The sequence below is a fragment of the Micromonospora sp. NPDC005206 genome, from assembly GCF_040608175.1.
Classification (GTDB): domain Bacteria; phylum Actinomycetota; class Actinomycetes; order Mycobacteriales; family Micromonosporaceae; genus Micromonospora.
Window position 1 is genome coordinate 113204 of sequence record NZ_JBEXHU010000002.1, and the last position, 114015, is coordinate 227218.

Here is a 114015-nt window from a genome sequence, read left to right on the forward strand (position 1 = left end):
GGGCGATCGTGCCCACGGTGAAGTTGACCAGGGTTGCGGTCAGGGCGCTGTCGGCCGCGGCCCGGACCCGGCCGTTGACCGCCTGCTGCCACGCGATGCCCACCCCGGCGAGCAGCGGCAGCAGGGCCAGCGCCAGCGCGCCCGGGTCACCGAACCGGTCGCCGACCGCCAGGCCGACCGCCAGCACGGTGAGCACCGCACCGGCCAGCCGCTGCCGGGTGACCGGCTGCCGGCCGGTCGGCCCGATTCCCGCCCGGTCCACCGCGAGACTGCTGCCGGTCTGCCCGGCGACCACCGCCACGGTGAAGACCGCCACGCCCAACGAGCCGATGGTCAGCCCCTGGGTGGCCACCAGGAACGCCCCGCACACCCCGCCGAGGCACTGCCAGGGCCGGAGCGTGCCCGCCGCGAGGGCCGACCGCACCGCGACCAGCCCCCGCCGACCGCCCGGGGTGGCGGGCACCAGCACCAGCAGCACCAGCAGGCCGACGCCGAACGAGACCACCGCGGCGGCGAAGCCGTCGGCCAGGCGTACCCCCATCTCGCCGTTGATCCGAGACTGCACCGCCACCGCGAGCCCGGAGACCGACGCCAGCGCGACACCGGTGATCCGGCGGGTGGCTGACAGGGTCTGTGGCGTCGCCGTGCCGGTGACACTCACTCCTGCTCGGCCAGTGGACGACCGTCGAAGTCGACCGCGGAGTAGAGCGCCAGCTTCTCCAGCCGGTGGTACGAGTCGATCACGCGGATGGTGCCGCTCTTCGACCGCATCACGATCGACTGGGTGTACGCGCCGCCGGCCCGGTAGCGCACCCCGCGCAGCAGATCCCCGGAGGTGACACCGGTCGCCACGAAGAAGCAGTTGTCCCCGGTGACCAGGTCGTCGGTGCCCAGCACCCGGTCCAGGTCGTGCCCCGCGGCGAGCGCCTTCTCCCGCTCCTCGTCGTCGCGCGGCCAGAGCTTGGCCTGCATCGCCCCGCCCATGCACTTCAGCGCGCAGGCGGAGATGATGCCCTCGGGGGTGCCACCGATGCCCATCAGCACGTCGACGTCCGACTCGCCCCGGGCCGCCGCGATGGAACCGGCGATGTCCCCGTCGGAGATGAACCGGATACCCGCTCCGGCGCGGCGGATCTGCGCGACCAGGTCGTCGTGGCGGCTGCGGTCCAGCACACAGACCGTCACCTCCGAGACGTCGGTGCCCTTGACCTTGGCGATCCGGCGCAGGTTGTCGGCCACCCCGGCGTTGATGTCGATCACGTCGGCGTACGCCGGCCCGACGGCGAGCTTCTCCATGTAGAAGACGGCGCTCGGGTCGAACATCGCGCCGCGCTCGGAGACGGCGAGCACCGCCAGCGCGTTCGGCATGCCCTTGCTCATCAGCGTGGTGCCGTCCACGGGGTCGACCGCGACGTCCACCTCCGGTCCGGTGCCGTCGCCGACCTGTTCGCCGTTGAAGAGCATCGGGGCGTTGTCCTTCTCGCCCTCGCCGATCACCACGACGCCGCGCATCTGGATCGAGTTGATCAGCTTGCGCATGGCGTCGACGGCGGCCCCGTCGCCGCCCTCCTTGTCGCCCCGGCCGACCCAACGGCCAGCGGCCATCGCCGCGGCCTCGGTGACCCGGACCAGGTCGAGGGCAAGGTTACGGTCGAGATCCTGTGGGATCCGCGTCCTGGTGTTCGTCATGACGGCTGCTCCTCCTCGCGACGGTGCGGGGTGGACCGACGGCGGGACGCCTCCCGCTGCCGGCTTTGTCGCTGATCCTCACACGATGGCTGACCCGGCGTCGGCGCGGGGCGGTGATGGGCCGGATACCGCCGGTCGGGCGGCTGCGAAGATAGGAGGGTGGAACCCGCACAGCCAGCCGACCGCGTACCCGACGACCCCACGCCGCCCGGCGGCCAGCCGCCGGCGGACGTCCCCGCCGGTTCCGGTGCTGAGCAGGCCGAGACCGACCGGACGACGCCGCCGGCCGACGAGCCGGCCCTGGTCGCGTCGGGCCCGGCCGCCGGCGAGCGGCCCGCGCCGCCGCCGCCGACGGGATCCGTGAAATCCGAGCGGTCGCCGAAGGACATGGCGATCTCGCTGCTGGTGCTGCTGATCCCGATCGCGCTGCTGTTGGCCTTCTACCGGGGATTCCTCGGCGGCGACGAGCCCACCACGGTCGACCCGGCGCCGGCGATCGAACAGGCCCAGTCGGCGAACGCCTTCCCGGTGAACCAGCCGCAGGGGCTCAGCTCCGGCTGGCGCACGGTCAGCGCCCGCTTCCAGACCGTCGAGGACGGCGCGAATCTGCGCATCGGGTACCTCACCCCGGAGGGGCGGGGCGTCCAGCTGGTGCAGAGCAGCGTGCCGGCGGAGCGGCTGCTCCCCGCCGAGCTGACCGACCAGGGCCAGCCGCAGGGCCCGACGGAGCTGGCCGGACGCACCTGGCAGCGCTACACCGCACGGGGCAACCAGCAGGCGCTGGTGCTGCTGGAGCCGGCCCGGACGGTGCTGGTCATCGGAGACGCCCGGGACAACGAACTCCGCCAACTCGCCGGCTCGTTGCGTTGACGGGCGGGGTGGCCTCGTGCCGCCCCGGTCCCACCGGCGCCGTCCTCCACCGGGCAACCGGACAGAAAGGGTGATTGTCCGACGGGTCGACAGGGAACAGAGAGGGAGTGATCCGGGCGCGCGCACGGCCCGGGTCGCGCGGCGCAGCCGAGGGTGCTGCTGCGTCGCCCGGTTTCCGGCGCCGTCCTGGTCGTCGGGTGACCCCCTTGGGAGACACATATGACTGTTCGACGACTCAGTGCCGGCCTGGTGGCCGCCGCCCTGTTCACGCCCGGCCTGGCCGCCTGCAACAGCAGTGGGACCTCTAGCGCCGGATCGACCGCGTCCCCGACGGTGAGCGCGTCCGGCGTGCCGAGCCCGCCCGGCTCGCCCGTGGCGGGCGACGCCAAGCAGGCCCTGCTCGACTCCACCCGGGAGATCAGCAACGGAAACTTCCGCTTCACCCTCGCCGGCGTCGGCTCCACCGCCGAGGGCCAGGTGCACCAGCCGAGCCAGAGCGCGTCCATGAAGATCGCGCTTGGCGGTCCCTCGTCCGACCTGGCCATGAAGCTCGACGTGATCCACTTCAAGCCGGACAGCTGGGTGAAGCTGGAGCTGACCGGCGCCACCGCCGACAGCCTGCCCGCCATCAAGCGGCTCAACCTCGGCAAGTACCAGCACCTGGACCAGACCCGCATCAAGGGCAACCGGAGCCTCGGCTTCGACTTCGAGAAGGTCGACCCGGCCGGCAGCGCCGTGCTGACCCAGGGCATCACCGAGGTCCGCAGCACCGGCACCGGCACGTACGCCGGCACCATCGACGTCAGCAGGGCGGCCGAGGCCGGCTCGCTGAACGCCGCCACGATCGCCGCGTTGGGCACGCAGGCGAAGACGGTTCCGTTCACCGCGAAGGTGGATCCGCAGGGCCGGCTCAGTGAGCTGGTGCTGCAACTCCCGGCCGCCGGGCAGACCGCGGCGCAGGAGATCCGGATGACGTACTCCGACTACGGTGCCGCCACCGCCGCGCAGAAGCCGCCGGCGAACCAGGTCGTCGAGGCGCCGGCCGAGCTGTACAGCCTGTTCAACTGACGGTCGTACGCGGGTGGGGCGGCTCCGGTCGCCCCACCGGCGGTCAGGAGGCGGACTCCTGCCGGGCCGCTTCGATCCGCGCCCGGGCGCCGTCCAACCACCGCTGGCAGATCACCGCCAGCGCCTCGCCGCGCTCCCAGAGCGCCAGCGACTCCTCCAGGGACGTGCCGCCGGCCTCCAGCCGCTCCACCACCGAGGCCAGCTCGGCACGGGCCTGCTCGTAGCTGAGCCGCTCGTCCGGCCCGGCTTTCGTGTCGTCAGTCATCGCGTCCATCTCAGCACACCACGCTCCGGTCGCCGCGCCCCGCCACTCAGCCGTCCACCGTGGCGGCCAGCTCACCGTCGGCCAGGCGGACGCGCAGCGGGTCGCCCTTGCCGACCTCGGCCGCCGCGCGGACCACGTGGCCGTCCGCGCGCTGCACGATCGCGTACCCCCGGTCGAGGGTGGCCGCGGGTGAGAGGGCGCGTAGCCGGGCCAGGGTGTGCCGCAGCTCGTCGTCGGCCGCACCCAGGCGGTGGGCCAGGCATCGTCCGGCCCGCTGACGCAGCGCACTCAGGTCGGTCGCCCGCTGCTCCACCATCACCTGCGGCCGGGCCAGCACCGGACGGGAACGTAGCCCGTCGAGCCGGTGGGACTCCCGGTCGACCAGGTTGCGCACCGCCCGTTCGAGGCGGTGCCGGGCCTGACCGATGAGGCGTACCTCCTCGGTGAGGTCGGGGACCACCCGCTTGGCCGCGTCGGTCGGGGTGGACGCGCGGACGTCGGCGACGTAGTCGATCAACGGCGCGTCCGTTTCGTGACCGATCGCGCTGACCACCGGGGTGCGGCAGCCGAACACCGCGCGGCAGAGCGCCTCGTCGGAGAAGGGCAGCAGGTCCTCGATGCCGCCGCCACCCCTGGCGATGATGATCACGTCGATGCTCGGGTCGGCGTCCAGCACCTTGAGCGCGTCGATGATCTGCGGCACCGCGGACGGGCCCTGCACGGCCACGTTCACCGTACGGAACTCCACCGCCGGCCACCGTCGCCGTGCGTTGGTCAGCACGTCCCGCTCGGCGGCCGACGCCCTGCCGGTGATCAGCCCGATGCGGCCGGGCAGGAACGGCAGCCGGCGTTTGCGTGCCCGGTCGAAAAGTCCCTCGGCGGCGAGCAGCTTCTTGAGCTTCTCCAGCCGGGCCAGCAGCTCACCCAGCCCCACCTGGCGGATCTCGTCGGCACGCAGGCTCAGCGTGCCGCGGGCGGCGTAGAACTCCGGTTTGGCGTGCAGCACCACCCGGGCGCCCTCGCGCAGCTCGGGCGCGCCGGCGTCCAGTACGTCCCGGTTGGTGGTGACGGTCAGGCTCAGGTCGGCCGACGGATCACGCAGGGTGAGGAAGACGGTGCTGGCCCCGGGCCGGCGGCTGATCTGCGCCACCTGCCCGTCCACCCACACCCAGCCGAGCTTCGCGATCCAGGCGCCCACCTTCTGGCTGACCACCCGGACCGGCCACGGCTCCTCCGCGCTGCTCCGCGCCCCGTCACTCACCCGCCCACCCTACGACCCACCCACCCCACCGGATCGGCCTCGGGCCTCGGCGCGGCAGGAGGGGCGGGGTCGCGGCCGCTGCCGCCGGGAAATCGGACACGTACGATGGACGGGTGACCGAGGCTCAGGCGACCCCCCAGACCGGTAAGCGCGTGCTCCTGGCCAAGCCCCGCGGCTACTGCGCGGGCGTCGACCGCGCGGTGCAGACCGTCGAGGAGGCGCTGAAGCTCTACGGCGCCCCGATCTACGTCCGCAAGCAGATCGTGCACAACAAGCACGTCGTGCAGACCCTGGAGGCGCAGGGCGCGATCTTCGTGGAGGAGAACGAGGAGGTGCCGGAGGGCGCCACCGTCATCTTCTCCGCGCACGGGGTGGCCCCCGAGGTCTACGAGCAGGCGAAGGCGCGCTCACTGAAGGCCATCGACGCGACCTGCCCGCTGGTCACGAAGGTGCACCAGGAGGCGAAGCGGTTCGCCGCCGAGGACTACGACATCCTGCTGATCGGTCACGAGGGGCACGAGGAGGTCGTCGGCACCGCCGGCGAGGCTCCCGCCCACATCCAGCTGGTGGACGGGCCGGACGGCGTCGACAAGATCACCGTTCGCGACCCGGAGAAGGTGGTCTGGCTCTCCCAGACCACGCTCTCGGTGGACGAGACGTTGGAGACGGTCGCCCGGCTCAAGCAGCGGCTGCCGCTGCTCCAGTCGCCGCCCAGCGACGACATCTGCTACGCGACCTCCAACCGGCAGCACGTGGTCAAGGAGATCGCCCCGGAGTGCGACGTGGTGATGGTCGTCGGCTCGCGAAACTCGTCCAACTCCGTCCGGCTGGTCGAGGTGGCCCTGGACGCCGGCGCCCGCGCCGGTCATCTGGTCGACTTCGCCCACGAGATCGAAGACGCCTGGCTGGCCGACGCCCGTACCGTCGGCGTGACCTCCGGCGCGAGCGTCCCCGAGGACCTGGTCCGGGACGTGCTGGCGCACCTGGCGGCACGCGGTTTCGCCGACGTCGAGGAGATCACCACCGCCAACGAGCGGCTCACCTTCTCGCTGCCGCAGGAGCTGAAGCGGGACATGAAGGCCGCGGCGGCCCGCGGTTGAGTGGTCTCGGCGGGTTTCCGGCGGGAACGCCCGGCCACTCCGGCGCGTCCAAATCGGCATGAGGACCTTTCGGCTCGTCGTCTCCGCCCTGGTGGTCTGCGCGGCGCTGAGCGCCTGCGGCGGCACGGACGGTCCTGCCACCCCCACCCCGAGCGGATCGTCACCGGCCACCGGGCAGCCCAGCCCGTCGGCGGCCGTCCCGCCGACCCCTGGCCCGGTGACACCCACCCCCGCCCCGACGCTCAAACCACCCGGTGGACCCACCGTCCCGCCGCCCGTCGGAGCCACCGAACTCACCGGCACGATCACCCCTGGCGTGGAGCCGAACTGCGTGCTGCTCGACGGCTACCTGCTGATCGGCGGCCCGCGGGACGTGCTCACCGCCGGTGCCAAGGTGACCGTCACCGGCCGGGTCGAGCCCGGCATGATGACCACCTGCCAGCAGGGCACGCCGTTCGTCGTCGAGAGCGCGCACCGTAGCTGACACGGTGGGCCAGCGGGTAACCCGCCCGGCCGACCGGTCAGCCGCCGGCGAAACCGGTCAGCGGTCGCGGTCGACGGGGACGACGTCGTCCAGCAGCTCGGGAGCCTGCGGCTGACGGGGAGTCAGCTCGACCTGGGCCGGACTGGCCAGTTCCTCGTCCGAGACGCCCAGCTCGGCGAGCTTGCGCGCGCTGACCAGCACTCGGGCCTCCAGCGATCCGACCGCCCGGTTGTACGCCGTCACCGCGCCGGCCAGCGACGAGCCGAGCTTGCCCACGTGGTCGCCGAGCGTGGCGAGCCGCCCGTACAGCTCCCGGGCCAGCGTGTGCACCGCGAGCGCGTTGCGGGCCAGCGCCTCCTGCCGCCAGGAGTAGGCCACCGTGCGGAGCAGGGCGACCAGGGTGGCTGGCGTGGCCAGCACCACGTTGCGGGCGAAGGCGTGCTCCAGCAGCGTCGGGTCACGCTGGAGCGCGACGTCGAGGAACGGGTCGGCGGGCACGAACAGCACCACGAACTCCGGCGAGCTGTCGAACGCGGCCCAGTAGGACTTGGCGGCCAGCGCGTCGACGTGCCCCCGCAGGTGCCGGGCGTGCGCGTCGAGGTGCGTGTCCCGGCCGCGCTCGTCGCGGGCCTCCATCGCGGTGAGGTACGCGTCGAACGGCGCCTTGGCGTCCACCACCACCGACCGGCCGCCGTGCAGCCGGACCACCAGATCCGGGCGGACGACCTGCTCGTCGGTGGCGGCGGTGACCTGCTCGGAGAAGTCGCAGTGCTCCAGCATGCCGGCCGCCTCGACGATCCGGCGTAACTGGTGCTCGCCCCAGCGGCCCCGCACCTGCGGCGCGCGCAGCGCCGCCACCAGCTGCTTGGTCTCGGTGCGCAGCTCGCCGGAGACGGCATTCATCGAGCGGACCTGCTCACGCAGCTCGGCGTACGCGTCGACCCGGTCGTGCTCCAGGTCGGCGACCCGCTGCTCGTAGCGGCGCAGGGTCTCGTGCAGCGGCGCCACCGCGCGGGCCACCGCCTCCTGGGACTGGGCGGTGGCCTCGTAGCTCAGCGCCCGCATGGACTGCTCTAGGCGCCCCTCGCCCTCCCGGGTCGCGGTCAGCGTGGCGTCCAGCCGGGCGATGTCGGCCGCCGACCGGGACCGGGCCGCGAGCCAGCCCACCGCCCCGCCGGCGCCGAGGCACACGATCACCAGGAGCAGCGTCGAGACGTCCATCACCGGAGCTTGCCAGACGGATACGACGTGACGCCCGGGGGTACGTTCGGAGACATGGAACTTCTGCTGTGCCTCGCCATCGTGGTGGTCGGCGTGCTGGGCGCCGCGGCGATCATCCGTGCCCAGGCCACCGCCCGGCAGCGCACCGAACTCGGTGACGCCCGCGCGGAGGCGCAACGCTGGTACGAGCGCCTCGGCGGCCAGTTGATGAACCTGCACGGCGACGAGCCGGCGGTCCGCCAGGCGCTGTCCGACGCCGGTGAGCGGTACAACGCGGCGGGCTCACAGCTGGAGCAGGCGCGTACGCCCAACCAGTTCGCGCTGGCCCGGGAGACCGCGCTGGAGGGGTTGGCGTACATCCGGGCGGCACGGACGGCACTGGGCATCGATCCCGGCCCGGAGGTGCCGCAGTTGGCCGCGGCGCGCGGGGTCGGACAGCTCACCAAGGAGCGGGAGGTCGACGTGCAGGGGCAGACCTTCCGGGCCGGCCCGCAACCCGGCCGGGACACGCCCTACTACTACCCCGGTGGCCGTTACAAGGGCCGGCCGGTGCCGGCGGGCTGGTACTCGACGCCGTGGTGGAAGACCGCGCTGGGCGCCGGCGCCGGTGTGCTCGGCGGCATCCTGATCGCCGACGCGCTGTTCTCGCCCGCCTTCGCGGACCCGGGTTACGGCTACGACGAGGGCTACCAGGAGGGCTTCGGCGACGGCGTCGACCAGGGCGCTGACGGCGGCGACCAGGGCGGTGACGGCGGCGACCAGGGCGGCGACCAGGGCTTCGACGGCGGCGACCAGGGTGGTGGCGACTACGCCGGCGGCGACTACGCGGGCGGCGATTTCGGCGGCGGCGGTGACTTCGGCGGCGGCGGTGACTTCGGCGGCGGCGATTTCGGCGGCGGTGACTTCGGCGGCGGCGACTGGTGACCGCCGCTGAGTGACACGCGAACAGGCCCCGGTCGAAGGACCGGGGCCTGTTTCGTTGTGCCGTCGCTCAGCCCGTGTTGCGCATTCCGGCGGCGATGCCGTTCACCGTGGTGAGCAGTGCCCGTTCCAGGGCCGTGCCGTCGCTCGGTGCGCGTCGGCCGCCCGGCGCGGTGGCCACCGCCCGTCCGGCGGCACCGGACTCCCGGTACTGCCGCAGCAGCGCCACCTGGAGGTGGTGCAGCGGCTCCAGGTAGGTGTCGCGGACGGCCAGGGTGCGCTGGAGCACCGGCGAGTTCTCCAGCAGGGCGGGCGAGGCGGTCACCGCCAGCACCTCCCGCTTGGTCAGCTCGTACTCCTGCTCGATCTGCTCGAAGATCGGGTGCAGCTTCTTCGGCACCAGCGTCTCGACGTACCGGCGGGCGATGCTCAGGTCGGTCTTGGTCAACATCATCTCGACGTTCGACAGGAACGTGCGGAAGAAGTGCCAGTTGCGGTGCATCTCGGCCAGCACGTCCGCCAGGCCGGCCTCGCGGGCGGCGGCCAGCCCCGCGCCGACGCCGAACCAGCCCGGCACGATCTGCCGCGTCTGCGTCCACCCGAACACCCACGGGATGGCCCGCAGCCCGGACAGCCCGGCACCGGTGTTCGGGCGCTTCGCCGGCCGGGAGCCGATGTTCAGCGCGCCCAGCAGCTCGGTGGGGGTGGACGCCCAGAAGTACGCCGGCAGGTCCGGGTCCTCGACCAGCGACCGGTACGACCGGTACGCAGACTCGGAAACCACGTCCATGGCGGCGTCCCAGCGTTCGAGCATCTCCGCCGGCTGCCGGGGGCCGGTGTGCAGCAGCGTCGCCTGGAGCACCGCGGCGAGGGTGAGCTCCAGGTTCTCCCGGGCCAGCGAGGGCAGGCTGTACTTGTCGGAGATCACCTCGCCCTGCTCGGTCACCTTGATCGCGCCGTCCAGCGTGCCGTACGGCTGGGCCAGGATCGCCTCGTGCGTCGGCCCGCCACCGCGACCCACCGTGCCGCCCCGGCCGTGGAACAGCCGCAGGTGCACGCCGTGCCGGGCGGCCACGTCGCGCAGCGCGCGCTGGGCCCGGTGGATCGACCACTGGCTGGTGGTGATCCCAGCCTCCTTGTTGGAGTCCGAGTAGCCGAGCATGACCTCCTGCACGTCACCCCGGGCGGCCACCAGCGCCCGGTACGCGGGCAGCGACAGCAGTTCGTCGAGAAGTTCACCGCCGGCGTTCAGCTCGGCCGGGGTCTCCAGCAGCGGCACGAACCCGATCCGGGCCCGCCCGCTGTGCACGTCGACCAGCCCGGCCTCGCGGGCCAGCACCACCGCGGCCAGCACGTCGTCCACGCCGAGGGTCATCGAGATGATGTACGACTCGATCACCTCGGTGCCGAACCGGTCCTGCGCCTCCCGGATGGTGCCGAACACGTCGAACGTCTTGCGGGCCGGCTCGGACAGCGGAGTGTCCAGCGTGGACAGCGGTCGGCGGCCGGTCAGCTCGTCGGCGAGCAGCTTGGTGCGCTCCAGGCGGCTCAGCGCCGGATAGTCGGAGACCTCGCCGACCGCACCGTACAGCTGGGCGAGCACCGCGTGGTGTGCCTCGGCGTGCTCCCGGACGTCCATGGTGGCCAGGTGCAGGCCGAACGCGGAGACCGTCCGGATGGTGGAGGCCAGCCGGCCGACTGCGGTGAGCTGCCCGGAGTTACGGGCCAGCGAGGCGCGCAGCAGCTCCAGGTCGGCGATCAGCTCGGCGGAGCCCAGGTAGTCCCGGCCCGGCACGTGCGCGGTGCCCTGGCGCAACCGCTGCCGGGTGTTGGCCAGCTTCGCCTTCACGCAGCGCGCCTTGAGCCGGTACGGCTCCTCGGCGTTGACCCGGCGGAACCGGGGTGCCACCTCGGGCAGCGCGTCCAGGTCGGCGGCGAGGCTGGCGGAGAGGTCCAGTGACACCCCGCGCAACCGGCGCGAGACCGACACCTCGTTGATCAGGTGGTCCATCGCCTTCTCGGTGGCCGCGATGCCGTGCTCGTGCTGAATGGTCAGCACCTCGCGGGTGACCGCCGGGGTGACGAAGGGGTTGCCGTCCCGGTCACCGCCGATCCAGGTGCCGAAGCTCAACGGGCGGGCCGTCGGCGAGGTCTCCACGCCGAGCGTGCGCAGCGTGTCGGCCAGGTCGTCGAGCACCTGGGGGGCGGCCTCGGCGTACAGGTCACGCAGGTAGTAGATCGCGTTGCGGGCCTCGTCGGTCGGGTCCGGCCGGTCCAGCCGCAGCTCGTCGGTCTGCCACATCAGGTCCAGCAGCTCGGCCAGCCGCCGGTTCGCCGGGCCCTCGTCGCTGGCGCCGTAGAGGATCGCGTTGGCGGTCTCGGTGTCCAGTTCGTCGGCGATGGCCCGCAGCTTGGACAGAATCGAGCGGCGGGCCGCCTCGGTGGGGTGCGCGGTGAAGACCGGCCGTACCGCCAGCCGGCGGGCCGCGGCGGCGATCTCTTCCGCCGGCACCCCGCGCTCGGCGATCATCTTGGCCGCCTGGTCCAGCCAGCCGCCCTGCACGGCGCGGCGGCGGCGCAGGTCCCGGCCGCGGTGCACCTGCTCGGTGATGTTGGCCAGGTGGAAGTAGGTGGAGAAGGCGCGGGCCAGCTTGGTGCCGGTGGTCACGTCCAGCCCGCCGAGCCGCTGGGCGGCCGCCGGGGCGTCGGTGCGGACCTGGGCGCGGATCTCCTCGACGAGGTCGAGCAGTGGTCGGCCCTCCTGGCGGGCGAGCGTCTGCCCGAGGAGGGTGCCGAGCCGGCGGATGTCGGCGCGCAGCGCGGCGTCCGGGCCGTCGTGGTCGTGCTGGTCGGTCACGATGCGCTCCTTACGTGAGTACGAAGGACAGCGCTGTCCGACTCCCTGGATGGTATCCGCGCCGGGCCGGATGGCAGGAGGGGCTCTCCGAATGGTGCGCCGTGACGCGGAACACCTCGGAGATCACCTAAACGGCCCGCGATCTTGGTCTTGTCGGTCAGGGCCGGATTCGCCCTGCTCGTGGCGTTTCGCCGGGCGGTAATCCGCTGGCCCCCACCGCTACCGTTCGATCATGGCTGCGCCGCGATATCCCACCAAACCGAAGCCCGGCGACCGGGTCGCGATCGTCTCACCCTCCGCCGGTCTGCCGGGTCTCTTCCCCCACGTGTACGAGTTGGGGCTGCGCCGGCTGCGCGAGGAGTTCAGTCTGGAGCCGGTGGAGTACCCGACCACCCGGGTGATGGGGGCCGACCCGCGCGACCGGGCTCGTGACCTGACCGCCGCGTTCGCCGACCCGACGATCACCGCCGTGCTCGCTACCGTCGGCGGCGAGGACCTGATCACCGTCACCCCGCACCTACACGACGACGTGCTGCGGTCCAACCCCAAGCCCTACTTCGGGTACTCCGACAACACCAACGTGCTCAACCACCTGTACCGGCTCGGGATCGTGGCCTACCACGGCGGCTCGGTGCTGGTGCACCTCGGCCGGCCGGGCGCACCGCACCCGCTGACCTTCGACTCGCTGCGCGCCGCGCTCTTCACCACCGACTGGTACGACCTCGCCCCGGCCGCCGAGTGGGGTGACGAGCCGCGCGACTGGCGGGACCCGGCGACGCTCGCCGAGGAGCCGGTGATGCTGCCCGGCGAGGGCTGGCACTGGCAGGGCCCGGCGCGCGTGGTCCGGGGACGCACCTGGGGCGGCAACCTGGAGGTGCTCAACTGGTTGCTCGCCGCCGACCGGGTGGCACCGGCGGCGTCGCTGTCCGGCTCGGTGCTGCTGATCGAGACCTCCGAGGAACTGCCCTCGGACACCGAGGTGTACCGGATCCTGCGCAACCTGGGGGAGCGCGGCCTGCTCGCCAGCTTCCCGGCGGTGCTGGTTGGACGGGCCAAGGCATGGGACTTCGACCGGCCGCACACCCTCGACGAACGCCGGGCGTACGCGGCGGCCCAGCGGGCCGCGGTGGCCCGGGCCTGCGCCGAGTACGCGCCCGACGCGGTGCTGGTCTTCGACGTCGACCTCGGGCACACCGACCCGCAGCTGATCATCCCGTACGGCGGAGAGATCCTGGTCGACGCTGAGGCCCGACGCATCGCGGTCCGCTACTGACCCGGTCCGGCTGCCCGGCTGCCCGGCTGGCCCGCTGGCTTTCGCAACTCTCAGGAAGTAGTGGTGTCCCGGCGCACCGGAGGCCACTACTTCCTTGAAGTTGCGTAGATCTTGGGCGCGGGGCGCGGGGCGCGGGGCGCGGGGCGCGGGGCTCGGGGCGCGGGGCGCGGGGCTCGGCCTTTTCGGCGGGGCGGCCGAGGCTCGGACGCCGCGTCCGGTGCGGTGTGACGCGCGCTCAGCCGTCGATGATGGCGAAGGCGCGGACTGGAAAGGTGCCCATGCCGGCGACCCTCGGTGGCGCCGCGGTGAACCGGAAGCCGTTCGGCGGCAGGGCGTCCAGGCCGGTCAGGTGCTCCACGATCGGGATGCCCGCGGCGAGCAGCGCGCTGTGCGCGGGGCGTTCACCGCCGGCCGCCGGGCTCATGTCGTCGATGTTGATCGAGTCGATGCCGACCAGTGCCACGCCAGCGTCCACCAGCGCCCGGGCGGCGTCCCCGGTCAGGTGCGGCGCCTCCGGCGCGCCGTACCGCTCGGTGCCGAAGTGCGCATCCCAGCCCGTGTGCAGCAACACCGCGCGCCCGGCCACCTCGTACGGGGCCAGCATCAACCGGTCCACCGCCCGCGTGCCGGCCGGCACCCGGACCACCACGCCGGGCAGGTCGGCGAGCCGGTCCAGCGGCACCCCGGCCAGGTCCTCGCCGTCGTTCCAGCGGTGTGCGGGGGTGTCCAGGTACGTGCCGGTGTTGGCGATCATGTCGATCCGAGCCACCCGGAACTCGGTGCCCGGCGCATAGTTCGCACGCGACGCCGCGAACGTGAGCCAGTCGGCGATCCGCGGCCCGGGCCAGCCGGGCAGGGTGGTCATCCCGTCGCTGATCACGTGGCTCAACTCGACCAGCCGGCGGCCGGGGCCGGTTTCGCCGACGGCGACGCCACGGCCACCCTTGTGCGGCTCCTCGATGATCGTCTTCGCGCTGATCCGGACCTCGGCGACCATCAGCAGCCCGAGATGCCGGACGAACAACGCCGCCAGGTCCTGATCGGTGATCTCTCGACCCGGGATGTCCAGCCGGAACCCCTCGGTGCGCAGCCCACCGCCGTTGGCGAAGCTCACCTCAGCATCGAACTGTGCCCGCCACTGCCCGCCCATACCAAGACCTGATCACGGCCTCCGGTCGCCGTCAAGATCGAACGCCCCGTCCGTTAGGACGGTGTGCAGTTCGGTCGGTACCGGCGATCCGTCGGCAGGCGGCCGGCCTGACCGTGGCGGCGCCGAGCCGGGTCAGCGCCAAGGCCAGGTCGTGCACATGGCCCGCCCGGGGCAGACGCGGCAGCGCGGGCAGCGGGCAGCGGGGCAGTGGGGGCAGCTGGCAGCGCGGGGTGGCGGGGGCAGCGCAGGTGGCGGGGGCAGCGCGGGCAACGGGGGATGATCCACACAACTTCAGGGAAATAGTTGTCTCCCGGCGCGCGGACGCCACTACATCCCTGAAGTTGTGCGGATCTTGGGCGCAGGGCGCAGGGCGCAGGGCGCAGGGCACGGGCCGCGGGAGCGGGGCGCGGGGCGCGGGCCGCGGGAGCGGGGCGCGGGGCGCGGGCGCGGGGCACGGGCCGCGGGGGCGGGGCGCGGGGCTTGGGCATGGACCTGGGCGGAAGGGGGTGGCTGTCGGTGGACGGGGATAGGCTGGTTGTCGTGCACCCCCCGTCCGACCGGACGAGGGGCAGCCGTCGTGTGCGTCGACTCCCCTGGAAGTGATCACATGCTCACCGGTCTGTTCTCTGCCGCCCTGGCCGACCCCGGGCTGGCCCGGGCGCGTGACCTGGCGCGCTCCGGTGCCGCTCAGGTCGACGGCCTCGACATCACCGCTCCACCGGCGCTGCGCCCGTTCGCGGTGGCCGCCGTCGCGGCCGACCCTGACGGGCCCGGTGGCGGGGCTGGGCGGCCGGTGCTGGCGGTGACCGCCACCACCCGTGAGGCCGATGACCTGGCCGCCGCGCTGGGCGGGCTGCTGCCGGCGGAGCAGGTGGTGGTCTTCCCGTCGTGGGAGACGCTGCCGCACGAGCGGCTCTCCCCGCGTTCGGACACGGTCGGCCGGCGGCTGGCCGTGCTGCGCCGGCTGGCGCACCCGGAGTCGGCTGACGCGCACGGCAGCACCGGGCCGCTGCGGGTGGTGGTGGCCCCGGTTCGTTCGCTGCTCCAACCGCAGCTCAAAGGGCTCGGTGACCTGGAGCCGGTGCAGCTCGCCGCAGGCGAGGAGGCGGATCTGGAGGAGGTCGCCCGCCGGCTGATCGACATGGCGTACGCCCGGGTCGACCTGGTCACCAAGCGCGGCGAGTTCGCGGTGCGTGGCGGCATCCTGGACGTCTTCCCGCCGACCGACGAGCATCCTTCCCGGGTCGAGTTCTGGGGCGACGAGGTGGAGGAGATCCGCACCTTCGCCGTCGCCGACCAGCGGACCATCGAGCAGGTTCCGCTGCTCTGGGCGCCGCCCTGCCGGGAGCTGTTGCTCACTCCGCAGGTCCGTGAGCGGGCCGCCGCGCTCGCCGAGCAGCATCCGGAGCTGGCCGAGATCCTGGACAAGCTGGCCGAGGGCATCCCGGTGGAGGGGATGGAGTCGCTGGCGCCGGTGCTGGTCGGCCCGGACTCGCTGGAGCTGCTGCTGGACGCCATGCCGTCCGGCACCCACGTGCTGCTCTGCGACCCGGAGCGGATCCGCACCCGGGCGCACGACCTGGTGCGTACCTCGGAGGAGTTCCTCCAGGCCAGCTGGGCCGCCGCGGCGGTCGGCGGGCAGGCCCCGGTGGATGTCGGCGCCGCCGCCTTCCGCACCCTGGCCGAGGTGCGGGCCGCCGCCGGCAAGCTCGGCCAGCCGTGGTGGACGCTGTCCCCGTTCGGCCTGGAGGCGGAGACCGCCGAGACCCGGCAGCCCTGGGAGGACGCGCCGGAGCAGGCCGCGGTCACTCCGGACGACGCCATCGCGGTGACGCTCTCCGCTCAGCCGGCCCCGCTCTATCACGGTGAGACCGCGCGTGTGGTCGACGACCTCAAGCGCTGGGCCGGCGAGGGCTGGTCGATCGCGCTGGTCTTCGAGGGGCACGGTCCCGCCCAGCGGGCGGTGGAGGTGCTGCGCGACGCCGGGCTGGGCGCCCGGCTCACCGAGGAGATGCCGACAGCCCCCGCCGCCGGCGAGCTGGTGGTCACCTGCGGTGCGCTGAGCAGCGGGTTCGTCGATGAGGCGTCCCGTTTCGTGCTGCTCACCGGCAACGACGTCACCGGGGGTCGGGGCACCTCCACGCGGGACATGCGCAAGATGCCGAGCCGGCGGCGCAACACGATTGACCCGCTGGAGCTCAAGGCCGGCGACCACGTGGTGCACGAGCAGCACGGCATCGGCCGGTACGTCGAGCTGGTGCAGCGCACCGTCAACGGCGCCAGCCGGGAATACCTGGTCATCGAGTACGCGGCCAGCAAGCGCGGCCAGCCCGGCGACCGGCTCTTCGTGCCGACCGACCAGCTGGACCAGCTCTCCCGTTACGTGGGCGGCGAGCAGCCGACCCTGCACAAGATGGGCGGCTCGGACTGGCAGAAGTCCAAGGCCCGGGCGCGCAAGGCGGTCCGGGAGATCGCCGCGCAGCTGATCCAGCTCTACGCCGCCCGCAAGGCGTCCAAGGGTCACTCGTTCGGCCCGGACACGCCGTGGCAGCGGGAGCTGGAGGACGCCTTCCCCTGGCAGGAGACGCCGGATCAGCTCGCCGCGATCGACGAGGTCAAGCGGGACATGGAGCAGACCGTCCCGATGGACCGGTTGATCTGCGGTGATGTCGGCTACGGCAAGACCGAGATCGCGGTCCGGGCGGCGTTCAAGGCGGTACAGGACGGCAAGCAGGTGGCGGTGCTGGTGCCGACCACGCTGCTGGTGCAGCAGCACTACAACACGTTCGCCGAGCGGATGAGCCAGTTCCCGGTGGAGATCCGGCAGCTGTCCCGGTTCCAGACTCCGAAGGAGACCGAGCGGACGCTGGAGATGGTCGCTGACGGCACGGTCGACATCGTCATCGGCACCCACCGGCTGCTCCAGACCGCCACCCGGTTCAAGCAGCTGGGTCTGGTGGTCGTCGATGAGGAGCAGCGCTTCGGTGTCGAGCACAAGGAGCACCTGAAGACGCTGCGGGCCTCGGTCGACGTGCTGAGCATGTCGGCCACCCCGATCCCGCGCACCCTGGAGATGGCTATCACCGGCATCCGGGAGATGTCGACCATCGCCACCCCGCCGGAGGAGCGGCACCCGGTGCTCACCTTCGTGGGCGCGCAGGACGACCGGCAGGTGGCCGCGTCCATCCACCGGGAGCTGCTCCGCGACGGGCAGGTCTTCTACCTGCACAACCGGGTCGAGTCGATCGACCGGGCGGCGCGGCGGCTGCGTGAGCTCGTGCCCGAGGCGCGGGTCGCGGTGGCGCACGGCCAGATGGGCGAGGAGGCCCTGGAGAAGGTCATGGTCGGCTTCTGGGAGAAGGAGTTCGACGTGCTGGTCTGCACCACGATCGTGGAGTCCGGCATCGACATCCCGAACGCCAACACCCTGATCGTGGAGCGGGCCGACCTGCTCGGCCTGGCCCAGCTGCACCAGATCCGTGGCCGGGTCGGCCGGGGCCGGGAGCGGGCGTACGCGTACTTCCTCTACCCGCCGGAGAAGCCGCTCACCGAGCACGCCCACGAGCGGTTGGCGACCATCGCCCAGCACACCGAGCTGGGCGCCGGCATGTACGTGGCGATGAAGGACCTGGAGATCCGGGGCGCCGGCAACCTGCTCGGCGGCGAGCAGTCCGGGCACATCGAGGGTGTCGGCTTCGATCTGTACGTGCGGATGGTCGGCGAGGCGGTCTCGGCGTTCAAGGGCGAGCGGCCGGAGGAGGAGGCCGACGTCAAGATCGACCTGCCGGTCGACGCGCACCTGCCGCACGACTACGTGGGGGTGGAGCGCCTGCGGTTGGAGATGTACCGCAAGCTCGCCGAGGCGCGCGACGAGGAGCGGCTGCGCGAGGTGGTCGCCGAGATGACCGACCGGTACGGCGAGCCACCGGCCCCGGTGCAGAACCTGGTCGCGGTGGCCCGGTTCCGCCTGCTGGCCCGCCGGTACGGCTTGGCCGACGTGTCGATGCAGGGCAAGCACGTCCGGTTCGGGCCGCTGCCGCTGCCCGACTCGAAGCAGCTGCGGCTCAAGCGCTACCACCCGGACGCGGTCTACAAGCAGGCCACCGACCAGGTGAGTGTGCCCCGGCCGAGCACGCGTCGGGTCGGTGGCGAGCCGCTGCGCGACCAGGCTCTGCTGGAGTGGTGCGCCCAGCTCCTCTCCGACGTACTCGGCGCCCCGGCCGTCACGGCGGGGGCGACCGCCTGAGCCGGTGCCGCGTGCGTCGAGCGGCGGCCCGTGGCGCGGGGGCGTGTCGAGCAGGCGCACCCGGTCGCGGGTGCGCGGAGGTGGGGGGCGTCACAGCGACGTGTCCTGCCGTGAGAGAGTGACCGTCATGCGTGCTCGCCGTCTTCTCGCCGTCGCCAGCGTGGCGGTCGGCCTCGTCGTCCTCTCCGGTTGCCGTGCCGAGCCGGGTGTCGCCGCCTACGTCGGTGACTTCCGCATCACGGAGGACGCGCTCACCGCCGCGATGAGCGACCTGCGGACGAAGAACCCGACGCCGAGCGCGTCGGCGACGCCGACCACCGGCGACCAGCCTCCGGTGGAGAAGCCGCCGCTGCCCGATTCGGCGCAGGTGGCAAGCGTGCTGGTGCTGGCCAAGGTGTGCGAGCAGGTCTCCGCCGAGGAGAACTACCAGCCGCGCGGCCAGATCGCGGTCGACCAGGTCGCCCAGCAGCTCGGCCTCTCGCCGGACACCGGTTACGTGCGGCGGATGACCGAGCTCTACACCTGCCTGTCCGGGGTGCCGGTCGGCGAGTCGGTCGCGCCGACCGAGCAGGAGCTGGCCGCGGTGGTGGCGGCGGGCCGCAAGGCGGGCACGATCCCGGCCCAGGTGACCGACCAGGAGGCCGCCAGTCAGCTTGACGGCGACCAACTGCGGGGCGCGTTGGCCACCCGGAAGGCCCTGGGCGAGGCGGTCGATCGTTACGACGTCACGGTCAGCCCGCGGTACCGTCCGCTGGAGTTTCCGCTGCTCACCTTCCCTAACAACGCCCCCGCGGTGAGTGTGCCGCTGGGTGAGCCGGGCTCCGACGCGGTCACGGACATCTCCACTCCGGAGTCGGTCCCGTCGACCGAGACTCCGGAGGCCGAGGGCACGGCCAGCTGAGCATGACGGCACGGATCGTCCTGCTGGTCACCTCGCCCCGGCTGCCGGCCGGTCTGCTGACCTCCGCCGCCTGGGATGTCGTACGCCAGCATCCGGTGTTGACCGGCGCGGAGAGCGAGCTGGCCACGGCCGTGCGCCAGGCGGGCGCGGCGGTCACCGTCGTGGACGGCCCGGCGACGCAGCCGCTGCTGGACACGGTGGCGGCGCACGGCGCCGCGGTGTGGCTGGCCGGGCCGGCCGGCGACGAGTCGCTGGCCCGGGAGTTGGGCCTGCGGCTGGCGCGGGAGCCGGGGTTGGCCGAGTTGGAGCTGATGTACGGCTCGTGGGATCCGCCGGGTGCCCGGCTGCTGGACGCGGTGGCCGTGCTGGACCGCCTGGCCTCGCCGGGCGGCGACCCGTGGAAGCGGGCGCAGACGCACCGCAGCCTCGCCGGTTATCTGCTGGAGGAGAGCTACGAGGCGTACGACGCGATCAGCGCCGGCGACACGGACGCGCTGCGCGAGGAGTTGGGCGACGTGCTGCTTCAGGTGGTGTTGCACGCCCGGCTCGCCGAGGAGTTGCCCGAGGGCGAGCGGTGGAACGTCGACGACGTGGCGGGTGGCCTGGTCGACAAGATGATCCGGCGCAATCCGCACGTCTTCGCCGGTGCGGAGGCGGGCACGCTGGAGGAGATCACCGCCAACTGGGAGCGCATCAAGCGGGCCGAGAAGGCGCGCGACTCGGTGCTGGACGGCGTGGCGCTGAGCCAGCCCGCCCTCGCCCTGGCCGCGACGATCCTGGACCGAGCCGCCCGGGTCGGGCTGGCCGTCCCGCCGCCGCTGGCCGACTCCCAGGTGGACGCGGAGGCCCGACTGGGCGCGAGCCTCCTGGCCACCGTCGCGGCGGCCCGCCAGGCCGACCTGAACCCGGAGGCCGCCCTCCGCCGTACCACCCTCGCCTACGCCGAGGCGGTCCGCGCCGCTGAGCGCACCACCACCCCACCCACTGCACCCACTCCACCCGCGGACTGACGTTGATCAAGAGGTTTGCGTCAGCTCCGGGCCGGATCCTGACGCAAACCTCTTGATCAACACGGCTGGCCGAGGGGCGGTCGATAGGGTCGGGGGGTGGAAGCGTTTGGGGTTTTGGCGGAGCGGGTCGTCGAGGCGTTGCTGGAGACGCGGCCGGGGGTCGCGACCGCGGCGGGGGACCACCGGTTCGACGACCGGCTGCCGGATCGGTCCGCCGGGGCGATAGCCGGCGATCAGGCGATGCTCTCCGACGCGGCGAACGCACTGTCCGAACTGGACCCCGACTCGCTCGACGTCGAGGAGCAGGTGGACCACGCGCTGCTCACCTCGTTCGTGGACCGGGAGCTGTTCGAGCTGACCGAGATCCGCGCGCACGAGTGGGACCCGCTGCACCACAACCCCGGCCCGCTGCTGCATCCGCTGCTGGCCCGCCCGTACGCCTCGGCCGAGGTGCGGCTGAACCACCTGGCCGGTCGGCTCGCCGCCGTACCGGACGCCCTCGCCACCGCCCGCGCGACGCTGCGGGACATGCCGCGGATCCACGCCGAGACGGCGGTCGGGCAGTTCACCGGCACGGCCGCGCTGATCCGCGACGAGCTGCCGCCCCTGCTCGCCCAGGCGCCCGGCAGCCTCGACCGGGTGGAGCCGGCGGCCACCGCGGCGATCGCCGCGCTGGAGGAGTTCGTCGCCTGGCTGCGCATGGGCCTCGCCGCCGACGGCGGCCCCGGCCGTGACCCTCGCCTGGGCCGCCGCCGTTGGGAGGCCCGGCTCTGGCACACCCTCGACACCGAGCTGGGCGCCGCCGAGATCCAGCGCCGCGCCTGGGCCAACCTGGACCGGGTCACCGCGGAGATCCGCGAGGCGTCCGTCGAGCTGGTCGGCGGCCGGGCCGACGACGCGACGGTACGCCGGGCGCTGGACCTGCTCGCGGCCGAGCACCCGGACGACCGGACCATCGTCGAGCTGGCCGGGGTGACCCTGGACGAGGCGACCGACTTCGTCCGCGCGCACGATCTGGTCACGCTGGTCGACGACCGATGCGTGATCCAGGAGATGCCGGAGTTCGCCCGGGGTGTCGCGGTGGCGTACTGCGACTCGCCCGGCCCGTTGGAGACCGCGGCGCTGCCGACGTTCTACTGCATCGCGCCCACGCCGGCGGACTGGCCGGCGCACCGGGTCGAGTCGTTCTACCGCGAATACAACGATCACATGATCCGCAACCTGACGGTGCACGAGGCGATGCCCGGGCACTTCCTCCAGCTCGCCCACGCCCGCCGCTACGTCGGTGGCACCCGGGTCCGGGCGCTGGCCGAGTCGGGTCCGTTCATCGAGGGCTGGGCCGTGTACGCCGAGGAGCTGATGGCCGGGCTCGGCTTCGGCGGCCTGCCGGTGCGGTTGCAGCAGCTCAAGATGCAGCTGCGGATGACCATCAACGCGCTGCTCGACCAGTTGGTGCACGCCGAGGACCTGCCCGAGGCCGAGGCGATGGCGCTGATGACCGGGCGCGGCTTCCAGGAGGAGGGCGAGGCGGCCGGCAAGTGGCGTCGGTCGCTGCTCACGTCCACCCAGCTCTCCACCTACTTTGTCGGGTACAGCGAGGTGGCCGAGATCGCCAGGGCCCGCCCGCACGGGGTGTCGGTGCGTGACTGGCACGACGCGATGCTCGCCCACGACTGCCCGCCCCCGCGCCACCTGCGCTCCCTGCTCGGCGTCTGACCCGCCCCGGTCGGGGCTCGCCGGTCGGTCGCGGTCGCGCCGGTCACCGCCGTCCGGCGGTCACCGTCGCGTCGATCAGCCAGCGCGAGATGGAGTACGCGGGCGGCAGCTCCGCCGGCAGCGCGTCCAGGCCGAACCAGCGGGCCTGGGTCAGCTCGCGCCCGTCGACGACCGGCGCGGCGTGCGGGTCGGCGGCACGGGCGGTGAAGCCGGCGAGCAGCACCCCGGGGCCGGAGACCGCCCACGGCTGGCTGCCGAAGTAGGCCAGCCGGTCGACGCTGAGCCCGACCTCCTCGGCGACCTCCCGGTGCACCGCCGCCTCCAGGGTCTCACCGGCCTCGACGAAGCCGGCCACCAGTGCCCACAACCCGGTCGGCCCGGTGGCGTGCCGGACCAGCAGCAGCTCGTCGGCGCCGCCGGCCGGACCGGCCCGGGTGATCGCGACCAGCACCGCGGCGGAGAGCTGCATCGGCACGTACAGGCCGCAGCCGGGGCAGCGCCGGGCGGTCTCGCCGGGCTGGTCCGTCAGCTCGGCACGGCAGGCGCCGCACCACCGGTGGGTACGCCGCCAGGTGACCACGGCCAACGCCCGCCCGGCCAGCGTGGCGAGCGGCTCGGGCACCTCGGCGGCGAGCGACGCCCAGCCACGCGCCCGGCCGGGGATCCCGTCGGCCGTGGCCAGGTCGGTCGCCCACGCGGGCACCCGATCGAGGGTGCCCAACGGCACCCACGGGGTCTCGGCGGGCAGATCGGCGACCCGGGCCACCGTCCCGTCGGCGGTGGTCAGCAGCTTCGCCCCGAGCACCGGCAGGGCCAGGTCGGTGGGCTCGGGCGGGCGGCCGAGGTCGGCGCCCGGCTGGAACCCGGTGCGCCGCGCGATTGGCACGGACCCGACGGCCGGATCGGTCACGACCCGCCCGGCCGCTGGTCCACCACGCTGGCATTGGCGGGCGGGTCGAACGCGTCCTTCGCCACCGTCTCGGAGTAGCTGCTCAGCGCCAGCTCCATCGGCTTGCCGTCGACAGCCCCGGTGAAGCTGCCGAGCACGCCGTCGGTGGTCACGCAGGCCGTGAGGTCGCCGTCCGACCGCTGCACCTCGACGCAGGTGGCGTGGTGCCCGGCGACGGTGGTGTCGCTCTGCTCGATGACCGCCTGCGGGTCGAGCGCGGCGGCGGTCAGCAGCCCGACCACCACCGGCGGGGTGACCAGACCCTGCTGGTTCGCCTCGGCGAAGAGCGCGACGGTGGGTCTGCTGCCCGGGGTGGGTGGCGTGACCAGCGTGCACGCCGTACGGCCGTCGGTCGTCGTGCACCGGGTGACGCCGTCCGGGGTGACGGTGAGTCGTCCGCCCGGGTAGCTGTACGCGGAGCGGGCCGGATCCTGCGCCTGCACGATCGCGGCGGTCTCTCCGCCGGGGAGCTGGTATTCGGCCGAGTAGGTCAGCTCCAGCGCCCGGTCGAGCCGGACGGCGAGGTCGTTGACCAGATCGGAGCGGCCCATGGCGCGTCCGGCGTCCTCGAATGTCTGACAGCCGGTGACCGTGAGCGACGCGATGACCGACACGGCGAGCATGCGGAGGGTGGTCGAGGCGGCGGGCATGGCGACCAGCCTGGTGGATGGGGTCCGCGCAGCGCAAACCCGTTGCCGGTTGAGGCCCGGAAATCCGGGAATGTCCGTCACCGTGGGGCGGCTCGGGTACGCGGGCGACGCCGTGCCCGTTCCCGTGGCCCGATACGCTGCGTTCAACACCTGCCTCAGCCGCACCGTCGCGGCCCACCCACGGACCGGATCACAACAACGAGGAGCGACTCAGTGGCAACCATCGAGGGAATCGTCGCCCGGGAGATTCTCGACTCGCGGGGCAACCCGACGGTCGAGGTCGAGGTCGGCCTGGACGACGGCACGGTGGCCCGCGCCGCCGTGCCCTCCGGCGCCTCCACCGGCGCCTTCGAGGCGATCGAGCTGCGCGACGGTGACGCCGACCGCTACCAGGGCAAGGGCGTGGAGAAGGCGGTCTCCAACGTCGAAGACAAGATCGTCGACCAGATCATCGGGTACGAGGCCAGCGAGCAGCGGCTGATCGACCAGAAGATGCTCGACATCGACGGCACCGACAGCAAGTCGGAGCTGGGCGCGAACGCCATCCTCGGCGTGTCCCTCGCGGTCGCGAAGGCCGCCGCCGGCAGCGCCGAGCTGAGCCTCTTCCGCTACCTGGGCGGCCCGAACGCGCACCTCCTGCCGGTGCCGATGATGAACATCCTCAACGGTGGCGCGCACGCCGACTCCAACGTCGACATCCAGGAATTCATGATCGCGCCGATCGGCGCGCCCACCTTCCGTGAGGCGCTGCGCTCCGGCGCGGAGGTCTACCACGCGCTCAAGTCGGTGCTGAAGAAGAAGGGCCTGTCGACCGGGCTCGGCGACGAGGGTGGCTTCGCGCCGAACCTGCCGACCAACGCCGCGGCGCTGGACCTGATCGCCGAGGCGGTCGAGAAGGCCGGCTACCGGCTGGGCAGCGACATCGTGTTCGCGCTCGACGTGGCGGCCACGGAGTTCTTCGACAACGGCACCTACACCTTCGAGGGTGCCGCGAAGTCCGCCGAGGACATGAGCACCTACTACACGAAGCTGGCCGACGAGTACCCGATCGTGTCGATCGAGGACCCGCTGGCGGAGGACGACTGGAGCGGCTGGCAGACGCTGACCGCCTCGATCGGCGACCGGGTGCAGATCGTCGGTGACGACCTGTTCGTCACCAACCCGCAGCGCATCGCCCGTGGCATCGCGGAGAAGTCGGCGAACGCGGTCCTGGTCAAGGTCAACCAGATCGGTTCGCTGACCGAGACCCTGGACGCGGTGGACCTGGCCCACCGGGCCGGCTTCAAGTGCATGATGAGCCACCGCTCCGGCGAGACCGAGGACACCACCATCGCCGACCTGGCGGTGGCCACCGGCTGCGGCCAGATCAAGACCGGCGCGCCGGCCCGCTCGGACCGGGTCGCCAAGTACAACCAGCTGCTCCGGATCGAGGAGGAGCTGGCCGACGCGGCGCGCTACGCCGGCGTCGGCGCGTTCCCGCGCTACCGTTCGGCCTGAGACGCGGAAGCCTCGGGGGAGGGGTGTGACGATGCAGCAGCGCCGCACACCGGGTGGTCAGCGCCCCGCCCGCCGGCCGGGTCAGTCCGGTCGGCCGGGTGGCGGCCGCGCCACACGGGGATCGGTCCGCGAGGCAGGCGTACGCGCCGAGCCGCGCGGCACCGCTGGTCGGGCGCCGGGCGCGGCCCGGGGCGCCGAGGGGGTCCGCTCCGCGAACCGTCCGGCCGCCGCTCGGCGTACCGCCGCCGGTGGTGCCGTCAAACGCCTCGCCGCACCCCACCCCCGTCGCTTCACCGGCCGGGCCACCGTGCTGTTCGCGGTCCTGATCGCGCTCGCTCTGGCCTACACCTACCCGGTCCGGGTCTACCTGGACCAGCAGGCTGACATCGAGCGGATGGAGGCCGCCCAGGCGGCGCAGGAAGAAGAGATCGGCAAGCTCGCCGCCGAGGCCGCCAAATGGCAGGACGACGAGTACATCAAGACCCAGGCCCGGGAACGGTTCTTCATGGGCCGGCCGGGCGAGAAGATGATGGTGGTGCTCCACGACCCGGAGGGCGCTGCCCGGGACGCCGGAAAGTCGGCCGGACCGGCGGCCCCGGCCGGTCCGGTGACCTGGTACGACACGCTCTGGTCGAGCGTTCAGGCGGCGGACAGCCAGCAGCCGGGCAAGTGAACCACCGACCAGCGCACCAGGAGAGATGGGCACCGTGACTGTCGCACCACCGCCGGAGTCGGCGGCGGATTCCGTACCCCTGCCGCACCGCGAGCCGGCCACCGAGGCCGACCTGGCCGCGGTGGGCGCGCAGCTCGGCCGCCCGCCCCGTGGGACCCGGGCGGTGGCGCACCGCTGCCCGTGCGGTCTGCCGGACGTGGTGGAGACGACGCCCCGCCTCGCCGACGGCACGCCGTTCCCGACGCTGTACTACCTGACGTGCCCGCGGGCCACGGCGGCGTGCAGCCGGCTGGAGTCGGGCGGGCTGATGAAGGAGATGGCCGACCGGCTGACGACGGATCCCGAGCTGGCCGCCCACTACCGGGCGGCGCACGAGGACTACCTCGCCCGTCGCGAGGCGATCGGCGAGGTGCCCGAGATCGCCGGCATCTCTGCCGGCGGCATGCCGGGCCGGGTGAAGTGCCTGCACGTGCACCTGGGACACGCGTTGGGTGCCGGCCCCGGGGTGAACCCGTTCGGTGACGAGACGCTGGCGCTGGTCGAACCCTGGTGGACGGCCGGCCCGTGCGTGGACGTGCCGGCGGGCGAATGAGCGCGGACGCCGGGTCGTCGGCACCGGTTGCCGAGAGCCAGATACTGGTGCGGCGGGCCCGTACCGGGGATGTGCGTGGCATCCGGCGGCTGGTCGACACGTACACCGACGACCGGCGGTTGCTGAGCAAGGCCACCGTCACCCTCTACGAGGACGTGCAGGAGTTCCGGGTGGCGGTCCGCGCCGAGGACGGCGCCGTGGTGGGCTGCGGCGCGCTGCACGTGATGTGGGAGGACCTGGCCGAGATCCGCACCGTCGCGGTGGATCCGTCCTGCCGGGGCCAGCGGATCGGGCACCGGCTGGTCGGTGAGCTGATCGACGCGGCTCGGGAGCTGGGCGTGGCCCGGATCTTCGTGCTCACCTTCGAGACCCGGTTCTTCGCCTCGTTCGGGTTCCAGGCGATCGACGGCGCGCCGGTGCCGCAGCCGGTCTACGAGCAGCTGCTGCGCTCGTACGACGAGGGTGTCGCGGAGTTCCTGGACCTGGAGCGGGTGAAGCCGAACACGCTGGGCAACACCCGGATGCTGCTGCGGCTGTAGTCAGGCCTTGCGGGGGTGCGCGGCGAAGAACTCCCACATCAGGTCGGTGGCCGACAGACCCGCGGTGGGTGCGGCGAGCTGACCGGTTGTCGCTCCCGGCCAGCTGTGGCCCATGCTGGCGATCGTGTAGACGCTGACCTCGCTGCCGTCCGCGCAGCCGGCCACGGTCCGGGTCACCCCCGGCACTCCGGACGCCTTCGGGCTGGGCTTGCACCGGAGTCGCTGCTGCCAGGTCCGCATGCCCGCCTGGAAGACCGATTCGTACCGGTCCTGCGCGCCGATGAAGGTGATCACCGAAACCGGTCTCTTCGGTACGTAGTCGTCGTCCGTGGTCAGGGGACCGCTGTACCCGCCGCTGACCACCCCGATCGCGGCGAACCGGCCCGCACCCTCCACCGCCGTCCGGAAACTCATGTCGGCGCCGTTCGAGATGCCGGTGAGGAAGACCCGGGTCGGGTCCACCCGCCAGGTCTGCACGAGGTGGTCGGTGAGGGCGTTGAGGAAGCCGACGTCGTCGGCCTTGCCGCAGCAGACCAGCGCGTTGAAGCCGCCACCCTGCCCGTCGGGGTAGGCGACCAGGACGTTGTCCTTGTCGGCCTTGGCGTCCAGGCCGGTCAGCTCCCGCAGGGAGGGGCCGGTTCCGGGATAGAAGTGCAGCGCGATGACCAGTGCGGGCGACCGGCTCGGGTCGTACCCGTCTGGTGCGTGCAGCAGGTAGGCGCGGTCCAGCCCGTTGTGCTTCAGGGTGAGCCGGTGATCGCCCGGCGCTGGGCGTGACGCGGAGGGTGCGGCTGGCGGGGTCGACGAGGGCTGCCCCCGCTCGCAGGCCGCGACGGCCACGATGAGGCAGAGCCCCGTCAACACTGCCATCGTCCGACGCACGCCGGCCCACCCCCCGTCGATCCCGACGTCCACACTGGAGGCGGCCGGCGTGCGGATCAACCCTTTCGGTCCTGGCCGAAGGCAGGCAGGCTGTCCCCATGCTTCGCCTCCAGCTCGGGCCGGCGGATCTGTGCCGGGTGCGGCTCGCCGACCGGCTGCACCCGGTCGGGACCGCGCTGCTGGCCGGTCAGTGGCTGCGTGATCCCACGGTCGCGGTGATGGCGCCGTCCCTGGCCGAGCAGGCAGGGGTTGTCGAGGCCGCCGGCGTCGCCCAGGCCGCCACCGCGATCCTGCGGCACCTCCTGCCCGGTCGGGGGAGCCTGCCGGATTTCGTCACCCCCTTGGACGGCCTGGAGTCGGTGACGGCCGGTCTCGAGGCGATCCGGGCCACTCCGGCGCGCCGGGTCCGGGCCGAGGTTACCGCCGCGTACGCCTATGTGGCCGCCAGCCCGCTGCGGCGACGGTTCGCGACGGCCGACCCGGAGACGCTGGACCTGTTCGGCGGGGCCGTGCGCACCTGGTTCGAGGCCGTCCTGGCACCGCACTGGCCCGATCTGGTGGCGGCGCATCGCCAGCAGGTGATCTGCGCCAGCCAGCGGTTGGCGCGGCACGGCCTGGCCAGCCTCTTCGACGGTCTGCACCCGGCGATCCGGTGGCGGGAGCCGGTGCTGGAGGTGCGGACCTGGTGGCACGGGGAGCTGACCGGCACCGGGCACGGGCTCATCCTGTTGCCCTCCCCGTTGGCTGGTCCCCGCCCCCGGGTGCTGGTCGAGCCGGGTCGGCCGATCCTGCTCGTCTACCCGGTGCCGATGCCGCGCCGGGCCGCTTCCGCGGGGGTCGACTCCCTCGGGCGGCTGCTCGGCACCACTCGGGCGCTGGTGCTCCGCCGGCTCGCGGACGACGGCGGGCTGACCACGACGGTGCTGGCCCGGGCCGTCGGGATCAGCCTCTCCTCGACGTCGGAGCACGCCAGCGCGCTGAGGTCGGCCGGGTTGATCGCCAGCGAGCGGGACGGCGGGGCCGTCCGGCACCACCTGACCCCGCTCGGCGCGCACCTGCTGGTCGCCGGCTCGGAGTCGTCGGTGTCGGACCTCTCCGCGGTGTGGCCTTCGGCTGGACAACCCGCCGGGCGACCGCCTGGCCTGCCGTAGGGTTGCTGCCGTGACGACGCGTGTGGCGGCCATCGACTGCGGGACCAACTCGATCCGACTGCTGGTCGCCGGATTGCCCGACCCATCGGCCGGGCCGCAGGCGCCGCTGACCGACCTGACCCGACGGATGGAGATCGTCCGGCTGGGGCAGGGCGTGGACCGGACCGGCCGGTTGGCGCCGGAGGCGATCGAGCGGACCAGGGTGGCACTGGCGTCGTACGCCGCCGACATCGAGAAGCTGGGTGCGGAGCGGGTGCGGATGTGCGCCACCTCGGCCTCCCGGGACGCGGCCAACGCCGACGACTTCACCGAGATGGTGCGGCGCACCCTCGGGGTCGCGCCCGAGGTGGTCAGCGGTGACGAGGAGGCGCGGCTGTCCTTCACCGGCGCGGTGCGGGGGCTTCCCGCGGACGCGAAGGAGCCGTTCCTGGTCGTGGACATCGGCGGCGGCTCCACCGAGTTCGTGGTCGGTGACCGGGCCGGCGGGGTGCGGGCCGCGATCTCGGTGGACATCGGGTGTGTCCGGATGACCGAGCGGCATCTGCCGGGCGATCCGCCGACGCCGGAGCAGGTCGCCGCCGCGCAGGCCGACATCGTGGCGGCGGTGGACCGGGCGCTCGCGGCGGTGCCCGGCCGGGAGGCGGCCACGCTGGTCGGTCTCGCCGGGTCGGTCACGACCGTGGTCGCCGTGGCCCAGGGCCTGCGGGAGTACGACCCGGAGCTGATCCACCACGCCCGGGTCTCCTACGAAGCGGTGGCCGAGGTGACGGCCGACCTGCTGGGTCGAACCCGCGAGCAGCGGCTGGCGATCCCGGTGATGCATCCGGGCCGGGCCGACGTGATCGGCGCGGGTGCGCTGGTGCTCCGCGTGATCATGGAGCGGGCCGGCATGCCGTCGGTGGTCGCCTCGGAGCACGACATCCTCGACGGCATCGCCTGGAGTCTTCAGTGAAGACATCACACTGATCGTCGTCGAACTGTGACGACGCTGAGGCCCTGAGTCGACGCTGAGCTGTGACCGTCGGAGGATGGGCCTTCAAGCGCGGACGACGCGCCGGGCGGCTGCTGTGCTGGCCGTGGCGGCATTCGTACTCGGCGGTTTGACCTCCTGCTCGCCGGAGAGGAAGGGCATCACCGGCCTGACCGTTGACGCCGCTGGCCGCCCGCTCGCGGCGCTGGCCTGGTGTTCGGACCGGCCGCCCGACGTCGTGGTGCTCTTCTCCGTCAGGGAGTCGACGTCGCCAAAACCGTCGGGTCGGGCGACCCCGTCGGGTCGGGCGACGCCGTGGCCGAAGTGGCCGGGGCGGAACTTCACCGTGCCACGTGCCGCGACTTCGCCCACCACCGTGCCCCTGGATGGCTTCCCACCGGAGTCGATTGCTGACCCGGACGGTGCCTTCGACATGTACGGAGTCGCTGACGACAGCAGCTTCACTACGCACCGGGTGAGCTTTCGCCTCGGCGAACTGACCGAACTGGCGTCCGGATCGGTCCTGGTCACCGCCATCGTCCGCGGCGAGGAGGTGCAGGAAGTTCTCTCCCTCGAGGAGTTCGCGCATCGGGGAGAGAACGAATGCTGATGGGGCGAACGAGGCTGAATCGTTGACGCTATTTCGCATTGCACAGTAGTGTGCAGTGCGTGGACACCACACAGTTACTGAAGGGCGTGCTCGATCTGGCCGTCCTGGCCGTGCTCCGGGAGGAGGACGGCTACGGCTACGACATCCTGCGCCGGCTCCGCGAGGCCGGGCTGGAGGAGGTCGGCGACGCCTCGGTCTACGGCACGCTGCGCCGCCTCTTCGGCGCCGGCCTGCTCACCACCTACGTCGTGCCGAGCGAATCCGGGCCGCACCGCAAGTACTACGCACTCAACGCGGCCGGGCGCGACCAGTTGACCCGCTCCGGCAAGCTCTGGCGCTCGTTCGCCACCACCATGGACAGTCTGCTCGACGATCGGGGGATGGCGGCATGACCGTCACGGGGCAGGAAATCACGGACTATGTCGCGCGGGTCCGAGCGGCGCTGGCCGACCTGCCGCCCACCCAGCGCGACGAGCTGACCGAGGATCTGGCCGATCACCTCGCCGAGGTGGCCGCCGAGGCCGGCGGCACCCTCGTCGAGCGGCTTGGGGAGCCCGAGACGTACGCCGCCGAGCTGCGCGCCGCGGCCGGCGCACCGGGCGGCGGGCGCAACCTCGACCAGCGGGTCGCCACCGCGGTGGTCCGGGCCCGCAGGCGACTGCGCTCGATCGACTCCCGGCTCGGCCCACCGCTGGGGTACGAGACGGCCAGCGACTTCCTCCGGTTGCTGCGTCCCGGCTGGTGGGTGCTGCGCGGCTACCTGGCGGCGATGCTGATCACCATGATCACCACTGGTGGTGGCTTCGGGCTGCTGCCCCGGTTCGGTGGAGAGCTGCTCGGCGGCCTGATCATGCTGGTCGGTCTCGTGCTCGCCTCGATCTGGCTCGGCCGCCGCTCCGAGCGGTTGACCCGCTGGCCGCGTTGGGCACTGCACGCCGGCAGCCTGGTGCTCGTGTTCTTCGCCCTCGCCACGCTGGCGAACGCCGAGGATCGGCTCGGCTACAGCGACTACTACTACGACCAGACCTCGGTCGACAGCCAGTACAGCCAGGTCCGGGATGTCTTCGTCTACGACCGCGAGGGCCGGCTGGTGGAGAACGCCCGGCTCTTCGACCAGAACGGTGACCCGATCCGGCTCGGCTACCCGGACTGCGCGGACCCCGCCGACGTCTATGGCAAGCCGCTGCTGCGGGCGTACCCGTACTGCCCGGACCAGGCACCCTTCGGCCCCCGGGCTCCGGGCGCGCCGGCGCCGACGGTCCCGCCCGCGCCGCCGACGACGGCCCCGACCGTGACGCCCGAGCCGACCGGGACGGCCACCGGTGGGCCGACGGTGGGTCCGACCGCGACGCCGACCGGCACACCGATCCCCACCGCGACGGGATGAACGACGATGTGAATTGGATCATGCATACGAAGCTGGGAAATAGCTGAACGGACGAGGCGAGCGGGACGACGCCGGAAATCAATGATCGTTACGGTGTCGTCTGCTCATCAACCCCTCGGAAGGAACCCCCGTGTCAGAGCAGGTTGCACCGCCCCCCGCGTCCGACGTCGCGCCGCCCCAGCCGGCCGTCGAGACGCCGTCGCCGGTCGAGCCGGAGGCGAAGAAGCCCGGTGCAAAGAAGGCCCTCGGCATCATCGGCGCGATCCTCGTGTTCGTCGTCATCGCCGGCCTGAAGTTCGGCGTCGCCAGCGCCATCGGCAACTTCCTGAACAAGGACGAGACCGCCGACGCCAAGGCCGGCGACTGCATCGCCGAGCTGCCCGAGGTCACCGGCACCGAGGAGGAGGAGGTCGACGGCGCCAAGGTCGTCGAGTGCACCTCCACCGACGCGGCGTACAACGTGGTCGGTCGCGTTGATGGGCAGACCGAGGCGCAGGCCAAGGCCGGCACCGCGTGTGACGAGTACCTCAAGGAGGGCGAGGAGGGGTACGTCTTCTACAGCATCGAGCCGGGCAAGACGGGCTACCTGCTCTGCCTGACCAAGAAGGCCTGACCGGAGCGTCAGCAGCAGGGCAACGGCACCGACGGCGGTGGGGGAACGGTCCCCGCCGCCGTCGGCGTACGCGGAGTCACGACCCGGCGAACGGGAGGTGAATGCCACTGTTCCCGTGTCTTCCCCGGCGACGGCGCGGCATGGCAGGCTACCGGCACGTAGGACCACTGGGCGACCAGCCAACGATGACTGACCGCTAGGAGGACGGGCCGATGGGCGAGATGGTGAGCTACCGCAGCAACGGGGGCATGAGCGAGGGGTATCTCGCGATACCTGCCAGCGGCGTCGCCAGCCCCGCCGTCATCGTCATCCAGGAGTGGTGGGGCCTGGTCCCGCACATCCGGTCGGTGGCGGACCGGTTCGCCGAGGCCGGCTTCGTGGCCCTCGCCCCGGACTTCTACCACGGTGAGACCACCAGTGAGCCGGACGAGGCGCAGCGGCTGCTGATGGCCATGCGGATGGACGAGGCGGCGAAGGACATCGCCGGCGCGGCCGACTACCTCGCCGGCCGACCGGAGGTCACCGGCAAGGTAGGGGCGGTGGGCTTCTGCGCCGGCGGCAGCCTGGCTCTCTGGTCGGCGACGCTCTCCGAGCGCATCGTCGCCAGCGTGGGTTTCTACCCCGTGCTGCCCTGGGAGTCGATGCGCCCCGACTGGGTCGACTACGCCGGCAAGTCCGCCGTCATCCACTGCTCCGAAGAGGACGGCACGTCGGCCGCCGAGGGCGTGCAGACCGCCCGCCGGGCCATCGAGGAGGCCGGCGGCACCTGCCACCTCTACGACTACCCAGGCACCTCGCACGCCTTCTTCAACGACGACCGGCCGGAGGCGTTCGACCAGCGCGCCGCCGCCAGCGCCTGGGCCCGCACCCTGGAACTCTTCCGGGCCAAGCTTGGCTGAGTCGCGTACCCCCGATCAGGTGGTCGCCCGCGCCGCGCGGGCGACCGACCTGGCCGATCTGGACGCGGCGGTCAGCGACTGTTTCGCCTGCCCGCGGCTCGTCCGCTGGCGGGAGGAGGTGGCCCGCACACGCCGGGCCGCCTTCCGTGACCAGGAGTACTGGGGACGGCCGGTCCCGGGCTTCGGCGCCGCCGACGCGCGGATCGCCATCCTCGGCCTGGCGCCCGCCGCGCACGGTGGCAACCGCACCGGCCGGATCTTCACCGGCGACCGGTCGGGTGACGTGCTGTTCGCCGCCCTGCACCGGGCCGGGCTGGCCAACCAGCCGACCAGCGTCGCCGCCGACGACGGGCTGGCTCTGCGCGACACCCGCATCTTCTCGGCCGTCCGGTGCGCGCCGCCGGACAACAAGCCCACCCCGGATGAGCGGGACACCTGCGCGCCCTGGCTGCACCGCGAGGTCGCGCTCATCCGGCCCACCCTGCGCGTCGTGGTCGCGCTGGGCGCGTTCGCCTGGGCGGCGTGGTGGCCGGTGCTGCACCAGGTGTACGGGCAGCGCCCGCCCAGCCCGCGACCGAGGTTCGGCCATGGGGCACACTGGTCCGGCACGGCCGCACCGGAATTGCTTGGCTGTTACCACGTCAGCCAGCAGAACACCTTCACCGGGCGGCTGACACCAGGGATGCTGGACGACGTCTTCGGCCGGGCCAGGCAGCTGGCCGGAGTGGACTGAGAGTGCGTGGGGCGGTGGCCATGACGGACGGAACGCGCCCGCCCACGCCGTACCCCGCCGACGAGCCCGGGGTGCTGCGCCAGGTGTTCGGCCTGCTCCGCCGGTGGTGGCCGGTGGGTGCGGTCGCCGTTCTGCTCGCCGGGGCCGCGCTGGCCTCCGCGCACTCGTCGATCGGGGCCAGCCGGATCCCCCCGGCCGCGGAGAACGTCCCCTGGGTCCCCGAGTACCCGACGGCGGAGCCATCGTCGTCGATTCCGGTGGAGCCGCGCGACGCCGGCGAGGCCACCCAGGCGCACATCCCGCAGTGGATCGCCACCGTGGCGATGGTGCTGCTCGGGCTGGCCATCGCCGCCGTGTTGGGTTACCTCACCTGGATCCTCGTGCGCGGCGCGGTGCGCCGTACCACCCGGGCACTGCCGGCGCAGCGGGGCCGGCGTACCGCCGAAGGCACCGCCCGCGAGGTGGTCGCCGCGCTCGACGCCGGCCTTGTGGAGCTGGACGACCGGGACACCGATCCCCGGGTCGCGGTGATCGCCTGCTGGGTACGCCTGGAGGAGGCCGCCGCCACCGCCGGTGTTCCCCGGCGGCCCGGTGACACTCCCACCGACCTGGTCACCCGGCTGCTGCGCGGCGACCCGTCGGCCGGGGTGCCGGCGATCGTCAGCGCCGACGTGCTGGCCGAGTTCGCGCACGTCTACCGGGAGGCCCGGTACGCCACCCGCCCGGTCGACGAACGCACCCGCGACCAGGCCCGAGCCGCGCTGCGCCGGTTGCGCCACGAACTGGCCGCGGTGGCCCCCAGCCAGGAGGTGCCTGCTTGAGCACCACCAGCATCGACGACCTGCTCGCCTTCGAGGAGGAACCGGCACCGGCCGACCCGCAGTCGCGGGGCGGGCCGGCCCGCCTGGTGCTGCGCTCGCTCGCGATCGCGGCCGCCCTGGTCGCGGTGCTCGTCGCCGGGCTGCGCGCCATCGGCCTCCAGGTCTCCCTGCCCGTGCTGATCGCCGGGGTGCTCGCCGTGCTGGCGGTCCGCCGGGTCACCGGCCTGCTCGCGCCGCCACCCCCGCCGCCGCCGAGCGGTCGGATGACGACGGGCGAGGAGGACGGCAGCTACAACTGGGGCTCCCGGGACGCGCTGCGCACCGCGATCAACCGCTGGGAATGGCCACTCGACTGGTCCACGACGCGACCCGAACGCTTCACCAGCGTGGTCCTGCCCCGGATCGGTGAACTCGCCGACGAGCGGATGCGCCTGAAGCACGGCGTGACCCGTGAGTCGGACCCGGGCCGCGCCCGTGTCCTGCTGGGCGACCGGCTGTGGACGTTCCTGGAAAACCCGCCCCGCCGCCCCCCGTCGCCGCGCGACCTCGCGGTGATCGTCGCCGAACTGGAGCAGATCTGATGAACGACGTGGACCCGAGCATGCCCGCCGCCGAGGTCGGCCGTCTGGCCCGGGCGGTGCTGGACGCGGTCGGCACCGTCGTGGTCGGCAAGCGGGACGCGTTGGAGCTGGTCCTCGCCGGCATCCTGGCCGGTGGGCACGTCCTGCTGGAGGATCTGCCGGGTCTGGGCAAGACGCTCACCGCGCGCTCGTTCGCCCAGGCGCTCGGGCTGGACTTCCGCCGGCTCCAGTTCACCCCGGACCTGCTCCCCGCCGACGTCACCGGCTCGTTCCTCTACGACCAGCGCAACGGCGACTTCACCTTCCGGGCCGGCCCGGTCTTCACCAACCTCCTCCTCGCCGACGAGATCAACCGGACGCCCCCGAAGACCCAGTCCGCGCTGCTGGAGGCGATGCAGGAGAAGCAGGTCTCGGTGGAGGGCGTGACCTACAAGCTGGACGAGCCGTTCCACGTGCTGGCCACCGCCAACCCGATCGAGTACGAGGGCACCTATCCGCTGCCCGAGGCGCAGCTGGACCGGTTCCTGCTCCGGGTCTCCTTCGGCTACCCGGAGCACGACGAGGAGTGGGAGGTGCTGCGCCGCCGGATGAGCCGCCGCCGCGAGGAGGCGGAGATCAAGCCGGTGGTCGACGCGGCCACCCTGCGGTCGATGCAGGCGGCCCTGGAGGACGTGGTGGTGGAGGACTCCGTGGGCCGCTACATCGTGGCGCTCACCGCGGCCACCCGGGAGCACCCGTCGGTGCTGGTCGGCGCGTCGCCGCGGGGCTCGCTGGCGCTGCTGCTGCTGGCCCGGGTCCGTGCGGTGTTCGGCGGCCGGGACTACGTGGTGCCGGAGGACGTCAAGGAGGTGGCGGCGCCCGCGCTGGCCCACCGGATCACCCTGCGCCCGGAGATGTGGCTGCGGCGGGTCGACCCGGCGTTCGTGGTCGGCGAGGTGCTGGAGGGCACTCCGGCCCCGGCCAGCGGCGCGCTGCCCAGCTACGCCGCCGGCGGGCCCCGGCGCTGATGACCGGACCGACCGTGCCCGCGCCGAGATCCGCCGAGCCGGAACCGGCCACCGGCTGGGCGCCCACCTGGGCACTCGGCCGGGCGGTGCTGCTCGCCGGTCTGTTGCTGGTGGCGGGGGTGCTGCTGGGGCGGGTCGACCTGATCGTGCTGGCCGCCCCGTTCGCGCTCGGCACCGCGTACGCGCTGCGCCGCCGACCCTCCGCGCTACCGCAGGTGTGGATCACCCCGGGTGACGACGGGCCGATGGTCGAGGGCGGCGCGGTGACGGCGGCGGTGAGCGTCGGCAACCCGGACACGGTCGACTACGACCTCGTGGTGGTGCGGTCCCGGGTCTCGCCGTGGCTGCGGATCGAGCGGGCCGGCTTCGCCTTCGACGGGTCGCACGACGATGCGACGCACAACGGTGGTGCCGCACCGGCCGGTGGCGCGGGGCGCTCGGTCGCCGATCGGCCGTTCGTGACGTCGGTGCCCAGGGCGACGGCGGTGGACCTCGGCCTGGCCGGCAGGGCCCTGCGCTGGGGTCGGCACCCGGTCGGTCCGGCCGGCGCGCGGATCGCCACGGCGGGTGGCCTGCTGGTCTCCCGGGCGGTGATCACCGAGCCGGTCCGGGTCCGGGTCTATCCGCGAACCGAACCGTTCGAGGCGGTGGAGGCGATGCCCCGAGCCGCCGGCCTGGTCGGGGCGCACCACTCCCGCCGGCCCGGCGAGGGCGGCGAGCTGGCCGGCGTACGGATCTTCGCGCCCGGCGACCGGCTGCGCCGCATCGACTGGCGGGTTTCGCTGCGCGCCCGGCAACTGCACGTGGCGTCCACCCTCTCCGACCGGGACGCCGAGGTGGTGGTGCTGCTCGACGTGCTCGCCGAGGCAGGCCGCTCGGGCGGGGTGGGCGGCGCCGCCTCGGTGCTGGACACCACGGTGCGGGCCACCGCCGCGATCGCCGAGCACTACCTGCACCGGGGCGACCGGGTCTCGCTGCTGGAGTACGGGCCGGCCGCGCGGCGGCTGCGCCCGGCCGCCGGTCGCCGGCAGTACCTGACCGTGCTGGAGTGGCTGCTCGACGTACGCGCCCAGGCCTCCCAGCACGAGCCGTACGACCAGGTGTTCGGCCCGCAGCTGCTCTCCTCGGACGCGCTGGTGGTGGTGCTCACCCCGCTGCTGGACGAGCGGTCGGCGCAGATGCTGGCCCGGCTGGCCCGCGCCGGGCGGTTCGTGGTGGCGGTCGACACGCTGCCGACCGACCTGACGCCGCCGAAGGACCGGGGCTGGGCCGAGGTGGCGTACCGGCTGTGGCGGCTGGACCGGGAAATCATGATCGGGCAGCTCCGGGAGCACGGCGTGCCCGTGGTGCGCTGGGCGGGCGCCGGCAGCCTCGACCAGGTGCTGCGGGACGTGGCGCGGCTGGCGATGGCCCCGAGGGTCGGTGCCCGGTGAGCGGGGGTGGGCACAGATGATCGACGCCGTCACCGGGCGGGTCAGGGCGGCCCAGGACGCCTTCGCCCGGATCAGCGCCGCCCCGCTCATGGTTCGGGCCGGGATCTTCGTCACCGTGCTGGCCGGGTTTGCGCTGGCGTTCCCCGCCGAGGTGCTGTCCGGCCGGCCGCTCGGCTTCCTGGCGGTGGCCGCGCTGCTGCCCGCGGTGGGTCCGCGTCGGGTCTGGCCGACCTTCGCGGCGCTGGTGATGGTCGGCGGCTGGCTACTCGCCACCGACGGTTACGGCCGGCCGGTGGCGCTCTGGCGGCTGCTCGCTCTCGCCGCGCTGCTCTACCTGGGGCACACCCTCTGCGCGTTGGCCGCGCTGCTGCCCTACGACGCGGTGGTGGACCCGGAGCTGATCACGCGCTGGCTGCTGCGGGCGGCCGCGGTGCTGCTGGGTACCGCCGTGCTGGGGGTGCTGCTGTTGCAGGTCGCGGGCCTGGGTGGGGAGAGCGGCCACCAGTGGGTCACCGTGCTCGGGTTACTCGTGGCGGTGGGGATAGCAGCGTTGCTGGGCTGGCTCCTGCGACGCAGGTAGATTGTGTGTCGACCAGGGTTATCCAGGTCACAGGGGTTGTGCTCCGTCACAGATGGGGGGCGCGAGCGGGATTACCTGAGCCGACCGGGGAAAGATAGATGACGTGAATCCGAAGCGGATCCTTGTGGTGGGTGCCGGGCACGTCGGTCTCTATGCCGCCCTGCGCCTGTCGAAGAAGCTCAGCTCCCGTGAGGCTGAGGTCATCGTGGTGGACCCCCAGCCGCACATGACGTACCAGCCGTTCCTGCCCGAGGCCGCGGCCGGCAACATCTCCCCCCGGCACTCCGTGGTGCCGCTGCGGCGGGAGTTGCAGCGGTGCACGGTGGTGGCGGGCACGGTCACCCGTGTCGAACATGATCGCAAGGTGGCGACCGTGCAGCCGATCGTCGGCCCGGCCCGGGAGATCCCGTACGACCACGTGGTCGTGGCCCCGGGCTCGGTGTCCCGGACGCTGCCGATCCCCGGCCTGCACGAGCATGGCATCGGGTTCAAGACCATCGGCGAGGCGATCTACCTTCGCAACCACGTGCTGGACCGGCTGGACGTGGCGGCCGTCACCCCCGACCCGGACGTCCGCCGGTCGGCGCTGACCTTCACCTTCGTCGGTGGTGGCTACGCCGGCATCGAGGCGCTCGCCGAGATGGAGGACATGGCCCGGGACGCCCTGCGCTACTACCCGGAGCTGAAGCCCGAGGAGATGCGCTGGGTGCTCGTCGAGGCCACCCAGCGGGTGCTGCCCGAGGTGGACCGGGACATGGGCGCCTACACGGTGCAGCAGCTGCTCAAGCGGAACATGGACATCCGGCTGGACACCCGGCTGGAGTCCTGCGTCGACGGGGTGGTCAAGCTCTCCGACGGCGACAGCTTCCGCTCCGACACGATCGTCTGGACGGCCGGCGTGAAGCCGTCGCCGATGCTGGACGCCACCGACTTCCCGCGCGACGACCGGCGGCGGGTCACCTGCCTGCCCACCCTTCAGGTGGTCGACGGTGACCGGGTTGTCGAGGGCGCGTGGAGCGCCGGCGACTGCGCCGCGGTGCCCGACCTGACCAAGGAGCCGGGCAACTTCTGCTCGCCGAGCGCCCAGCATGCGGTGCGTGAGGCCGCCCGGATGGCCGACAACATCGTGGCGGTGATCCGGGGCCGCGAGCCGGTCAACTACAAGCACAAGCACGTCGGCAGCGTGGCCAGCCTCGGGCTGCACAAGGGCGTCGCCCAGGTGTACGGCGTGAAGATGACCGGCTGGCCGGCCTGGTTCATGCACCGGACGTACCACATGAGCCGGATCCCGTCGTTCAACCGCAAGGTCCGGGTGGTGGTGGACTGGTCGCTGGCGTTCTTCCTCAAGCGTGAGGTGGTCGCCCTGGGCCAGCTGCACGACCCGCGCGAGGAGTTCGTCGAGGCGTCCCAGCCCGTCGGCGCCCCCCGCGTCTGACCCGATCGACGACAGGGGGCCCTGCCGTGTTGGCGGGGCCCCTTGTCGTACGCGGTCAGACCCGCCAGGTCCAGGCGTCGGCGATCCGGGTGGCCGGGCCGTAGAGCTGCTCCAGGGTCGCGCGCAGGCTCTCCACGTGTGGGGCGTCGTCCGCCAGCGCCACACACGAGGCGCCCCAGAAGTCGGCGTCCCGGGCGGCCTGCCGGCGCTGCTCGTCGCCGATGGCCGGCTGGTCGCCGCGCCGCGCGACGTCGGCCAGCAGGGCCGAGGTGGGCTGCTTGAAGGTGCCCATCGCCGCGGTGCCGCCCCGTCCGTACGGGCCGATGAAGAATCCCTCCGGCAGACCGAAGCCCGCGTCGGCGGCGGCTGCCCAGCGCATCGGCCACGGTTCCTTGGGCGTGGGCAGCGGCACCGGGACCAGCACCCCGCCGGGCTGGACGCACTGCCGCCAGTGCCCGCCGGTGACGAATTCCGGCACGGCGGGCCGCTCGGCCGTCGGCAGCGGGGTCGGGAAGATCGGCAGTAGCGCCGCGACGACGGCCAGCGGCACCAGCCGCCGCGCCCGACCGGTGCTCCGGAGGGCCTTGTCGAGCGCCAGCACCAGCAGCGTCGCGATGATCGGGAGCAGCGCCAGGCCGAACCGCATCGGCAGCGCGCCGTCCACCACCGGCAGCCCGGCCAGCAGGGCGTACGGGCCGGGCAGTGCCGTCCTGGTGCCGCCGAGCACCACTTCCGGGCCGAGCGAGAGCGCACCCATCACCAGCGCCGCGACCACGCAGGCGAGCACCAGTCGCCGCCGCCCCGCCCAGATCCAGATCGCGCTGGCCGCGGTGACCAGCAGCAGCGGCCAGCCGAGGAAGGTGTTGTACTCGGCCGGGCCGGTGGTCAGCCGGGCGGACTCGGCGCTGCCGGCCACCGACAGTGGGGAGACGGTCCACCAACTGCTCAGGTCGGCGGAGAAGTAGGCCGGACTGAACATCCCGTCGGCGACCCCCTGCGGCCCGGCGAACTGGAACCACAGCGGATATCCGAGCACCAGCAGGGCCAGCCCGGCGGCGACGGCCAGCCCGCCGGCGAAGTTGGGCAGCGCCCGACGGGCCAGGTCCCGGTCCGCCACGGCGTAGCTGACCGCCATCACCAGCAGTGTGACGGCGGCGAGGAAGAGCACCTCCTCGCCGATGAAGACCTGCGCGGTGATCGCCGCGGCCAGCCCGGCCGCGGAGCTGAGCATGCGCCGCCGGTCCGGCCCGGCGACCAGGCGGCGGGACCCGGTGGGCGGCGTGGGCCCCGGATCGGACGCCCGCAGCAGCCGGACCACCAGCCAGATGATCACCGGCACCAGCCACTGGGCGGTCATGTGCAGGTGGCTGTTGGTCTGCGAGATCATGCCGGGGCCGAACCCGCACAGCCCTCCGCCGAGGGCGGCGGCGAGCCGCCGGGCGCGCATCGCCCGGTGGAACAGCAGGTACCAGGCGACGGCGGTGCCGGCCAGGTTGGCCGCGGCGAGCAGCGCGAAGGTGACCGGCGCGCCGAGCAGCAGGGTGATCGGCGCGCAGACGATGCCGAGCGCGATGACCGTGGTGTTGGCCATCAGGTTGACCCCGTCGGGGGCGTTGAGCCGGTCGGTGAGCAGACTGAAGTCACCGAGCAGCGCGCGCGCGTCGACCGCGAGGAACCACTCGTAGAGGGTCTGGTCCTCGGGGTTCAGCGCCAGCGTCCGGCCGGCCGGGTCGGGCCACAGTCCGTGGGTGAGCCAGCCGGCCACCACCGTGCAGATCAGCGCGACGAGCAGGTCCCCCCGGTGCCGGCGGACGGCGGCCAGCAGCCGGACGGCCCAGGCTTGGCGGTTGACCTGATCGGCGAGGCGGAAGGCCTGCTCAGGGGCGGCGTCGGGGGCCGTGGGGGCTGCGCTGCTCACGGCATCGACCCTAATGCGGCCAGGCTGGCGGGGTACGCCGGGTCGCCGCGAACCAGCTACGGTGACACTGCACCGTGCGTGTCGGCGCGCCGGTGCCACCCGCCCGGGTGGTGGAACGGCAGACACGGCCGCCTTAAAAGCGGCTGCCGCAAGGCGTGCGGGTTCGACCCCCGCCCCGGGCACCAGCGGGCTGAACGCATTCTCAGTCGTGATCACCATGAGTTGGTCGGGCCGTTTACTCTTGGAGGGCACGTTCACGTGCAAACGACCCCCTGAGGGAGGCCAGACAGTGAAGACCTCGAACCCGGTGCTCGCCCGGCTCGGCCAGGCGGCCGAGCGGGAGCGCTCCGCCGGGTACGCCCCGACCGGGCCGTACGGACAGCCCGGCATTCCGCAGCAGTACCCGTCCCAGGCCGGTTACCCGGTCGCGCCGCCAACCGTGGCGCCCATGACCGTCGACGACGTGGTGGTCAAGACCGTCGCCCTGCTCGGCATCCTCGGCATCACCGCCGCGGCCGCCTGGGTGCTCGTGCCCGACGCGCTGGTCGGTGCCGCCTGGATCGGCGCGGCGGTCGTCGGCCTGGTGCTCGGCCTGATCATCTCGTTCTCCCGGATGGCCAACCCGGCGCTGGTCATCACGTACGCGGTCGTCGAAGGCGTCTTCGTCGGCATGGTCAGCAAGGCGTTCGAGACGGCGTACGACGGCATCGTGCTCCAGGCCGCCGCGGCCAGCTTCGGCATCTTCTTCCTGATGGCGATGCTCTACCGGGCGAAGGTCATCCGGGCCACCCCGGCCTTCGTCAAGGGCATGATCGCGGTGATGACCGGCCTCTTCGCGGTCATGCTGATCAACCTGGTGCTGGCGCTGTTCGGCGTCAACACCGGCCTGCGCGACGGCAGCCCGCTGGCGATCGGCTTCAGCCTGGTGTGCATCGTGGTCGCCTCGCTGAGCTTCGTGCTCAGCTTCAAGGAGATCGAGGACGGCGTCCGGATGGGCCTGCCGCAGCGCTACTCCTGGACGGCCGCCTTCGGCATCCTGGTCAGCCTGGTCTGGCTCTACATCGAGATCCTGCGACTGCTGAGCTACTTCCAGGGCGACGACTGACGTCGTCCGCGCTGCCGACCGGCGCCCGCCCCCGCTCCTGGGGGCGGGCGCCGTCGTCTGCGCCGGCCGTGCCGTTTGCCCGCCGCCGCCGGTCCGCCCGGGGCAGAGTGACTGCGAGGGGTACGCGGGCGAAGGAGGTGGCGGTGCGCAGCAACAACCCGGTGCTCAACCGGCTGGACGAGACCGGCCGGTTGGAAGCCCGGGTGCTCGGTGCCCGTGACGTCGAGCCGATGACCGTCGACGACGTGGTGGTCCGCACCGTCGGGTTGCTGCTGCTCACCGGCGTGGCGGCGGCGGTCTCCTGGGCGGTGGTGCCGGAGGCGGTCTGGGTGCCCGCCGCGCTGGCCGGCAGCGCTCTCGCGTCGATCGCGCTGGTCCTGGTCATCTCGCTGCGCGGGATCACCAACCCGGTGCCGATCGTCGGCTACGCCCTGCTCCAGGGGCTGCTGCTGGGGGTGGCCAGCCGTGCCTTCGAGCTGGTCTATCCGGGCATCGTGGTGCAGGCGGTGGCCGGCACCTTCGGCGTCTTCCTCGGCATGGCGGCGCTCTACCGGGCCCGGATCATCCGGGCGACGCCCCGGCTGGCCCGCGTGGTGATCGGCACGCTGCTCGGCATCGCCGTGCTCAGCGTGGTCAACCTGGTGTCGTACCTGATCTCCGGGCGGCCGGGGCTGGCGGTTTACAGCGTCAGCGGAGAGGTGGGCTGGCTGCCGTACGCCTTCTCGGTCGTGGCGATCATCGCCGGCGCGCTCAGCTTCATCCTCGACTTCGACCTCGTCGAGCGTTCGGTGCGCGACGGCCGACCCCGCCGGTACGCGTGGTTGAGCGCGTTCGGCCTGCTCACCGGGCTGGTCTTTCTCTACTGGCAGCTGTTGCGGCTGCTCAGCTACCTGCGCCGCTGACCGGCCGACGTGACTCGCCCGGCGTCGGCCGTAGACTCGGCGGCGATGAGCACAGCGGAGTTGGACCAGGCCGTGCGGCTGCTGGTCCGTCAGGTCGCGCACTGGGAGCAGCCCCGCTGGGCGGCGGTCGCGACCACCGGCAACATGTCCCGCGCCGACCTGGTGCACCGGCTCGTGCAGGAGATCGCCAACCTGGCCGCCGACGCCGAGGGCGAACCCCGCCGGGTGGTGCCCCGGCTGGACAACGACCTGGCCCTGCCCGACCAGGTGCGGGTGGTGGTGGCGGACCTGATCGCCGCCGGGCCGGGTGCGGAGGTGCTGGCGCGGGCCGCCGCCGAGGTGACGGCGACCCGCAGCGCGCTCTGAGCGACGGTCGGCTCAGCTGAGCCGTTCCAGCACCATGGCCATGCCCTGACCGCCGCCGACGCACATCGTCTCCAGGCCGATGGTCTTGTCGTGCCACTCGAGTGCGTTGAGCAGGGTGCCGGTGATCCGGGCGCCGGTCATGCCGAACGGGTGGCCGACGGCGATCGCGCCGCCCATCACGTTCAGCTTCTCCTCCGGGATGCCCAGCTCCCGGTAGGAGGGGATGACCTGCGCGGCGAACGCCTCGTTGATCTCGACCAGGTCGACGTCGTCGATGGTCATGCCGGCCCGGCGCAACGCCTGCCGGGACGCCTCGACCGGACCGAGGCCCATGATCTCCGGCGACAACGCGGTCACGCCGGTGGAGACGATCCGGGCCAGCGGGGTCAGCCCGAGCTCCTCGGCCCGCTGCGCGCTCATCACCACCACGGCGGCGGCGCCGTCGTTGAGCGGGCAGCAGTTGCCGGCGGTGATCCGGCCGTCCGGACGGAACACCGGCTTCAGGCCGGCCACGCCCTCCAGGTTGACCCCCGCCCGGGGGCCGTCGTCGGTGCTCACCACCGTGCCGTCCGGCGTGGTGACCGGCGTGATCTCCCGGGCCCAGAAACCGTCGGCGATGGCCTTCTCGGCGAGGTTCTGACTGCGGACGCCGAACGCGTCCATGTCGGCGCGGCTGACGTCGTACACCTGGGCCAGGTTCTCCGCGGTCTGACCCATGGTCAGGTAGATGTCCGGCAGCTCCCCGGACTCGCGCGGGTCGGCCCACACCTCGGCGCCGCCCTGCGCGCGACGCTTCGAGCGTTCGCCAGCCGCCGCGAAGCGCGGGTTCTCCCAGCCGCCGCCGACCAGCGCCTGCGCCTCGGGGGGCAGCCCGTCGGAGCTGCCCCGGGCGTACCGGGAGACCATCTCCACGCCGGCGGAGACGAACACGTCGCCCTCGCCGGCCCGGATCGCGTGCATGGCCATCCGGGTGGTCTGCAAGGAGGAGGCGCAGTATCGGGTCAGCGTGGCGCCGGGCACGGTGTCCAGCCCGAGCAGGGTGGCCACCACGCGGGCCATGTTGAAGCCCTGCTCGCCGCCGGGCAGGCCGCACCCGAGGTAGAGATCGTCGATCGTGGTCGGGTCGAGCTGGGGGATCTTGTCCAGGGCCGCCTGGACGATGGTCGCGGCGAGGGCGTCGGAGCGGACGTCGCGCAGGGACCCCTTGTGCGCCCGGCCGATGGGGGAGCGGGCGGTGGCGACGATGACGGCGTCGCGGGACGACTCAATCGGCATGGACCCACGTTAACCCGCCGGTAACTTGGCGCGGAAGGAGCCGGCCCGGCGGGAAATGTCACCCCGAGCCGCGTCGATCTAGCGTCGGGAGGCGACCGCCGCGGCGGCCGCGACGGCGGGGAGCAGGGCGTGCGCCCACACCCGGTAGCCGTCGGCGGAGGGATGGAAGCCGTCGTGGCAGAGCGTCCCCGCGTCGGCCCGGAACACCGGCCCGGTCTCGGTGGCCAGATCGACCACCGCGCCGCCGGCATCGAGCACGGCCGTCGTCTGGGCGCGGGCCACGCGGCGCCCGGACCAGCCGACCAGCTGGCGCAACGGGGGCGCGATGGCCCGTACGGCGCCGAGGTCGGGGCAGGTGCCCACCACCACCTCGACCCGCGCCTCGCGCAATCGGTGTACCGCCGCACCGAGATACGCCGACGCGTCGGCGGGCCGACGCAGCCCGGTGGCGTCGTTCGCCCCGATCAGGACCAGCGCCACGTCGGGCCGCTCGCCGAGCAGGGCCCGCGCCACCTGGGTGGTCAGGTCCGTCGAGCGGGACCCGGAGACGCCGACGCTGGACAGGTGCACCCGCCGCCCTGCGGGGCCCTCGGCGAGCAGGTTGGCCAACTGCCCGCCGATGGTGTCCTCGAGCCGGTCGACGCCCACGCCCAACGCCGACGAGTCGCCGAGCAGCACCAGCCGCAGCGGTGGCGCGTCAAGCCGACCGATCGTGGCCCGCAGCGCCAGCCCCAGCTCCGGCTGGGCGTAGCGCCGGTGCCGGGCGACGAACGCCTCGCCGGCCAGGACGGCAGCGCCGCCCACGGTGCCGGCGAGCAGCGAGAGCGCCGCCGCCCGACCCAGTCGGACCGGGAAACCGGCGGTCACGTCCCGCTCGCTGCGCTCGTTCATGCCAGTCCCTCCACTGTCGAGGTGTCCGGGGCGGACCCGCGTTGCGGCACCGCACCGACACCGAAGAACGCCCGGCGGCGCAGCTGCGCCCACCGGCCGGCCGGCCCGTGGTCGTGGCCCCGGACCTGGGTGCCGCTGACCTCCGTGCCGGCGTGCCGGGCCGCCTCCTGCGCGGCCTCCGGCAGCGACCGTACGCCCTCGCCCGGTGTCGGTGTGACCCGTCGTTCCTGCCCCGTGCCGAGCGCGGAGAGCATCGTCGGCAGCAGCGCGGCGGCGGCCACCGCGTACCCCTCGGCGGAGGGATGGAACCGGTCCCAGGCGAACATCCGGTGCGGCTCGGCGGCGAAGCGGGGGCCGAGCAGGTCACCGAGGGAGACCGTCCAGCCGCCAGCCTCGACCACGGCCACCGTCTGGGCGGCGGCGAGCTGTCGGCTCCACCGGTGCGCCAGCCAGCGCAGCGGTGGCTGGATCGGACGGATCGCGCCCAGGTCGGGGCAGGTGCCGACGACCACCTCGCAACCGGCGTCGCGCAGCGTGCGGACCGCCTCGACCAGGTAGCGCACAGCCAGCCCGCGCGGGGTGCGGTTGGTGATGTCGTTGCCGCCGATCAGGATCACCGCGATGTCGGGCTCGCGCTCCAGCGCCGCCTCCACCTGGTGCCGGAGCACTGCCGAGATGGCCCCGACCACCGCGAAGCGGTGCACCCGCACCGGCCGGTGCAGCCGTCGGGACAGGCCGGTGGCGAGCAGCGCGCCCGGCGTCTCCCGGCGGCGGTGCACCCCGTAGCCGGCCGCCGACGAGTCGCCGAGCACGACCATGGTGAGCGCCGCGCCAGGGAACTTGGCGCCGTAGAGCCCGTCGCAGCGCGGCGGCGGCGCCTCGGCCATCGGGATGGTGCGCCGGGCCTGGCGGGCCTGGCCGAGCAGCACCCCGCCGGTCGCGATCGCGGCCGCCGCGGTGGCGCCCGTCCCGATGGCCGCCAGCCAGGCGACCCGCCGGGCCTGCCGCCAGCGCGGATCAACGGGTACGACGGAACCAGCCACCCCCATTCCACGACATTATCTCGCCGGGCCGACACGCCGCTGTCGTCGTGACGGCTCGCGGGTGCCTGGAAACCGACGCGACGGGGTACCTGTCCGGGGGAGGCCGGCCGACTTGCGCCGACCCGCCACGCTGATCCGGCGGAGAGGAGCGCGACGATGGGGAAGACACTGAAGCGCAGCGCGGCGTTCGCGGCCCTGGCCCGAGCGTTGGCGGCCGGGGCACGCGGCGGGCCGTCGCTGGGCGCCCGGTTGGCGGCGCTGCCCCGGATGATCCGGGCCACCGCCCGTGGGCAGTACGACGGCGGCCTCCGGCTGGCCCTGATGACCGCGGCGACGGCGTACATCGTCTCGCCGATCGACCTGCTCCCCGAGATCCCACTGGCGATCTTCGGGCTGGCCGACGACGCGGTCATGATCACCTGGCTGGCCGGGAGCGTGCTCGCCGAGACGGACCGTTTCCTGGAGTGGGAGGCCCGGCGCAGCTCGGTCATCCCCGGGGGGCTGGTGCCCTGACGGCACGTACCCTGGGCGGCGAGGAAACGTCTGCCCGGCCGCCATCGCCGGCGCCGCAACGGAGGGCACACCGTGCAGTACTACGACAACGTCGTCGACATGATCGGCAACACCCCGCTGGTACGTCTGCGTAACGTCACCGAGGGCATCCAGGCCACCGTGCTCGCCAAGGTCGAGTACGTCAACCCGGGCGGTTCGGTGAAGGACCGGATCGCGCTGCGGATGGTGGAGGACGCCGAGGCGGCCGGCCTTCTCAAGTCCGGCGGCACCATCGTCGAGCCGACCAGCGGCAACACCGGTGTCGGGCTGGCCCTGGTGGCCCAGCTCAAGGGCTACCGCTGCGTCTTCGTCTGCCCCGACAAGGTCAGCCAGGACAAGCAGGACGTGCTGCGGGCGTACGGCGCCGAGGTGGTCGTCTGCCCGACCGCCGTCGCCCCGGAGGACCCGCGCTCGTACTACAACGTCTCCGACCGGCTGACCCGGGAGATCCCCGGCGCCTGGAAGCCGAACCAGTACAGCAACCCGGCCAACCCGCGCTCGCACTACGAGACGACCGGCCCGGAGCTGTGGAAGCAGACCGAGGGCGGGCTCACCCACTTCGTGGCGGGCGTCGGCACCGGCGGCACCATCTCCGGCATCGGCCGTTACCTCAAGGAGGCCTCCGAGAGCCGGGTGCGGATCATCGGAGCCGACCCGGAGGGCTCGGTCTACTCCGGCGGCACCGGCCGGCCGTACCTCGTGGAGGGCGTCGGCGAGGACTTCTGGCCGGAGACGTACGACCGGGGTGTCGCCGACGAGATCGTCGAGGTCTCCGACAAGGCGTCCTTCGAGATGACCCGGCGGCTGGCCCGCGAGGAGGGGCTGCTGGTCGGAGGCTCCTGCGGGATGGCTGTGGTCGCCGCGCTGGAGGTGGCTCGTCGGGCCGGCCCGGACGACGTGGTGGTCGTGCTGCTGCCGGACGGCGGCCGGGGCTACCTGTCCAAGATTTTCAACGACTCGTGGATGGCCCGGTACGGCTTCCTCGACAACTCCGGCACCGAGCCGACGGTGGCCGACGCGCTGGCCAGCAAGCCGGGCGGGCTGCCCGAGCTGGTGCACGTGCACCCGACCGAGACGGTCCGCGACGCGATCGACTACATGCGCGAGTACGGCGTCTCGCAGCTGCCGGTGCTCAAGGCTGAGCCGCCGGTGGTGACCGGCGAGGTCGCCGGCTCCATCGCCGAGCGGGACCTGCTCGACGCGCTCTTCACCGGTCAGGCGCACCTGCACGACACCATCGAGCGGCACATGGGCGACCCGCTGCCGATGATCGGTGGTGGCCAGCCGGTCAGCGAGGCCGTCGGCCTGCTGGAGAAGTCCGACGCCGCCCTGGTCCTCGTCGACGGCAAGCCCAAGGGCGTCCTCACCCGCCAGGACCTCCTGGCCCACCTGGGCGCCCACTGAGCGGTAAGGAAGGGCACCTTATTAACGCCTCGTGTAGAGCAGGGGCCCCTTGTTAACGCTCCGGCCGCCGGGTGCCCGGCGGCCGGAGCGTCAGGCACGCAGCTCGGTGGGGACCGCGACGACGTCGACGAACGCGCCCTTGCGCAACACGGTCACCGGCAGCCGGACGCCGATGGCCGGGCCGAGCATCAACCGCTGCAACCCCTGGCCGTCGGCCACGGGTCGCCCGCCCGCGCTGAGGATGACGTCGCCCAGGTAGAGACCGGCCACGCCGGCCGGGCTGCCTGGCACCACCTCCACCACGCGCAGCCCGCGTCGCTGGCCGGTACGTGCGGTCACCTCTGGCGGCAGCGGAACGGGTACGCCCGCCACGCCGAGCCAGGCCCGTCGGACCCGGCCGGCGGTGGTCAACTCGGCGATGATCTGCCGGGTGGTGGCGTTGATCGGCACCGCCAGTCCCAGTCCGTAGCCGGCGACGGCGGTGTTCACGCCGATCACCCGCCCGGCGGAGTCGGCCAGCGCGCCGCCGGAGTTGCCGGGGTTGAGCGCCGCGTCGGTCTGGATCACGTCCTCGATCAGCCGGGTGACCCGCCCGTCCCGGGCGGGCAGCGAGCGGCCGAGCCCGGAGACCACCCCGGCGGTCACCGAACCAGCCAGCCCCATCGGGTTGCCAACGGCCACCACCAGCTGGCCGATCCGCAGTGCGTCGGCGTCGCCCAGCTCCACCGGTGGCACGGTGGTCTCGTCGACTCGCAGCACGGCGAGGTCGGAGAGCGGGTCGGCGCCGACCACCCGGAACGTCGTCTCGGTGCCGTCGCCGAACGCCGCCGAGCCGTCCGCGGCACCCTGCACGACGTGTGCGCTGGTCAGCAGCAGACCGTCGGTGCCCACGGTGACCGCGGAGCCGGCGCCGGCGCCGCGTGCGGTCCGCACCGACAGCGCGGCCACACTGGGCAGCACCCGGGCCGCCACGGTCGTGACCACCTGGGAGTACGCGTCCAGCGCGGCCTCCTCGGCCGGGCCGGACCTGGTGTGATCGGTGTCCATGTACCCGGCAACGCCGCCCGTGGCGCCGGCATGCCCTGATCCGCCGACAGCGAACATCGACCTGCGCCGTGTTAATAAGGGGCCCCTGTACAACCGGAGGCGTTAATAAGGTGCCCTTCCTTGCACCGTCAGCGGGCGGGTGTAGCGGAGTTGCGGGGTGGGGGCGGAGCCGATGTACTCCTCGCGTTCGGCGCCGGTGGGGGTCCAGCCGCCGCGTTCGTAGAAGGCGCGGGCGTGTGCGTTGTCCCGCAGCACCCAGAGCACCGCTCGCCGCCAGCCCCCGGCCCGCATGGCGTCCAGCGCGTCCACCATCAGCGTGCGGCCGGTGCCCCGCCCCTGCTCGGCCGGTTCCAGGTGGATCGCGTTGAGCAGCCCGGTCGCCGGGTCGTCCTCGTCGTCCGGGCCCAGGTAGCTGAACCCGACCAGCGTCCCGGCGCGTTCCGCCACGGTCAGCCGGTGGGTGTCCCGCTCCCAGCTCCACCGCTCGGTCCAGTACTGGCCCATCGCCTCCGACGTCGGGTCGGCCAGCGCCTCGGCGGGCAGGAAGGAGGAGTACGCGGCGACCCGGGAGCGCTGGTGCAGGGCACCCACCCCCACGAGGTCGTCACCGGTGGCGGGGCGGAGCGTGACGGTCACCCGGCCGAGGCTACCCGGCGTGGTGGGAGCTGCACCGTGGTCAGATCCTCGGCGATGATCAGGTCGCCGTCGAAGTGCTCGCGCGCCTCGTCGTGGAACCGGCGCGGGTCCGGGTACCGCTGGGAGAAGTGGGTGAGCAGCAGCCGCCGTACCCCCGACTCGGTCGCCACCCGGGCGGCCTGCGCCGCGGTCAGATGGCCGACCTCGGCGGCGAGCGCGGCCTCCGACTCCAGGAAGGTCGACTCGATGACCAGTAGGTCGGCGTGTTCGGCGAGGGCGTAGACCCCGTCGCAGAGGCCGGTGTCCATCACGAAGGCGAACCGCTGCCCCGGTCGGGGCACGCTCACCTCGTCCCGGCTGACGCGACGCCCGTCCAGGTCGAGGTGGCCGACGCGGATCAGCTCGCCGATGGCCGGCCCGGCGATGCCGTACGCGGCCAGCTTCTCCGGCAGCATCCGGTAGCCGTCCGGCTCGACCAGCCGGTAGCCGTACGTCTCGATGGGGTGCCGCAGCCGGCGGGCCTCCAGCGTGCCGCATCCCAGGGTGATCCGCTGCCCGTCGGCCTCGATCGGCTCGACCCGCAGCTCGGCGGTCTCGTAGAAGGAGGTGGCGTGCCGCAGCCGGGCGAAGTATTCGGCGCCGCCGGCCGGGAAGTGCACGGCGACCGGGTGCGCCACCCGGTCCAGTGAGAGCCGCTGGATGGTGCCGGGCAGGCCGAGGCAGTGGTCGCCGTGGAAGTGGGTGACGCAGATCCGGGTCAGGTCGGTGGCGGTGACCGTGGTGTGCAGCAGTTGCCGCTGGCTGCCCTCGCCCGGGTCGAAGAGGATCACCTCGTCGTCCCAGCGCAGCACGTACCCGTTGTGGTTGCGCTGGCGGGTCGGCGCCTGACTGGCCGTCCCCAGGACCACCAGCTCGCGCATGGACATCGCGGGTCCTCCGGCTGAGCTGACCGGCCCGACCGCTGCCGGCAGATGAAGCGACCCCCGGGGTGTTCCGCGCTTTCGCGCGGGCCGGCTGGACTGGGCCGGCACCCCGGGGGTCGGGTGGCTGTCATGGATTCGCCGCACCGCTGCCACACGGTCTCGACGTTGGTACTGGTGCCCGCCTCGCGGCGGACCGATCACTGTCGAGGACAGCGGCTAGCGGACAGCCACCTCACGAGTCCGATTGCTATACAAGTCTGGACCACCTCCTTTCACGTGTACCGCCACGCTATCGAGTCCCCGGCGGGCTCGGCAACGGATTTCGATCACACGCCGGACGGGAATGCCCGGCCGCCTCTCGGCGGCCGGGCATCGTGGTCGTGCGGGTTGCTGACGGTCAGCCGGCGGTACGGGCCACACCGACCGGGCAGCTCAGCCCGTTCGGGCCGTGGTTGCAGTACCCGTTCGGGTTCTTCGTCGGCGCCAGGTACTGCTGGTGGTAGTCCTCGGCGAAGTAGTAGCTGCCGAGCGGGGCGATCTCCGTGGTGATGTCACCCTTGCCGGCCCGCTTCACGATCGGCTGGAACGCGTCCCGGGACGACTCCGCGACGGCCCGCTGCTCGTCGGTGGTCGTGTAGATCGCCGACCGGTACTGGGTGCCCACGTCGTTGCCCTGGCGCATGCCCTGGGTCGGGTCGTGGTTCTCCCAGAAGACCTTCAGCAGGTCCTCATACGCGATCTTGCTCGGGTCGTAGACCACCTGGACGACCTCGGCGTGCCCGGTCCGGCCGGAACACGCCTCCTCGTAGGTCGGGTTCCTGGTGATGCCACCCGCGTAGCCGGCGGAGGTGGTGAACACCCCGGGCAGCGTCCAGAACAGCCGCTCGGCGCCCCAGAAGCAGCCCATACCGAAGACGGCGACCTGGAGTCCCTCCGGGTACGGGCCCTTCAGCGGGGTCCCCAGCACCTCGTGCCGGTCGGCGACCGGCATGGCGATCGGGCGGCCCGGCAGGGCCTGGTCGGGGGTGGGCAGCTCAGCCTTGGACTGGCGAAGGAACACGGTGGACTTCCTCTCGTACCTCTGCCGCATGCAACCCGGTGGGCCCAGGTTCCTTACCCGCCCAGGCTGGAGTCAGGCCGGCGGCCGGGACGGGCGTGGCAGGGCGTCGGCCACCCGGGCCGCGATGTCTCGGGCGTCCTGATCGGCGGGGTAGCGGGTACGCGGCCAGAAGAAGCCGCGCAGCCCGTCCCCCTTGGTCCGAGGAACCACGTGGGTGTGCAGGTGCGGCACCGATTGGGACACCTTGTTGTTGATCGCCACGAACGTCCCACCGGCCCCCAGGCCGGTCTCCACCGCCACCGCCAGCCGCTGGACCAGGGCGAAGTAGCCCGGCAGCAGCTCGGCCGGCAGCTCGGCCAGGGTCACCAGGTGGACCCGGGGCACCACCAGCACGTGCCCCGCGAAGACCGGGCGGGTGTCCAGGAACGCCACCCCGTCCGACTCGTCGGTCACCCGGAACGCGGGCACCTCGCCGGCCACGATTCCGCAGAACACGCACCCGCTCATCGGCCCAGGCTAATGCCGACTGCCCGGCCCCGCCCCGAAGCGCCGGGCGGGGCACTAGCCTCACCAGCATGAACCACGGCTTCGAGACGCTCGCCATTCACGCCGGTCAGGACCCTGAGGCCCGCACCGGCGCGGTGATTCCACCGATCTACCAGACCAGCACGTACGCGCAGGACGCCGTCGGCGCGCCCCGGCTCGGCTACGAGTACAGCCGCTCCGGCAACCCGACCCGCGACGCCCTCCAGGAGTGCCTGGCCGCGCTCGAGGGCGGGCCGGTGGGGCTCGCCTTCGCCAGCGGCCTGGCCGCCGAGGACACCCTGCTGCGGGCCCTCTGCCAGCCGGGCGACCACGTGGTCATCCCGGACGACGCGTACGGCGGCACGTACCGGCTCTTCGCCCGTGTCTCCCAGCGGTGGGGCCTGGAGTTCACCCCGGCCAAGGTGTCCGACGCGGCCGCGGTCCGGGCCGCCGTGCAGCCGGGCCGTACGAAGATCGTCTGGGTGGAGACGCCGACCAACCCACTGCTCGGCATCGCCGACATCGCCGCCCTGGCCGGCGTGGCGCACGACGCGGGCGCGCTGCTGGTGGTCGACAACACCTTCGCCTCGCCGTACCTGCAGCAGCCGATCGCGCACGGCGCGGACGTCGTGGTGCACTCCACCACCAAGTACATCGGTGGCCACTCCGACGTGGTCGGTGGCGCGCTCGTCGTCGCCGACGCCGCGCTCGGAGAGGAGCTGCGCTACCACCAGAACGCGATGGGCGCGATCAACGGGCCGTTCGACGCCTGGCTCACCCTGCGCGGCATCAAGACCCTCGGGGTACGGATGGACCGGCACTGCGACAACGCCGAGCGGCTCGCCGGGTACCTCGACGGGCACGCCAAGGTGGCCCAGGTGATCTACCCCGGGCTGCCCTCCCACCCCGGTCACGAGGTGGCCGCCAAGCAGATGCGCCGGTTCGGCGGCATGATCTCCTTCCGGGCCGCCGGCGGCGAGGACCACGCGGTGGAGATCTGCAATCGGGCCAAGCTCTTCGTGCTCGCCGAGTCGCTGGGCGGGGTGGAATCCCTGATCGAGCACCCGGGCCGGATGACACACGCAAGTGCTGCCGGCTCGCCGCTTGAAGTTCCCGGCGATCTCGTGCGACTGTCTGTCGGCATCGAGACGGTCGACGACCTGCTCGCCGATCTGGAGCAGGCACTGGGCTGACCGCTGGGGAAGGATGGCCGTGCAGGACATCATGGCGACCTGGGTCGGGGCGACCGCCAAGCAGATCGCCCGGGGCGTACGCAGGGGAGACGTCTCGGCCACCCAGGTCGTCGCCGACCACCTCGAGTACATCGCGCGGGCCGACGGCGAGCTGGCCGCGTTCCGCGCCGTGCGCGGCGGTGAGGCGATCACCGAGGCGGAGAAGGTCGACGAGCAGGAGGACCTGGCCAACCTGCCGCTGGCCGGGGTGCCGGTGGCGGTCAAGGAGAACACTCCGGTCGCCGGCCTGCCCACCTGGAACGGCTCTGCCGCGGTGCGTACCGACGTGGCGGAGGCCGACCACGAGGTGGTGCGCCGCCTGCGCGGCGCCGGCGCGGTGATCCTCGGCGTGACCCGGATGCCCGAGCTGGGGCTGTGGGCGCTCACCGACGACAACAGCGCGGTGACGCGCAATCCGTGGGACAGCGGGCGTACCCCCGGCGGCTCGTCCGGCGGCGCCGCCGCCGCGGTGGCCGCCGGGCTGGTGCCGATCGCGCACGGCAACGACGGCCTCGGTTCAATCCGGATCCCGGCGGCGTGCTGTGGCCTGGTCGGGCTCAAGCCCGGCCGGGGCGTGGTCCCGTGCCAGCTCGGCGCGGACGACTGGTTCGGCCTCACCGAGCACGGCATGTTGACCAGCACGGTGGCCGACGCGGCGGTTGGCTTCTCGGTGCTCGCCGGTCGGCGGCCGGAGAAGCTCGTCCCGCCGCAGCGGCTGCGGGTGGGCGTCTCGCTGCGCTCCCCGGTGCGCGGTGTCTCGCCGGACGCACCCAACCGCGACGCGGTCGCCGCCGCCGGCCGGCTGCTGGCGGCCGCCGGGCACGACACCGTGCCGGCCGATCCGGTCTATCCCACCGCGCTCGGCCTGCAGGGCATCGCCACCTGGTTCGCCGCCGCGGCCGCCGACGTCCGGGCCGCCGGGCTGGACCGGCGCGACCTGCAACGGCGTACCCGGCGCCACGTCGGGCTGGGGGAGTGGGCGCAGCGTCGCGGCTACGTCCGGGAGGCCGACCGGGCCGCCTGGCGGCAGCGGTCGATCGACTTCTTCACCGACCACTCCGTCGACCTGCTGCTCACCCCGGCGCTGGCCAGCGCGCCGCCGGAGGCCGCACGCTGGTCCGACCGGTCCTGGCGGGCGAACATGACGGCCAACATCAGGTACGCCCCGTACGCGGCACCGTGGAACATCGCCGGTCTGCCGGCGATCGTGGTGCCGGTGGGTCGCCGCCCGGACGGGCTGCCCGTCGCCGTGCAGCTGGTCGGTCCGCCCGGCTCGGAGCTGCTGCTGCTCGGCGTGGCCGGTCAGTTCGAGATGGCCGCGCCGTGGTCGCGCCACGCCCCCGGCTATCCCCGGGTCGGAACGGGGTCGCCGGCCACCGCATGATCGTCTACGGTGTGCGCGCATCGTCGCGCGGACCGGGGGACATCAATGCGCTGCCAGACCTGCGGGGACGCCACGCCCCCCGACCACAACGAATGCCAGCGTTGCCACACTCCGCTCGGCCAGCCCGCCGTCACTCCGGGGCTGCCGACCTACTCCGTACGCGGCATCGGCCTGGCTGCCGGCATCGCGGTCGGCGCTACCGCTGTGCTGTACCTAGTGGCGGCACTCGCTTCGCTGGTGGGGCTGGCGATGGCCCGGCAGGCCCGGGCCGACGGTGACCCGGATCTGCTGCTCGCCGCGGTGGTCGTCGAGGCGCTGTTGGCGCTGCCCATGGTGGCCGCGTACCTCACCGCCGCCGTACTGGTGATCATCTGGACGTGGCGGGCGCGCAAGAACATCGAGGCGTTCCCGGGTGCGCTGCCGACGCTCGGGGCCGGCTGGGCGATCGCCGGCTGGCTGGTGCCGTTCGCGAACTTCGTGATGCCGGCCCGGGTGGTGGCCAACGTGGCCCGGGACAGCCTTTGGCGGCGGTTCACGCCGGACCTGGTGTACGTCTGGTGGGCCGCCTGGTTGGTGTTCAGCGTCGGCGAGCGGTTTGTCAGTCGCCGCGACAGCCAGGCGTACGACAGGCTGCCGGAGACCCCTTCCACCGACGCCGACTACCAGGCGTACCTCGATTACTATCCGGACTCTCTGCTCCGCCACGCCGTGCCCGCGGTGGCCTGCGTGGTCGCCGCCGTGGCGCTGATCGTGCTGGTCCGGCGGATCTCCACCATGCAGGAGGCGCGGATCGCCCGGGGAATGCCGGCCTGGCCGACGACCGCCCAGGGCTGGCCGATGTCCCCGACTCTCCGGGCGCCGGTGCCGGGCGGACCCGTGCCGGCCGTTCTGCCCCCGGCGACCCCGGTGTCGCCGCAGGAGGCGCCGGGGGCGGGTGGCACGATCGGGGCATGACGGAACTGGTCGGTCTCGACGACGTGCGGGCCGCGCGGGAACTGCTCGCCGGCGTCACCCGGACCACCCCGCTGGAGCCCTCCCGGCCGCTGAGCGCGGCGCTGGGCGGGCCGACGTGGCTGAAGTGCGAGAACTTGCAGCGCGCCGGTTCGTACAAGGTGCGCGGCGCGTACGTGCGGATCTCCCGGCTGTCGGCGGCGGAGCGGGAACGCGGTGTGGTCGCGGCGAGCGCGGGCAACCATGCGCAGGGCGTGGCGCTGGCCGCCGGGCTGGTCGGCACTCACGCGACGGTCTTCATGCCGGTCAACGCGCCGTTGCCGAAGGTGGCGGCCACCAAGGGGTACGGCGCGCAGGTCGAGTTGGCCGGCAACACGGTCGACGAGGCGCTGGTCGCCGCGCACACGTACGCCGAGCGCACCGGCGCGGTGCTGATCCACCCGTTCGACCACCCGGACGTGATCGCCGGCCAGGGCACGGTGGCGCTGGAGATCCTCGAACAGTGCCCGGATGTGCGGACCATCATCACCGGGGTGGGCGGCGGCGGCCTGATCTCGGGCATGGCGGTGGCCGCCAAGGCGCTGCGACCCGACGTCCGCATCATCGGTGTGCAGGCGGCCGGCGCAGCGGCCTTCCCGCCCTCACTGGTGGCCGGGGAACCGGTCCGGTTGCCGGCCTTCTCCACCATCGCGGACGGCATCGCTGTCGGCCGGCCGGGGGAGCTCACCTTCAGCCACGTCCGCAAGCTTGTCGACGAGATCGTCACGGTCTCCGAGGAGGACATCTCCCGGGCTCTGCTGATGCTGCTGGAGCGGGGCAAGCAGGTGGTCGAGCCGGCCGGCGCGGTCGGCGTGGCCGCGCTGCTGGCCGGTGTGGTGCAGGTGGAGGCCCCGGTGGTGGCGGTGCTCTCCGGCGGCAACATCGACCCGCTGCTGATGCTGCGGGTGATCGAGCACGGTCTGGCCGCCGCGGGTCGCTACCTGCGGGTGACGGTGCGCTGCTCGGACCGGCCCGGGCAGTTGGCCTCGCTGCTCAGCCAGATCGCCGAGCACCGGGCCAACGTGGTGGACGTGGAGCACCAGCGGGCCAACCCGCACCTCGGCCTCGGCGAGGTGGAGGTGGCGCTGTCGGTGGAGACGCGGGGCGTGGAGCACTCGGACACCCTGATCAGCGCGCTGCGAGCCAGCGGTTACCAGGTGGTCTTCGCCGGCGAGGCGTGACACCCGCGGGTGCCACGCCCCGGCGGCGGTACGCCGCAGCGCATGGTGGGGCCGGTGGCGATCAGCCGGAGAACGGCTCGAAACTGACCACGGTCACCTTGATGTCGGCGCCGCTCGGCGCCGTGTAGGTGCAGGTCTGCCCGGGCCGACCGCCCAGGATCGCCTTGCCGAGCGCCGACTCGGGGCTGTAGACGGTCAGGTCGGTGGTGGCCGCGATCTCCCGGGAGCCGAGCAGGAAGGTCTCGGTGTCCTCGGTGTCGTCGTCGAAGTAGATCGTCACCACCATGCCGGGGGACACCGCGTCCGTCGTCGGCGCCTCGCCGACCTTGGCGGTGCGCAGCAGCTCCTGCAGGTAGCGGATCCGGCCCTCGGCCTTGCCCTGCTCCTCGCGGGCGGCGTGGTAGCCGCCGTTCTCCCGCAGGTCGCCCTCCTCGCGCCGGGCGTTGATCTCCGCGGCGATCGCCGGACGGTTGGCGATGTGCTCGTCGAGCTCGGCCTGGAGGCGGTCGTACGCGTCCTGGGACAGCCAGGTGGCGGGCGCCTCGTTGCCAGTGGACACAGGCGTTCTCCTCAGTTGTGCGTGGCTGGCTGACAGGTGAACTACCAAGTTACCAGTGCGGTACGACACAGGGTGTCGACGATCACCGCTGGTGTCCGTATCCGACGCCGGGGGTAGGTGCCCGCTCAGGCCCGTCACGGCGGCCGGCCGCGGTGCCGTCCTGGCAGCTCAGGCCGGAGCCCGGCAGCGCAGCACCTCGCCGATGAACGGCCGCGCGGTGGTGGTCAGTCGGTGCCGGGCGGTCACGTGCCGGTCACCGGGCTCGGCGGTCACCGTGACCTCCTCGCGGGCCACCTCGGCGCCGGCGCGGTCCCGGGCGCGCAGCGCGCAGACCGCCGATCCGCCCGATGGCACGGTCACCCGGAAGTCGACCAGCACCTGGTTGTCCGTGATGTCGGTGTAGGTGATCACCTGGGCGTCGTAGACGGGATCGCCGTACTGCCGGTAGAGCCGGACCGAGATCAGGCTCAGGGCTCCCACCAGCACCAGCAGCGCCAGCGCGGCCAGCAGCGTGCGGCGGCGCCCACCGCCGGTCGCCCGACGACGGCCGTAGCGGCCGGCCGGGAAAGCCGGCGCGCCCGATGAAATTGTGGCGTGCGTCTCGGTCACCGGCGGGTATCTCCTGGCGTTGTTGTCGGCGGCATCAGCAAGAATGACAGAGTCCATCCTCCCAGCCCGGCTCAGCGGCAGGAATGGCAGGTCGGCCCCATGGTGTCGACCGCCGACCGGGTGTGGAGGATTCCGGCAGGTCAGCCGGTCGAGCCCGGTCGGGTCCACCGGCCGGCACAGACGAGGAGTGCCGAAGTTGGCAGAACAGCTGCGTCTCATGGCCGTCCACGCGCACCCGGACGACGAGTCGAGCAAGGGTGCGGCGACCATGGCGAAGTACGTCGCCGAGGGCGTGGATGTCCTGGTCGTGACGTGCACCGGCGGGGAGCGCGGCAGCGTGCTCAACCCCAAGCTCGACCGACCCGATGTCTGGGCCAACATCGGCGAGATCCGCCGCGCCGAGATGGACGCCGCCCGGGCGATCCTCGGCGTCGACCAGGCGTGGCTCGGCTTCGTCGACTCCGGGCTGCCCGAGGGCGATCCACTGCCACCGCTGCCCGAGGGTTGCTTCGCCCTCCAGGACGTCGAGGTGGCCGCCGGTCCGCTGGTGCGGCTGATGCGCGAGTTCCGCCCGCACGTGGTCACCACGTACGACGAGGAGGGCGGCTACCCGCACCCCGACCACATCATGTGCCACAAGGTGAGCGTGGCCGCCTTCGAGGCGGCCGGCGACCCGGAGCGCTACCCGGAGCTGGGCGCCCCGTGGCAGCCCCTGAAGCTCTACTACGACATCGGCTTCTCCAAGGCCAAGATCATGGCGTTGCACGAGGGCATGCTCGCCGCCGGCAAGGAGTCGCCGTACGAGGAGTGGCTCAAGCGCTGGGAGGAGCGGCCGGACAAGGGCCCCCGGATCACGACCCGGGTGGAGTGCGCCGAATACTTCTCGGTCCGCGACGACGCGCTACGCGCCCACGCCACCCAGGTCGACCCGGACGGCTTCTGGTTCCACGTGCCGATGGAGCTCCAGCAGCGCGCCTGGCCGACGGAGGACTACGAGCTAGCCCGGTCGGTGGTGGACAGCCCGATGCCCGAGTCCGACCTGTTCGCGGGTGTGCGGGAGACGGCGCACGCGCGCTGATTCCGCGCGGGGCTACCCTGGTAAGCAACCGCACATCGGAGGAACGCCATGCTGACCGCTACCCAGGTGCTCGCGGAGAACAACTTCGGGGACACCCGCACGGGTGGCCTGGCCGGCCCGATGGGCCTGTTCCTCATCCTGCTGTTGGCCACCGCGACCATCCTGCTGATCCGCAACATGAACGCCCGGCTGCGCCGGCTGCCCGACCGGTTTCCGCAGCAGACGCCGCCGACCGACCCGACCAGGGCCGAAGCGACAGTCGCCGATCCGACAGACGGGACCGGAGCGCGTGATTCCTCCACGCCCGCTCCCAACGGGCACCAGCAGCACCGGAACGGGTAGTCCGCGCATGATTCACGCCGAACCGGGTGGTCGCCCCCTGTTGCGACCACCCGGTTTGGCTTAGCCTTCCGCCGGGGGGACCAAAAGTCCTTGAGCTGTGTGCGGGAGGGGGCGCCGATGACAGTCACAGCACCGGCCGCCCGCCGTACCGCCGTCGGTCCGTCGGCTGACGGGGGAGGTCGATGACCTCCGGCCCGGCCGGCGACCCGTTCGACCGGCTCGGGGTGCGCGGCACGCCTGCCCGGCTGCTCGTGCTCACCGCGGCCGTGACGCTGACCGCTCTGGTCGCCGCCGCGGTCGGGTTGACCCTTCCGCACCGGCTGCCGGCCGACGATCCGCTCGGCGGTCCGGCCCGCTTCGGCATCGCCGTCGCCGTCTTCGCCGTCGCCCAGTTCGCGCGGCTGCGGTTCCGCTCGGCCGCCGGCATGGTCAGCATCACCTGGGGCGAGGCGGCCCTGATCGTCTGCCTCTACCTGGCGCCGGCCGGCTGGCTGCCGGCGGCCACCCTGCTCGGCGCCGGGCTGGCCTGGACGGCGCACTCACTGCACAACGACCGCCGTCCGGCACTGGAGATCGTCCGGATCGCCGCGTCGCTGGCCGCCGCGTCGGCACTGGCCGTGTCCGTGGCCACCGCGCTGGGCCACCCGCTGCTCGCCGCGCCCACCCCGATCTTGGCGCTGGCCGTGATCGCGGGCTCGGTGACGTACCTCCTGGTGACCGCCTGGCTCGGTGGGGTGACGCTGGGCCTGCGGCACGGGCTGCCGATCGGGCCACCGCTGCTCGCCGCTCTGCGCGGCAAGTTGCTGATGTTCGTCGGCAACGTGGCGGTCGGCCTGGTGGTGATCGCGCTGCTGGAGCTCGACCCGCGCTGGTTGCTGCTGCTCCCACCGCTGCTCTGGCTGCTCCAGCAGACCTACCGTTACCGGCTGCGCGCCGACCAGGAACGCCGGACGTGGCGGGCCTTCGCCGAGGCCACCGCGGCCCTCAACCAGCTCGACGAGCGGGGCGTGGCCAGCGCTGCGGTGACCGGCGCGCTGGCGCTGTTCAGCGCTGAGCTGGTCGATGTGGACGTGGCCCGGGCCGACGGCCGGTGGCGCCGCTACCGGGGCGACGCCGGCGGCCAGTTGGTCGACCGTGAGGTGGGCCCGCCGGACCGGTCGGAACCCGGCGAGGACGAGCTGATCCGTCCGCTGTCGGTGGGTGCCGCGCCGGTCGGTCGGCTGCGGGTCCGGTTCCCCCGGTCCGCTCCGCCCACCGCCCGGGAACACGACGCGGTGGCCGCGTTCGGCGACGCGCTCGCCGCCGCGCTGCACGACGCCGCGACCCACCGCGAACTGCGGCTGGTCACCGCCCGGTCGTCGTACGAGGCGGTGCACGACCCGCTCACCGGGCTGGCCAACCGGGCCGCCATGCTCGGCAAGGGTGATCAGGCGCTGCGGCAGCTCGCGCACGACCACCCGGTGGCGCTGCTGCTGCTGGACATCAACCAGTTCAAGGAGGTCAACGACACGCTGGGGCACGCCGCGGGCGACCAACTGCTGCGGCTGACGGCGAACCGGCTCAGCGCGTTGGCCCGCCCCGGTGACCTGCTCGGCCGGCTCGGCGGCGACGAGTTCGCTCTGCTGCTCACCTCGGTGCCGGTGCTCGGCGACCGGGCCGCACCGATGGCGCACGCGCTACGCCAGGCCCGGGAGATCGCCGAACGGCTGGCCGCGCCCACCGAGGTGGCCGGGGTACGGATGTCGATCGAGGTCTCCGTCGGGGTGGTCGTGGCCGACGCCGGCACCGCCGACCTGACGGAGCTGCTGCGCCGGGCCGACATCGCGATGTACCAGGCGAAGGAGGGCGGCGGCAGTGTCGCCGCGTACGACGGTGCCCGGGACGCGGCCAGCACCGACCAACTGGCCCTGCTGGCCGAGCTGCGCGAGGCGCTGAAGGTCGACGACCAACTGGTGCTGGCACTGCAGCCGGCGGTCGACCTGGCCACCGGCGCGCCGACCGGCGTGGAGGCGCTGATCCGTTGGCGGCATCCCCGGCGCGGCTGGCTGGGCCCGGCCGACTTCATCCGTCCCGTGGAGAACAGCGAGCAGCTCGGCACCTTCACCCGGTACGTGCTGGACAAGGCCCTCAGCGTGGCCGCCGACTGGGCCCAGGAGGGGCTCGACGTCCCGATCTCGGTGAACCTGTCGGCGCGTAGCCTGCTCGACCCCCGGCTGCCGGCGGAGATCGCCGACGCGCTGCGCCGGCACCAGGTGCCGCCGCACCGGCTGGTCCTGGAGATCACCGAGACGGTGGTGATGAGCGAGCTGGAGGTCATCGACGAGGTGCTGGCCACGCTCCGGTCGATGGGTGTGCAGCTCGCGGTGGACGACTTCGGCACCGGCTTCTCCTCGCTGACCTTCCTCACCCGGATCGCGGTGGACGAGTTGAAGGTGGACCGCTCCTTCGTGATCCGGATGGCGGACTCGCCGGAGGCGGCGGCGATCGTACGGACCACCGTGGGTCTCGCCCACGAGCTGGGGCTGCGGGTGGTGGCCGAGGGGGTGGAGACCGCCGAGCAGCGGCTGGCCCTCGCCGAGCTGGGCTGCACCTCCGCGCAGGGCTACCACTTCTTCAAGCCGATGCCGGCCGACAAGATCAATGCGGTGCTCGGGTCGCTGCGCGACTCCGCGGAGTCGAACGTCTTCCGGCTCCGCGCCGACGGCGCCTCCTGACCGTCAACCCGGCTCGGGCCGGGGTGTTCGGCGGGTGACCGCCCGGCGTGACCGACCGGGGCTGGTTATGGTCGTCGGGTGAACCGACTCGCCGGCGCCACCAGTCCGTACCTGCTCCAGCACGCCGACAACCCGGTCGACTGGTGGCCCTGGTGCGACGAGGCGTTCGCCGAGGCGAAGCGGCGCGACGTGCCGGTGCTGATCTCGGTCGGCTACGCCGCCTGCCACTGGTGCCACGTGATGGCGCACGAGTCGTTCGAGAACGAGCACGTCGGCGCCCTGCTGAACGACGACTTCGTGTCGATCAAGGTGGACCGTGAGGAACGCCCGGACGTCGACGCCGTCTACATGACCGCCACCCAGGCGATGACCGGTCAGGGCGGCTGGCCGATGACCGTCTTCGCCACCCCGGACGGCACCCCGTTCTTCTGCGGCACCTACTTCCCCCGCGAGAACTTCGTCCGGTTGCTCCAGTCCGTCGCCACCGCGTGGCGGGACCAGCGCGAGGAGGTGCTGCGCCAGGGCGCCGCGGTGGTCGAGGCGATCGGCGGCGCCCAGGCCGTGGGCGGGCCCAGCACGCCGCTGGACGCCCCGCTGCTCGACGCCGCTGCCGCCAACCTGGCCGGCGAGTACGACGCGACCAACGGCGGCTTCGGGCGCGCCCCGAAGTTCCCGCCGCACATGAACCTGCTCTTCCTGTTGCGTCACCACCAGCGGACGGGCGACCCGCGCAGCCTGGAGATCGTCCGGCACACCGCCGAGGCGATGGCCCGGGGCGGCATCTACGACCAGCTCGCCGGAGGCTTCGCCCGGTACTCGGTGGACGCGCACTGGACGGTGCCGCACTTCGAGAAAATGCTCTACGACAACGCGCTGCTGCTGCGGGTCTACACCCAGCTCTGGCGGCTGACCGGCGACCCGCTGGCCCGCCGGGTCGCCCGGGACACCGCCCGCTTCCTCGCCGACGAACTGCACCGGCCGGGAGAGGGCTTCGCGTCCGCGCTGGACGCCGACACCGAGGGCGTCGAGGGGCTCACCTACGCCTGGACGCCGGCCCAACTCGTCGAGGTGCTGGGCGAGGAGGACGGCCACTGGGCCGCCGATCTCTTCGCCGTCACGGTCGAGGGCACGTTCGAACACGGCACGAGCGTGCTCCGGCTCGCCCGGGACGTTGACGACGTCGCGCCGGAGATCCGGGCTCGCTGGCAGCAGGTGGTGGGGCGGCTGCTTACGGCCCGCGACAACCGGCCACAACCGGCCCGTGACGACAAGGTGGTGGCGGCCTGGAACGGCCTGGCGATCACCGCCCTCGTCGAGTTCCAGCAGGTCGTCGCGCTGTACGCGTCGCCGCAGGACGAGGACGTCAACCTGATGGAGGGCGTCGTCATCGTCGCCGACGGCGCGATGCGCGACGCCGCCGAGCACCTGGCCACCGTGCACCTGGTCGATGGCCGGTTGCGCCGGGTCTCCCGGGGCGGTGCGGTCGGTGAACCGGCCGGCGTACTGGAGGACTACGGCTGCGTGGCCGAGGCGTTCTGCGCGCTGCACCAGCTCACCGGCGAGGGGCGCTGGCTCACCCTGGCCGGCGGGCTGCTGGACACCGCGCTGGAGCACTTCGCCGCGCCCGGCGGCGCCTTCTACGACACCGCCGACGACGCGGAGCGGCTCGTCACCCGCCCGGCGGACCCGACCGACAACGCCACCCCGTCCGGTCGGTCGGCGCTGACCGCCGGGCTGGTCGCGTACACGGCGCTGACCGGTGAGCCCCGCTACCGGGAGGCCGCCGAGGTGGCGCTCGGCACGGTCGCGCCGATCGTCGGGCAGCACGCCCGGTTCACCGGGTACGCGGCCACGGTCGGCGAGGCGCTGCTCTCCGGGCCGTACGAGATCGCCGTGGCGACCGACGACCCGGCCGGCGACCCGCTGGTGGCGGCGGCCCACCGGCACGCCCCGCCCGGCGCGGTGGTGGTCGCGGGGCGCCCGGACCAGCCCGGGGTGCCGCTGCTGGCCGACCGCCCGCTGGTCGACGGGCGGTCCGCCGCGTACGTCTGCCGGGGCTTCGTCTGCCAGCGCCCGGTCACGTCGGTCGAGGAGCTGGTCGCTGAGCTCCGCTGAGCACACCGCGACCGACGTAGCGCCCGGTAGTTGCCCGCGACCAGGGCCCGGTGGTGGTCGGCGCTTCCCGGCCGGACCCGGCCGCGCGAGCGCCGGCCCTGTGGGTGGCCGCGCCGGCGGCCCGGATAGGCTGGCCGCGCTATGGATTCCCGTACCGGTCTGCCTGTTGTCGGCATGGTGGGTGGCGGCCAGCTGGCCCGGATGACCCACCAGGCCGCGATCGCCCTCGGCCAGTCACTGCGCGTACTCGCGGTCGCCCCCGACGACGGCGCGGCGCTGGTCGCCGCCGACGTCCAGTACGGCGACCACACCGACCTGGCCGCATTGCGCACCTTCGCCAAGGGCTGCGACGTGGTCACCTTCGACCACGAGCACGTGCCCACCGAGCACATCCGCACGCTGGCGGCGGAGGGCGTGACCCTGCACCCTCCGGCGGATGCGCTGTTGCACGCCCAGGACAAGCGGGTCATGCGGGAACGCCTGGCCGAGCTGGGCGCGCCCAACCCGGCGTGGCAGCCGGTGGGTGACCCCGCCGACCTGGTCGGCTTCGGCGAGCAGGTCGGCTGGCCGGTGGTGCTCAAGGCGGCCCAGGGTGGCTACGACGGCCGAGGGGTCTGGCTGGTCGACGACGCCACCCAGGCCACCGAGCTGGCCCGGACGCTGCTCGCCGGCGGCACCCGGCTGATCGTCGAGGAGCGGGTGCCGCTGCGCCGGGAGCTGGCCGTGCAGGTGGCTCGCTCGCCGTTCGGCCAGGTGGCCGCGTACCCCGTCGTCGAGACGGTGCAGCGGGACGGCATCTGCGTGGAGGTGCTGGCCCCGGCGCCCGGTCTGGACGAGGAGCTGGCGGTCACCGCCCAGCAGCTCGCCATCGACCTGGCCACCGCGCTCGGCGTGGTCGGCCTGCTCGCGGTGGAACTCTTCGAGGTGCGCGACGCGGCCGGCCGGCCGGCGATCGTGGTCAACGAGCTGGCGATGCGTCCGCACAACTCCGGGCACTGGACCATCGAGGGGGCCCGGACCTCCCAGTTCGAGCAGCACCTGCGGGCGGTGCTCGACTACCCGATGGGTGACACTGCGCTGGCCGCGCCGGTCGTGGTGATGGCGAACGTGCTCGGCGGCGAGCCGGGCGGGATGTCGATCGACGAGCGGCTGCACCACCTCTTCGCGGCCGAGCCGGGGGCCAAGGTGCACCTCTACGGCAAGCAGGTGCGGCCCGGCCGCAAGATCGGGCACGTCACGGTGCTCGGCGACGACCTGGACGAGGTACGGGCGCGGGCCGCCCGGGCCGCGCGCTGGCTGCGCGAGGGGCACGAGTGACCGCGAAGCGTGCGCCGGCGAGCCCCGCGGTCGTGAACGGAGGGGGTACCGGAGTGAGCACGGTTGGGCTGATCATGGGCAGTGACTCGGACTGGCCGACCATGCGGGCCGCCGCCGAGGTGCTGGACGACTTCGGGGTGCCGTACGAGGTCCGCGTGATCTCGGCGCACCGGACTCCGGTTGCCATGATCGAGTACGGCCGCGACGCCGCTGACCGGGGCCTCAAGGTGATCATCGCCGGTGCCGGTGGGGCCGCGGCGCTGCCCGGCATGGTGGCTTCGGTGACCCCGCTGCCGGTGATCGGCGTTCCGGTGCCGTTGAAGCACCTCGACGGCATGGACTCGCTGCTGTCCATCGTGCAGATGCCCGCCGGGATCCCGGTGGCCACCGTCTCGATCGGCAACGCCCGCAACGCCGGCCTGCTGGCCGTGCGGATCCTCGGCGCGGCCGACGAGCACCTGCGCGCCAAGATGACGACCTACCAGCAGGACCTGGAAAACCTGGTAGCCGCCAAGGAAGCCGCCCTCCAGGCCACCCTGAGCTAACCCGGGGCGCGTCCCGGCCATCGGGGGTCATGGCCGGTGGTTCGGGCCGTGGGGGTTTCGGGGGGAGCCCACCCGCTCCGGGCGGTCAGGCTTGATCCCTCCGCGGGCCGGCGGCCGGCTCGGCGAACCAGGGCCGCAGCGGGCGGACCCGCAGCGGGGGCGGCGCCCGCGCACGCACCCGCCCCGCTCACCGCAGCCGACGTACGTACCCGGCACGCCGCCCCGCAACCGACGCACGTACCCGGCACGCTCAGCGTGCCCGTGCCCACTCATTCACGCCGCAGGGACCCTCAGATTCATCTCATGCCGCGTAGGGCGGTTTGTAGGCGTTCCTGGGCGCGGCGGCGGCGTTCGTTGCTGGCGCCGAGGATCAGCAACAGGATGCCCACCGGGATCAGCGCCAGCCACGGGCCGAGGCTGAACAGCGCGTGGATCGCGGTGATCGCGGTGACCGACGCGCCGACGATCACCGGGGCCTGCTGCCGGCTGGACGAGCCGAAGACCAGCACCGCGACCGCGCCGAGCAGCAGCAGCATCTGTCGCAGCGTGCTGGACTCGGTGGCCAGCACGATCGCCAGGGTGGGCACGAACGCGGCGACCAGGGCCGGCCCGTACGCCACCCAACTGCTCATGTCGGGCCGCTGGCGCAGCTCCAGCACCCCGACCAGCAGGGCCAGCGCGGCGAAGGGCAGCGTGTACGCCTCGGGCAGCGCCACGTCGGCGACACGCATCAGGATCCACCAGGCGGTGATCTCGCAGGCCACCACCGCCCAGAACAGGATCCGCCGTTCCACCGGCCGGCGACCGGGTCGTGTCGCCGCGACCCCGAGGACCGCGCCCCAGGCGGCCAGCAGGGCGGCGATGTGCCGGGGCGAGTCGAAGGCGAGGGCCAGCGCGATCAGCGCGGCCGCGTATCCGCTCCATTCCACGGTCGCGGCCTCGCGTTGGGCCTCCGGACGGCGAAGCCGGGGCAGGGTCGCCGCGAACACCTGCAGGACCGCTCCGACCGCGAGGACCCCGAACGCGGACCAGACCGCGGCCAGCCCGGCGACCAGGCCAGCGGTGAGCACGAAGAGCTGCGCCATCAGCGAGGCGAAGAGCCAGCCGAGAATGCGGGCCCGTTGGGTGGTGCCGTACAGCGCCGCCACCACGCCCACGCCGACCGCGCCGCCGAGGGTGAACAGGGTCAGCTCCCGGGTGGCCAGGCTGCCGGCCAGCCCCGCGCCCCCGGCGGCCAGGCCGATGACGAAGACCAGCACCCGGGTCAGCCGCAGCGAGCGGGCCGGCTCGACCAGCGGCGGAGGCGGGGTCAGTGCGAGGCCGAGCATCGCGATGGTGAAGACCGAGAGCGCGGCGAGGGCGCTCGCCGGCCAACCGTTGCCCAGCGCGATGGGGGCGATCAGCAGCGTGACGGCGGCGCCGGGCAGCACCACCGGCACGGCCCGGGACCGCCGTCCGCCGCTGAACCCGGTGGCGGCCAGCGCCGCGGTCGCGGTGAGCAGCAGCGCGGTCAGCACGTGGGTCGGGTCGACGACGTCCGGCGGCGGGGTGAGCAGTTCCGGTGGCGGACCCTGCCAGATGCGGGTCAGCGTGCGGTGCGGATCGACCAGGGCGGTGACCAGGGCGGGTGTGATCGAGGCGAGCGCGAGGGCGGTCGGCAGGGCCGCCGCGGCCAGCGCGCCGGCGGACGGGCTGACCCGCCACCGCCGCCGCTCCGAGTCGTCCGGCAACCGCCGTAGCGCGCCGTCGAGCAGCACCGCCCAGCGCCGGACCGGCTGGGCCGAGCCGGTCGGCGGCACGGTGGCCGCGCGGATCAGCTCGGCCAGTACGCCGAGCAGCGCCGCGGCGGCCGCGTAGACGCCCGAGGCGAGGCCGGTGGGGATGGCCGCCAGCGCGCTGATGGTGGCCCCGCCGACCACGGCCACACTGACCCAGGGCAGGTATTGCGGGACGTGTCGGCGGACCGCGGCCACGGCGGCCAGGCCGAGGCTGGACGCGGCCAGCGCGGCGGTCAGCACCACCTGTGCCGAGTGTTCGAACTCGGCGGCCAGCGCCGCCAACGCGCCGGGCAGGGCCAGCAGCGCCGCGCCGACCGCCGCACCGCCGATCTGCACCAGGTGCGGCGGCATCCCCTCGGTCGCGATGTCGGTCACCTGCGGGCCGGCCAGCACGCGGGCCAGCGCGGCCACCACGACGCCGATCAGCGCGATGCTGCCCAGCGCCAGCGCGGTCGTCCACGGCCGGACCAGGCCGGCGCCGGCGGCGTGCAGCGCGACCACGCCGGCCACGGTGGCCCGGGACAGGCCGGCCCGGGCCTCCTCCGTCGCCACTGCGGCCATCCCGTAGACCGTGGCGACCATTCCGCCGACCAGGACCGGTGTCCACCAGGGCAGGTCGAACGCGGCGGGCGCGCCGATCGTGGCCAGCACCACCGCGGCGCCGGACACGTCCCACCGCCATGGAGGCGGGAGCAGAATGCCGGCGGCGACGGCCAGCAGGGCCAGCGCGACCGGGGCCTGCCAGGTGGCGCCACCGGTCGGCGCGGCCGGCCAGCCGCTCAGGTCGCCGTCCCAGATCGGGCCGGGGGTCGCCAGCACACCGAGCCCACCGCGCAGCGCCGTCCAACCGGCGAATACGCCGATCAGCAGGCCGCCGACGGCGATGCCGAGGATGGGCCCGCGCCGCCACTCCTCGGGCATGGCGCGGGCGCCGACGGCGACCACCAGCACCAGGCCGGCGGCGACCGCCAACTGCCCGCCCGGGGTCAGCACAGCGGCGATCCGGACCAGTGTGGCGATAAGGGCGGTGGTGACCGCTGCGGCGGCCAGGTCCGAGCCGTCCAGGGTGAGGTCGGAGCGCCGGCCGGCGTCGATCGACGGTGCCAGGAAGAGCAGCACAGCGGCGACCAGCAGCAGGGCGCCGACCCACGCGTCGGCGACGGTCGCCCCGGGCGCGCCGAAGGCGGCGGCGGTGACCACCAGAGCGCCCAGCCCGGTGCCGACGGACAGCGGCGCCGGGATGCGCCGCTGGGACACCTGCACCACGGCGGCGTAGCCGAGGGTCACGCAGACCGCGAGGAAACTCGCGGCCAGCACCGGGACGGTCACCTCGCGCAGGCTGGCCGGGGTGGGGGTCGGGTCGGTGGGCACGGTGGCCGCCACGAACGCGGCGACGGCCCCGGGCAGCGCGAACGCGGCGCCCCCGGCGGCCCAGGCGGACACCGTGTCGGCGGCGGCCGAGGCGATCCGGACCCGGGGCGCCAGCGCGACCAGAGCGCCGGCCGCGAAGAGGGTGAGCAGGACCGCGGCGGTGAGCGTCGGCCCGGCCAGGCTGGCGCCCGCTCCGAACAGGCCCACGACGGCGGCCCCGACGGCGTGCGCCAGCGCGGCCCGGCTGGTCCGCGCGGAGAGGCCGATCACCCCGATGCCGACGGCGGTGAGCACCATCGGCCAGGGTGCCGACGCCCAGCCGAGACCGAACGAGGCCGGCACGGCCAGCGCGGTCAGCGCCGCACCGGCGACGGCGAACTCGCGGCGGATGTCCGGCGGCAGGGCCAGCACCGCGGCGATGGTGAGCAGGAACGCGGCGGCTGCGAGCTGCCAGGTGGTCGGGCCGACCGCGGCGGCCAGCTCGGCCGGGTACCGGTCGAGGTCGGCGCCCCAGGCGGGCAGCGACGCCCGGACCGGGGCCACGCCGGCGCGCAGCGCGCCCCCGGCGACCACCAGCCCGCTGACGGTGAGCGCCACCGCTGAGGCGACCTGCGGGCCGCGCCGGGCGGCCTCGGGGACCGCGCGCACGGCCAGCCCGGTCACCGTGATGACCGCCGCGATCAGCAGCAGAGCCCGGCCGGGCAGCGCCACCGAGGCGATCCGGCCGAGCGTCCCGATCACGGCCAGGGTGAGGATGCCGGCCGCGACGTCGGGCAGCGGTGGGCGGCGCAGCACCAGCGCGCCGCCCAACCCGACCGTGGCGGCCAGCAGCAGCGCCATCCCGGCGCCCGCCGCCGCCGGCACGGTCTCCGCCCGGAGCAGGGCGGTGACGGCGTACGCCAGGGCGACGGCGACCGCCACCCCGTGGAGCAGCCAGATCAGCTCGCGCAGACCGGGCACCGGGCGCACCGGCCGGGTGACGGCGGCCACCGGGTCGGCATCGATCAGCTCGGCGGCCTCCTCCGGGTCGCCCTCGGGCCGGCTCTCGGCGTCGCGTTGCCGGGGCGCTGGCGGCGTGCCCGGGTCCGGGAGGTCCTGCCGGACGGGTCGCTCCACCGTCACCCCGGAGCGGGTCAGCCAGAGGTCGAGGAGGGCGACCAGGGTGAGCACCACGGCCCAGCCGCCCGGCCCGGTGATCCGGTCGTACGCCAGCAGCGGCAGCACCGGCTGCGCGGCGAGCACGGTGGCGAACCGGGGTGTGCGCAGGCCCGTCGAGCCGGCGTACCCGAACGCGACGGCGGCGGTGACCGCGAAGATCACTCCAGCGAAGATCGCACCGGAGGCGCCGCCGTTGCCGATCCGGTCCACCGCCCACAGGGCGTTTCCGGCAAGCGGCACCAGCAGCAGGCCGACCGCGGAGATCGTCTCGGCGGTCGAGGTGAGACCGCGTCGGGCCAGCGCCGGCGGGGCGAGCAGCATCAGCACCGTGGCGAGGAGCAGGATGCCGAGCCGGGCCAGCGCGTCCATCGAGCTGGTCGCCACCGCGGCGAAGACCACCGCGGCCACCCCGAGCAGCAGCGCGCCCAGCCCGAGCGGGATGTTCTGCACCTCGCGGGAGGACGCCTCCCGGGGGTGCTCGGGGTCGTCCGCGTCGAGCCAGGACGCCTGGGGCGGAAGCGGTGGCGGGTCCTCCCCGGTGGGTGGGGTGCCCTGACGGGGCACCCGGGGCGGGGCGCCGGTGGCGGCGGTCGGCGGCCGGCGGCTGGGACGGCGGCGCAGCACCCGCCGCGGCCTGGTGGCCTGCTTGACTCGTTCCTCACCGGCGTGCGCGAGGATGTCCCGCTGGAAGAGCGCGGCCTGCATCTTGGCGGCGATCTGCCGCTGCTCGCGGGCGATGGCGGCGTCGCGCGCCTTCATCTCCGCGATCGAGCGCTCGATGTCAGCCAGGTGTTCGACCCACTGGGCCTGATCGGCCCCGCAGTGCGGGCAGCGGACGGCCGGCTTGATCTCCCGGCCGCACGAGGAGCACTGAAAGGTCGCCACGACACCCCTCCACCCGCACTGTGGACTCCCACTGTCGCAGCATGCCCAAAGCTGGCGCGGATTTCGACACTTGTCGGCGGGTCCGGGGCAAACAACGACACCGGCCGGCCACGGAGAGGCACTCCGCGACCGGCCGGTGGGTGCGATCCGTCAGGGGCGGCCCATGCCCCGGTACTCCCAGCCGGCCTGGGTCCACAGTGCGGAGTCGAGGCAGTTGCGGCCGTCGACCACCTTGCGACCGGCGACCAGCTCGCCGAGGGCGACCGGGTCGGCGTTGCGGAAGTCGGCCCACTCGGTGAGGACGCAGACCAGGTCGGCGCCGGTGACCGCCTCGTTGATGCCGGTCTCGTAGGTGAGCTCGGGTACCGCGCGGCGCGCGTTCTCGGTGCCCTGCGGGTCGTACACGTGCACGTCGGCGCCGGCCTTCTGCAACAGCGCGGCGACGGCGAGCGCCGGGGCGTCGCGGACGTCGTCGGTGTTGGGCTTGAAGGTGGCGCCCAGCACGGCGATCCGGGTGCCGGAGAAGTCCGGGCCGGCCGGCCCGGAGCGGCGGCCGAGCAGGTCCGCGGCGAGCTGGAGCACCCGGGTACGGCGGCGCAGGTTGATCAGGTCGACCTCGTGCAGGAAGCGCAGCGCCTCCCCGGCGCCCAGCTCCTGAGCCCGCGCCTGGAAGGCCCGAATGTCCTTGGGCAGGCAGGCGCCGCCGAAGCCGAGGCCGGCCTGGAGGAACCGGTTGCCGATCCGCGGGTCGTAGCCGATCGCCCGGGCCAGCTGGGTGACGTCGCCGCCGGAGGCCTCGCAGACCTCGGCCATCGCGTTGATGAAGGAGATCTTGGTGGCCAGGAACGCGTTCGCGGCGACCTTGACCAGCTCGGCGGTCGCGAAGTCGGTGACCACGAGGGGCACCTCGCGGTCCTCGGTGGCGGCCAGGTCGAACACGCCCTTGTGCGCGGCGTAGAGCATGCCGTTGGCCCACTCGCTCTTCACGCCGACCACGATCCGGTTCGGGCGCAGCACGTCGTCGACGGCGAAGCCCTCCTGGAGGAACTCGGGGCTCCACGCCACCTCGACACCCAGGTCGTTGGGGGTGTGCTTGCCGACCAGCTGCTCCACCCAGTCGGCGGTGCCCACCGGCACGGTGGACTTGCCGACGATCAGGGACTTGCGGGTCAGGTGCTGCGCCAGGCTGGTCACCGACGCCTCGACGTACGACAGGTCGGCGCCCATTCCGTCGGCCCGCTGGGGGGTGCCGACGCAGATGAAGTGCACGTCGCCGAACTCGGCGGTCTCCGCGATGTCGGTGCTGAACCGCAGCCGGCCGGCGGCCAGGTTGCGCTTGAGCAGCTCGTCCAGGCCCGGCTCGTGGATCGGCACCTGACCGGCGTTCAGCATCGCGATCTTGTCGGCGTCCACGTCGAAGCCGAGCACCTCGTACCCCAGCTCGGCATAGCAGATGGCGTACGTCGCACCCAGGTAACCGGTCCCCAGGAACGTCACCCGCGGACGGGGCGCGCCCGAGGGCGGCGTCACCGTGGCGATGGCGGGGGTCGGCTGGATGGTGGGATAGGGGATCGTCACGCCTGTCTTCTCCGCTCGCACTGGCGGCGCTTCGTCGCGTCGCATTCTGCTGCGGCGCCTGGCCGGGCACCGGAGGGGTGGCTCATTGTCTGTCTTCCATCATCGCTCGGCGGCCGGGATGCTCCGTCGAACCTGTACCTACGCGCCGGTAACATCCACCCGAACTGCAGTCGCTATCCTTCAGTCTGCGCGGTCGAGGTCAGGCGAGGCTACAGACTGCGCATGATAGCGGTGAAGAGGAGGGCCAACGTGGCCGCAGGCGAGTCGTTCGACGTCTACCGGTTGCCGGAGGAGCACGAGGCGATCCGGGAGGCGGTCCGGGAGGTCTGCACGGCGAAGGTGGCTCCGCACGCCGCCGAGGCCGACGACACCGGTGAGTTCCCGAAGGCGTCCTACGACGCTCTGCGGGCGGCCGACTTCCACGCCCCGCACATCCCCGAGGAGTACGGCGGCGCGGGCGCGGACGCGCTGGCCACCGCCATCGTGATCGAGGAGGTGGCGCGGGCCTGCGCGTCCTCCTCCCTGATCCCGGCGGTCAACAAGCTCGGCACGATGCCGCTGCTGCTGTCCGGCTCCGAGGAGCTCAAGCGGCGTTACCTGACGCCGGTGGCGGCTGGGGACGCGATGTTCTCGTACTGCCTCTCCGAGCCGGAGGCGGGCAGCGACGCGGCCTCGATGACCACCCGCGCGGTGCGTGACGGGGATCACTGGGTGCTCAACGGGGTGAAGCGCTGGATCACCAACGCCGGCGTCTCCGAGTTCTACACCGTCTTCGCGGTCACCGATCCGACCGCCCGGTCCCGGGGAATCTCGGCCTTCGTGGTCGAGAAGTCCGATGCCGGTGTGAGCTTCGGCGCGCCGGAGAAGAAGCTCGGCATCAAAGGCTCGCCCACCCGCGAGGTCTACCTGGACAACGTACGCATTCCGGCGGATCGCATCATCGGCGCGGAGGGCACCGGCTTCGCCACCGCGATGCGGACCCTCGACCACACGCGGGTCACCATCGCCGCTCAGGCCATCGGGATCGCGCAGGGCGCGCTCGACTACGCCAAGGGGTACGTCGCCGAGCGCCGGCAGTTCGGCAAGGCGGTCGCCGAGTTCCAGGGCGTCCAGTTCATGCTCGCCGACATGGGCATGAAGCTTGAGGCGGCCCGGCAGCTCACCTACGCCGCGGCCGGCAAGTCCGAGCGCGGCGACGCGGACCTGACCTACTTCGGCGCGGCGGCCAAGTGCTTCGCCTCGGACGCCGCCATGGAGATCACCACCGACGCGGTGCAGCTGCTCGGGGGCTACGGCTACACGCGGGACTATCCCGTCGAGCGGATGATGCGGGACGCCAAGATCACCCAGATCTACGAGGGCACCAACCAGGTGCAGCGGATCGTCATGGCGCGGCAACTGCTCAGCGGCGCTGTCTAGACGCCCGCCACCCGACCGTCGAGACCGACCGCCTCACCGCCGCCCGGCGGTGAGGCGGTCGACGTTCGTACGTGAGTCCCCACACACCGACATCGTTGAACGGGTCAACGATGTTGGGGAGAAGGGAGAATCACCGAGCCTGATCGACCGATCATCCCGTTCACCCTGGCCGGCGCGTCCGCCGCCACCCTGCCTCGCCATCCACTCGCTGCCCAACGTCGGGCACGCCCAACGACGTCCTACGCCACGCAGAGAGATCGAGATGATGAAGCAGCTGGTGGAGAAGACCGGCCCCGACACCGCCTTCGAGCGGGAGGTGCTGCCCGGCGACCGGATGAGCAACCGACAGCGGGCGCAACTCGTGCTCGTGCTGGGCGCGATGATCGCGATCGGGCCGCTGACCATCGACATGTACCTGCCGGCGCTGCCCGCCATCACGGCCGGCCTGCAGACCACCGAGACCGCGGTGCAGTTGACGCTGACGGGCACGCTGCTCGGCCTCGCGCTGGGCCAGTTGCTCGTCGGGCCGCTCTCCGACGTGGTCGGGCGGCGGGCGCCCCTGCTGGCCGGGCTGGCCCTGCACGTCGCGGCATCCGTGCTGTGCGTGTTCGCACCCACCATCGCCGTGCTCGGCGTGCTGCGCGTCCTGCAGGGGCTCGGGGTGGCGGCCGCCACCGTGGTCGCCACCGCGGTCGTGCGCGACCTGTTCAGTGGCGCCTCGTTCGCCCGGATCTTCTCCCGGCTGATGCTGGTCATGGGACTGGCCCCGATCCTCGCGCCGACCCTGGGCAGCGGCCTGCTGCGCTGGACCGAATGGCGGGGCGTCTTCGCGGCGCTGGCCGTGCTCGGCGCGCTGCTGATCGTCGTCGCCGCGTTGCGGCTGCCGGAGACCCTTCCCGTGGCGCGCCGTCGGCGCGGCGGCGTGGGGGCGACCCTGCGGGACTACCGGCGGCTGCTCAACGACCGTGCGTTCGTCGGTCTGGTGCTGGTCGCCGGGCTGGCCATGGCCGCGCTGTTCGCGTACGTCTCCGGGTCGTCCTTCGTGCTCCAGGAGCAGTACGGCCTCAACGAGCAGCAGTTCGGGCTGGCCTTCGGGGCGGGCGCGGTCGGTCTGATCGGGGCCACCCAGTTCAACGTCCGGCTGCTGCGCCGCTACACCCCGCAGCAGATCCTGATCAGCGCCCTGATCGCCGGGACCGCGGCCGGGCTGCTGCTGGTGATGTTCGCCGCGACCGGCCTCGGTGGTCTGGGCACGCTGCTCGCGTCGCTGTGGCTGGTCCTCGCCGCGGCGGGCCTGGCCCTGCCGAACGCGCCGGCGCTGGCGATGACCCGGCACAGCGAGGCCGCCGGAACCGCCGCCGCGCTGCTCGGCGCCGTGCAGTTCGGCATCGGTGCGCTGTCGGCGCCCCTGGTCGGCCTGTTCGGCACCGGGAGCGTGCCGATGGCGATCGTGATCGCGGGCGGCATGGCCGCCGCGACGCTGGTCATGCTCCTCGTCGTTCCCCGCGCCGAGCTCGGCGCCGTCGACCCGGACCTGGCCGTCGCACTGCACTAGGTGTTCTGTCCAGAGAAGTTGGGGGCGGGCCGGTCGCCCGGCCCGCCCCACGGTCAACGGATCTCGGTGGTGTCCTCAGGCCGCGGCTGGCCGCGCGGCGGCGCGGACCACGGCGACTCGCCACCCACCCGACGGGGCAGTGGGTCGGTCGGCGTCGGATCGGCCGGGTAACCCAGGCTGGGCGGGGTGGCGTCGCGCTCGGCGGGCTCGGGCGGTGGCCAGTCGGTCAGGGTGAAGTCGTCGCTCCGGGGGCCACCCGTCGACGCCGGTGCCGTGGCCGGCTCGGTCACCGGACGCGGCCACTGCTGCCAACGTTGCCTGCTGAACGCCGCCATCAGCAGCAGCAGGCCGATCAGGAAGAGGGTGCCGTTCTCCACCGGAAGACGCAGCGGCAGGGGATCGCCGAGAACCTTCCACCCGTGCGGGATCGCGTCCCGCACCTCGAACGGCGCCACGAACATCCCGACGTACGGGGTGACCAGCAGCAGCCCGGCCACCAGCGTGCCCAGCGGCGAGACGCGCAGTGTGCCGAGAAGGCCCAGCAGGACACCGCCGACACCGAGGTACACGGCCGGCTCGATCAGGTTGGCGGTGTTGAACGTGCCGATCTCCACCCAGCGGTCGACCGTCCGGCTCGACCCGTCCTGCCCGAGTGTGACCAGTCCCCAGGTGATGGGCACCACCACCAGCCCGGCGAGGAAGCTCCAGAGATGTCGCATCCGCGCACCGTACCGTTTCCGGCATGACCGAGCACCTCTCCGCCGCTCCGACCGGCAAGCCGACGTCGTACTCCCGCGTCACCCTGAGCAAGATCATGACCGCCGTCGACGTGAACCTGTACGGCACCGTGCACGGCGGGGTCCTGATGAAGTTCGTCGACGACGTGGCGGGGGCCGCGGCCGCCCGGCACAGCGGCGGGACCGCGGTGACGGCGGCGATCGACGAGATCGTCTTCTCCGAGGCGGTCCGGGTCGGCGACCTGGTGCACGCGCACGCCCAGGTGAACTGGACCGGGCAGACCTCGATGGAGGTGGGCGTGCGGGTGGTCGCCGAACGGTGGGACTCCGCCGAGGACGCGCCGGTCCGGGTGGCCACCGCGTACCTGGTCTTCGTCGGAGTGGACGTGGGCGGAGCCCCGCGGGCGGTCCGCCCGGTGCTCCCCGAGACGCCGGAGGACGAGCGCCGGTACCGGGAGGCCGAGATCCGCCGTGCGCACCGCCTCGCCCGCCGCCGCGCCATCCAGGCCCACCGCGCCGGCTGAGCTGTCCTCGCTGCTTCCCACATGCGTGGGTGGGGTGGAGTGTGGGGTGGGCACGCATCGGTGCTCGTACCCGGTGCGCAGAATGGCGCTTCGAGGTAGGGCAAGATGGCGCCACGGCCCATTCACAGTGTCGTGCCGGGCCAGGGGAGGGTGGAGCAGTGGGTGATGTGCTGTGGACGCCGCCGGCGGACGTACGCGAGCGGTCCCGGATCGGCGGCTACCTGCGCTGGCTGCGAGAGCACCGCGGGCTGGACTTCGCTGACTACGACGCGCTGTGGCGCTGGTCGGTCACCGACCTGGACGGGTTCTGGCGATCCATCTGGGACCACTTCGAGGTGGTGGCGCACACCCCGCCGACCGCCACGCTGGCCGAGCGGGGGATGCCCGGTGCCCGCTGGTTCCCCGGGGCCACGCTGAACTACGCGGAGAACGTGCTGCGGATGCCGGGGCGGGCCGACGACGACCCGGTGGTGATCGCGCACGGGCAGACCCGCGCGCCGGTCACGCTGACCGCCGGGGAGCTGCGCGAGCAGGTCCGCCGGGTGGCGGCCGGGCTGCGCCGGCTCGGCGTCACCGCCGGTGACCGGGTGGCGGCGTACGCCCCGAACATTCCTGAGACGTACGTCCTGCTGCTGGCCACCGCCAGCCTGGGGGCGACCTTCTCGTCCTGCGCACCCGAGTTCGGCACCCGCAGCGTCACCGACCGCTGGCAGCAGATCGAGCCGACCGTGCTGGTCGCCGTGGACGGCTACCGGTACGGCGACAAGCCGGTGGACCGCCGCGCCGAGGTCGCCGCCATCCGGGCCGCACTGCCGTCGGTGCGGCACACCGTCAGCATCGGCTACCTGGACCCGAAGGCCGCCCCGGAGGACGCGCTGGGCTGGGCCGACCTGGCCGCGCCCACCGACGAGCCACTGACGTTCACGCCGGTGCCGTTCGACCACCCGCTGTACGTGCTCTACTCCTCGGGCACCACCGGGCTGCCCAAGCCGATCGTGCACGGCCACGGCGGCATCCTGCTGGAGCACCTGAAGATGCTCGCCCTGCACCACGACCTGGGCCCGGCCGACCGGTTCTTCTGGTTCACCACCACCGGGTGGATGATGTGGAACTTCCTGGTCTCCGGCCCGGCGGTCGGCGCGACCATCGTGCTCTTCGACGGCAACCCGGGCCACCCCGACCTGGGTGGGCTGTGGCGGCTGGCGGCGGAGACCGGCACCACATACTTCGGCACCTCGGCGCCGTTCCTGCTGGCCTGCCGCAAGGCCGGGCTGGTGCCGCGGGAGGTCGCGGACCTGTCCGCGCTGCGCGCGGTCGGCTCCACCGGTGCGCCGCTGCCCGCCGAGGGCTTCACCTGGGTGTACGAGACCGTCGGCGACAACCTCCAACTCCAGTCCCTGTCGGGCGGCACCGACGTGTGCACCGGCTTCGTCGGCGGGGTGCCGCTGCTGCCGGTGTACGCCGGCGAGATCGCCTGCCGGGCGTTGGGCGCCAAGGTGGAGGCTCGCTCCGCCGACGGCACCCCGGTGATCGGCGAGCTGGGTGAGCTGGTGATCACCGAGCCGATGCCGAGCATGCCGGTGGGCTTCTGGAACGACCCGGACGGCACCCGCTACCGGGAGGCCTACTTCGACGTCTACCCGGGCGTCTGGCGGCACGGCGACTGGATCACCATCAACGACCGGGGCGGCTGCGTGATCACCGGACGCTCGGACGCCACCCTCAACCGTGGCGGGGTGCGGCTGGGCACCGCCGAGTTCTACTCCGTGGTCGAGGGGCTGGACGAGGTGGTCGACTCGGTCGTCGTGCACCTGGAGGACGACGAGGGCGGTGCCGGCGAGCTGCTGCTCTTCGTGGTGCTCGCCGAGGGTCTGGAGCTGGACGACCCGATGCGCGCGAACATCTGCCGCGAGCTGCGCACGGCGCTGTCCCCCCGGCACGTGCCCGACGAGATCCACCAGGTGCGCGCGGTGCCCCGCACCCTCTCGGCGAAGAAGCTGGAGGTTCCGGTCAAGAAGATCCTCACCGGCACCCCGGTCGACCAGGCCGCCGCCAAGGGTGCCCTGGCCAACCCCGAGTCCCTGACGTCCTTCGCCACCTTCGCCGAACGCCGAGCCACCGACAACACGCCTGCCTGAAAACTGCGGTCACACCCGCGGGCCCTGCACGCCGCCGGACGCCCAGCCGGGTCACGGGAGGGTGTGGGTGACCTTTTCCGTGGTTTGGCGGGTGGCCAGGCGGGCCGGGTCGAGGTTCGCGCAGAGGACGACGGTGGCGGCCCGAGTGAGCGGGGCCAGCAGCCAGTCGACCGGGTCGGGGTACCGGGCGGCGTCGATGAGGACGCGAGCGCCGGCCTCGATGCCCAGCTCCGCGGCGCGGGCCTCGGCGCGGGCCAGCAGGGGAGCGTCAGCGGGGCCCGGTCCGGGCTGCGGGGTGAAGTGGTCGCCGTGCCGGCGCACCTCCACCACGTAGTCGCCGAACCCGGGTGGCACCTGCCGCAGCGGGGCGGCGAGCGGCGACAGCCCCAGGGCGTACCGCTCACCGGCGGACCAGGACTGCGCCTCGTCGAGGCGGTCGGCGGCGGCGAAGAGCACGTCCACGTCGCCCGGCGTGTCGACCACGCTCAGCTTGGCCGACCAGCAGCCCAGCAGCACCGCCGCGGTCTGCCAGTGCGGCGGCAGGAGCACGCCGGCCGGATCACCCAGGGCGAGGGCCACCTCGTCGACGAGGAGGTTGGCGGTCTTCGCCACCCAGTTCGCCAGTGTGGCGCCGGAGAGTTCGGTGCGGTCGCCGCTGCCGTCGTCGTACCAGGTCAGCAACGGTCGGGTCGGGTCGGTCGCGATCGCGTCGGCGAACACCTGGGCAATGTTGTCGGCCATCGGCGCGAACGATACGCCCCTGTGGGCCGTACTCGAAGACGATGACAAGTCGGCGTACCGTCGGGTCGCAGTCAGCGTCGGCCCCGTGCTCCGGCGTAGGCTTGCCCCCCGGAGTGTTGTTCCCCACGGACCCGCCAGTGCAAGGAGTCGCCCCGTGACCGCCGGTCGCCCGCCCCGCGTGCTCATCGACGCCACGAGTGTCCCCGCCGACCGTGGTGGTGTCGGTCGATACGTCGACGGTCTGCTCGGTGCCCTCGGCAAGGTGTGTGGGTCGGGGGTGGAGCTGGCGGTGGTCAGCCTCCGCACCGACCTCGAGCGGTACACGCGAATGCTGCCCGGCGCGGAGATCATCCCCGCCCCGGCCGCCGTCGCGCACCGCCCAGCGCGGCTCGCCTGGGAGCAGACCGGCCTGCCGCTGCTCGCTCAGCAGGTCGGCGCGCAAGTCCTGCACTCGCCCTTCTACACCTGCCCGCTGCGGGCCGGGTGCCCGGTTACGGTCACCGTGCACGACGCGACGTTCTTCACCGAGCCGGAGCACTACGACAAGTCCCGCCGAACCTTCTTCCGCAGCGCCATCAAGACCTCGTTGCGCCGGGCGGACCGGGTGATCGTGCCCAGCAAGGCCACCCGGGACGAGCTGATCCGGCTGCTCGACGCCGACCCGACCCGGATCGACGTGGCCTACCACGGGGTCGACCACGCCGCCTTCCACGCGCCCAGCGAGGAGGAGAAGGCCCGGGTGCGCGCCCGCCTGGGGTTGGGCAACAGCAGCTACATCGCCTTCCTCGGCGCCAAGGAGCCGCGCAAGAACGTACCCAACCTGATCCGCGGTTGGGCCCGGGCGGTGGCCGACCGGGTCGACCCACCGGCCCTGGTGATCGCCGGTGGCCAGGGGCACGACGACGACATCGACCGGGCGGTGGCCGAGGTCCCGTCCCACCTGCGGCTGCTGCGCCCCGGCTACCTGCGCTACGGCGACCTGCCCGGCTTCCTCGGCGGCGCGCTGGTCGCGGCCTACCCCTCCTACGGCGAGGGGTTCGGGCTGCCGATCCTGGAGGCGATGGCCTGCGCCGCCCCCGTGCTGACAACGCCCCGGCTCTCGCTGCCCGAGGTGGGCGGCGACGCCGTCGCGTACACCTCGGAGGATCCGGAGCAGATCGGCACCGACCTGGCCGCCCTGCTGGACGACGAGCAGCGCCGGTTGTCGCTGGCGAAGGCCGGTTTCGACCGGGCCAAGGAGTTCACCTGGGAGTCCAGCGCCGAGGTGCACATCGCCGCGTGGAGCCGCGCCCGCTCGTGACCGTCCGGGCGCCGGATGGCGAGCCGCCCACCCTGCCGGGGTCCGTCGGGCATGATGTGCGGATGCTCTATGCGGTCATCCCGGCGGGTGGCAGCGGCACGAGGTTGTGGCCGTTGTCCCGAGCTGGTCATCCCAAGTTCCTCCATCCGCTGACCGGCTCCAACGCGTCGCTTCTCCAGGCGACCGTGGCGCGGCTGGCGCCGCTGACCACACCGGACCGCATCCTCGTGGTCACCGGAGCCGCGCACGTCGCGGCGGTGGCCCGGCAGCTGACCGGGTTGCCCGAGGAGAACATCCTGGTCGAACCCTCACCCCGGGACTCCTGCGCGGCGATCGCGCTGGCCGCCGCGGTGATCGCGCTGCGCGATCCGGACGCGGTGATGGGCAGCTTCGCCGCCGACCACCTGATCGGCGACCCGGAGAGCTGGGTGCGGACGGTTCGGGAGGCGGTCCGCGGCGCGGAGCAGGGCATGCTGATGACGGTCGGGATCACCCCGACCCGGCCGGAGACCGGCTACGGCTACCTGGAGACCGGCGATCCGGTTGAGGACGCCCCGTGGCGTCCGGTAGCCGAGTTCAAGGAGAAGCCGGCCGCCGAGGTCGCCGAGGCGTACGTCCGTTCGGGCCGGCACCTGTGGAACGCGAGCATGTTCGTCTGGCGGGTGGACGTGTTCCTCGCCGAACTGCTCCGCCAGCAGCCGGCCCTGCACGCCGGGGTCACCGCGATCGCCGCCGCCTGGGGCACCCCGGAGCAGGACGACGTGCTCGGCACGGTCTGGCCGACCCTGCCGAAGATCTCCGTCGACTACGCGGTGATGGAGGGCGCGGCCACCGCGGGCCGGGTGGCGACCGTGCCGGGCGACTTCGGCTGGAACGACGTCGGCGACTTCCACACCCTCGGCGAGGTGCTGCCGGCCGACGCGTCGGGCAACGTGGTGCTCGGCGCCGACGCCAAGCCGGGAGTGCTGCTGCGGGACAGCGCCAACCTGGTGGTGGTGCCGCAGTCCGGCCGGTTGGTGGCCGCCCTCGGGGTGCGTGACCTGATCGTGGTGGACACCCCGGACGCGGTGCTGGTCTGCCCGCGGGATCGGGCCCAGGACGTCAAGGCCCTGGTCGACGAGCTCAAGGAGCGAGGCGAAGAGGGCTACGTCTGAGAGCCGCGAGGGCCGGCGCGACCAGTTGCACGGTCCCGCCGGCCAGTGGCTCGGGGAGGCGGTCCGGCGGGAACCACCCCAGCGCCTCGGCCTCGTCGCTGACCTGCTCGACGGCGCCGGGCGGGGCGAGCACGGCGAACCGGACGTCGTGGTGCAGGGAGCCGCCCTGACAACCCACCGGGTGGATGTCCACGTCGATCGGCACCGGGTCGATGCGCAGGCCGGCGATCCCGGACTCCTCGGTGGCCTCGCGCAGCGCGGCGCCGGCCAGGGTCCGGTCGGTCGGCTCGCAGTGTCCGCCGAGCTGCACCCAGCGCCCGAACTTGCCGTGCAGGCAGAGCAGCACCCGCGAGCCGGTGGCGTCCAGCACCAGCACGCTGGCGGTGATGTGCCCGGGGCGGTGCGGCCGACTCATCGTGACGGGCCCGCCGTCGAGCAGCTCGCGGGTTCGGTCCCGAGCGGCGGCAGCGGCCGGGCTGGTGGGCCGCCAGCCGTCGAGCAGCGCGATGGCGTCGGAGTGCAGCGCCGCGTACGTCTCGGAGTCGGTCGGGTGGGCGGAGGATCCGGTGAGCGCGGTGTCGGGCACGCCGCCACTCTACGAGCGGCACACTCCGTACGCTGGCGCGGTGACCCTGCGAGTCCTCGAAATCGTGGCGTCGCTGCGCGTGCACGGCGCACGGCGGGGTGACCGGACGGCACCTCTGCGGAGCAAGGGGCCGCAGACCCTCGTGGTGCCGCCCGATCACCGGTCCTCCCCCGGTCCCGGTGCCAGGCGCCGCGCGCGTACGTGACGCGTGGGTGCCGTGCTCGGGCAATGGAAGCATGCCGAACCGGCCCGGGAAGCGTCGAGGTTTTTCAGTCCAGGCTTAAAGATGGAGATAAGTGCCGGCCAGGTAGAGTCGAACAGCCACCCGGCATCCCCCTGCCCGGCGGCTCAGGAGCGCTGCATGCTGAAGATCCACTTTTCTGGCGAGGACATCCTCCGGACCCGGGTGGCGCCGGCAGCGGACCCGGTCTGGGAGGTGGTCCTCAGCCTGCACCTGTTGCAGGGCCGCGGCCGTGACCCGCTGACGGAGAACTGGCGGCGCACGGTGTCCCGAGGGCTGCGCCAGGACGCCGCCTCCGACCAGCTCCGGCTGCTCTTCGTCCTGAGCCCGCCGCGCGGCTACTTCCCCGACTTCCTCACCCCGTACGCCAGCGTCGACGGCTTCGAGGCCGGGCTGGAAGCGGTCCGCAGCACCCCGACGGAGCGGCTGCACCGCGACCTGAGCGTGCTGGCCACCGAGAACTCGCTGCCATCCTCGGCCAGCGCGCTGGCCCGGGGCGAGGTGGGGGCGTTGCGTCACCTCGCCGAGTCGATGGAGCAGTACCGGTCGTTGGCGATCAACCCGTACTGGAGCCGGATCCAGTCCGCGGTGGCGGCGGACCGGTCCCGCCGGGCCCGGGCCCTGCTCGACGGTGGCATGGAGGGGCTGCTCACCAGCCTCCGGCCGGCAATGCGCTGGGAGAACCGGGTGCTCGAGGTCCGCGACTACCCGCACAGCCGGGAGCTGCACCTGGACGGTCGGGGTCTGCTGCTCGTGCCGTCGTTCTTCTGCGCCGCCACCCCGGTCGCCCTACTCGACCCGGCGCTGCCGCCGGTTCTGGTCTACCCGGTGGACCGGCTGGGTGGGCTGGTGGCGGCCGACGGGGCCGGTCCGGCCGGCCGCGACTCGCTCGCCGCGCTGCTCGGCCGGACCAGGGCGGCGGTGTTGCAGGCGAGCGACGACGGCTGCACCACGGGAGAGGTCGCCCGCAAGCTCAACATCTCACCGGCGGCGGCCAGTCAGCACGCGACCGTGTTGCGCAACGCCGGCCTGCTGGTCAGTCAGCGGGACCGCAACACCGTGCTGCACACGTTGACCCCGCTCGGCCGGGCCATGCTGGACGCCTGACCCGGCCGGTTGCCCGTCAGAGGGCGAGTGTGGCGCTGGCCGGGCTGCCGGCGGGCGGGGGCAGCAGGGTCGACCCGACACCCTCCGCGGCCAGGGCGACCTGCAGACGGTGCAGGTCGGCGCCGAAGCGGACCAGGTCCATCGGGTCCACCGGAGCCGGTGGCGAGCCGAGCACCAGGGCGGTTGCCCCGTCCGGCCAGCCGGGCACCTTGGCGACCAGGCCGGCACGTACGTCCGCCTCGTCGACCAGGGTGAAGACCGTGCCGGGGGCGACCACCCCGGCGACCGCGTCGATCGCACGCCGCGCGGCGGCCGGGTCGGCCGGCGTGGGACCGGGAGCGTCGGTCAGAGTGGCGGCGTCGGCCAGCCCCGCCGCCCGCGCCTCGGCGGTCCCGAGCGAGAAGAGGTCCTGCGCCGCATCGCGGACCAGTGCCTGCGCCCCGGCGGAGTCGTCCGGGCCGGTGGCGGAGAGGTAGCCGCGCACCACCGCCACCGGGACCTGGTCGCACTTGCCCTTGATCAGCTCGCCGGCGCCCGCCAGCTCGTCCACCACAGCCATTTGGGTCAGCTGCAGCTCGTTGCCGTACGGGTCAACCTCGCCACGGTGGTCCCGGATGGCCGGCATCCCGGCCACCCCGAGCGCCACGTCGGTCAGCCCGTTGCGCCAGGGCCGGCCCATGGTGTCGCTGATGATCACTGCGACGTCCAGGTCGTAGCGCGCCCGCAACGCGGCGCGCAGCGCCCGGGCCGAGGCGTCCGGATCCAACGGCAGCAGCACCAGCCGGGTCTTGTCCACGTTCGACGCGTCGATGCCGGCGGACGCCATCACGAAGCCGTGGTGGGTCTGCACGATCCGGGTCGGCCCCCGGCTGGCCACCACCCGGGCGGTCTCGGAAGCCAGCACCTCGTCGCGCGCGGCGAGCCGCTCGGGTCCGTCCGCCGGGACGTCGACCAACCGCCCCTCGGCCTTGGAGACAATCTTGCTGGTGACGACCAGCACGTCGCCGTCGCGCAGCCAGGGCGCGGCGCCGGCGATCAGCGCCGCCAGGTCGTCGCCCTCGGTCACGTGGCCGATGCCCAGCACCGGCAGGATCTCCAGCCTCACGTCAACTCCACCGCGGCGCGGACCATCGCCGCCGTCGCCGCCTCGTCGGTCATCAGCAACGGCACCGCGCGGACCGTCACCTCCGGTACCAGCGTGCCCGCGTCCTCCTCGGCCACCAGCCAGCCGTCCAGCAGCCCGCCGGCCGCCCGGCCGCCGTAGAGCCGGCCCACCCCGGCCGCGCTGCACTCGACACCGAGCACAGAGAGGCAGCGGTCGGCCATCCCGCGGACCGGCGCTCCGCCGATGATCGGAGAGACGCCCACCACCGGGGCCGGGCCCGCCGCCACCGCCTCGCGGAGCCCCGGCACGGCCAGCACCGGCGCCACGCTCACCACCGGGTTGCTCGGCGCGATCAGCACCAGGTCGGCCGCGCCGATCGCCTCCAGGACCCCGGGCGCCGGCTTGGCCGTCTCGGCGCCCACGAAGACGAAACGGTGGGTGGGGATGTCCGTCCGGTACCGCACCCACCACTCCTGAAAGTGGATCGCCCGCTGGCTCTGGTCATCCTCAACCGTGCCGGCGCTGTTCGCGACTGCGGGGCTCGCAAGCTCACTCCTCGCGCTCACGATGGCGTGCGTCTCCAGCCGGTCGTCGGTCGCCGGGAGCAGGCGTACGCCCGGCTCCCAGCGGGTCGCCAGCGCCTCGGTGACCGCGTGCAGCGGGTAGCCGGCGTTGAGCATGGTGCTGCGCACCAGGTGGGTGGCGATGTCCTTGTCGCCGAGGCCGAACCAGGTCGGCTCCGCCCCGTACGCGGCCAGCTCCTCCTTGACCGTCCAGCTCTCCCCGACCCGGCCCCAGCCCCGCTCGGGATCGGCGCCGCCGCCGAGGGTGTACATGACGCTGTCCAGGTCGGGACAGATCTTCAACCCGTGCAGCCACAGGTCGTCGCCGACGTTGACGACGGCGGTCACCTCGGCGCCGACCTCTCGGGCGTACGCCCGGACGCCGAGCAGGAACCGGGCGCCGCCGATGCCGCCAGCCAGAACCACGATGCGCATGTCGACCATCCTCGCGCACGTGACGCCTCCGGTCCGCCGGTGGTCCGGGAGACTAGGCTCACGTGCGCCCTGTCCGTCCATGCCCCGAGGGGGAGTTCGTGACCAGCCCCGCCGAGCCCGCGTCCACCGACGCGACCCAGGCCCGCCAGCTGACCAAGCCACTACGCGAACTGGGTGCGCTCGCGCTGCTCGGCGCCAACGCGGTGTTCCTCTTCGTGGGCCTGCTCCGGCTGCTCAGCCCGAACGACTACAGCTCGTTCACCGACCGTGCGGGCAGCACCTTCTTCACGTTCATCGGGTTGGAGGCGGTGGGCCTGCCACTGCTGGCCGTGCTGCTGGCCACCCACGTCTCGCCGGTGCTGCCGAAGGCGAAGCTGATCACCCAGATGGCCCTCGGCGAGTACGCGGTCAGCGCGCTGCTCGGTGGGCTGACCATGCTGATCTGGACGGTGGGCCGGCTGGCCGAGGCCGAGGTGCTCGACGCGCTGCTCGGCGTGCTCACCCGGTTCGCCTGGCTGATGATCTTCGCGGCCGCGGCCTGGGTGGTCTACGCGGTCTGGCGGAAGCTGTACTACGTGCCGCGGCCGAAGCCTCAGCCGGGCGTCTACGGCCAGCCCCAGCCGGGCTGGCCGCAGCAGCAGGGCGGCTGGCCGGCTCCGGGGCAGCCCGGAGCCCAGCCGGGCGGCGGTTGGCCCGCCCCGGGCCAGCCGGGCGGGTACCCGCAGGGGCAGCACCCGGGCCAGTACGGCCAGCCCTCGCCGCCGTTCGGGTCGGCGCCGCAGTCGGCACCGCCGTTCGGGTCCGCACCGCAGTCGCCGCCGCCGGTCAACCCGGCGCCGCAGTCCGCCCCGCCGTTCGCGCCGGCCCCGCAGTCCGCGCCGCCGTTCGGCCAGCCGCCGTCGGCGGACCCGACCCAGGCGATTCCGCGCCAGTCCGCCGACCCGACCCAGGCGATCCCCCGCCCCGGCGACACGGACGCCGACCGCACCCAGCACATCAACCCAGGCGACAACCCCCAACAGCCACCCCGCTGACCCCCCCTCACGGCCCCCGGCCGCCCACCCCCGTTGACCATGAAGTTGTTGTCCGTCGGCACGGCGTGTCGTGGCAATAACTCCATGATCAACGAGGGTGGTCCGGGGGTGGTCCGGGGGGAGCGGGCGCGGGTGCCGGTGGGGACCGGTGGGGTTGGTGGGGGCAGCGCATAGGCTGAGCGGATGGTTGATCGCACCCACTCCGGCCCGAGCGAGGCGAGCGTGCGGCGTGCCCTGGGTCGGGCCGCGACCGGGCGGGCGCTGGACGTCGACGAGGCGACCGCGCTGTTGTCCGCCCGCGGGGACGCGCTCGACGAGCTGCTTCGGGTGGCCGGTGGGATCCGCGACGCCGGGCTGCGTGAGGCTGGGCGGCCGGGCGTGGTCACGTACTCCAAGAAGGTCTTCATCCCGCTGACCCGGCTCTGCCGGGACCGCTGCCACTACTGCACGTTCGCCACGGTGCCGCACCGGCTGCCGGCGCCGTTCCTGGATCGCGACGAGGTGCTGGCCATCGCCCGGGCAGGTGCCGCGCAGGGCTGCAAGGAGGCCCTGTTCACCCTCGGCGACCGGCCGGAGGAGCGCTGGCCGGCGGCGCGGAGCTGGCTGGATGAGCGCGGATACGACTCCACTCTGGACTACCTGCGTGCCTGCGCGGTGGCGGTGCTGGAGGAGACCGGGCTGTTGCCCCACCTCAACCCCGGGGTGCTGTCCTGGTCGGAGCTGCAACGGCTCAAGCCGGTCGCACCGAGCATGGGCATGATGCTGGAGACCACGGCGACCCGGCTCTGGTCGGAGCCGGGCGGCCCGCATTTCGGCTCGCCCGACAAGGAACCGGCGGTCCGGCTGCGGGTGCTCGACGACGCGGGCCGGGTCGGGGTTCCGTTCACCACCGGCATCCTGATCGGCATCGGGGAGACCCCGGCCGAGCGGGTGGACGCGCTCTTCGCGATCCGTCGCGCGCACCGGGAGTACGGGCACCTCCAGGAGGTGATCGTGCAGAACTTCCGCGCCAAGCCGGACACCGCGATGCGCGGGATGCCCGACGCGGAGCTGCACGACCTGGCCACGACGGTGGCGGTGGCCCGGCTGCTGCTCGGGCCGAAGGCCCGCATCCAGGCTCCGCCGAACCTGATCGCCGGCGAGTACGACCTGCTGCTGCGGGCCGGCATCGACGACTGGGGCGGTGTCTCCCCGCTCACCCCGGACCACGTCAACCCGGAACGCCCCTGGCCGCAGATCGAGGAGTTGGCCCGGCACACCGAGCTGGCCGGGTTCACCCTGCGCGAGCGGCTGACCATCTACCCCGAGTACGTGCGCGCCGGCGACCCGTGGCTCGACCCGCGGCTGCTGCCGCACGTGGGCGCGCTGGCCGACCCGGGCTCCGGGCTGGCGGTCGAGTCGGCCCGCCCGCATGGTCGCCCCTGGCAGGAGCCGGAGGAGGTGTTCGGCGGCCGGACCGACCTGCACACGACCATCGACACCACCGGTCGTACGGAGGACCGGCGTGGCGACTTCGACAGCGTCTACGGCGACTGGGCGGAGGTGGCCACGAAGGTGACGGCCGGGCCGACCGCCCTGGCCGGCGACCACGACCTGCGGGCCGGGCTGCGGCTCGCCGCCGACGACCCGGCCGCGCTGCTGGAGCCGGGGCACACCGATGCGGCGCTGGCGCTGTTCGGGGCGGACGGGCCGGCGCTCGACGAGTTGTGCCGGCTCGCCGACGACGTGCGTCGCAGCGCGGTCGGCGACGACGTCACCTACGTGGTCAATCGCAACATCAACTTCAGCAACGTCTGCTACGTCGGCTGCCGGTTCTGTGCCTTCGCCCAGCGCGAGCGGGACGCCGACGCGTACCGTCTCTCCGTCGATCAGGTCGCCGACCGGGCCGAGCAGGCGTGGGCGGCCGGCGCCAGCGAGGTCTGCCTTCAGGGCGGCATCGACCCGAAGATGCCCGTCACCGGGTACGCCGACATCCTGCGTGCGATCAAGGCTCGGGTGCCGGGGATGCACGTGCACGCGTTCTCCCCGATGGAGATCGTCACCGCCGCGGCGAAGGCGGGCGTGTCGGTGCGCGAGTGGTTGACCCAGTTGCGCGAGGCCGGGCTGGACACCATCCCGGGTACCGCCGCGGAGATCCTCGACGACGACGTGCGCTGGGTGTTGACCAAGGGCAAACTCCCGGCGGCCGCCTGGGTCGAGGTGGTCAGCACCGCCCACGAGCTGGGCATCCGGTCCAGCTCCACGATGATGTACGGCCACGTCGACCATCCCGGGCAGTGGCTGGCGCACTTCCGGGTGCTGGCGGGCGTGCAGGACCGCACCGGTGGGTTCACCGAGTTCGTCGCGCTGCCGTTCGTGCACACCAACGCCCCGATCTACCTGGCCGGCATCGCCCGGCCCGGGCCGACCTGGCGCGAGAACCGGGTGGTGCACGCGATGTCCCGGCTGCTGTTGCACGGCCGGATCGACAACATCCAGTGCTCCTGGGTGAAGCTGGGCGACGAGGGCACGGTGGCGATGCTGCAGGGCGGCTGCAATGACCTGGGCGGCACGCTGATGGAGGAGACGATCTCCCGGATGGCCGGCTCCGACAACGGGTCGGCGCGTACCGAGGAGCAGTTGCGGGCGATCGCCACGGCGGCCGGTCGGCCGGCCCGCAAGCGCACGACCGCGTACGGTCACGTCCGGCCCTGAGTTCGAACCTTTTCCCGCCACCGGCCGTACCAAGCGGTGCCGGTGGCGGTCGCGGCGAGGATCGCCGCCGGCGTCCCCCAGGGCCCGGCGGCGTCGGTAGGCGGCACCGGACCCGTCCGTCCCCGCGGGCGCGTTCGCGCCACCGCCGGAAAGGTTGCCCATGACCAGTGATCAGCGGAAGCGGCCCTGGCCGCGACTGACCCGCCGGCAGACGTTGACCGCCGCGGCCAGCGCCACCCTCGGCGCCGCCGCGCTCACCGTGCCGGGCCTGTCGGCCGCGCAGAACGCTCCGGGCGCGGCCGGGCGGGCCGACGACCCGATCGTCGTGCACCTGCGGGACGCCGCCTCCGGAACGATGGACGTCTTCGTCGGTGACTCCCGGATCGAGGTACGCGACCGCGGCCTGGCGGATCGGCTGCGGCGCGCCGCCCGGCGCTGACCCGACGTTCCGCTCGCCATCCTGTCCCCGCCCAGTGAGGTTGGTCCGCCATGTCTTCCCACCGCGAGGCCCCGGAGATAGCCAAGGATCCGGTCGCCGACAGCTCCGACCTGTACGCGTTCGTCAGCCCCGACAAGCCCGACTCGGTCACGCTGATCGCCAACTACGTGCCGTTGCAGCTCCCCTCCGGGGGCCCGAACTTCTTCGAGTTCGGCGACGACGTGCGGTACGAGATCCATATCGACAACGACGGCGACGGCAGTCCGGATGTCACTTACCGGTTCGAATTCACGACCGAGATCACCAATCCGAACAGCTTTCTCTACAACACCGGCCCGATCGATTCGCTGGACAGCGAGAACTGGAACCGGCGGCAGTTCTACAGCCTGACCCGGATCGCCGACGGCCGGGAACACCGGCTGGCGCACAAGCTGCCCTGCCCGCCGTGCAACGTCGGCCCGCTGTCCACCCCGAAGTACGCGGAGCTGGTGCGGCAGGCCACCTACTCGCTCTCCACCGGGGAGCGGGTCTTCGCCGGGCAGCGCGCGGACGGCTTCTTCGTCGACCTGGGTGCGATCTTCGACCTCGGTACGCTACGGCCGTTCCAGCAGCTGCACGTGGCCGGCAAGAAGGTCTTCAAGGCCGAGGGGGAGCCGGTCAACGCCACCGACCGGATGAACGTGCACAGCATCGCCGTGCAGGTGCCGCTGAGCCGGGTGCGCCGTCGCGCCAACCGGTACAGCGCGGCCGACCGGGCGTCGGTGATCGGCGTGTGGACGTCGGCGTCGCGCCGGCAGGTCCGGGTGCTGGGCGACCGGGCGGCCGCGGACACCGCCGCCGGCCCGTTCACCCAGGTCTCCAGGCTGGGCAACCCGTTGTTCAACGAGGTCATCGTGCCGATGTCCAAGAAGGACCTGTGGAACTCCCTTCCGCCGTCAGAGGACAAGCGGTTCCTGCGGTTCGTCGAGCAGCCGGAGCTGGCCGCGCTGTTGCCGGCGCTCTACCCGGACGTCTTTCCCAACCTGGACAAGCTCAGCAAGGCGAAGAAGCCCCGGGCGGATCTGGTGGCGATCCTGCTCACCGGCGTGCCGGCCGGGCTGATCGACGGCTTCACCAACGCCACCGGCGACGTGCAGGCCGACATGCTGCGGCTGAACACCGCGATTCCGCCCACCCGGCGCCCGGACCGCTTCGGCGTGCTCGGCGGTGACCTGGCCGGCTTCCCGAACGGCCGGCGGGTCGCCGACGACGTGGTCAGCATCGCGCTGCGGGCGATCGCCGGGCTGACCGTCCCGCTGGTGGACAAGACGTTCCGCCCGGACGCGGCGACCGCCGCTCTCACCCCCGGGCTGAGCGCCGCCGACGTGACCGCACCGTTCCTCGGAAACTTCCCCTACCTGGGTACGCCGTACGACGGGTTCAACAACCCGCCGGCGTCGTCCTGACCGCGGGGAGCGGCGGATGCACGAGCACGCGTACGGGCCGTCGGAGACCGGGAGCGTCGTCCTCGATCTGGGCGGCGAGACCGGCGCCCTGATCATTCACACCGGCCGGGATCTGCACGGCCGGGAAATCGAGATCAGTCGGGCCGAGGACCGGCGGACCCACTCGGCGGTGCGGGAGCGCCGGGTGCGGGACGGCTCGTTCCACAGTGCGGTCTACCCCGATCTCCCGGCCGGCATCTATACCGTCTGGTGGGACGAGAGTACGCCCGTAGGGACAGTAACCGTCCATGGTGGAGTGATTGCCGAGTTCGTGTGGCCGAGCAGCGCATTCGGGGTCACCGGCTGACCAAATCGGCTCCCTCTTTCCGTCGCGCCCCGTCCACAATGTGGACTGGGCGCGTGCGGTGTCTGTTGCTCGACGGGCGGTCTGGGCCGCGCCGCGTTAACCTGTCTCCCACCAAGATCAGCTTTGTTGGGAGGGGTCATCCTGTGCTCCAGGCGTCGTCGCGGGAGCGGCCTGCCGAGGGGGCGCCACGGCAGAAAAGTCGGGCAACTCGCCGGAGAGGGCGTTACTCAGCCGGGGTCTGAATCGATAGGGCAGGTTGCGAGGCTGGACGGCCCGAGTGGCCGGCCGGAGGTGTCGGGAGGGCGACTCCATTATCAAGTTTGGCTTGACGGCGCACGCATTACACGCGTGTAATTTGAATGGGGTTGTTCGCACGGAACGCAACAAAACGGGACCGGACGGACAAGCACGCCTTTCGCGTGGGGGGTTGCAGCGGCGATGACGCCGGTGCGCGACAAGGAGGCATTTGATGGACGGCCAGCTTGAGGTGGCCGACCTGCTCGGAAACGCGCCGGAGTGGCAGGAGCGGGCGCTGTGCTCGCAGACCGACCCCGAGGCGTTCTTTCCCGAGAAGGGCGGCTCGACCCGCGAGGCGAAGCGAATCTGCTCGCGCTGCGAGGTCAAGACCGAATGCCTCGAATACGCTCTCGGTCACGACGAGCGGTTCGGCATCTGGGGTGGGCTCTCAGAGCGGGAACGGCGCAAGTTGAAGCGGCGGGCCGCCTGAGCGGTGCGGAGTCGGGGCGGTGGGGGCCGCCCGGCTCGCCCGCGCGGGGACGGCTCAGGCCAGCTCGTCGGGGTCGACCCCGAGCAGGTTCGCCACCTGTTCGATGATCACGTCATGCACCAGGTCGGCGAGGTCCTCGCGGTCCATCGCCCGGAACTCCAGAGGTCGCCGGTACAGCACGATCCGTGGCGGGACCTCCTGTCGGCCTGGACGGCCCGGCAGGAGCCGGGCCAGCGGGACCTCGCCGTCCTCCAGCACATCGGAGTCGTAGACGTTCAGATCCGGCGGGACGTCCTCGACCGCGAACTCGACACCGGCCAACTCCTTGGCGAACCGGCGCTCCAGCGTCTCGACGGTGTCCAGGACCAGGTCGTCGAAGACCTCCGCCTTGGTCCGCGCCAGCGGCACGGTCGCCGGTACCAACCGCCCACGCAGCCCGCGCCCGTGCCGGTCACGGTGGCCGCGCCGGCCGGAACCGGGGCGGCGGTGTTCCGGGCTCGTCATGAGGGAAAGGGTAGCCCCCGCGTCGGGCTGGCCAGCGGCAGCGCCGCTCCCGTGGCGCGGCGTGAGCCGGGCGGGTGGATTGTGATCACCACGACGGGCGTGTCGCAACGCGAAGCGATGCGCCGGACCCGGTAATGGAGATACCCTGCCGCCGTGAGGTCACCACGGCGCTGCTCCCGTAACGGCTGCCCCCGGCAAGCGGTCGCCACATTGACCTATGTCTACAACGAGTCGACAGCGGTGGTGGGTCCGCTGGCGGCCTTCGCCGAGCCGCACACGTACGACCTGTGTGAGCCGCACGCCCGCAGCCTGACCGCGCCGCGAGGCTGGGACGTGGTCCGGCACGAGGGCGAGTTCGAGCCGCCGCCGCCCACCACGGACGACCTGGTTGCGCTCGCCGAGGCGGTCCGCGAGGCCGCCCGCCCGGCCCCGAGGCCCCCCGAGGACCCGCGCGACCGGTCCCACCCCGACCAGTCCCACTCCACCGGCCGCCGAGGCCACCTCCGCGTAATCCCCCCCAACCACTAACCCCCACCCCTGCCCGGGGCGGGTGGGGTTAGTTGCCTAGGAGGCGGGAGAGGGCTTTTGCCTGGCGGGAGGGGCGGTTGGTGCGGAGTTCCGTTGCGTCCGCCCTGGTCATCACGCGTAGGGCGGTGTTGACGGCCAGCCAGCGGATGGGCTCGGGCTCCCAGCGGGGGGAGCGACGATTGACCCAGGGCAGGGCGGTCCGCTCGGTGCGTTCGCCGCGGATCAGGTCCGCCAGGGTGCGGCCGGCGAGGTTGCTGGAGCCCACCCCGTCCCCGACGTAGCCACCCGCCCAGGCCAGCCCGCTGGCCCGGTCGAAGCCGACCGAGGCCGCCCAGTCCCGGGCCACCCCGAGCGGGCCACCCCACGTGTGCGTCACCGGCACGTCCGGGCCGAGCACCGGGAAGAGTTCCCCGAGCGTCCGCCGCAGCGCCGCGAAGACCCGCGGCTCCCGGTCGTAGCCGGGGGAGACCCGCGACCCGAAATGGTACGGAGCGCCACGCCCGCCGAAGGCCAGCCGGCCGTCCGCGGTGCGCTGGCCGTAGATGATCACGTGCCGGTGGTCGGAGAACGTCTCGCGCTGGGCGAGCCCGATCCGCGCCCAGGTCTCCGCTGGCAGCGGCTCGGTGGCCACCATCAGCGAGTACACCGGTGCCACGGCCCGTCGCTGACCGGGCAGCGTGGGCGTGTACCCCTCGGTCGCCCGGACCACCACCGGCGCCCGTACCGTCCCGGCCGCGGTGACCGCCGCACCGGCCCGGATCGCGGCGACCGGCGTCCGCTCGTGGATGGTGACCCCGAGCCGTTCCACCACCCGGGCCAGGCCACGGACCAGCTTCGCCGGGTGCACGGCGGCACAGTGCGGGGTGTACGTCCCACCGCGTACCCCCTCGGCGGCGCAGCGGGCGGCGGCCTCGCCGGCATCGAGCAGCGCCAGGTGCTCCGGGCCGAAGCCGAACGCGCGGGCCTCGTCCACGGCGGCCCGGGCCCGTGCGAGCTGGGGGCCGGTGCGGGCCAGGGTGACCGTCCCGCCGTCCGCCCAGTCGCAGTCGATGCCCTCCGCCGCGACCACCCGGCCCACCTCGCGCACCGTCTCGTGCAGGGCCCGCTGCATGGCGATTGCCGCGTCCCGGCCGTGCCGGCGGGCCAGGCCGGTCAGCGAGGTGGGGAAGAGCGCCGAGCACCAGCCGCCGTTGCGGCCGGACGCGCCGTACCCGGCGATCTCCTTCTCCAGCACGATGATCCGCAGCGCCGGCTCGGACCGGGCCAGGTGGTACGCCGTCCACAGCCCGGTGTAGCCGGCGCCCACGATCACTACGTCGGCGTCCGCGTCGCCGGGCAGCGCCGGTCGCGGGGTCAGCGGCTCGTCCAGGGTGGACAGCCAGTGCGACAGCTCCCGGTAGTGCCCGGCGGGGTCGCCGCTCAGAGTCGTGCCCATGCCTCGGTGAGCACCGTACGCAGGATCTGCTCGATCTCGTCGAAGTGCTGCTGCTCGGCGATCAGCGGCGGGGCGAGCTGCACGACGGGGTCGCCACGGTCGTCGGCGCGGCAGTAGAGCCCGGCCTGGAACAGGGCCGTAGAGAGGAAGCCACGCAGCAACCGCTCCGACTCGGCCTCGTCGAAGGTCTCCCGGGTCGTCTTGTCCTTGACCAGCTCGATCCCGTAGAAGTAGCCGTCCCCGCGGACGTCACCGACAATCGGCAGGTCGTTGAGCTTCTCCAGAGTGAACCGGAACGCGTCCTCGTTGGCCCGTACGTGCCCGATGAGGTCCTCGCGGGCGAAGACCTCCAGGTTGGCCAGGGCGACCGCGCAGGAGACCGGGTGGCCACCGAAGGTCACCCCGTGGGCGAACATGCCGGTCTCGGTGAGGAACGGCTCCATCAGCCGTTCGCTGGCGATCATCGCGCCGAGCGGGGCGTACCCGGAGGTGATGCCCTTCGCGGTGGTGATGATGTCCGGCTGGTAGCCGTAGCGCACGGCGCCAAAGTATTCGCCGAGCCGCCCCCACGAGCAGATCACCTCGTCGGAGACGAGCAGCACGTCGTACGCGTCGCAGATCTCCCGGACCCGCTCGAAGTAGCCGGGAGGGGGTGGGAAGCAGCCGCCGGAGTTCTGCACCGGCTCCAGGAAGACCGCGGCGACCGTGTCCGGCCCCTCCCGCTCGATCGCCCGGCCGATCTCGTCGGCGGCCCAGCGGCCGAACGCCTCGGGGTCGTCGCCGTGCTCCGGCGCCCGGTAGAAGTTGGTGTTCGGCACCTTGATCGCTCCGGGCACCAGCGGCTCGAAGTCGCTCTTGATGCCCGGCAACCCGGTGATCGACAGCGCGCCCATGGAGGTGCCGTGGTAGGCGATGTAACGGCTGATCACCTTGTACTTGTTGGGCTGGCCGGTGCGCTTGAAGTAGGCCCGGGCCAGCTTCCACGCCGCCTCGACGGCCTCGGAGCCGCCGGTGGTGAAGAAGACCCGGTTCAGGTCGCCGGGGGTGAGCGAGGCGATCCGCTCGGCCAGCTCGACGGCCTTGGGGTGGGCGTACGACCAGAGCGGGAAGTAGGCCAGCTCGCCGGCCTGCTTGGCGGCCGCCTCGGCCAGTTCAGTGCGGCCATGGCCGGCGTTGACGACGAAGAGCCCGGCGAGCCCGTCCAGGTAGCGGCGGCCCTGCGCGTCCCACACGTACGCGCCCTCGCCGCGCACGATGGTCGGCACCTCGCCGGCGGAGTAGCTCGCCATCCGGGTGAAGTGCATCCAGAGGTGGTCGGTGGCGTTGGCCATGTCAGCCCCATCGGTCGTCGGGCCGGTCAAAGGGGTGAGGCCGGCCGCTCTGCCCACGGTTATCGCACAGTACGAGGCGGCGACGCAAGTGTGATCGGTTGTACTCGGGCCTGTCGGCGACGAATTCAGCGAGGATGAGCCTCGGCGGCGACGGAATCCGCATGGCGGCTGGGCCCTGTTCGTCGCCGCCCGGCGACGGCCTGGTGACCCTGGTTCGCGGTCCTTTGCTCTGCTTCAACGGACGCAACGCCGCACGTCCGGTATTCGGACACCGGGTGTTGCGCCGGGTGAAGCAGAGCAAAGAGCGCCACACAATGCCCCGGTCGCGCCGGTCGCGCCGGTCGCGCCGGCCCGGTCGCGCCGGCCCGGTCGCCCCGGCCCGGTCGGCCCCGCCGGTCCGCCGCCCCGCTGGCCCGCCGGCCCGCCGGCCCGCCGGCCACGATCCACTCCATATCGCCGATGTCGGGGTGTCGGAGCGGGGTTGATGCCGCGATATCAAGGATGTCGAGTGGATCAAGCGAGTGGAGCAGCCGGGACGGGGGCGGGGCGTCTCTGGGGCAGTTCGCCAGGCGGCCCGCTGATCCACTCGGGATCACGGAAGTCGCGGTGTCCGGGCGGCCCGGACACCCCGACTTCCTGGAAGTCGAGTGGATCACGAGGCCGTGAGCGTCAGGCGGTGCCCCAGGTGTAGGTCTGCTTGCGCAACTTGAGGTAGACGAACGCCTCGGTGGACAGCACCCCGGGCACCGCGCGCAGTCGCTGCAGGATCTCCAGCAGGTGGTCGTCGTTGCGGCAGACCACCTCGGTGAGCAGGTCGAACGACCCGGCTGTGATGACCACGTAGTCGACCTCCTCCAACTCGGCCAGCCGGTCGGCCACTGCCTCCAGGTCGCCGTCGGTACGCAGGCCGATCATCGCCTGGCGGGGGAAGCCGAGCTGGAGCGGATCGGTCACCGCGACGATCTGCATCACGCCGGAGTCGAGCAGCCGCTGCACCCGCTGGCGAACCGCCGCCTCGGAGAGCCCGACCGCCTTGCCGATGGTGGCGTACGGTCGCCGGCCGTCCTCCTGGAGCTGTTCGATGATCCGCTTGGCCACATCATCCAGCAGAGCGTGATTGGCACCTTCACGGACAGCGACGCGTCGACCGCCGTTGCCGTTCTCGTGCTGCCGGTTCGTCATCGTGCGCTCCCCATGTACCGAATCGTGATGTCGCGCGTGTGTCCTCGCGCAGTCTGGCGTATTTCGTCGTGCATCGCTAACCCCGCAACGGAATCCCTTGTAAGGAAGGTCACCTCATGTCAGGATCAGTCGTCCATGGCACCTGACCCTCCCGCCGGCGCGCCACCCCCGTCCCGCCCGCCGACGATGACCCTTTAGGAGTCGTCATGCGTACTCCCCTCCGGCCCTTCACCCGGCGTGGACTGCTCACCGGCACTCTCGGTTCGGCCGCGCTCCTCGCCACGGGCGGCAGCCTCGCCGGCTGCGGCACCAAGGGCGCGCAACAGACCGAGGCCGGCTGCGTCAGCGAAGACCTTTCCGGCACCGAGAAGAAGCTTGCCTTCTCCAACTGGCCGCAGTACATGGACGTGGACGAGAAGGACGAGTCCAAGCGACCCAGCCTCGACGGGTTCATCACCAAGACCGGCATCCAGGTCACGTACACCGAGGACATCAACGACAACAACGAGTTCTTCGGCAAGGTGCAGAACCAGCTCGCGGCCTGCCAGAGCACGGACCGGGACCTCATCGTGCTGACTGACTGGATGGCGGCCCGGATGATCCGGCTCGGCTGGATCCAGAAGCTCGACCCGGCGAAGATTCCCAACGTCCAGGCCAACCTGCTCCCGTCGCTGCTCAACCGCTCCTTCGACACCGAGAACCGGATCTCCATCCCGTGGCAGTCGGGCCTCGCCGGTCTGGCGTACAACGGCGACGTCACCAAGGAGCTGCGCACCGTCGACGAGCTGCTCACCCGTCCCGACCTCAAGGGCAAGGTGACCGCGCTCAGCGAGATGCGCGACACGATGGGCCTGCTGCTCGGATCCAACGGGCACGACCCGGCCAACTTCACCACCGCCCAGTTCGACGACGCGCTCAACAAGCTCAAGAAGGCCGTCGACTCGGGACAGATCCGCAAGTTCACCGGCAACGACTACGCACCCGACCTGGCCAAGGGTGACATCGCCGCGTGCATCGGCTGGTCCGGGGACGTCATCCAGCTCTCCAGCGAGAACGCCAAGGTGCAGTTCGTCGCGCCTGACTCCGGCGTGATGCTGTTCAGCGACAACATGATGGTCCCCAACAAGGCCACTCACAAGGGCAACGCCGAGGCGCTGATCAACTACTACTACGAGCCGGCCGTCGCCGCGACGCTCGCCGCGTACGTCAACTACATCTGCCCGGTCAAGGGCGCCCAGGCCGAGATGGAGAAGATCGACCCCGAGCTGGCCGCCAACCCGCTGATCTTCCCCGACGAGGCGCTGCTGTCGAAGTCCAAGGTGTTCATGGCCCTGGACGAGAAGCAGGAGAAGGAGTACGAGGGCAAGTACCAGCAGGTCATCGGGGCGTGACGGAGATGGCGCGCGAGACACCTGCCGGCGACCTGCGCTTGGCCAACCTCACCAAGCGGTTCGGGATCTTCACGGCGGTCGACGACCTCAGCCTGACCATCCCGCAGGGCTCGTTCTTCGCCCTGCTCGGCGCGTCCGGCTGCGGCAAGACCACCACGCTGCGGATGATCGCCGGTCTGGAGGAGCCGACCAGCGGTCAGGTGCTGCTCGGCGACCGCGACGTCGCCCGGCTGCGGCCGTACAAGCGGCCGGTCAACACCGTGTTCCAGAGCTACGCGCTCTTCCCGCACCTGAACATCTTCGAGAACGTGGCCTTCGGGCTGCGTCGGCGCGGCATCCGCTCGGTCGACGACGAGGTCCTGCGGATGCTGTCGCTGGTGCAGCTCGACGACTATGGCAACCGCCGCCCGGCCCTGCTCTCCGGCGGCCAGCAGCAGCGGGTCGCGCTGGCCCGCGCGCTCATCAACCGGCCGCAGGTGCTGCTGCTCGACGAGCCGCTGGGCGCTCTCGACCTCAAGCTGCGCCGGCAGATGCAGATCGAGCTGAAGCGGATCCAGACCGAGGTGGGCATCACCTTCGTACACGTCACGCACGACCAGGAGGAGGCCATGACAATGGCCGACACCGTCGCGGTGATGAACGCCGGCCGGATCGAGCAGCTCGGCGCCCCGGCCGACATCTACGAGTTCCCGGCCACCGCGTTCGTGGCGAACTTCCTCGGCCAGTCCAACCTGCTCGCCGGCGAGGCCGCCGGCACCGCGGGCGGCGAGGTGGCGGTGACGGCGCACGGCGCGCGCTTCTCGGTGCCCGCCGGCCGGTCCCGGGCCGACCGTGGTCCGGTCCACCTGGGGGTACGCCCGGAGAAGCTGCATCTGGTCGGCTCCGCCGACCAGGTGCCCGCAGGCCACCAGCACGTCACCGGGGTGGTCAGCGACGCCTCCTACGTGGGGGTCAGCACCCAGTACCTGCTGCGCACCGGCTGGGGCACCGAGCTGTCGGTGTTCACGGCCAACAGCGGGGCGGCGGCTCAGGTGCCGGTCGGCAGCGAGGCCGTGGCGTACTGGGATCCACGGCACGCGTTCCTGCTGCCCCGCGATGCCGACGACAGCGACCGGACCTCGCCGGTGGTCGACGAGCCGGTGGGTGCGCCGTCGTGAGCGTCCTGGCCCAGGTGCCCACGGGATCGGGGCAGCCGCCGCCCACGCCGCCGGCCGCCCGGTCCGGGAGGCACCGCCTGCTGCCGTACCTGTTGCTGCTGCCCGGCGCGGCCTGGCTGCTGGTGTTCTTCGGCGTGCCGCTGGTGCAGCTCGCCGCGGCCAGCCTCTACGACCCCAGCGGCTCGCTCTCCACCGGGTACGCGCTGACCTGGGCGTTCGGCAACTACCCGGACGTGTTGCAGGCGTACTGGCCGCAGTTCCTGCGCTCGTTCGGCTACGCCGGCGTGGCCCTGGTGCTGGCGCTGGTGCTGGGTTACCCGCTTGCGTACGCCATCGCGCAGAAGGCCGGCCGGTGGAAGAACCTGCTGCTGGTCTGCGTGGTCGCGCCGATGTTCACCAGCTTCCTGGTCCGCACGCTGGCCTGGAAGACCATCCTGTCGGACAACGGCGCACTGGTCGGCCTGCTGCGCGACGTGCACCTGCTCGCCCCGGACGGTCGGTTGCTGGCCACCCCGTTCGCGGTGGTGCTCGGCCTGACGTACAACTTCCTGCCGTTCCTGGTGCTGCCGCTGTACGCGAGCCTGGAGCGGCTCGACCACCGGCTGCTGGAGGCGGCCAGCGACCTGTACGCCAGCGGATTGCAGGCGTTCCGCCGGGTGACCCTGCCGCTGTCCATGCCGGGCCTGGTCGCCGGCACGCTGCTGTTCTTCATCCCGGCCAGCGGCGACTACATCAACGCCGAGCTGCTCGGCACCCCGAACGAGTACATGATCGGCAACGTCATCGACTCGGCGTTCCTGGTCCGGCTGGACTACCCGCAGGGCGCCGCGCTGTCGTTCCTGCTGATGGCGGCGATCCTCGCGGTGGTCTTCGGCTACCTGCGCAGGGCCGGCACGGAGGAGGTGCTGTGAGGCTGTCGCGTTGGCTGGCAGACCGCTGGGTGATGATCGTGGCGTTGCTGGTGCTCGGCTACCTGGCGTTGCCGATCCTGGTGGTGGCCGGGCTGTCGTTCAACCGCCCGTCGAGCCGGCTGTCGTACGACTTCAACGAGTTCACCCTGGACAACTGGCGCCAGCCGTGCGCCACGTCGGACATGTGCGACGCGGTGGTCCGCAGCGTGCAGATCGGCTTCATCGCCACCGTGGTCGCCACCGTGCTCGGCACCCTGATGGCGTTCGCGCTGGTCCGGCACCGCTTCCGTGGTCGTTCCGGCATCAACGTGCTGATCTTCCTGCCGATGGCCACCCCGGAGCTGGTGATGGGCACCTCGCTGCTGGCCCTCTTCGTCTCCGCCGGGGTGCCGCAGGGCTTCTGGACCATCGTCATCGCGCACGTGATGTTCTGCGTCTCGTTCGTGGTGGTCACCGTCAAGGCGCGTCTCGCGGGGATGGACCGGCGGCTGGAGGAGGCCGCCATGGACCTGTACGCCAGCGAGTGGCAGACCTTCCGGCGGATCACCCTGCCGCTGGTGCTGCCCGGCATCGTGGCCGCCGCGCTGCTGGCCTTCTCGCTCAGCTTCGACGACTTCATCATCACGAACTTCAACGCCGGCACCACCGTCACGTTCCCGATGTACGTCTGGGGCGCTGCCCAGCGGGGCATCCCGCCGCAGGTCAACGTCATCGGCACCGCGATGTTCGCGATCGCGCTGCTGCTGGTCGGGCTCAGCTCGCTGCGCGGTCGGCGATCCCGCCGCGCCAACCTGCTGGCCAGCACGGGGCAGGGCCGTCCGGCGCACCGGCCGTCATGACCGTCCCGCACACCGGCCGGGCGCTCGCCGACGCGGCCCCGGTGCCGTACTGGCTCGACCGTCCGGACCGCCCCGACCCGCTGCCGCCGCTCGCCGGCCCGCAGCACGCCGACCTGCTGGTGATCGGCGGCGGATACAGCGGGCTCTGGGCCGCCCTGCTGGCCAAGCAGGCCGAGCCGGACCGCGACGTGCTGCTGGTCGACGCGGGCACCTGCGGCTGGGCCGCGTCCGGGCGCAACGGCGGGTTCTGCGCCGCCTCGCTCACCCACGGCCTGGCCAACGGCGTCGACCGGTTCCCCGACGAGGTCGGCGAGTTGGACCGTCTCGGCCGGGAGAACCTGGACGCCATCGCCGCCACCATCGCCGAATTCGGCATCGACTGCGACTTCGAACGCACGGGCGAGCTGGCCGTCGCCGTCGAGCCGTACCAGCTGGCCGGGCTCGCCGCCGACGCGGAGCTGGCCCGCCGGTACGGCCATCAGGTGCGGCTGCTGGACCGCGACGAGGTGCGCGCCGAGGTGAACTCGCCGACGTACCTCGGCGGGATGGTCGACGCCGACCGGGTGGCCATGCTGGATCCGGCGAAGCTGGCGTGGGGGCTGCGCCGTGCCTGCCTCGACCTCGGCGTGCGGGTGCACGAGCACACGCGGGTGACCGGGCTGCGCGCCGACGGCGCGGCGCTGTACGCCCGGACGGCCGGCGGGCCGGACGCCGCGCCCGGGTCGGTACGGGCCCGGCGGGTGGTGCTGGCCACCAACGCCTTCCCGCCGCTGCTGCGCCGGCTGCGGGCGTACCTGGTGCCGGTGTACGACCACGTGCTGATGACCGAGCCGCTCACCCCGGCCCAGCGGGACGCGATCGGCTGGCGCAACCGGCAGGGACTGGCCGACACCGGCAACCAGTTCCACTACTACCGGATCACCTCCGACGGGCGGATCCTCTTCGGCGGGTACGACGCCGTCTACCACTACGGCAACCGGGTCGCGCCGGAGCTGGAGCAGCGTCCCGCCACCTTCACCACCCTCGCCCAGCACTTCTTCACCACCTTCCCGCAGCTCGCCGACGTGCGCTTCAGCCACCGCTGGGGCGGCGTCATCGACACCTGCACCCGGTTCTGCCCGTTCTTCGGCACCGCGTACGGCGGTCGGCTGGCCTACGCGGCCGGCTACACCGGTCTCGGCGTGGGCGCCACCCGCTTCGGTGCCCGCGTGCTGCTCGACCTGCTGGCCGGCGGGAACACCCCGCTGACCGGGCTCGACCTGGTCCGCAGCAAGCCGCTGCCGTTCCCGCCGGAACCCGTCCGCTCCATCGGCATCAATCTCACCCGCTGGTCACTGGCCCGCGCCGACGCGCGCGAGGGCCGGCGCGACCTCTGGCTCCGTACTCTCGATCGTCTCGGTTTGGGGTTTGATTCCTGATGCGTGTCCTGCTCGTCGGCGCCGGTGGCGTCGGCTCCGCCGCCGTAGCCATCGCCGCCCGACGGTCCTTCTTCGAGACCATGGTGGTCGCCGACCACGACCCGGGCCGCGCCGAGCGCGCGATTGCCGGGCACGGTGACCGGTTCGTCGCCGCCCAGGTGGACGCGTCCTCGGCCGACGGGGTCGCCGCGCTCTGCCGGGAGCACCGGATCACCCACGTGCTCAACGCGGTCGACCCGCGCTTCGTCATGCCGATCTTCGACGGTGCGTTCGCGGCCGGCGCGGACTACCTGGACATGGCGATGTCGCTGTCGCGGCCGCACCCGTCCCGCCCGTACGCCGAGACCGGGGTGCTGCTCGGCGACGCGCAGTTCGCGCTGGCCGACGACTGGTCCGCGGCCGGCCGGCTGGCGCTGTGCGGCATCGGTGTCGAACCCGGCCTGTCCGACGTCTTCGCCCGGTACGCCGCCGACGAGCTGTTCAGCGAGATCGACGAGATCGGCGTCCGGGACGGGGCGAACCTCACCGTGGACGGCTACGACTTCGCGCCGTCGTTCTCCATCTGGACCACCATCGAGGAGTGCCTCAACCCGCCGGTGGTCTGGGAGCGGGACCGGGGCTGGTACACCACCGAACCGTTCTCCGAGCCGGAGGTCTTCCACTTCCCAGAGGGGATCGGGCCGGTCGAGTGCGTCAACGTCGAGCACGAGGAGGTGCTGCTCATCCCGCGCTGGGTCAAGGCCCGCCGGGTCACCTTCAAGTACGGCCTCGGCGACGAGTTCATCGAGGTGCTCAGGACACTGCACAAGCTCGGCCTCGACTCGACCGCGCCGGTCAGCGTGCGCGGCGTCCAGGTGTCGCCGCGGGACGTGGTGGCCGCCTGCCTGCCCGACCCGGCCACCCTCGGCGAGCGGATGCGCGGCAAGACGTGCGCCGGCACCTGGGTGCGGGGCCTCGGTCCGGACGGGCAGCCCCGGGAGGTCTACCTCTACCACGTGGTCGACAACGAGTGGTCCATGCTGGAGTACAGCCACCAGGCGGTGGTCTGGCAGACGGCGGTCAACCCGGTGGTGGCGTTGGAACTGCTCGCCACCGGCGCCTGGTCCGGCGTCGGGGTGCTCGGCCCGGAGGCGCTGCCCCCGGTGTCGTTCCTCGACCTGCTGAACGCCTACGGCTCGCCGTGGGGGATGGAGGAGCGATGAGCCGTTACGGGGCCATGTACGGGCCGGACATCACCTTCCTCGGCGTGGACCGGTGCACGCTCGACGACCCCGCGTCGTACGCCGACGCCGACGTCGTGATCGTCGGGGCGCCCTTCGACGGCGGCACCTCGCACCGTCCCGGCACCCGGTTCGGACCGTCGGCGATCCGGCAGGCGTGCTACCTCGCCCACGACGGCTCCCGCCCATCCCTCGCCCTGCGCGTCGACGCGTTGCGCGACCTGCGCGTGTACGACGCCGGCGACGTGGAGATGTTCTCCGGTGACATCGAGCGCTCGCTGGCCGCCCTGGAGGCCGCGGTCCACGCCGTGTCGTCCGCCGACGCCATCCCGGTGGTGCTCGGCGGGGACCACTCCATCGCGCTGCCCGACGCCACCGGTGTGGCCCGGCAGCACGGGCACGGCCGGGTGTCGCTCGTGCACTTCGACGCGCACGCCGACACCGGTGAGATCGAGTTCGGCTCGCTGCACGGGCACGGCCAGCCGATGCGTCGGCTCATCGAGTCCGGCGCGGTACGCGGTGACCGGTTCCTCCAGATCGGGCTGCGCGGCTACTGGCCCGGGCCGGACGTCCTGTCCTGGATGGCGGAGCAGCGGATGCGGTCGTACGAGATGACCGAGCTGGTCGCGCGCGGGCTCGACACGTGCCTCACCGAGGCGTTCGCGATCGCGGTCGACGAGTGCGAGGGTGTGTTCCTCTCCGTCGACGTGGACGTGGTGGACCCCGGCATGGCGCCGGGCACCGGCACCCCGGAGCCGGGCGGCCTGACCTCCCGGCAACTGCTCGACGCGGTTCGCCGGGTCTGCTATGAGCTGCCCGTCGTCGGGGTGGACGTGGTCGAGGTCGCCCCGCCGTACGACCACGCCGACATCACCGCGTACCTGGGCAATCGCGTGGTCCTGGAGGCACTGTCGGCGATCGCCCGCCGCCGCCGCGACGCGGCCGGAGGTCCACCGTGGAATCCGCGACAGCCCCTCCTGGACGCCCGCTGATAAAGGGTGATTCACGAAGTTGATGCCCGAGTGGGGCCACACGATCGGCCCTGCCCGATCCGGCCGAGCGGATGTCCGGCATGTCGTCCGGTCGCCGGCCAGGAACGGTCGGGGGGCGGGGCTTCGCCCCTCGATCAGCGGCGAGGGAGCGAACGGCGCAGGTGACGAGCGCTACGGTGGATATTGCACGCCGTGTTTGCGACGACACTCATCGCCGTGACGATGTATCCACCGCCCGCGCCCCGACCGCCCGCCGCCCCGAACTGGTTCCGCCGGGCCAGCCCGGGCCGCCGCCTCGCCGTGATCCTCGGCTCGGTGGCTTTGTCGCTGCTTCTGCTCTGCTGCGCCGGTACCGCCATCGTCGGCGCGCTGGTCGGCGAGCCGGAGCCCTCCCGGACCGGCACCGCGGCCGAGCAACCGCAGCAGCCCATCGTGGCGGCGCCCGCCGAGCCGACCGAGGAGGCCCCCGCGCAGGAGGTGCCGCCGGTCGCCGAACCCTCCACCGCGCCCGCCTCGCCGAGCCAGTCCAGCGCCGCGCCCGCACCCGTGGTGCAGGTGACCACCGTGACGGAGCGAGCCACCATCCGGTACGGCCAACGGACCGTCAAGGACTCGTCCCTCGCCGAGGGCAAGCGGGTCGTGCGGACCAAGGGCGTCAACGGTGTGAAGACCCTGACCTACGAGGTGACCACCACCGACGGCGTGCGGACGGCCAAGAAGCTGGTCAAGTCCGTCGTGACGAAGCAACCGGTGACCCAGGTCGTCGCCGTCGGCACCAAGAAGCCGCAGCAGGCGAAGTGCGACCCGAACTACGGCGGCTGCGTCCCGATCGCCAGCGACGTCGACTGCCTACCGGGCAGCGGCAACGGCCCCGCCTACGTCACAGGCCCCGTCAAGGTCATCGGCGACGACATCTACGACCTGGACCGCGACAACGACGGCTACGGCTGCGACTGATCCTGCGGCGGGCTTAACGGTCACACAGCGTCATCCCACGCGGGGTAGGACTGGGTTTCGAGCGTCATACCTCTGAGTCATATCTATACCTCAGAGGTATAACGCTCTCCAGTGCGGGCGGCTCCGCCACCCACGCCCCACCGCGCCGGAGCCGATGTCACGCGGCGAGGCGCGAGCGGATCAGGAAGCGGACGCCGTCCGGGGCCTCCAGGGAGAAGCCGCTGCCTCGACCGGGGACCACGTCCACGGTCAGCCTCGTGTGCTTCCACAGGTCCCACTGGGCGGTCGACATCCAGAACTCGACCGGCTCCGGCACCCCGTCCACAGCTAGCGAGGCGAGCAGGACGTCGGACGAGCCGGTGCGGAACTCGCCCGCCGGGTAGCACATCGGGGCGCTGCCGTCGCAGCAGCCGCCGGACTGGTGGAACATCAGCGGCCCGTGCCGCCCCCGCAGCGACCGGATCAACTCGGCCGCCGCGGGGGTGACGGAAACGACGGACATCAGAAGAAGCCGAGCTTCTGCGTCGAGTAGCTGACCAGCAGGTTCTTGGTCTGCTGGTAGTGCTCCAGCATCATCTTGTGGTTCTCCCGGCCGATGCCGGACTGCTTGTACCCGCCGAACGCGGCGTGCGCCGGGTACGCGTGGTAGCAGTTGGTCCACACCCGGCCCGCCTGGATGGCCCGTCCGGCCCGGTACGCGGTGTTCATGTCCCGGGTCCAGACGCCCGCGCCCAGCCCGTACAGGGTGTCGTTGGCGGTCTTGACGGCGTCGTCGAGGTCGGCGAAGGAGGTCACCGAGACCACCGGTCCGAAGATCTCCTCCTGGAAGACCCGCATCGAGTTGTCGCCCTCGAAGATCGTCGGCTGGACGTAGTACCCGCCGGACAGCTCGCCGCCCAGGTCCGCGCGGGACCCGCCGGTGAGCACCTTGGCGCCCTCCTGCCGGCCGATGTCCAGGTAGGACAGGATCTTCTCCAGCTGGTCGTTGGAGGCTTGCGCCCCGATCATCGTGTCGGTGTCCAGCGGGTGCCCCTGCACGATCTGCTCGGTGCGGGAGACCGCCGCGGCGAGGAAGTCGCTGTAGTGGCCCTGCTGGATCAGCGCCCGCGACGGGCAGGTGCAGACCTCGCCCTGGTTGAGGGCGAACATGGTGAAGCCTTCGAGCGCCTTGTCCAGGAAGGCATCAGAAGCAGCGCTGACGTCGTCGAAGAAGATGTTCGGGCTCTTGCCGCCCAGCTCCAGGGTGACGGGTTTGATGTTCTCGCTGGCGTACTGCATGATCAGCCGCCCGGTGGTGGTCTCACCGGTGAACGCCACCTTGGCCACCCGCGCCGAGGACGCCAGCGGCTTGCCGGCCTCCACGCCGAAGCCGTTGACGATGTTGAGCACGCCGGGTGGCAGCAGGTCCGCCACCAGCGACAGCCAGTAGTGGATCGATGCCGGGGTCTGCTCGGCCGGCTTGAGCACCACGGCGTTGCCGGCGGCCAGCGCGGGTGCCAGCTTCCAGGTGGCCATCAGGATCGGGAAGTTCCACGGGATGATCTGCCCGACCACGCCGAGCGGCTCGTGGAAGTGGTACGCGACGGTGTCGTCGTCGAGTTCGCCGAGCGAGCCCTCCTGCGCCCGGATCGCCCCGGCGAAGTAGCGGAAGTGGTCGATGGCGAGCGGGATGTCGGCGGCCAGCGTCTCGCGGACCGGCTTGCCGTTCTCCCAGCTCTCGGCGATGGCCAGCGACTCCAGGTTCTCCTGCATCCGGTCGGCGATGCGATTGAGGATCAGGGCGCGCTCGGCCACCGAGGTGCGCCCCCAGGCGTCGGCGGCGCCGTGTGCGGCGTCCAGGGCCCTCTCGATGTCCGGTGCGGTGCCCCGGGCCACCTCGGTGAAGGTCTGCCCGGTGACCGGGGTCGGGTTCTCGAAGTAGCCGCCACCGTGCGGCTTGACGTACTCGCCGCCGATGAAGTGGTCGTAACGGGACTGCCAGTGGGTGGGCGCGTCGTAGCGCGTCATGGTTACCTCCGCCGTCGTTGTGCGGGTGTGCCGACGGCGACGTTAGTTTCCGGAACGTTGCAGCCACGTTGCGCGCGGTAGGTCGTACTCCCCGGCGAGCTGGTCGATGCGGGCGAGCGCGAGCGGCCGGCGTGGCGCGCCCGCCGGCAACGCCCGCGCCAGGGCCTGCCAGGCGGTCAGGTCGTCGTCCCCGGCGGACGTCGCGGTCCAGGTCGCGAGCAGCGCCGGGTCCGCGGTGGCCAGCACGGCCGCGCGGAGCTGACCGTCGATGAGCCGACGTAGTCGCGTCACTCCCGGCGCGTCCGAGCCGGGCAGCAGCGACCCGGAGTACGCGTCGAGCGCGCCCGCCGGATCGCCCTGGTCCAACCGGTCCGCGACGGTGGTGAAATCGGCGCGGACGGTGCCGCGCAGCCGGTACGGGCGGGAGTCGAGCAGTTCGGGGCCGAGCACCCGGCGCAGCCGGGACAGCTCCGCGCGCAGGGTGACCGGGTGCAGTCGGTCGTCCCCGTACAGGTCGAGGCCGAGCTGTTCGCCGGTGCGCCCCTCGGGATGGTGCAGCAGCAGCACCAGCAGCTCGCTGTGCCGGCGGCCGAGCCGGATCCGCCGCCCGTCGACCCGCAGCTCCGCCTCGTCCCGGCCGAGCGCGGTCACGGTGGCGACGCCGGGCTCCACCGGTCGGTCGGTGGCGAGCTGCGCCTCGGCGGCCCGGGCGGTGGCCCGGACCAGCGCCAGGCTGTGCGGGTTGGCCAGGTGGTCGCCGCCGGTGATGTCGACGGCGCCGAGCAGCCGACCGGTGACCGGGTCGTGGATCGGCGCCGCGGCGCAGGTCCAGCGCTGCACCGGCCGGCTGAAGTGCTCGGTGGCGAAGATCTGCACGCTGTGGTCGACGGCCAGCGCGGTGCCGGGGGCGTTGGTGCCGGCGTGTCTCTCGTCCCACAGGGCGCCGGGCACGAAGTTCATCCGTTCGGCGTGCCGGCGCACTCCCGGGTGGCCCTCCACCCAGAGCAGCCGCCCGTACGCGTCGCAGACCGCCATCAGGTGCGCGCCGTCCTGTGCGATGCCGCCCAGCAGGTCCCGGAACAGCGGCAGCACCCGGGCCAGCGGGTGAGCGGACCGGTAGCTCGCCAGCGCGTCGTCGACCAGGTCGACCGGCGGGGTGGCCTCCGGGTCGAGCCGCGCCGAGCGTTCCCACGAGCGGCGTACCACCTCCCGCACCCGGTGCGGCGCGGCGCCGGCGGCGAGGAACGCCTCGTGGGCGGCACCGACCTGCGCGATCCGCTCCGCCGGATCGACGCCGAATTCCAGGGCGAGCCACGGGTCAGCCATCGGGCGACCTCCTCGGCTCCCATCGTGACGCAGCTCACCCCTGATCGCCAACCGTCCGATCCGCCGGGGACGGATGACGCAGAGTGCTTACAGAACCCTTAACCCCGGCCTGCGACGGTATGCCGGACGAGTGGAACCACGGGGAGCGGAAACGTGCGGGTGCTGGTGGCGGACGACGAGCGGTTGCTGGCGGACACGGTGGCCGAGGGGCTCCGACGCCTCTCGATGGCCGTCGACGTCTGCTACGACGGCGACGGTGCGCTGGAGCGGATCGGAGTTAACCGGTACGACGTGGCCGTCCTGGACCGGGACATGCCCGGGCACACCGGAGACGAGGTGTGCCGCACCATCGCCGACTCCCAGGTGGGCACCCGGGTGCTGCTGCTCACCGCGGCGGCCGGCATCCGGGACCGGGTGGCCGGTCTGGACCTCGGCGCGGACGACTACCTGACCAAGCCGTTCGCCTTCGCCGAGCTGGTCGCCCGGGTGCAGGCCCTCGGCCGGCGGTCCACCCCGGCGCTTCCGCCGGTGCTGGCTCAGGACGGTGTGGTGCTGGACGTGGCCCGGCACGTGGCCACCCGGGACGGCCGCCCGCTGGCGCTGAGCCCGAAGGAGTTCGCCGTGCTGCACGTGCTGCTGCGCGCCGCCGGGCAGGTGGTCAGCGCCGAGGAGCTGCTGGAGCAGGCCTGGGACGAGTTCGCCGACCCGTTCACCAACGCCGTACGGGTCACCGTGATGACCCTGCGCAAGAAGCTCGGCGACCCGGCCGTCATCCACACCGTGCCCAAGGCCGGCTACCGGCTCGGCGGCCCGGCGTGAGCTGGACGCCCCGCCGCCGGGTGCTGCTCGTGGGCCTGCTGGCGTTGCTGGCCGGGCCGCTCCTGCCGACGGTCGGCAAGTGGCTGAGCGGGCTGATCTGGACCCGCGGGCAGCAGATCTGCGATCTGCCGCTGCCCGGCCTGATGGAGGTCTGCGCGTCGGCACACCAGGGCGGGTTCGTGCTGCCGGTGGTGGCCACGCTGGTCGTGGTTCTGGCCACCCTGGTGGCGCTCTGGTTCGGCGCGGTGTGGTGCCTGCGTCCCGTCCGCGACCTGGCCGAGCCGATCGGGCACCTCGGCCCGCAGAACCTCGGCCACCGGATCCGGCCCCGAGGCCGCGACGAGCTGGCCCGGCTGTCCCAGGCGATCGACGAGATGATGGAGCGCGTCTCCGCCGGGTACGAGGGGCAGCGGCGGTTCGCCGCGAACGCCTCGCACGAACTGCGTACCCCGCTGGCGGTGCAGCGCACGCTGATCGAGGTCGGGATGGCGCGGTCGCTCACCGCTGAGCAGCTGGAGCTGTTGACCGGCCAGCTGCTGGAGACGAACGAGCGCAACGAGCGGCTGATCGAGGGCCTGCTCGCGCTCAGCGAGAGCGACCAAGGCCTGCGCTCGCGTACCCCACAGCGGCTCGACGAGATCACCGCCGCGGTGCTCACCGGATACTGGGACCGTGCCCGGGAGGCCGCCGTGACGATCGACGCCCACCTCACGCCCCGGGTCGTCGTCGGCGAGCGGGTGCTGCTCGAACGCCTGGTCACCAACCTGGTGGAGAACGCGATCAAGTACAACCGGCGCGGCGGCTCGCTGACCGTCACGGTCGGCGGCTCGCCCGCGCTGTCCGTGGTCAACACCGGTCAGCCCGTGCCGGCCGAGGCGGTTGCCGGCCTCTTCGAGCCGTTCCGCCGCCTCGCCCGGGATCGCACCTCGCACGGCGGCGGCGCCGGCCTCGGCCTGGCCATCGCCCGCTCGATCACCCAGGCGCACGACGGCATCATCGCTGCCCGACCCGGCGAGCAGGGCGGCCTGCGGGTGGACGTCCAGCTACCCACTCCGCCCTAGCACTCCCACCCGCCCTCCCGGGATCCGCGTGTCGCGGCATCCCTGCCTTCGGCGTGCCCGAAAACAACCGTCTGCCAGCCGTGGACCCGGTCCCGGCCCCAGCGCGACAGAAGGAGAACCATGTCCCGCA

The 114015-nt window shown here is 72.8% G+C and carries 103 protein-coding genes and 1 tRNA gene (2 of these 104 only partly in view); 69 read left to right on the forward strand and 35 right to left on the reverse strand.

The genetic code is table 11. The features are described from left to right. On the reverse strand, positions 1-661 hold the 5' portion of the coding sequence (locus tag ABZU69_RS02700) for a DMT family transporter (protein ID WP_354962681.1). The gene continues 341 nt to the left of window position 1, outside the view; 661 of the gene's 1002 nt are visible here — the first part of the coding sequence; the start codon lies at positions 659-661; its stop codon lies beyond the left edge, outside the window. Next, on the reverse strand, positions 658-1689 hold the full coding sequence (gene glpX, locus ABZU69_RS02705) for a class II fructose-bisphosphatase (protein WP_354962682.1): 1032 nt from the start codon (positions 1687-1689) through the stop codon (positions 658-660). Before glpX ends, ABZU69_RS02700 begins: the two co-directional genes overlap by 4 nt. Positions 1690-1848: 159 nt before the next feature. Between glpX and ABZU69_RS02710 the strand changes: the two genes are divergently transcribed. Beyond that, positions 1849-2559 carry a DUF4245 family protein gene (locus tag ABZU69_RS02710; RefSeq protein WP_354962683.1) on the forward strand — a complete coding sequence of 237 codons (711 nt, stop codon included), beginning with the start codon at positions 1849-1851 and terminating at the stop codon, positions 2557-2559. A gap of 219 nt (positions 2560-2778) precedes the next feature. Beyond that, positions 2779-3627, forward strand: a complete 849-nt coding sequence (locus ABZU69_RS02715; RefSeq protein WP_354962684.1) for a hypothetical protein — start codon at positions 2779-2781, stop codon at positions 3625-3627. Between the two features lie 43 nt (positions 3628-3670). Here ABZU69_RS02715 and ABZU69_RS02720 read toward each other — a convergent pair whose 3' ends face one another. Both ABZU69_RS02720 and xseA read right to left on the reverse strand, forming a co-directional pair. After that, positions 3671-3892, reverse strand: a complete 222-nt coding sequence (locus ABZU69_RS02720) for an exodeoxyribonuclease VII small subunit (protein WP_354962685.1) — start codon at positions 3890-3892, stop codon at positions 3671-3673. A 46-nt stretch (positions 3893-3938) separates the two neighbouring features. Then, positions 3939-5153: an exodeoxyribonuclease VII large subunit gene (gene xseA, locus ABZU69_RS02725; protein ID WP_354962686.1), complete on the reverse strand. Its 1215-nt coding sequence runs from the start codon at positions 5151-5153 to the stop codon at positions 3939-3941. A gap of 113 nt (positions 5154-5266) precedes the next feature. Here xseA and ABZU69_RS02730 point away from each other — a divergent pair, with 113 nt between their 5' ends. Next, positions 5267-6253, forward strand: a complete 987-nt coding sequence (locus tag ABZU69_RS02730; RefSeq protein WP_354962687.1) for a 4-hydroxy-3-methylbut-2-enyl diphosphate reductase — start codon at positions 5267-5269, stop codon at positions 6251-6253. A 58-nt stretch (positions 6254-6311) separates the two neighbouring features. After that, complete coding sequence (locus tag ABZU69_RS02735) at positions 6312-6737, forward strand: hypothetical protein (protein ID WP_354962688.1); 426 nt, start codon at positions 6312-6314, stop codon at positions 6735-6737. Between the two features lie 57 nt (positions 6738-6794). Here ABZU69_RS02735 and ABZU69_RS02740 read toward each other — a convergent pair whose 3' ends face one another. Beyond that, the gene (locus ABZU69_RS02740) at positions 6795-7958 is read right to left on the reverse strand and encodes a DNA recombination protein RmuC (protein WP_089017708.1); all 1164 of its coding nucleotides are present in this window, start codon (positions 7956-7958) and stop codon (positions 6795-6797) included. A gap of 54 nt (positions 7959-8012) precedes the next feature. On the opposite strand from ABZU69_RS02740, the gene ABZU69_RS02745 reads away from it, so the two are divergent. Next, positions 8013-8882, forward strand: a complete 870-nt coding sequence (locus ABZU69_RS02745) for a hypothetical protein (RefSeq protein WP_354962689.1) — start codon at positions 8013-8015, stop codon at positions 8880-8882. A gap of 67 nt (positions 8883-8949) precedes the next feature. Here the strand turns inward: ABZU69_RS02745 and ppc are convergent, their stop codons facing one another. Then, positions 8950-11736: a phosphoenolpyruvate carboxylase gene (gene ppc / locus ABZU69_RS02750; RefSeq protein WP_354962690.1), complete on the reverse strand. Its 2787-nt coding sequence runs from the start codon at positions 11734-11736 to the stop codon at positions 8950-8952. Positions 11737-11968: 232 nt separating this feature from the next. Here ppc and ABZU69_RS02755 point away from each other — a divergent pair, with 232 nt between their 5' ends. After that, on the forward strand, positions 11969-13009 hold the full coding sequence (locus ABZU69_RS02755) for a S66 peptidase family protein (RefSeq protein ID WP_354962691.1): 1041 nt from the start codon (positions 11969-11971) through the stop codon (positions 13007-13009). Positions 13010-13244: 235 nt separating this feature from the next. Here the strand turns inward: ABZU69_RS02755 and ABZU69_RS02760 are convergent, their stop codons facing one another. Beyond that, on the reverse strand, positions 13245-14159 hold the full coding sequence (locus ABZU69_RS02760; protein ID WP_354962692.1) for a cyclase family protein: 915 nt from the start codon (positions 14157-14159) through the stop codon (positions 13245-13247). Between the two features lie 607 nt (positions 14160-14766). On the opposite strand from ABZU69_RS02760, the gene mfd reads away from it, so the two are divergent. From mfd to ABZU69_RS02780, 4 genes are all read left to right on the forward strand, one after another. After that, positions 14767-18405: a transcription-repair coupling factor gene (mfd, locus tag ABZU69_RS02765; protein WP_354962693.1), complete on the forward strand. Its 3639-nt coding sequence runs from the start codon at positions 14767-14769 to the stop codon at positions 18403-18405. Between the two features lie 127 nt (positions 18406-18532). After that, entirely contained in the window at positions 18533-19306 is a 774-nt protein-coding gene (locus ABZU69_RS02770) for a hypothetical protein (RefSeq protein ID WP_354962694.1), read from the forward strand. Between the two features lie 2 nt (positions 19307-19308). Further along, complete coding sequence (locus ABZU69_RS02775) at positions 19309-20316, forward strand: nucleoside triphosphate pyrophosphohydrolase (RefSeq protein WP_354962695.1); 1008 nt, start codon at positions 19309-19311, stop codon at positions 20314-20316. A gap of 96 nt (positions 20317-20412) precedes the next feature. Then, positions 20413-22032, forward strand: coding sequence for a DUF885 domain-containing protein (locus tag ABZU69_RS02780; RefSeq protein WP_354962696.1), 1620 nt, complete (start codon positions 20413-20415; stop codon positions 22030-22032). A gap of 43 nt (positions 22033-22075) precedes the next feature. Here the strand turns inward: ABZU69_RS02780 and nudC are convergent, their stop codons facing one another. Together nudC and ABZU69_RS02790 are read right to left on the reverse strand one after the other, a co-directional pair. Then, the gene (gene nudC, locus ABZU69_RS02785; protein ID WP_354962697.1) at positions 22076-22918 is read right to left on the reverse strand and encodes an NAD(+) diphosphatase; all 843 of its coding nucleotides are present in this window, start codon (positions 22916-22918) and stop codon (positions 22076-22078) included. A 20-nt stretch (positions 22919-22938) separates the two neighbouring features. Beyond that, entirely contained in the window at positions 22939-23631 is a 693-nt protein-coding gene (locus ABZU69_RS02790; RefSeq protein WP_354962698.1) for a hypothetical protein, read from the reverse strand. A gap of 213 nt (positions 23632-23844) precedes the next feature. Between ABZU69_RS02790 and eno the strand changes: the two genes are divergently transcribed. The 4 genes from eno to ABZU69_RS02810 are packed head-to-tail and all read left to right on the forward strand — an operon-like array spanning position 23845 to position 26932. Continuing rightward, positions 23845-25128, forward strand: a complete 1284-nt coding sequence (gene eno / locus ABZU69_RS02795) for a phosphopyruvate hydratase (protein WP_354962699.1) — start codon at positions 23845-23847, stop codon at positions 25126-25128. A gap of 31 nt (positions 25129-25159) precedes the next feature. Further along, complete coding sequence (locus ABZU69_RS02800; RefSeq protein ID WP_354962943.1) at positions 25160-25801, forward strand: septum formation initiator family protein; 642 nt, start codon at positions 25160-25162, stop codon at positions 25799-25801. Positions 25802-25835: 34 nt separating this feature from the next. Then, positions 25836-26393, forward strand: coding sequence for a DUF501 domain-containing protein (locus ABZU69_RS02805; protein WP_354962700.1), 558 nt, complete (start codon positions 25836-25838; stop codon positions 26391-26393). Then, positions 26390-26932 carry an amino-acid N-acetyltransferase gene (locus ABZU69_RS02810; RefSeq protein ID WP_354962701.1) on the forward strand — a complete coding sequence of 181 codons (543 nt, stop codon included), beginning with the start codon at positions 26390-26392 and terminating at the stop codon, positions 26930-26932. Before ABZU69_RS02805 ends, ABZU69_RS02810 begins: the two co-directional genes overlap by 4 nt. On the opposite strand, the gene ABZU69_RS02815 is transcribed toward ABZU69_RS02810, so the two are convergent. Further along, a complete protein-coding gene (locus ABZU69_RS02815; RefSeq protein WP_354962702.1) occupies positions 26933-27802 on the reverse strand; it encodes a PHB depolymerase family esterase in 870 nt (289 codons plus the stop codon). Positions 27803-27912: 110 nt separating this feature from the next. Between ABZU69_RS02815 and ABZU69_RS02820 the strand changes: the two genes are divergently transcribed. The 14 genes from ABZU69_RS02820 (at position 27913) to ABZU69_RS02885 (ending at position 40034) form a co-directional block, all read left to right on the forward strand. Then, a complete protein-coding gene (locus tag ABZU69_RS02820) occupies positions 27913-28965 on the forward strand; it encodes a helix-turn-helix transcriptional regulator (RefSeq protein ID WP_354962703.1) in 1053 nt (350 codons plus the stop codon). A gap of 22 nt (positions 28966-28987) precedes the next feature. Continuing rightward, positions 28988-29917 (forward strand): Ppx/GppA phosphatase family protein, encoded by a 930-nt coding sequence (locus ABZU69_RS02825; RefSeq protein WP_354962944.1) that lies wholly within the window; start codon positions 28988-28990, stop codon positions 29915-29917. A gap of 115 nt (positions 29918-30032) precedes the next feature. Continuing rightward, entirely contained in the window at positions 30033-30545 is a 513-nt protein-coding gene (locus tag ABZU69_RS02830; RefSeq protein WP_354962704.1) for a hypothetical protein, read from the forward strand. Between the two features lie 59 nt (positions 30546-30604). Next, on the forward strand, positions 30605-30937 hold the full coding sequence (locus tag ABZU69_RS02835) for a PadR family transcriptional regulator (RefSeq protein WP_354962705.1): 333 nt from the start codon (positions 30605-30607) through the stop codon (positions 30935-30937). Next, positions 30934-31932, forward strand: coding sequence for a hypothetical protein (locus tag ABZU69_RS02840; RefSeq protein WP_354962706.1), 999 nt, complete (start codon positions 30934-30936; stop codon positions 31930-31932). Before ABZU69_RS02835 ends, ABZU69_RS02840 begins: the two co-directional genes overlap by 4 nt. Before the next feature lie 130 nt (positions 31933-32062). Beyond that, positions 32063-32545 (forward strand): hypothetical protein, encoded by a 483-nt coding sequence (locus tag ABZU69_RS02845; RefSeq protein WP_354962707.1) that lies wholly within the window; start codon positions 32063-32065, stop codon positions 32543-32545. A 212-nt stretch (positions 32546-32757) separates the two neighbouring features. After that, complete coding sequence (locus tag ABZU69_RS02850) at positions 32758-33444, forward strand: dienelactone hydrolase family protein (RefSeq protein WP_354962708.1); 687 nt, start codon at positions 32758-32760, stop codon at positions 33442-33444. A 19-nt stretch (positions 33445-33463) separates the two neighbouring features. Then, a complete protein-coding gene (locus tag ABZU69_RS02855) occupies positions 33464-34177 on the forward strand; it encodes a uracil-DNA glycosylase (protein ID WP_354962945.1) in 714 nt (237 codons plus the stop codon). 20 nt (positions 34178-34197) lie between these two features. Further along, entirely contained in the window at positions 34198-34998 is an 801-nt protein-coding gene (locus tag ABZU69_RS02860; RefSeq protein ID WP_354962709.1) for a DUF4129 domain-containing protein, read from the forward strand. Then, positions 34995-35579, forward strand: coding sequence for a hypothetical protein (locus ABZU69_RS02865; RefSeq protein ID WP_354962710.1), 585 nt, complete (start codon positions 34995-34997; stop codon positions 35577-35579). Before ABZU69_RS02860 ends, ABZU69_RS02865 begins: the two co-directional genes overlap by 4 nt. Continuing rightward, positions 35579-36586, forward strand: coding sequence for a MoxR family ATPase (locus ABZU69_RS02870; RefSeq protein ID WP_354962711.1), 1008 nt, complete (start codon positions 35579-35581; stop codon positions 36584-36586). The genes ABZU69_RS02865 and ABZU69_RS02870 overlap by 1 nt, the downstream gene beginning before the upstream one ends. Beyond that, positions 36586-38019 (forward strand): DUF58 domain-containing protein, encoded by a 1434-nt coding sequence (locus tag ABZU69_RS02875; protein ID WP_354962712.1) that lies wholly within the window; start codon positions 36586-36588, stop codon positions 38017-38019. Before ABZU69_RS02870 ends, ABZU69_RS02875 begins: the two co-directional genes overlap by 1 nt. A gap of 16 nt (positions 38020-38035) precedes the next feature. After that, positions 38036-38599 carry a hypothetical protein gene (locus ABZU69_RS02880; RefSeq protein ID WP_354962713.1) on the forward strand — a complete coding sequence of 188 codons (564 nt, stop codon included), beginning with the start codon at positions 38036-38038 and terminating at the stop codon, positions 38597-38599. Between the two features lie 103 nt (positions 38600-38702). Beyond that, entirely contained in the window at positions 38703-40034 is a 1332-nt protein-coding gene (locus tag ABZU69_RS02885; RefSeq protein WP_354962714.1) for an NAD(P)/FAD-dependent oxidoreductase, read from the forward strand. Positions 40035-40089: 55 nt separating this feature from the next. Here the strand turns inward: ABZU69_RS02885 and ABZU69_RS02890 are convergent, their stop codons facing one another. Next, positions 40090-41952, reverse strand: coding sequence for a hypothetical protein (locus ABZU69_RS02890; protein ID WP_354962715.1), 1863 nt, complete (start codon positions 41950-41952; stop codon positions 40090-40092). Between the two features lie 101 nt (positions 41953-42053). On the opposite strand from ABZU69_RS02890, the gene ABZU69_RS02895 reads away from it, so the two are divergent. The 4 genes from ABZU69_RS02895 to ABZU69_RS02910 all read left to right on the forward strand — a co-directional run bounded on the left by ABZU69_RS02895 (position 42054) and on the right by ABZU69_RS02910 (position 44325). Beyond that, positions 42054-42137 (forward strand) — tRNA-Leu (locus ABZU69_RS02895). Positions 42138-42241: 104 nt separating this feature from the next. After that, a complete protein-coding gene (locus ABZU69_RS02900; protein WP_354962716.1) occupies positions 42242-43057 on the forward strand; it encodes a Bax inhibitor-1/YccA family protein in 816 nt (271 codons plus the stop codon). 143 nt (positions 43058-43200) lie between these two features. Continuing rightward, a complete protein-coding gene (locus tag ABZU69_RS02905; RefSeq protein ID WP_354962717.1) occupies positions 43201-43959 on the forward strand; it encodes a Bax inhibitor-1/YccA family protein in 759 nt (252 codons plus the stop codon). Positions 43960-44004: 45 nt separating this feature from the next. Then, complete coding sequence (locus ABZU69_RS02910; RefSeq protein WP_354962718.1) at positions 44005-44325, forward strand: hypothetical protein; 321 nt, start codon at positions 44005-44007, stop codon at positions 44323-44325. Positions 44326-44337: 12 nt separating this feature from the next. Here ABZU69_RS02910 and ABZU69_RS02915 read toward each other — a convergent pair whose 3' ends face one another. The 3 genes from ABZU69_RS02915 to ABZU69_RS02925 all read right to left on the reverse strand — a co-directional run bounded on the left by ABZU69_RS02915 (position 44338) and on the right by ABZU69_RS02925 (position 47540). Continuing rightward, positions 44338-45600 (reverse strand): acetyl-CoA C-acetyltransferase, encoded by a 1263-nt coding sequence (locus tag ABZU69_RS02915; protein ID WP_354962719.1) that lies wholly within the window; start codon positions 45598-45600, stop codon positions 44338-44340. A 78-nt stretch (positions 45601-45678) separates the two neighbouring features. Further along, positions 45679-46491: an SGNH/GDSL hydrolase family protein gene (locus ABZU69_RS02920; protein WP_354962720.1), complete on the reverse strand. Its 813-nt coding sequence runs from the start codon at positions 46489-46491 to the stop codon at positions 45679-45681. Beyond that, positions 46488-47540: an SGNH/GDSL hydrolase family protein gene (locus ABZU69_RS02925; RefSeq protein ID WP_354962721.1), complete on the reverse strand. Its 1053-nt coding sequence runs from the start codon at positions 47538-47540 to the stop codon at positions 46488-46490. Before ABZU69_RS02925 ends, ABZU69_RS02920 begins: the two co-directional genes overlap by 4 nt. Before the next feature lie 150 nt (positions 47541-47690). Between ABZU69_RS02925 and ABZU69_RS02930 the strand changes: the two genes are divergently transcribed. Next, positions 47691-48047: a YkvA family protein gene (locus ABZU69_RS02930; RefSeq protein WP_354962722.1), complete on the forward strand. Its 357-nt coding sequence runs from the start codon at positions 47691-47693 to the stop codon at positions 48045-48047. 72 nt (positions 48048-48119) lie between these two features. Then, positions 48120-49490 (forward strand): cystathionine beta-synthase, encoded by a 1371-nt coding sequence (locus ABZU69_RS02935; protein ID WP_354962723.1) that lies wholly within the window; start codon positions 48120-48122, stop codon positions 49488-49490. A 90-nt stretch (positions 49491-49580) separates the two neighbouring features. Here ABZU69_RS02935 and ABZU69_RS02940 read toward each other — a convergent pair whose 3' ends face one another. The 5 genes from ABZU69_RS02940 to ABZU69_RS02960 all read right to left on the reverse strand — a co-directional run bounded on the left by ABZU69_RS02940 (position 49581) and on the right by ABZU69_RS02960 (position 53663). Then, a complete protein-coding gene (locus tag ABZU69_RS02940; protein ID WP_354962724.1) occupies positions 49581-50537 on the reverse strand; it encodes a trypsin-like peptidase domain-containing protein in 957 nt (318 codons plus the stop codon). Between the two features lie 102 nt (positions 50538-50639). Next, positions 50640-51173 carry a GNAT family N-acetyltransferase gene (locus tag ABZU69_RS02945; RefSeq protein ID WP_354962725.1) on the reverse strand — a complete coding sequence of 178 codons (534 nt, stop codon included), beginning with the start codon at positions 51171-51173 and terminating at the stop codon, positions 50640-50642. Further along, positions 51170-52099 (reverse strand): ribonuclease Z, encoded by a 930-nt coding sequence (locus tag ABZU69_RS02950; protein ID WP_354962726.1) that lies wholly within the window; start codon positions 52097-52099, stop codon positions 51170-51172. Before ABZU69_RS02950 ends, ABZU69_RS02945 begins: the two co-directional genes overlap by 4 nt. A 394-nt stretch (positions 52100-52493) precedes the next feature. Then, positions 52494-53156, reverse strand: coding sequence for a peptide-methionine (S)-S-oxide reductase MsrA (gene msrA / locus ABZU69_RS02955; protein WP_354962727.1), 663 nt, complete (start codon positions 53154-53156; stop codon positions 52494-52496). A 72-nt stretch (positions 53157-53228) separates the two neighbouring features. After that, positions 53229-53663 (reverse strand): HIT family protein, encoded by a 435-nt coding sequence (locus ABZU69_RS02960; RefSeq protein ID WP_354962728.1) that lies wholly within the window; start codon positions 53661-53663, stop codon positions 53229-53231. Between the two features lie 68 nt (positions 53664-53731). Between ABZU69_RS02960 and ABZU69_RS02965 the strand changes: the two genes are divergently transcribed. From ABZU69_RS02965 to ilvA, 4 genes are read left to right on the forward strand one after another with little or no spacing between them, the layout of a single operon-like run. Further along, complete coding sequence (locus ABZU69_RS02965) at positions 53732-54874, forward strand: cystathionine gamma-synthase (protein ID WP_354962729.1); 1143 nt, start codon at positions 53732-53734, stop codon at positions 54872-54874. Positions 54875-54887: 13 nt separating this feature from the next. Further along, positions 54888-56297: an amidase gene (locus ABZU69_RS02970; RefSeq protein WP_354962730.1), complete on the forward strand. Its 1410-nt coding sequence runs from the start codon at positions 54888-54890 to the stop codon at positions 56295-56297. Positions 56298-56342: 45 nt separating this feature from the next. After that, positions 56343-57251, forward strand: a complete 909-nt coding sequence (locus ABZU69_RS02975; RefSeq protein ID WP_354962731.1) for a DUF4328 domain-containing protein — start codon at positions 56343-56345, stop codon at positions 57249-57251. Beyond that, a complete protein-coding gene (gene ilvA / locus ABZU69_RS02980; protein WP_354962732.1) occupies positions 57248-58468 on the forward strand; it encodes a threonine ammonia-lyase in 1221 nt (406 codons plus the stop codon). Before ABZU69_RS02975 ends, ilvA begins: the two co-directional genes overlap by 4 nt. A gap of 61 nt (positions 58469-58529) precedes the next feature. On the opposite strand, the gene greA is transcribed toward ilvA, so the two are convergent. Together greA and ABZU69_RS02990 are read right to left on the reverse strand one after the other, a co-directional pair. Next, a complete protein-coding gene (gene greA / locus ABZU69_RS02985; protein ID WP_089017664.1) occupies positions 58530-59027 on the reverse strand; it encodes a transcription elongation factor GreA in 498 nt (165 codons plus the stop codon). Between the two features lie 168 nt (positions 59028-59195). Continuing rightward, on the reverse strand, positions 59196-59636 hold the full coding sequence (locus ABZU69_RS02990; RefSeq protein ID WP_354962733.1) for a DUF4307 domain-containing protein: 441 nt from the start codon (positions 59634-59636) through the stop codon (positions 59196-59198). 196 nt (positions 59637-59832) lie between these two features. On the opposite strand from ABZU69_RS02990, the gene mca reads away from it, so the two are divergent. The 6 genes from mca to purE all read left to right on the forward strand — a co-directional run bounded on the left by mca (position 59833) and on the right by purE (position 67747). Beyond that, entirely contained in the window at positions 59833-60714 is an 882-nt protein-coding gene (mca, locus tag ABZU69_RS02995; protein ID WP_354962734.1) for a mycothiol conjugate amidase Mca, read from the forward strand. A gap of 48 nt (positions 60715-60762) precedes the next feature. Beyond that, positions 60763-61056 (forward strand): hypothetical protein, encoded by a 294-nt coding sequence (locus ABZU69_RS03000; RefSeq protein ID WP_354962735.1) that lies wholly within the window; start codon positions 60763-60765, stop codon positions 61054-61056. 182 nt (positions 61057-61238) lie between these two features. Next, the gene (locus ABZU69_RS03005) at positions 61239-63770 is read left to right on the forward strand and encodes a bifunctional diguanylate cyclase/phosphodiesterase (protein WP_354962736.1); all 2532 of its coding nucleotides are present in this window, start codon (positions 61239-61241) and stop codon (positions 63768-63770) included. Between the two features lie 78 nt (positions 63771-63848). After that, positions 63849-65885, forward strand: a complete 2037-nt coding sequence (locus ABZU69_RS03010; RefSeq protein WP_354962737.1) for a thioredoxin domain-containing protein — start codon at positions 63849-63851, stop codon at positions 65883-65885. Positions 65886-66026: 141 nt separating this feature from the next. Beyond that, on the forward strand, positions 66027-67202 hold the full coding sequence (locus tag ABZU69_RS03015; RefSeq protein ID WP_354962738.1) for a 5-(carboxyamino)imidazole ribonucleotide synthase: 1176 nt from the start codon (positions 66027-66029) through the stop codon (positions 67200-67202). A 53-nt stretch (positions 67203-67255) separates the two neighbouring features. Further along, positions 67256-67747, forward strand: a complete 492-nt coding sequence (gene purE, locus ABZU69_RS03020; RefSeq protein ID WP_354962739.1) for a 5-(carboxyamino)imidazole ribonucleotide mutase — start codon at positions 67256-67258, stop codon at positions 67745-67747. Positions 67748-68043: 296 nt separating this feature from the next. Here purE and ABZU69_RS03025 read toward each other — a convergent pair whose 3' ends face one another. Both ABZU69_RS03025 and ABZU69_RS03030 read right to left on the reverse strand, forming a co-directional pair. Further along, positions 68044-72939 carry a permease gene (locus tag ABZU69_RS03025; protein ID WP_354962740.1) on the reverse strand — a complete coding sequence of 1632 codons (4896 nt, stop codon included), beginning with the start codon at positions 72937-72939 and terminating at the stop codon, positions 68044-68046. A 150-nt stretch (positions 72940-73089) separates the two neighbouring features. After that, a complete protein-coding gene (locus ABZU69_RS03030) occupies positions 73090-74517 on the reverse strand; it encodes a UDP-glucose/GDP-mannose dehydrogenase family protein (protein ID WP_354962741.1) in 1428 nt (475 codons plus the stop codon). Between the two features lie 249 nt (positions 74518-74766). On the opposite strand from ABZU69_RS03030, the gene ABZU69_RS03035 reads away from it, so the two are divergent. Together ABZU69_RS03035 and ABZU69_RS03040 are read left to right on the forward strand one after the other, a co-directional pair. Further along, positions 74767-75936 carry an acyl-CoA dehydrogenase family protein gene (locus ABZU69_RS03035; protein ID WP_354962742.1) on the forward strand — a complete coding sequence of 390 codons (1170 nt, stop codon included), beginning with the start codon at positions 74767-74769 and terminating at the stop codon, positions 75934-75936. 262 nt (positions 75937-76198) lie between these two features. Then, the gene (locus ABZU69_RS03040; protein WP_354962743.1) at positions 76199-77491 is read left to right on the forward strand and encodes a multidrug effflux MFS transporter; all 1293 of its coding nucleotides are present in this window, start codon (positions 76199-76201) and stop codon (positions 77489-77491) included. A 53-nt stretch (positions 77492-77544) separates the two neighbouring features. On the opposite strand, the gene ABZU69_RS03045 is transcribed toward ABZU69_RS03040, so the two are convergent. Then, positions 77545-78210 carry a hypothetical protein gene (locus ABZU69_RS03045; RefSeq protein ID WP_354962744.1) on the reverse strand — a complete coding sequence of 222 codons (666 nt, stop codon included), beginning with the start codon at positions 78208-78210 and terminating at the stop codon, positions 77545-77547. 23 nt (positions 78211-78233) lie between these two features. Here ABZU69_RS03045 and ABZU69_RS03050 point away from each other — a divergent pair, with 23 nt between their 5' ends. Next, on the forward strand, positions 78234-78752 hold the full coding sequence (locus ABZU69_RS03050) for a hotdog domain-containing protein (RefSeq protein WP_354962745.1): 519 nt from the start codon (positions 78234-78236) through the stop codon (positions 78750-78752). 158 nt (positions 78753-78910) lie between these two features. Next, entirely contained in the window at positions 78911-80890 is a 1980-nt protein-coding gene (locus ABZU69_RS03055) for an acetoacetate--CoA ligase (protein ID WP_354962746.1), read from the forward strand. 51 nt (positions 80891-80941) lie between these two features. On the opposite strand, the gene ABZU69_RS03060 is transcribed toward ABZU69_RS03055, so the two are convergent. Beyond that, on the reverse strand, positions 80942-81631 hold the full coding sequence (locus tag ABZU69_RS03060) for a TIGR03089 family protein (RefSeq protein WP_354962747.1): 690 nt from the start codon (positions 81629-81631) through the stop codon (positions 80942-80944). A gap of 154 nt (positions 81632-81785) precedes the next feature. Between ABZU69_RS03060 and ABZU69_RS03065 the strand changes: the two genes are divergently transcribed. After that, positions 81786-82931: a glycosyltransferase family 1 protein gene (locus tag ABZU69_RS03065; RefSeq protein WP_354962748.1), complete on the forward strand. Its 1146-nt coding sequence runs from the start codon at positions 81786-81788 to the stop codon at positions 82929-82931. A 62-nt stretch (positions 82932-82993) separates the two neighbouring features. Then, positions 82994-84085, forward strand: a complete 1092-nt coding sequence (locus ABZU69_RS03070) for a sugar phosphate nucleotidyltransferase (protein WP_354962749.1) — start codon at positions 82994-82996, stop codon at positions 84083-84085. On the opposite strand, the gene ABZU69_RS03075 is transcribed toward ABZU69_RS03070, so the two are convergent. Then, positions 84054-84671 (reverse strand): NUDIX hydrolase, encoded by a 618-nt coding sequence (locus tag ABZU69_RS03075; protein WP_354962750.1) that lies wholly within the window; start codon positions 84669-84671, stop codon positions 84054-84056. The two genes, ABZU69_RS03070 and ABZU69_RS03075, sit on opposite strands and share 32 nt — an antisense overlap. A 361-nt stretch (positions 84672-85032) precedes the next feature. Here ABZU69_RS03075 and ABZU69_RS03080 point away from each other — a divergent pair, with 361 nt between their 5' ends. Further along, positions 85033-86019 carry a winged helix-turn-helix domain-containing protein gene (locus ABZU69_RS03080; protein WP_354962751.1) on the forward strand — a complete coding sequence of 329 codons (987 nt, stop codon included), beginning with the start codon at positions 85033-85035 and terminating at the stop codon, positions 86017-86019. 16 nt (positions 86020-86035) lie between these two features. Here ABZU69_RS03080 and ABZU69_RS03085 read toward each other — a convergent pair whose 3' ends face one another. Next, a complete protein-coding gene (locus ABZU69_RS03085) occupies positions 86036-87124 on the reverse strand; it encodes a coenzyme F420-0:L-glutamate ligase (RefSeq protein WP_354962752.1) in 1089 nt (362 codons plus the stop codon). After that, positions 87121-88122, reverse strand: a complete 1002-nt coding sequence (gene cofD / locus ABZU69_RS03090) for a 2-phospho-L-lactate transferase (RefSeq protein WP_354962753.1) — start codon at positions 88120-88122, stop codon at positions 87121-87123. Before cofD ends, ABZU69_RS03085 begins: the two co-directional genes overlap by 4 nt. Positions 88123-88220: 98 nt before the next feature. Here cofD and ABZU69_RS03095 point away from each other — a divergent pair, with 98 nt between their 5' ends. The 6 genes from ABZU69_RS03095 to ABZU69_RS03120 all read left to right on the forward strand — a co-directional run bounded on the left by ABZU69_RS03095 (position 88221) and on the right by ABZU69_RS03120 (position 94807). Next, entirely contained in the window at positions 88221-89156 is a 936-nt protein-coding gene (locus ABZU69_RS03095; protein ID WP_354962754.1) for a hypothetical protein, read from the forward strand. A gap of 183 nt (positions 89157-89339) precedes the next feature. Next, entirely contained in the window at positions 89340-91850 is a 2511-nt protein-coding gene (locus tag ABZU69_RS03100; protein ID WP_354962755.1) for a bifunctional FO biosynthesis protein CofGH, read from the forward strand. Positions 91851-92010: 160 nt separating this feature from the next. Beyond that, positions 92011-92289, forward strand: a complete 279-nt coding sequence (locus ABZU69_RS03105; RefSeq protein WP_074316956.1) for a hypothetical protein — start codon at positions 92011-92013, stop codon at positions 92287-92289. Positions 92290-92339: 50 nt separating this feature from the next. Continuing rightward, positions 92340-93734, forward strand: a complete 1395-nt coding sequence (locus ABZU69_RS03110) for a DUF4331 domain-containing protein (RefSeq protein ID WP_354962756.1) — start codon at positions 92340-92342, stop codon at positions 93732-93734. Positions 93735-93750: 16 nt separating this feature from the next. Then, the gene (locus ABZU69_RS03115; RefSeq protein ID WP_354962757.1) at positions 93751-94080 is read left to right on the forward strand and encodes a phospholipase; all 330 of its coding nucleotides are present in this window, start codon (positions 93751-93753) and stop codon (positions 94078-94080) included. A 469-nt stretch (positions 94081-94549) separates the two neighbouring features. Further along, positions 94550-94807, forward strand: a complete 258-nt coding sequence (locus tag ABZU69_RS03120) for a WhiB family transcriptional regulator (RefSeq protein ID WP_007455784.1) — start codon at positions 94550-94552, stop codon at positions 94805-94807. Between the two features lie 54 nt (positions 94808-94861). On the opposite strand, the gene ABZU69_RS03125 is transcribed toward ABZU69_RS03120, so the two are convergent. Continuing rightward, positions 94862-95311, reverse strand: coding sequence for a metallopeptidase family protein (locus ABZU69_RS03125; RefSeq protein ID WP_252419275.1), 450 nt, complete (start codon positions 95309-95311; stop codon positions 94862-94864). Between the two features lie 153 nt (positions 95312-95464). On the opposite strand from ABZU69_RS03125, the gene ABZU69_RS03130 reads away from it, so the two are divergent. Then, positions 95465-95839 (forward strand): DUF3499 domain-containing protein, encoded by a 375-nt coding sequence (locus ABZU69_RS03130; RefSeq protein ID WP_354962758.1) that lies wholly within the window; start codon positions 95465-95467, stop codon positions 95837-95839. Between the two features lie 28 nt (positions 95840-95867). Here the strand turns inward: ABZU69_RS03130 and ABZU69_RS03135 are convergent, their stop codons facing one another. The 3 genes from ABZU69_RS03135 to ABZU69_RS03145 all read right to left on the reverse strand — a co-directional run bounded on the left by ABZU69_RS03135 (position 95868) and on the right by ABZU69_RS03145 (position 99787). Next, on the reverse strand, positions 95868-97274 hold the full coding sequence (locus ABZU69_RS03135) for an FAD-binding oxidoreductase (protein WP_354962759.1): 1407 nt from the start codon (positions 97272-97274) through the stop codon (positions 95868-95870). Next, the gene (locus tag ABZU69_RS03140) at positions 97259-98605 is read right to left on the reverse strand and encodes an aspartate aminotransferase family protein (RefSeq protein WP_354962760.1); all 1347 of its coding nucleotides are present in this window, start codon (positions 98603-98605) and stop codon (positions 97259-97261) included. Before ABZU69_RS03140 ends, ABZU69_RS03135 begins: the two co-directional genes overlap by 16 nt. 669 nt (positions 98606-99274) lie before the next feature. Continuing rightward, positions 99275-99787, reverse strand: a complete 513-nt coding sequence (locus tag ABZU69_RS03145; protein WP_089017637.1) for an Lrp/AsnC family transcriptional regulator — start codon at positions 99785-99787, stop codon at positions 99275-99277. Positions 99788-99993: 206 nt separating this feature from the next. Between ABZU69_RS03145 and ABZU69_RS03150 the strand changes: the two genes are divergently transcribed. The 8 genes from ABZU69_RS03150 to ABZU69_RS03185 all read left to right on the forward strand — a co-directional run bounded on the left by ABZU69_RS03150 (position 99994) and on the right by ABZU69_RS03185 (position 108672). Continuing rightward, entirely contained in the window at positions 99994-101178 is a 1185-nt protein-coding gene (locus tag ABZU69_RS03150) for a spermidine/putrescine ABC transporter substrate-binding protein (RefSeq protein WP_354962761.1), read from the forward strand. 5 nt (positions 101179-101183) lie between these two features. Next, positions 101184-102335, forward strand: a complete 1152-nt coding sequence (locus tag ABZU69_RS03155) for an ABC transporter ATP-binding protein (protein ID WP_354962946.1) — start codon at positions 101184-101186, stop codon at positions 102333-102335. Then, the gene (locus tag ABZU69_RS03160; protein WP_354962762.1) at positions 102332-103246 is read left to right on the forward strand and encodes an ABC transporter permease; all 915 of its coding nucleotides are present in this window, start codon (positions 102332-102334) and stop codon (positions 103244-103246) included. The genes ABZU69_RS03155 and ABZU69_RS03160 overlap by 4 nt, the downstream gene beginning before the upstream one ends. After that, entirely contained in the window at positions 103243-104085 is an 843-nt protein-coding gene (locus ABZU69_RS03165; protein ID WP_354962763.1) for an ABC transporter permease, read from the forward strand. Before ABZU69_RS03160 ends, ABZU69_RS03165 begins: the two co-directional genes overlap by 4 nt. Continuing rightward, positions 104082-105503 carry an FAD-dependent oxidoreductase gene (locus ABZU69_RS03170; protein WP_354962764.1) on the forward strand — a complete coding sequence of 474 codons (1422 nt, stop codon included), beginning with the start codon at positions 104082-104084 and terminating at the stop codon, positions 105501-105503. The genes ABZU69_RS03165 and ABZU69_RS03170 overlap by 4 nt, the downstream gene beginning before the upstream one ends. Next, positions 105503-106705: a saccharopine dehydrogenase C-terminal domain-containing protein gene (locus ABZU69_RS03175; protein WP_354962765.1), complete on the forward strand. Its 1203-nt coding sequence runs from the start codon at positions 105503-105505 to the stop codon at positions 106703-106705. The genes ABZU69_RS03170 and ABZU69_RS03175 overlap by 1 nt, the downstream gene beginning before the upstream one ends. Continuing rightward, positions 106702-107715: an agmatinase gene (gene speB / locus ABZU69_RS03180; RefSeq protein WP_354962766.1), complete on the forward strand. Its 1014-nt coding sequence runs from the start codon at positions 106702-106704 to the stop codon at positions 107713-107715. Before ABZU69_RS03175 ends, speB begins: the two co-directional genes overlap by 4 nt. A gap of 222 nt (positions 107716-107937) precedes the next feature. Further along, positions 107938-108672: a G5 domain-containing protein gene (locus ABZU69_RS03185; RefSeq protein WP_354962947.1), complete on the forward strand. Its 735-nt coding sequence runs from the start codon at positions 107938-107940 to the stop codon at positions 108670-108672. A gap of 157 nt (positions 108673-108829) precedes the next feature. Here the strand turns inward: ABZU69_RS03185 and ABZU69_RS03190 are convergent, their stop codons facing one another. From ABZU69_RS03190 to ABZU69_RS03200, 3 genes are read right to left on the reverse strand one after another with little or no spacing between them, the layout of a single operon-like run. Then, entirely contained in the window at positions 108830-109177 is a 348-nt protein-coding gene (locus tag ABZU69_RS03190; protein WP_354962948.1) for a DUF779 domain-containing protein, read from the reverse strand. Further along, positions 109174-110679, reverse strand: a complete 1506-nt coding sequence (gene adh, locus ABZU69_RS03195) for an aldehyde dehydrogenase (protein WP_354962767.1) — start codon at positions 110677-110679, stop codon at positions 109174-109176. Before adh ends, ABZU69_RS03190 begins: the two co-directional genes overlap by 4 nt. A 42-nt stretch (positions 110680-110721) precedes the next feature. Continuing rightward, entirely contained in the window at positions 110722-112005 is a 1284-nt protein-coding gene (locus ABZU69_RS03200; protein ID WP_354962768.1) for a GAF domain-containing protein, read from the reverse strand. Positions 112006-112158: 153 nt separating this feature from the next. On the opposite strand from ABZU69_RS03200, the gene ABZU69_RS03205 reads away from it, so the two are divergent. The 3 genes from ABZU69_RS03205 to ABZU69_RS03215 all read left to right on the forward strand — a co-directional run. Beyond that, entirely contained in the window at positions 112159-112824 is a 666-nt protein-coding gene (locus ABZU69_RS03205) for a response regulator transcription factor (protein ID WP_354962769.1), read from the forward strand. Then, a complete protein-coding gene (locus ABZU69_RS03210) occupies positions 112821-113885 on the forward strand; it encodes a HAMP domain-containing sensor histidine kinase (protein ID WP_354962770.1) in 1065 nt (354 codons plus the stop codon). Before ABZU69_RS03205 ends, ABZU69_RS03210 begins: the two co-directional genes overlap by 4 nt. 120 nt (positions 113886-114005) lie before the next feature. Then, on the forward strand, positions 114006-114015 hold the beginning of the coding sequence (locus ABZU69_RS03215) for a pyridoxal-phosphate dependent enzyme (RefSeq protein ID WP_354962771.1). The gene runs 1019 nt beyond the window's last position; the window shows 10 of its 1029 coding nt (coding positions 1-10); the start codon lies at positions 114006-114008; the stop codon falls past the right edge of the window.

What these genes read in the sequence shown, in the direction of transcription:
- ABZU69_RS03005 (WP_354962736.1), top strand. Translation starts at nt 61,239, where the DNA reads ATGACCTCCGGCCCGGCCGGCGACCCGTTCGACCGGCTCGGGGTGCGC.
- adh (WP_354962767.1), bottom strand. Translation starts at nt 110,679, where the DNA reads ATGACGCGCTACGACGCGCCCACCCACTGGCAGTCCCGTTACGACCAC.
- ABZU69_RS03175 (WP_354962765.1), top strand. Translation starts at nt 105,503, where the DNA reads ATGCGTGTCCTGCTCGTCGGCGCCGGTGGCGTCGGCTCCGCCGCCGTA.
- ABZU69_RS02925 (WP_354962721.1), bottom strand. Translation starts at nt 47,540, where the DNA reads ATGGGGGTGGCTGGTTCCGTCGTACCCGTTGATCCGCGCTGGCGGCAG.
- ABZU69_RS02720 (WP_354962685.1), bottom strand. Translation starts at nt 3,892, where the DNA reads ATGACTGACGACACGAAAGCCGGGCCGGACGAGCGGCTCAGCTACGAG.
- cofD (WP_354962753.1), bottom strand. Translation starts at nt 88,122, where the DNA reads ATGCGCATCGTGGTTCTGGCTGGCGGCATCGGCGGCGCCCGGTTCCTG.
- ABZU69_RS02960 (WP_354962728.1), bottom strand. Translation starts at nt 53,663, where the DNA reads ATGAGCGGGTGCGTGTTCTGCGGAATCGTGGCCGGCGAGGTGCCCGCG.
- ABZU69_RS03150 (WP_354962761.1), top strand. Translation starts at nt 99,994, where the DNA reads ATGCGTACTCCCCTCCGGCCCTTCACCCGGCGTGGACTGCTCACCGGC.
- ABZU69_RS03125 (WP_252419275.1), bottom strand. Translation starts at nt 95,311, where the DNA reads ATGACGAGCCCGGAACACCGCCGCCCCGGTTCCGGCCGGCGCGGCCAC.
- ABZU69_RS03170 (WP_354962764.1), top strand. Translation starts at nt 104,082, where the DNA reads ATGACCGTCCCGCACACCGGCCGGGCGCTCGCCGACGCGGCCCCGGTG.
- ABZU69_RS02800 (WP_354962943.1), top strand. Translation starts at nt 25,160, where the DNA reads ATGCAGCAGCGCCGCACACCGGGTGGTCAGCGCCCCGCCCGCCGGCCG.
- ABZU69_RS02975 (WP_354962731.1), top strand. Translation starts at nt 56,343, where the DNA reads ATGCGCTGCCAGACCTGCGGGGACGCCACGCCCCCCGACCACAACGAA.
- ABZU69_RS02860 (WP_354962709.1), top strand. Translation starts at nt 34,198, where the DNA reads ATGACGGACGGAACGCGCCCGCCCACGCCGTACCCCGCCGACGAGCCC.
- ABZU69_RS02815 (WP_354962702.1), bottom strand. Translation starts at nt 27,802, where the DNA reads ATGGCAGTGTTGACGGGGCTCTGCCTCATCGTGGCCGTCGCGGCCTGC.
- ABZU69_RS02740 (WP_089017708.1), bottom strand. Translation starts at nt 7,958, where the DNA reads ATGGACGTCTCGACGCTGCTCCTGGTGATCGTGTGCCTCGGCGCCGGC.
- ABZU69_RS02875 (WP_354962712.1), top strand. Translation starts at nt 36,586, where the DNA reads ATGACCGGACCGACCGTGCCCGCGCCGAGATCCGCCGAGCCGGAACCG.
- ABZU69_RS03060 (WP_354962747.1), bottom strand. Translation starts at nt 81,631, where the DNA reads ATGGCCGACAACATTGCCCAGGTGTTCGCCGACGCGATCGCGACCGAC.
- ABZU69_RS02840 (WP_354962706.1), top strand. Translation starts at nt 30,934, where the DNA reads ATGACCGTCACGGGGCAGGAAATCACGGACTATGTCGCGCGGGTCCGA.
- ABZU69_RS03050 (WP_354962745.1), top strand. Translation starts at nt 78,234, where the DNA reads ATGACCGAGCACCTCTCCGCCGCTCCGACCGGCAAGCCGACGTCGTAC.
- ABZU69_RS03120 (WP_007455784.1), top strand. Translation starts at nt 94,550, where the DNA reads ATGGACGGCCAGCTTGAGGTGGCCGACCTGCTCGGAAACGCGCCGGAG.
- ABZU69_RS03200 (WP_354962768.1), bottom strand. Translation starts at nt 112,005, where the DNA reads ATGGCTGACCCGTGGCTCGCCCTGGAATTCGGCGTCGATCCGGCGGAG.
- ABZU69_RS02755 (WP_354962691.1), top strand. Translation starts at nt 11,969, where the DNA reads ATGGCTGCGCCGCGATATCCCACCAAACCGAAGCCCGGCGACCGGGTC.
- ABZU69_RS02965 (WP_354962729.1), top strand. Translation starts at nt 53,732, where the DNA reads ATGAACCACGGCTTCGAGACGCTCGCCATTCACGCCGGTCAGGACCCT.
- ABZU69_RS03015 (WP_354962738.1), top strand. Translation starts at nt 66,027, where the DNA reads ATGGATTCCCGTACCGGTCTGCCTGTTGTCGGCATGGTGGGTGGCGGC.
- ABZU69_RS02920 (WP_354962720.1), bottom strand. Translation starts at nt 46,491, where the DNA reads ATGAACGAGCGCAGCGAGCGGGACGTGACCGCCGGTTTCCCGGTCCGA.
- ABZU69_RS03110 (WP_354962756.1), top strand. Translation starts at nt 92,340, where the DNA reads ATGTCTTCCCACCGCGAGGCCCCGGAGATAGCCAAGGATCCGGTCGCC.
- ABZU69_RS03100 (WP_354962755.1), top strand. Translation starts at nt 89,340, where the DNA reads ATGGTTGATCGCACCCACTCCGGCCCGAGCGAGGCGAGCGTGCGGCGT.
- ABZU69_RS03105 (WP_074316956.1), top strand. Translation starts at nt 92,011, where the DNA reads ATGACCAGTGATCAGCGGAAGCGGCCCTGGCCGCGACTGACCCGCCGG.
- ABZU69_RS03140 (WP_354962760.1), bottom strand. Translation starts at nt 98,605, where the DNA reads ATGGCCAACGCCACCGACCACCTCTGGATGCACTTCACCCGGATGGCG.
- ABZU69_RS02820 (WP_354962703.1), top strand. Translation starts at nt 27,913, where the DNA reads ATGCTTCGCCTCCAGCTCGGGCCGGCGGATCTGTGCCGGGTGCGGCTC.
- ABZU69_RS02870 (WP_354962711.1), top strand. Translation starts at nt 35,579, where the DNA reads ATGAACGACGTGGACCCGAGCATGCCCGCCGCCGAGGTCGGCCGTCTG.
- ABZU69_RS02850 (WP_354962708.1), top strand. Translation starts at nt 32,758, where the DNA reads ATGGGCGAGATGGTGAGCTACCGCAGCAACGGGGGCATGAGCGAGGGG.
- ABZU69_RS02810 (WP_354962701.1), top strand. Translation starts at nt 26,390, where the DNA reads ATGAGCGCGGACGCCGGGTCGTCGGCACCGGTTGCCGAGAGCCAGATA.
- ABZU69_RS02880 (WP_354962713.1), top strand. Translation starts at nt 38,036, where the DNA reads ATGATCGACGCCGTCACCGGGCGGGTCAGGGCGGCCCAGGACGCCTTC.
- ABZU69_RS02770 (WP_354962694.1), top strand. Translation starts at nt 18,533, where the DNA reads ATGCGTGCTCGCCGTCTTCTCGCCGTCGCCAGCGTGGCGGTCGGCCTC.
- ABZU69_RS02950 (WP_354962726.1), bottom strand. Translation starts at nt 52,099, where the DNA reads ATGTCCATGCGCGAGCTGGTGGTCCTGGGGACGGCCAGTCAGGCGCCG.
- ABZU69_RS03185 (WP_354962947.1), top strand. Translation starts at nt 107,938, where the DNA reads ATGTATCCACCGCCCGCGCCCCGACCGCCCGCCGCCCCGAACTGGTTC.
- ABZU69_RS03080 (WP_354962751.1), top strand. Translation starts at nt 85,033, where the DNA reads ATGCTGAAGATCCACTTTTCTGGCGAGGACATCCTCCGGACCCGGGTG.
- ABZU69_RS02760 (WP_354962692.1), bottom strand. Translation starts at nt 14,159, where the DNA reads ATGGGCGGGCAGTGGCGGGCACAGTTCGATGCTGAGGTGAGCTTCGCC.
- ABZU69_RS03145 (WP_089017637.1), bottom strand. Translation starts at nt 99,787, where the DNA reads ATGACGAACCGGCAGCACGAGAACGGCAACGGCGGTCGACGCGTCGCT.
- ABZU69_RS02970 (WP_354962730.1), top strand. Translation starts at nt 54,888, where the DNA reads ATGGCCGTGCAGGACATCATGGCGACCTGGGTCGGGGCGACCGCCAAG.
- mfd (WP_354962693.1), top strand. Translation starts at nt 14,767, where the DNA reads ATGCTCACCGGTCTGTTCTCTGCCGCCCTGGCCGACCCCGGGCTGGCC.
- ABZU69_RS02775 (WP_354962695.1), top strand. Translation starts at nt 19,309, where the DNA reads ATGACGGCACGGATCGTCCTGCTGGTCACCTCGCCCCGGCTGCCGGCC.
- ABZU69_RS02790 (WP_354962698.1), bottom strand. Translation starts at nt 23,631, where the DNA reads ATGCCCGCCGCCTCGACCACCCTCCGCATGCTCGCCGTGTCGGTCATC.
- ABZU69_RS03115 (WP_354962757.1), top strand. Translation starts at nt 93,751, where the DNA reads ATGCACGAGCACGCGTACGGGCCGTCGGAGACCGGGAGCGTCGTCCTC.
- ABZU69_RS02940 (WP_354962724.1), bottom strand. Translation starts at nt 50,537, where the DNA reads ATGGACACCGATCACACCAGGTCCGGCCCGGCCGAGGAGGCCGCGCTG.
- ABZU69_RS02915 (WP_354962719.1), bottom strand. Translation starts at nt 45,600, where the DNA reads ATGCCGATTGAGTCGTCCCGCGACGCCGTCATCGTCGCCACCGCCCGC.
- ABZU69_RS03070 (WP_354962749.1), top strand. Translation starts at nt 82,994, where the DNA reads ATGCTCTATGCGGTCATCCCGGCGGGTGGCAGCGGCACGAGGTTGTGG.
- ABZU69_RS03045 (WP_354962744.1), bottom strand. Translation starts at nt 78,210, where the DNA reads ATGCGACATCTCTGGAGCTTCCTCGCCGGGCTGGTGGTGGTGCCCATC.
- ABZU69_RS02930 (WP_354962722.1), top strand. Translation starts at nt 47,691, where the DNA reads ATGGGGAAGACACTGAAGCGCAGCGCGGCGTTCGCGGCCCTGGCCCGA.
- ABZU69_RS02910 (WP_354962718.1), top strand. Translation starts at nt 44,005, where the DNA reads ATGAGCACAGCGGAGTTGGACCAGGCCGTGCGGCTGCTGGTCCGTCAG.
- ilvA (WP_354962732.1), top strand. Translation starts at nt 57,248, where the DNA reads ATGACGGAACTGGTCGGTCTCGACGACGTGCGGGCCGCGCGGGAACTG.
- speB (WP_354962766.1), top strand. Translation starts at nt 106,702, where the DNA reads ATGAGCCGTTACGGGGCCATGTACGGGCCGGACATCACCTTCCTCGGC.
- ABZU69_RS02745 (WP_354962689.1), top strand. Translation starts at nt 8,013, where the DNA reads ATGGAACTTCTGCTGTGCCTCGCCATCGTGGTGGTCGGCGTGCTGGGC.
- ABZU69_RS03040 (WP_354962743.1), top strand. Translation starts at nt 76,199, where the DNA reads ATGATGAAGCAGCTGGTGGAGAAGACCGGCCCCGACACCGCCTTCGAG.
- ABZU69_RS02715 (WP_354962684.1), top strand. Translation starts at nt 2,779, where the DNA reads ATGACTGTTCGACGACTCAGTGCCGGCCTGGTGGCCGCCGCCCTGTTC.
- ABZU69_RS03135 (WP_354962759.1), bottom strand. Translation starts at nt 97,274, where the DNA reads ATGGGCACGACTCTGAGCGGCGACCCCGCCGGGCACTACCGGGAGCTG.
- glpX (WP_354962682.1), bottom strand. Translation starts at nt 1,689, where the DNA reads ATGACGAACACCAGGACGCGGATCCCACAGGATCTCGACCGTAACCTT.
- ABZU69_RS03000 (WP_354962735.1), top strand. Translation starts at nt 60,763, where the DNA reads ATGCTGACCGCTACCCAGGTGCTCGCGGAGAACAACTTCGGGGACACC.
- ABZU69_RS03155 (WP_354962946.1), top strand. Translation starts at nt 101,184, where the DNA reads ATGGCGCGCGAGACACCTGCCGGCGACCTGCGCTTGGCCAACCTCACC.
- ABZU69_RS02735 (WP_354962688.1), top strand. Translation starts at nt 6,312, where the DNA reads ATGAGGACCTTTCGGCTCGTCGTCTCCGCCCTGGTGGTCTGCGCGGCG.